At 63.1% G+C, this 115,343-nt stretch carries 89 protein-coding genes, 8 tRNA genes and 1 pseudogene; 39 read left to right on the top strand and 59 right to left on the bottom strand.

The window, feature by feature from the left end:
* Positions 1–54: 54 nt before the first annotated feature.
* Positions 55–684: a 30S ribosomal protein S4 gene (gene rpsD / locus FVP60_RS00495; protein ID WP_147824327.1), complete on the bottom strand. Its 630-nt coding sequence runs from the start codon at positions 682–684 to the stop codon at positions 55–57.
* Positions 685–960: 276 nt separating this feature from the next.
* Complete coding sequence (locus FVP60_RS00490) at positions 961–2,277, bottom strand: replication-associated recombination protein A (protein WP_147824326.1); 1,317 nt, start codon at positions 2,275–2,277, stop codon at positions 961–963.
* 432 nt (positions 2,278–2,709) lie between these two features.
* Here FVP60_RS00490 and FVP60_RS00485 point away from each other — a divergent pair, with 432 nt between their 5' ends.
* Complete coding sequence (locus FVP60_RS00485; protein WP_246132483.1) at positions 2,710–3,972, top strand: DUF349 domain-containing protein; 1,263 nt, start codon at positions 2,710–2,712, stop codon at positions 3,970–3,972.
* Between the two features lie 162 nt (positions 3,973–4,134).
* A complete protein-coding gene (locus tag FVP60_RS00480; RefSeq protein WP_147824325.1) occupies positions 4,135–4,686 on the top strand; it encodes a hypothetical protein in 552 nt (183 codons plus the stop codon).
* Here FVP60_RS00480 and FVP60_RS00475 read toward each other — a convergent pair.
* From FVP60_RS00475 to pdxS, 10 genes are all read right to left on the bottom strand, one after another.
* Positions 4,683–6,938, bottom strand: a complete 2,256-nt coding sequence (locus FVP60_RS00475; RefSeq protein ID WP_147824324.1) for a RelA/SpoT family protein — start codon at positions 6,936–6,938, stop codon at positions 4,683–4,685. The two genes, FVP60_RS00480 and FVP60_RS00475, sit on opposite strands and share 4 nt — an antisense overlap.
* A gap of 63 nt (positions 6,939–7,001) precedes the next feature.
* Entirely contained in the window at positions 7,002–7,997 is a 996-nt protein-coding gene (secF, locus tag FVP60_RS00470; protein ID WP_147824323.1) for a protein translocase subunit SecF, read from the bottom strand.
* Positions 7,997–9,724: a protein translocase subunit SecD gene (gene secD / locus FVP60_RS00465; protein ID WP_147824322.1), complete on the bottom strand. Its 1,728-nt coding sequence runs from the start codon at positions 9,722–9,724 to the stop codon at positions 7,997–7,999. The genes secF and secD overlap by 1 nt, the downstream gene beginning before the upstream one ends.
* Positions 9,725–9,779: 55 nt before the next feature.
* A complete protein-coding gene (locus FVP60_RS00460; RefSeq protein ID WP_147824321.1) occupies positions 9,780–10,169 on the bottom strand; it encodes a preprotein translocase subunit YajC in 390 nt (129 codons plus the stop codon).
* 49 nt (positions 10,170–10,218) lie between these two features.
* Positions 10,219–11,247, bottom strand: coding sequence for a Holliday junction branch migration DNA helicase RuvB (gene ruvB / locus FVP60_RS00455; RefSeq protein ID WP_147824320.1), 1,029 nt, complete (start codon positions 11,245–11,247; stop codon positions 10,219–10,221).
* Positions 11,244–11,852 carry a Holliday junction branch migration protein RuvA gene (ruvA, locus tag FVP60_RS00450; protein WP_147824319.1) on the bottom strand — a complete coding sequence of 203 codons (609 nt, stop codon included), beginning with the start codon at positions 11,850–11,852 and terminating at the stop codon, positions 11,244–11,246. Before ruvA ends, ruvB begins: the two co-directional genes overlap by 4 nt.
* A 65-nt stretch (positions 11,853–11,917) precedes the next feature.
* Positions 11,918–12,484, bottom strand: a complete 567-nt coding sequence (gene ruvC / locus FVP60_RS00445) for a crossover junction endodeoxyribonuclease RuvC (RefSeq protein WP_147824318.1) — start codon at positions 12,482–12,484, stop codon at positions 11,918–11,920.
* Between the two features lie 50 nt (positions 12,485–12,534).
* On the bottom strand, positions 12,535–13,296 hold the full coding sequence (locus FVP60_RS00440; protein ID WP_147824317.1) for a YebC/PmpR family DNA-binding transcriptional regulator: 762 nt from the start codon (positions 13,294–13,296) through the stop codon (positions 12,535–12,537).
* A 51-nt stretch (positions 13,297–13,347) separates the two neighbouring features.
* Entirely contained in the window at positions 13,348–13,926 is a 579-nt protein-coding gene (gene pdxT / locus FVP60_RS00435; protein ID WP_147824316.1) for a pyridoxal 5'-phosphate synthase glutaminase subunit PdxT, read from the bottom strand.
* Between the two features lie 3 nt (positions 13,927–13,929).
* Complete coding sequence (gene pdxS / locus FVP60_RS00430; RefSeq protein WP_147824315.1) at positions 13,930–14,820, bottom strand: pyridoxal 5'-phosphate synthase lyase subunit PdxS; 891 nt, start codon at positions 14,818–14,820, stop codon at positions 13,930–13,932.
* A gap of 94 nt (positions 14,821–14,914) precedes the next feature.
* Here pdxS and FVP60_RS00425 point away from each other — a divergent pair, with 94 nt between their 5' ends.
* A complete protein-coding gene (locus FVP60_RS00425) occupies positions 14,915–16,222 on the top strand; it encodes an aminotransferase class I/II-fold pyridoxal phosphate-dependent enzyme (RefSeq protein ID WP_147824314.1) in 1,308 nt (435 codons plus the stop codon).
* A 17-nt stretch (positions 16,223–16,239) separates the two neighbouring features.
* Here FVP60_RS00425 and FVP60_RS00420 read toward each other — a convergent pair whose 3' ends face one another.
* From FVP60_RS00420 to thrS, 4 genes are all read right to left on the bottom strand, one after another.
* Positions 16,240–16,983 (bottom strand): SA1002 family membrane protein, encoded by a 744-nt coding sequence (locus tag FVP60_RS00420; protein WP_147824313.1) that lies wholly within the window; start codon positions 16,981–16,983, stop codon positions 16,240–16,242.
* Between the two features lie 122 nt (positions 16,984–17,105).
* A complete protein-coding gene (locus tag FVP60_RS00415; protein WP_147824312.1) occupies positions 17,106–18,029 on the bottom strand; it encodes a hypothetical protein in 924 nt (307 codons plus the stop codon).
* A gap of 8 nt (positions 18,030–18,037) precedes the next feature.
* Entirely contained in the window at positions 18,038–18,589 is a 552-nt protein-coding gene (locus FVP60_RS00410; protein WP_147824311.1) for an HIT family protein, read from the bottom strand.
* Positions 18,586–20,514: a threonine--tRNA ligase gene (gene thrS, locus FVP60_RS00405; protein ID WP_222705895.1), complete on the bottom strand. Its 1,929-nt coding sequence runs from the start codon at positions 20,512–20,514 to the stop codon at positions 18,586–18,588. The genes FVP60_RS00410 and thrS overlap by 4 nt, the downstream gene beginning before the upstream one ends.
* 228 nt (positions 20,515–20,742) lie before the next feature.
* Between thrS and FVP60_RS00400 the strand changes: the two genes are divergently transcribed.
* Genes FVP60_RS00400 through FVP60_RS00370 form a run of 7 tightly spaced genes read left to right on the top strand, consistent with a single transcriptional unit; the run spans position 20,743 to position 27,029 of the window.
* Positions 20,743–21,750, top strand: a complete 1,008-nt coding sequence (locus FVP60_RS00400; protein WP_147824309.1) for an AAA family ATPase — start codon at positions 20,743–20,745, stop codon at positions 21,748–21,750.
* Positions 21,751–21,755: 5 nt separating this feature from the next.
* On the top strand, positions 21,756–22,643 hold the full coding sequence (locus FVP60_RS00395; protein WP_147824308.1) for a DUF58 domain-containing protein: 888 nt from the start codon (positions 21,756–21,758) through the stop codon (positions 22,641–22,643).
* Complete coding sequence (locus FVP60_RS00390; RefSeq protein WP_147824307.1) at positions 22,630–23,115, top strand: hypothetical protein; 486 nt, start codon at positions 22,630–22,632, stop codon at positions 23,113–23,115. Before FVP60_RS00395 ends, FVP60_RS00390 begins: the two co-directional genes overlap by 14 nt.
* Positions 23,106–24,092 carry a vWA domain-containing protein gene (locus FVP60_RS00385; RefSeq protein ID WP_246132407.1) on the top strand — a complete coding sequence of 329 codons (987 nt, stop codon included), beginning with the start codon at positions 23,106–23,108 and terminating at the stop codon, positions 24,090–24,092. The genes FVP60_RS00390 and FVP60_RS00385 overlap by 10 nt, the downstream gene beginning before the upstream one ends.
* Positions 24,089–25,117 carry a vWA domain-containing protein gene (locus tag FVP60_RS00380; RefSeq protein WP_147824306.1) on the top strand — a complete coding sequence of 343 codons (1,029 nt, stop codon included), beginning with the start codon at positions 24,089–24,091 and terminating at the stop codon, positions 25,115–25,117. Before FVP60_RS00385 ends, FVP60_RS00380 begins: the two co-directional genes overlap by 4 nt.
* Positions 25,114–25,941 (top strand): hypothetical protein, encoded by an 828-nt coding sequence (locus FVP60_RS00375; RefSeq protein ID WP_147824305.1) that lies wholly within the window; start codon positions 25,114–25,116, stop codon positions 25,939–25,941. The genes FVP60_RS00380 and FVP60_RS00375 overlap by 4 nt, the downstream gene beginning before the upstream one ends.
* A complete protein-coding gene (locus FVP60_RS00370) occupies positions 25,935–27,029 on the top strand; it encodes a hypothetical protein (protein ID WP_147824304.1) in 1,095 nt (364 codons plus the stop codon). Before FVP60_RS00375 ends, FVP60_RS00370 begins: the two co-directional genes overlap by 7 nt.
* Positions 27,030–27,068: 39 nt before the next feature.
* Here the strand turns inward: FVP60_RS00370 and FVP60_RS00365 are convergent.
* The 4 genes from FVP60_RS00365 to FVP60_RS00350 all read right to left on the bottom strand — a co-directional run bounded on the left by FVP60_RS00365 (position 27,069) and on the right by FVP60_RS00350 (position 27,423).
* Positions 27,069–27,144: transfer RNA gene (locus tag FVP60_RS00365), tRNA-Gly, on the bottom strand.
* A gap of 1 nt (position 27,145) precedes the next feature.
* A tRNA-Val gene (locus tag FVP60_RS00360) sits at positions 27,146–27,217 on the bottom strand.
* A 13-nt stretch (positions 27,218–27,230) separates the two neighbouring features.
* Positions 27,231–27,304 (bottom strand) — tRNA-Cys (locus tag FVP60_RS00355).
* 46 nt (positions 27,305–27,350) lie between these two features.
* Positions 27,351–27,423: transfer RNA gene (locus FVP60_RS00350), tRNA-Gly, on the bottom strand.
* Between the two features lie 132 nt (positions 27,424–27,555).
* On the opposite strand from FVP60_RS00350, the gene FVP60_RS00345 reads away from it, so the two are divergent.
* Positions 27,556–29,025, top strand: coding sequence for a peptide MFS transporter (locus tag FVP60_RS00345; protein ID WP_147824303.1), 1,470 nt, complete (start codon positions 27,556–27,558; stop codon positions 29,023–29,025).
* A gap of 100 nt (positions 29,026–29,125) precedes the next feature.
* Positions 29,126–30,370: an MFS transporter gene (locus FVP60_RS00340; RefSeq protein ID WP_147824302.1), complete on the top strand. Its 1,245-nt coding sequence runs from the start codon at positions 29,126–29,128 to the stop codon at positions 30,368–30,370.
* A 216-nt stretch (positions 30,371–30,586) separates the two neighbouring features.
* On the opposite strand, the gene FVP60_RS00335 is transcribed toward FVP60_RS00340, so the two are convergent.
* From FVP60_RS00335 to FVP60_RS00325, 3 genes are all read right to left on the bottom strand, one after another.
* Positions 30,587–30,658 (bottom strand) — tRNA-Val (locus FVP60_RS00335).
* Positions 30,659–30,682: 24 nt separating this feature from the next.
* Positions 30,683–30,753: transfer RNA gene (locus FVP60_RS00330), tRNA-Cys, on the bottom strand.
* 51 nt (positions 30,754–30,804) lie between these two features.
* Positions 30,805–30,877: transfer RNA gene (locus FVP60_RS00325), tRNA-Gly, on the bottom strand.
* 144 nt (positions 30,878–31,021) lie between these two features.
* Between FVP60_RS00325 and FVP60_RS00320 the strand changes: the two genes are divergently transcribed.
* From FVP60_RS00320 to FVP60_RS00310, 3 genes are all read left to right on the top strand, one after another.
* A tRNA-Val gene (locus FVP60_RS00320) sits at positions 31,022–31,097 on the top strand.
* A gap of 167 nt (positions 31,098–31,264) precedes the next feature.
* The gene (wecB, locus tag FVP60_RS00315; RefSeq protein WP_147824301.1) at positions 31,265–32,587 is read left to right on the top strand and encodes a non-hydrolyzing UDP-N-acetylglucosamine 2-epimerase; all 1,323 of its coding nucleotides are present in this window, start codon (positions 31,265–31,267) and stop codon (positions 32,585–32,587) included.
* Complete coding sequence (locus FVP60_RS00310) at positions 32,580–33,911, top strand: glycosyltransferase family 2 protein (protein ID WP_147824300.1); 1,332 nt, start codon at positions 32,580–32,582, stop codon at positions 33,909–33,911. The genes wecB and FVP60_RS00310 overlap by 8 nt, the downstream gene beginning before the upstream one ends.
* A gap of 54 nt (positions 33,912–33,965) precedes the next feature.
* On the opposite strand, the gene FVP60_RS00305 is transcribed toward FVP60_RS00310, so the two are convergent.
* The 6 genes from FVP60_RS00305 to zapE form a co-directional block, all read right to left on the bottom strand.
* A complete protein-coding gene (locus tag FVP60_RS00305) occupies positions 33,966–35,381 on the bottom strand; it encodes an NAD(P)-binding domain-containing protein (RefSeq protein ID WP_281289061.1) in 1,416 nt (471 codons plus the stop codon).
* A gap of 203 nt (positions 35,382–35,584) precedes the next feature.
* Positions 35,585–46,756, bottom strand: coding sequence for a DUF11 domain-containing protein (locus FVP60_RS00300; RefSeq protein WP_187240521.1), 11,172 nt, complete (start codon positions 46,754–46,756; stop codon positions 35,585–35,587).
* A gap of 256 nt (positions 46,757–47,012) precedes the next feature.
* Complete coding sequence (locus tag FVP60_RS00295; RefSeq protein ID WP_281289116.1) at positions 47,013–47,966, bottom strand: EamA family transporter; 954 nt, start codon at positions 47,964–47,966, stop codon at positions 47,013–47,015.
* Positions 47,967–48,038: 72 nt separating this feature from the next.
* The gene (locus FVP60_RS00290) at positions 48,039–48,707 is read right to left on the bottom strand and encodes a type II toxin-antitoxin system PemK/MazF family toxin (protein ID WP_246132406.1); all 669 of its coding nucleotides are present in this window, start codon (positions 48,705–48,707) and stop codon (positions 48,039–48,041) included.
* A gap of 66 nt (positions 48,708–48,773) precedes the next feature.
* Entirely contained in the window at positions 48,774–50,000 is a 1,227-nt protein-coding gene (locus FVP60_RS00285; protein WP_147824296.1) for an ammonium transporter, read from the bottom strand.
* A gap of 217 nt (positions 50,001–50,217) precedes the next feature.
* Positions 50,218–51,252: a cell division protein ZapE gene (zapE, locus tag FVP60_RS00280; protein ID WP_147824295.1), complete on the bottom strand. Its 1,035-nt coding sequence runs from the start codon at positions 51,250–51,252 to the stop codon at positions 50,218–50,220.
* Positions 51,253–51,380: 128 nt separating this feature from the next.
* Here zapE and FVP60_RS00275 point away from each other — a divergent pair, with 128 nt between their 5' ends.
* Positions 51,381–52,286, top strand: a complete 906-nt coding sequence (locus FVP60_RS00275) for a sulfurtransferase (protein WP_147824294.1) — start codon at positions 51,381–51,383, stop codon at positions 52,284–52,286.
* A gap of 23 nt (positions 52,287–52,309) precedes the next feature.
* Entirely contained in the window at positions 52,310–52,753 is a 444-nt protein-coding gene (locus FVP60_RS00270; RefSeq protein ID WP_147824293.1) for a SufE family protein, read from the top strand.
* Here FVP60_RS00270 and FVP60_RS00265 read toward each other — a convergent pair.
* On the bottom strand, positions 52,745–53,995 hold the full coding sequence (locus FVP60_RS00265; RefSeq protein WP_147824292.1) for an alpha/beta hydrolase family protein: 1,251 nt from the start codon (positions 53,993–53,995) through the stop codon (positions 52,745–52,747). The two genes, FVP60_RS00270 and FVP60_RS00265, sit on opposite strands and share 9 nt — an antisense overlap.
* A gap of 79 nt (positions 53,996–54,074) precedes the next feature.
* On the opposite strand from FVP60_RS00265, the gene FVP60_RS00260 reads away from it, so the two are divergent.
* The 4 genes from FVP60_RS00260 (at position 54,075) to FVP60_RS00245 (ending at position 59,216) form a co-directional block, all read left to right on the top strand.
* Positions 54,075–54,602, top strand: coding sequence for a DUF3000 domain-containing protein (locus tag FVP60_RS00260; protein ID WP_246132479.1), 528 nt, complete (start codon positions 54,075–54,077; stop codon positions 54,600–54,602).
* Positions 54,595–55,788: an HRDC domain-containing protein gene (locus FVP60_RS00255; RefSeq protein ID WP_246132405.1), complete on the top strand. Its 1,194-nt coding sequence runs from the start codon at positions 54,595–54,597 to the stop codon at positions 55,786–55,788. The genes FVP60_RS00260 and FVP60_RS00255 overlap by 8 nt, the downstream gene beginning before the upstream one ends.
* 74 nt (positions 55,789–55,862) lie before the next feature.
* Entirely contained in the window at positions 55,863–57,065 is a 1,203-nt protein-coding gene (locus tag FVP60_RS00250) for a thiolase family protein (RefSeq protein WP_147824290.1), read from the top strand.
* A 3-nt stretch (positions 57,066–57,068) separates the two neighbouring features.
* Positions 57,069–59,216 carry a 3-hydroxyacyl-CoA dehydrogenase NAD-binding domain-containing protein gene (locus FVP60_RS00245; RefSeq protein ID WP_147824289.1) on the top strand — a complete coding sequence of 716 codons (2,148 nt, stop codon included), beginning with the start codon at positions 57,069–57,071 and terminating at the stop codon, positions 59,214–59,216.
* 54 nt (positions 59,217–59,270) lie between these two features.
* On the opposite strand, the gene FVP60_RS00240 is transcribed toward FVP60_RS00245, so the two are convergent.
* The 3 genes from FVP60_RS00240 to FVP60_RS00230 all read right to left on the bottom strand — a co-directional run bounded on the left by FVP60_RS00240 (position 59,271) and on the right by FVP60_RS00230 (position 63,010).
* Positions 59,271–60,125, bottom strand: coding sequence for a hypothetical protein (locus tag FVP60_RS00240; protein ID WP_147824288.1), 855 nt, complete (start codon positions 60,123–60,125; stop codon positions 59,271–59,273).
* 271 nt (positions 60,126–60,396) lie between these two features.
* Complete coding sequence (gene dxs, locus FVP60_RS00235) at positions 60,397–62,355, bottom strand: 1-deoxy-D-xylulose-5-phosphate synthase (RefSeq protein ID WP_147824287.1); 1,959 nt, start codon at positions 62,353–62,355, stop codon at positions 60,397–60,399.
* A gap of 178 nt (positions 62,356–62,533) precedes the next feature.
* Positions 62,534–63,010 (bottom strand): TetR/AcrR family transcriptional regulator, encoded by a 477-nt coding sequence (locus FVP60_RS00230; protein ID WP_147824286.1) that lies wholly within the window; start codon positions 63,008–63,010, stop codon positions 62,534–62,536.
* Between the two features lie 50 nt (positions 63,011–63,060).
* On the opposite strand from FVP60_RS00230, the gene FVP60_RS00225 reads away from it, so the two are divergent.
* Together FVP60_RS00225 and FVP60_RS00220 are read left to right on the top strand one after the other, a co-directional pair.
* Entirely contained in the window at positions 63,061–63,624 is a 564-nt protein-coding gene (locus FVP60_RS00225) for a hypothetical protein (protein WP_222705881.1), read from the top strand.
* 82 nt (positions 63,625–63,706) lie between these two features.
* Positions 63,707–66,424: a hypothetical protein gene (locus FVP60_RS00220; RefSeq protein WP_147824284.1), complete on the top strand. Its 2,718-nt coding sequence runs from the start codon at positions 63,707–63,709 to the stop codon at positions 66,422–66,424.
* 381 nt (positions 66,425–66,805) lie between these two features.
* On the opposite strand, the gene FVP60_RS00215 is transcribed toward FVP60_RS00220, so the two are convergent.
* A complete protein-coding gene (locus tag FVP60_RS00215) occupies positions 66,806–69,640 on the bottom strand; it encodes an aconitate hydratase (RefSeq protein ID WP_147824283.1) in 2,835 nt (944 codons plus the stop codon).
* Between the two features lie 516 nt (positions 69,641–70,156).
* Here FVP60_RS00215 and FVP60_RS00210 point away from each other — a divergent pair.
* On the top strand, positions 70,157–70,975 hold the full coding sequence (locus FVP60_RS00210) for a DUF559 domain-containing protein (RefSeq protein ID WP_187240519.1): 819 nt from the start codon (positions 70,157–70,159) through the stop codon (positions 70,973–70,975).
* A 489-nt stretch (positions 70,976–71,464) separates the two neighbouring features.
* Here the strand turns inward: FVP60_RS00210 and FVP60_RS00200 are convergent, their stop codons facing one another.
* Genes FVP60_RS00200 through dut form a run of 3 tightly spaced genes read right to left on the bottom strand, consistent with a single transcriptional unit; the run spans position 71,465 to position 73,460 of the window.
* Positions 71,465–72,424, bottom strand: coding sequence for a DUF3159 domain-containing protein (locus tag FVP60_RS00200; RefSeq protein ID WP_246132404.1), 960 nt, complete (start codon positions 72,422–72,424; stop codon positions 71,465–71,467).
* A complete protein-coding gene (locus FVP60_RS00195; protein WP_147824280.1) occupies positions 72,421–73,008 on the bottom strand; it encodes a DUF3710 domain-containing protein in 588 nt (195 codons plus the stop codon). Before FVP60_RS00195 ends, FVP60_RS00200 begins: the two co-directional genes overlap by 4 nt.
* The gene (dut, locus tag FVP60_RS00190; protein WP_147824279.1) at positions 73,005–73,460 is read right to left on the bottom strand and encodes a dUTP diphosphatase; all 456 of its coding nucleotides are present in this window, start codon (positions 73,458–73,460) and stop codon (positions 73,005–73,007) included. Before dut ends, FVP60_RS00195 begins: the two co-directional genes overlap by 4 nt.
* A 12-nt stretch (positions 73,461–73,472) precedes the next feature.
* Between dut and FVP60_RS00185 the strand changes: the two genes are divergently transcribed.
* Positions 73,473–73,961: a DUF3093 domain-containing protein gene (locus tag FVP60_RS00185; protein ID WP_147824278.1), complete on the top strand. Its 489-nt coding sequence runs from the start codon at positions 73,473–73,475 to the stop codon at positions 73,959–73,961.
* Here the strand turns inward: FVP60_RS00185 and FVP60_RS00180 are convergent.
* Positions 73,939–74,229 carry a DUF4193 domain-containing protein gene (locus tag FVP60_RS00180; RefSeq protein WP_147824277.1) on the bottom strand — a complete coding sequence of 97 codons (291 nt, stop codon included), beginning with the start codon at positions 74,227–74,229 and terminating at the stop codon, positions 73,939–73,941. The genes FVP60_RS00185 and FVP60_RS00180 overlap by 23 nt on opposite strands.
* 282 nt (positions 74,230–74,511) lie before the next feature.
* On the opposite strand from FVP60_RS00180, the gene sepH reads away from it, so the two are divergent.
* Complete coding sequence (gene sepH, locus FVP60_RS00175; protein WP_147824276.1) at positions 74,512–75,606, top strand: septation protein SepH; 1,095 nt, start codon at positions 74,512–74,514, stop codon at positions 75,604–75,606.
* 43 nt (positions 75,607–75,649) lie between these two features.
* Here sepH and FVP60_RS00170 read toward each other — a convergent pair whose 3' ends face one another.
* Positions 75,650–76,765, bottom strand: coding sequence for an alkaline phosphatase family protein (locus FVP60_RS00170; RefSeq protein ID WP_147824275.1), 1,116 nt, complete (start codon positions 76,763–76,765; stop codon positions 75,650–75,652).
* Positions 76,766–76,860: 95 nt separating this feature from the next.
* On the opposite strand from FVP60_RS00170, the gene FVP60_RS00165 reads away from it, so the two are divergent.
* Entirely contained in the window at positions 76,861–79,308 is a 2,448-nt protein-coding gene (locus tag FVP60_RS00165; RefSeq protein ID WP_147824274.1) for a DNA gyrase/topoisomerase IV subunit A, read from the top strand.
* Between the two features lie 70 nt (positions 79,309–79,378).
* Here the strand turns inward: FVP60_RS00165 and FVP60_RS00160 are convergent, their stop codons facing one another.
* Complete coding sequence (locus tag FVP60_RS00160) at positions 79,379–81,460, bottom strand: DNA gyrase/topoisomerase IV subunit B (RefSeq protein ID WP_222705894.1); 2,082 nt, start codon at positions 81,458–81,460, stop codon at positions 79,379–79,381.
* A gap of 166 nt (positions 81,461–81,626) precedes the next feature.
* Here FVP60_RS00160 and FVP60_RS00155 point away from each other — a divergent pair, with 166 nt between their 5' ends.
* Complete coding sequence (locus FVP60_RS00155; RefSeq protein ID WP_147824272.1) at positions 81,627–81,842, top strand: DUF7455 domain-containing protein; 216 nt, start codon at positions 81,627–81,629, stop codon at positions 81,840–81,842.
* 72 nt (positions 81,843–81,914) lie between these two features.
* Here the strand turns inward: FVP60_RS00155 and FVP60_RS00150 are convergent, their stop codons facing one another.
* Genes FVP60_RS00150 through FVP60_RS00140 form a run of 3 tightly spaced genes read right to left on the bottom strand, consistent with a single transcriptional unit; the run spans position 81,915 to position 84,706 of the window.
* Positions 81,915–82,967: an alanine racemase gene (locus FVP60_RS00150; protein ID WP_147824271.1), complete on the bottom strand. Its 1,053-nt coding sequence runs from the start codon at positions 82,965–82,967 to the stop codon at positions 81,915–81,917.
* Positions 82,964–83,638 (bottom strand): alanine racemase C-terminal domain-containing protein, encoded by a 675-nt coding sequence (locus tag FVP60_RS00145; RefSeq protein WP_147824270.1) that lies wholly within the window; start codon positions 83,636–83,638, stop codon positions 82,964–82,966. The genes FVP60_RS00150 and FVP60_RS00145 overlap by 4 nt, the downstream gene beginning before the upstream one ends.
* 6 nt (positions 83,639–83,644) lie before the next feature.
* Positions 83,645–84,706, bottom strand: a complete 1,062-nt coding sequence (locus FVP60_RS00140; protein ID WP_187240518.1) for a sugar-transfer associated ATP-grasp domain-containing protein — start codon at positions 84,704–84,706, stop codon at positions 83,645–83,647.
* Between the two features lie 170 nt (positions 84,707–84,876).
* Here FVP60_RS00140 and FVP60_RS00135 point away from each other — a divergent pair, with 170 nt between their 5' ends.
* Positions 84,877–85,902 (top strand): sugar-transfer associated ATP-grasp domain-containing protein, encoded by a 1,026-nt coding sequence (locus tag FVP60_RS00135; RefSeq protein WP_147824268.1) that lies wholly within the window; start codon positions 84,877–84,879, stop codon positions 85,900–85,902.
* Between the two features lie 443 nt (positions 85,903–86,345).
* Here FVP60_RS00135 and FVP60_RS00130 read toward each other — a convergent pair whose 3' ends face one another.
* The 4 genes from FVP60_RS00130 to FVP60_RS00115 all read right to left on the bottom strand — a co-directional run bounded on the left by FVP60_RS00130 (position 86,346) and on the right by FVP60_RS00115 (position 90,891).
* Positions 86,346–87,188: an endonuclease domain-containing protein gene (locus FVP60_RS00130; RefSeq protein ID WP_147824267.1), complete on the bottom strand. Its 843-nt coding sequence runs from the start codon at positions 87,186–87,188 to the stop codon at positions 86,346–86,348.
* A gap of 478 nt (positions 87,189–87,666) precedes the next feature.
* Positions 87,667–88,365 (bottom strand): coenzyme F420-0:L-glutamate ligase, encoded by a 699-nt coding sequence (locus FVP60_RS00125; protein WP_147824266.1) that lies wholly within the window; start codon positions 88,363–88,365, stop codon positions 87,667–87,669.
* Complete coding sequence (locus tag FVP60_RS00120) at positions 88,362–89,726, bottom strand: RNA polymerase sigma factor (protein ID WP_147824265.1); 1,365 nt, start codon at positions 89,724–89,726, stop codon at positions 88,362–88,364. Before FVP60_RS00120 ends, FVP60_RS00125 begins: the two co-directional genes overlap by 4 nt.
* Before the next feature lie 232 nt (positions 89,727–89,958).
* Positions 89,959–90,891, bottom strand: coding sequence for a proteasome assembly chaperone family protein (locus tag FVP60_RS00115; RefSeq protein ID WP_147824264.1), 933 nt, complete (start codon positions 90,889–90,891; stop codon positions 89,959–89,961).
* Positions 90,892–91,041: 150 nt separating this feature from the next.
* Between FVP60_RS00115 and FVP60_RS00110 the strand changes: the two genes are divergently transcribed.
* The 3 genes from FVP60_RS00110 (at position 91,042) to sucB (ending at position 95,682) form a co-directional block, all read left to right on the top strand.
* On the top strand, positions 91,042–92,493 hold the full coding sequence (locus tag FVP60_RS00110) for a leucyl aminopeptidase (RefSeq protein ID WP_147824263.1): 1,452 nt from the start codon (positions 91,042–91,044) through the stop codon (positions 92,491–92,493).
* A 34-nt stretch (positions 92,494–92,527) separates the two neighbouring features.
* Complete coding sequence (gene lpdA, locus FVP60_RS00105) at positions 92,528–93,904, top strand: dihydrolipoyl dehydrogenase (RefSeq protein WP_147824262.1); 1,377 nt, start codon at positions 92,528–92,530, stop codon at positions 93,902–93,904.
* Between the two features lie 62 nt (positions 93,905–93,966).
* Positions 93,967–95,682: a 2-oxoglutarate dehydrogenase, E2 component, dihydrolipoamide succinyltransferase gene (gene sucB, locus FVP60_RS00100; RefSeq protein WP_147824261.1), complete on the top strand. Its 1,716-nt coding sequence runs from the start codon at positions 93,967–93,969 to the stop codon at positions 95,680–95,682.
* A gap of 56 nt (positions 95,683–95,738) precedes the next feature.
* Here the strand turns inward: sucB and FVP60_RS00095 are convergent, their stop codons facing one another.
* From FVP60_RS00095 to FVP60_RS00085, 3 genes are read right to left on the bottom strand one after another with little or no spacing between them, the layout of a single operon-like run.
* A complete protein-coding gene (locus FVP60_RS00095) occupies positions 95,739–96,575 on the bottom strand; it encodes a DUF4097 family beta strand repeat-containing protein (RefSeq protein WP_147824260.1) in 837 nt (278 codons plus the stop codon).
* Positions 96,572–97,234: a LuxR C-terminal-related transcriptional regulator gene (locus FVP60_RS00090; protein WP_147824259.1), complete on the bottom strand. Its 663-nt coding sequence runs from the start codon at positions 97,232–97,234 to the stop codon at positions 96,572–96,574. The genes FVP60_RS00095 and FVP60_RS00090 overlap by 4 nt, the downstream gene beginning before the upstream one ends.
* The gene (locus tag FVP60_RS00085) at positions 97,222–98,454 is read right to left on the bottom strand and encodes a sensor histidine kinase (protein ID WP_147824258.1); all 1,233 of its coding nucleotides are present in this window, start codon (positions 98,452–98,454) and stop codon (positions 97,222–97,224) included. Before FVP60_RS00085 ends, FVP60_RS00090 begins: the two co-directional genes overlap by 13 nt.
* Before the next feature lie 163 nt (positions 98,455–98,617).
* Here FVP60_RS00085 and FVP60_RS00080 point away from each other — a divergent pair, with 163 nt between their 5' ends.
* Positions 98,618–98,974, top strand: a complete 357-nt coding sequence (locus tag FVP60_RS00080) for an ArsR/SmtB family transcription factor (protein ID WP_147824257.1) — start codon at positions 98,618–98,620, stop codon at positions 98,972–98,974.
* A 2-nt stretch (positions 98,975–98,976) separates the two neighbouring features.
* Positions 98,977–99,956 (top strand): annotated as a pseudogene (locus FVP60_RS00075) (SRPBCC family protein).
* A gap of 81 nt (positions 99,957–100,037) precedes the next feature.
* Here FVP60_RS00075 and FVP60_RS00070 read toward each other — a convergent pair.
* Complete coding sequence (locus tag FVP60_RS00070; RefSeq protein WP_147824256.1) at positions 100,038–101,438, bottom strand: hypothetical protein; 1,401 nt, start codon at positions 101,436–101,438, stop codon at positions 100,038–100,040.
* A gap of 111 nt (positions 101,439–101,549) precedes the next feature.
* Here FVP60_RS00070 and FVP60_RS00065 point away from each other — a divergent pair, with 111 nt between their 5' ends.
* On the top strand, positions 101,550–102,260 hold the full coding sequence (locus FVP60_RS00065; protein ID WP_147824255.1) for a DUF4191 domain-containing protein: 711 nt from the start codon (positions 101,550–101,552) through the stop codon (positions 102,258–102,260).
* A 66-nt stretch (positions 102,261–102,326) separates the two neighbouring features.
* Here FVP60_RS00065 and FVP60_RS00060 read toward each other — a convergent pair whose 3' ends face one another.
* Positions 102,327–102,740, bottom strand: a complete 414-nt coding sequence (locus FVP60_RS00060; protein ID WP_147824254.1) for an RDD family protein — start codon at positions 102,738–102,740, stop codon at positions 102,327–102,329.
* Between the two features lie 133 nt (positions 102,741–102,873).
* Here FVP60_RS00060 and glnA point away from each other — a divergent pair, with 133 nt between their 5' ends.
* Complete coding sequence (gene glnA, locus FVP60_RS00055; protein ID WP_147824253.1) at positions 102,874–104,298, top strand: type I glutamate--ammonia ligase; 1,425 nt, start codon at positions 102,874–102,876, stop codon at positions 104,296–104,298.
* A gap of 68 nt (positions 104,299–104,366) precedes the next feature.
* Here the strand turns inward: glnA and FVP60_RS00050 are convergent, their stop codons facing one another.
* From FVP60_RS00050 to FVP60_RS00030, 5 genes are read right to left on the bottom strand one after another with little or no spacing between them, the layout of a single operon-like run.
* Positions 104,367–104,819, bottom strand: coding sequence for a MarR family winged helix-turn-helix transcriptional regulator (locus FVP60_RS00050; RefSeq protein ID WP_147824252.1), 453 nt, complete (start codon positions 104,817–104,819; stop codon positions 104,367–104,369).
* A complete protein-coding gene (locus FVP60_RS00045; RefSeq protein WP_147824251.1) occupies positions 104,807–105,544 on the bottom strand; it encodes an SRPBCC family protein in 738 nt (245 codons plus the stop codon). The genes FVP60_RS00050 and FVP60_RS00045 overlap by 13 nt, the downstream gene beginning before the upstream one ends.
* A gap of 36 nt (positions 105,545–105,580) precedes the next feature.
* The gene (locus FVP60_RS00040) at positions 105,581–108,568 is read right to left on the bottom strand and encodes a bifunctional [glutamine synthetase] adenylyltransferase/[glutamine synthetase]-adenylyl-L-tyrosine phosphorylase (RefSeq protein ID WP_147825445.1); all 2,988 of its coding nucleotides are present in this window, start codon (positions 108,566–108,568) and stop codon (positions 105,581–105,583) included.
* Between the two features lie 11 nt (positions 108,569–108,579).
* The gene (locus FVP60_RS00035) at positions 108,580–109,920 is read right to left on the bottom strand and encodes a glutamine synthetase family protein (protein ID WP_147824250.1); all 1,341 of its coding nucleotides are present in this window, start codon (positions 109,918–109,920) and stop codon (positions 108,580–108,582) included.
* Between the two features lie 27 nt (positions 109,921–109,947).
* Positions 109,948–110,184 (bottom strand): SPOR domain-containing protein, encoded by a 237-nt coding sequence (locus FVP60_RS00030; protein ID WP_246132403.1) that lies wholly within the window; start codon positions 110,182–110,184, stop codon positions 109,948–109,950.
* A gap of 63 nt (positions 110,185–110,247) precedes the next feature.
* Between FVP60_RS00030 and ppgK the strand changes: the two genes are divergently transcribed.
* Positions 110,248–111,000, top strand: coding sequence for a polyphosphate--glucose phosphotransferase (gene ppgK / locus FVP60_RS00025; RefSeq protein WP_147824249.1), 753 nt, complete (start codon positions 110,248–110,250; stop codon positions 110,998–111,000).
* Here the strand turns inward: ppgK and FVP60_RS00020 are convergent.
* Both FVP60_RS00020 and FVP60_RS00015 read right to left on the bottom strand, forming a co-directional pair.
* Positions 110,997–112,544 carry a 5-oxoprolinase subunit B/C family protein gene (locus FVP60_RS00020; protein WP_187240517.1) on the bottom strand — a complete coding sequence of 516 codons (1,548 nt, stop codon included), beginning with the start codon at positions 112,542–112,544 and terminating at the stop codon, positions 110,997–110,999. The two genes, ppgK and FVP60_RS00020, sit on opposite strands and share 4 nt — an antisense overlap.
* Complete coding sequence (locus tag FVP60_RS00015; RefSeq protein ID WP_147824247.1) at positions 112,541–113,287, bottom strand: LamB/YcsF family protein; 747 nt, start codon at positions 113,285–113,287, stop codon at positions 112,541–112,543. Before FVP60_RS00015 ends, FVP60_RS00020 begins: the two co-directional genes overlap by 4 nt.
* Before the next feature lie 230 nt (positions 113,288–113,517).
* Here FVP60_RS00015 and FVP60_RS00010 point away from each other — a divergent pair, with 230 nt between their 5' ends.
* Both FVP60_RS00010 and FVP60_RS00005 read left to right on the top strand, forming a co-directional pair.
* Complete coding sequence (locus tag FVP60_RS00010; RefSeq protein WP_147824246.1) at positions 113,518–113,697, top strand: hypothetical protein; 180 nt, start codon at positions 113,518–113,520, stop codon at positions 113,695–113,697.
* 110 nt (positions 113,698–113,807) lie between these two features.
* A partial coding sequence (locus FVP60_RS00005) for an HNH endonuclease signature motif containing protein (protein ID WP_147824245.1) occupies positions 113,808–115,343 on the top strand: 1,536 nt, incomplete at its 3' end.

Here is a 115,343-nt window from a genome sequence, read left to right as displayed (position 1 = left end):
TCGTAGACGCGAAGAGGCGCCGGGAATCCCGACGCCTCTCCTAAAGCGCTGTGATTAGCGAGCTGCGTAGTACTCGACGACGAGCTGAACTTCACAGGTCACGGGGACCTCTGCGCGCTTCGGAGCGCGCACGAGGCGTGCCTGAAGCTTGTCGAGCTGAACCTCGAGGTAACCCGGAACCGGGGGCAGAACGTCGGCGTGACCGCCGGCAGCTGCAACCTGGAACGGCTCAAGAGCTTCGCTCTTCTCCTTGACGTGGATGGTCTGACCCGGCTTCACACGGAAGGACGGACGGTCAACCAGCTGGCCGTCAACGAGGATGTGGCGGTGCACGACGAGCTGACGTGCCTGTGCCGTGGTGCGAGCGAAACCTGCACGCAGCACGAGAGCGTCAAGACGCGTCTCGAGGATCTCGACCAGGTTTTCACCGGTCAGACCATCAACGCGGCGAGCCTCGTTGAATGCGATGCGGAGCTGCTTCTCGCGGATGCCGTACTGGGCGCGAAGACGCTGCTTCTCGCGAAGACGAACAGCGTAGTCGCTGTCTGCCTTGCGCTTGGTGCGGCCGTGCTCACCGGGGCCGTATGCGCGCTTTTCGAGAATGCGTGCAGCCTTGGGGGTAAGCGGGATTCCGAGCGAGCGCGACAGGCGCGCCTTGCTACGGGTACGAGACTTCGTCGACACGAAGGCCCTTCCTTTCTGACGTGGTCACGTCGTTCATGACTCACGGGCGTATCCCCGCTTCCTCGCCCGCTGTGTGCGCACGCCGGGGCACTCACAGAAGTATGAAGAGGAAGGAGATGCTCGAAAACTTGGTTCGAGCCGCGTCAATGCTATCAGACGCCACCCCACGAGCCTGGGAGGCGGGTGGCCGCCGTTGGCGTGAATTTGCGGGGTTACGTACCGGAACCACGCCCGCGCGGCGGTGGCTGTCGTGGAGTGCGTGGCGCGGCGGTGCGATCAGCCTTCCAAAATGCGGCGGATGCGTTCGAGTCGCGCGGCGACATCACGCTCGGCACCGAGGTTTTTCGGTTCGTAGTAGCGTCTGCCCACCAATTCGTCGGGCAAATACTGCTGCGCGACCACGCCAACCTCGGCATCGTGTGGGTATTTGTAGCCCTTGCCGTGCCCCAGCCGTTTCGCACCCGCGTAGTGGGCGTCTCGCAGCGGTTTGGGAACCCGGCCGAACCCGCCCGCTCGCACATCGGCGATGGCCGCATTGATGGCGACATAGGCCGCGTTGGATTTCGCGGTGGTGGCAAGATATGCCGTTGCCTCGGCAAGCGGAATGCGCCCCTCCGGCATACCGATAAACGCCACGGCGTCAGCGGCAGCGATCGCAATCACCAGCGCCTGCGGATCGGCCAGCCCGATGTCTTCAGATGCGGAGATCACGAGCCTGCGTGCGATGAAGCGTGGGTCTTCTCCCGCCTCGATCATGCGCGCGAGATAGTGCATGGCGGCGTCAACGTCGGAACCACGGATCGACTTAATGAAGGCACTAATAACGTCGTAGTGCTCGTCACCCTGCCGGTCGTATCGCAACAGTGCCCTGTCTACCGCTTGCGATACGTGCTCAGCGGTGATGGTTCCGTCACCCTCGGCACCACCGGCAACGACGGCAGCCGCCTCCAGCGCGGTGAGCGCGCGACGGGCGTCGCCGGACGCGAGCCGCACGAGCGCGCTCAGCGCGTCGGGCGCAAGCGCGATCTGACCGTTGAGGCCCCGTGCGTCGGCGACGGCGCGCTCGACAAGCACCGTCAGGTCGTCGTCGGTGAGCGGCGCGAGAGTCAACAACAGCGAGCGTGACAGCAGCGGAGAAATAACCGAGAACGACGGGTTCTCCGTGGTGGCGGCAATCAGTATGACCCAACCGTTTTCGACGCCGGGCAGCAGTGCATCTTGCTGCGCCTTGGTGAAGCGGTGAATCTCGTCGAGAAACAGGATGGTGCTCGCACCGTAGAGGTCGCGCTGCGTCATCGCGTCTTGCATGACCTCACGAACGTCTTTAACGCCGGCGGTGATCGCGCTGAGCTCGACAAAGCGACGGCCGCTTGATCGTGCAATCGCCTGGGCGAGCGTCGTCTTTCCGGTGCCGGGCGGACCCCACAAAATCACGGATACGGCACCCGGTGCGGCCTCGCGATCGGCAAGCTTCACCAGCGGAGAGCCGGGCTTGAGAAGGTGCTGCTGCCCCGCGACCTCATCAAGCGAGGTGGGGCGCATGCGCACCGCAAGCGGCGTCTGGCCCTGGTGAAGCGCGGCGGACGAAGTCATACGTTCATGCTATCGACCGCATCAGACACTGCGCCGCTGTACGACTTCGCCTGGTGAGAACACGGCGAGAACGGATTCGATCAGGGTTGAACTGAACTCTGCCCTGCGTACTAGGCTGTTGCTGTCCTTTCCACTCCACCACGGCGGCCGCCGCGTCAGGAGAATCACGTGTCCAGCACAGAGCCCACCAACGAAGAAGCAACGACCGTCGAGGTCAACGCTGAAGCAGTCGAGACCACCGCGCCGGAGGTGACGACGAACGACGAATCTGGCGCCGAGCAGGCTCCTGCTGACGAGAGCGCCACCGAGGCCCCGGCTGATGAGAACGCCGCCGAGACTCCCGCCGAAGCGCCCGCCGCTGACACTGACGCCGAGACTCCGGTAGCGGTTGCCACGCCGGCAGCGCCGAAGCCCGCTCCCCTGCCGCGCCCGGTGCCCAAGGCGCCCGCAAAGCCAGCGTCGGTTGCGACGCCCGCGGAACCGTGGGGCCGCGTTGACGAGGCTGGCATCGTGTCGGTGCGTGAAGGCAGCGACTGGCGCGTCGTCGGCGAGTACCCGGACGGTACGCCCGATGAGGCGCTCGCTTACTTCGTTCGCAAGTTCGACGAGCTGGAGTTCAAGGTTCGTATTCTTGAGCAGCGCCGCAGCGGTGGCGCCTCGGCCTCAGACCTCGCACAGCAGGCTGGCCACGTCAGCAAGGAGCTGGAAGGTGCAGCAGCCGTTGGCGACCTCGCCGGTTTGGCCGTTCGCGTCGCTGCGCTGACCGAAACGCTGAGCGCTGCCACCGAAGAGGAACAGCGCGCCCAGCGCGAGGCTGTGGATGCCGCCATCGCAGAGCGCACCGTGCTGGTTGAGAAGGCCGAAGCATTGGCCGCTCGTGACCCGAAGACCGTGCAGTGGAAGGTCGCATCTGCTGAGCTTTCTGCACTCTTCGACGATTGGCAGGCACACCAGCAGACCGGCCCGCGCTTGCCGAAGAACACGGCAAACGACCTGTGGAAGCGATTCCGCAACGCACGCAGCACGGTTGAGCGTCACCGCCGCGAGTTCTTCGCTCAGCTCGATGAGACGCACAAGGGTGCACGCCAGACCAAGACGAAGCTTGTCGAGCGCGCGGAGGCCCTCGCCTCACGCGGCGAAGAGGGTATCGCCGCCTACCGCTCGTTGCTCGATGAGTGGAAGGCCTCCGGCCGCGCCGGTCGCAAGGTCGATGATGCGCTGTGGGCCCGCTTTAAGGCTGCCGGTGACGCCCTGTACTCCGCACGCTCGAAGCGCGACGCCGCCGAGCAGGCAGAGTCGCTTCCGCTGATCGAAGCCCGTAAGGCTCTGCTTGTTGAGGCCGCTGCGGTGGCAGACGAAGCCGATTTGCGCAAGGCGCGTCAGCTTCTCACCAGCATTCAGCGTCGCTGGGATGAAGTAGGACGCATCTTCCCGCGCGACAAGGAGCGCCAGCTCGACGACGAAATGCGCAAGATCGAGCAGGCACTGCGCTCGCGCGAAGACGTCGACTGGAAGAAGAATAACCCGGAGACGCAGGCGCGCGCCGATGGCATGAGCCGCCAGCTGCTCGACGCGATCGACAAGCTCGAAGCTGAGCTTGCCGCGGCCGAGAAGGCCGGAAACGCGAAGGCCATCAAGGAAGCGAAGGAAGCCCTGGAGGCTCGCCGCGCTTGGCTGAAGGCTCTCGGCGCTTAAGTTCGAAGTAAACGGGTGGGGCGTCACGCACAGTTTGGCGCCCCACCCGTTTGTCCGAGGCCTGTCCGCGGCGCGTTATCCACCGTCGGCGATCTCAGGAAGCTTTTCCACAGATGATGGCGGAACCTCCCGGTACACCGCTGCGGCATCAACACTGGGGAGATGAGCAGCGCAATAAAGTTTCCCGGTGACCAACTCTCGATCGCTGAGTTGAGCGCGGCAGCGCTCGACGGCGACGTGGTTCCGCTCGGTGAAGGGTACGTTCCCACCGACGCGCCGGAGACACCGTGGCTGCGCGCCCGTTCTCTCGCGCCCATGCTCGCGCCCGCCATGGCCGCAACGCATGCGCTGGCCGCCTGGGTGTGGGGCGCCCTCGCCGACTCGCCGGCAACCCTCACGGTGCAGCGCGCGACACGGCAGCGTCAGAACATCTATCCGCGGGCCCGCATCGTCTACCGCGACGGATTCGTCGGCGACGATGACCTGGTGTGGTTTGGTGACGTTGCGGTCACCAGCATTGAGCGCACCGTTGCCGATCTCGCACGCGTCAGAGACATTGCGGCGATCAGAATGATGGCGTGCACGCACCCGGCGAGCATTGCTGGCGCAATCGCCTGGTGCTCGCACCACTCCCGACTGTCCGGAGCCAGCAAGGCCTCGGAACTTTTGCAGCGCGTCGGAGCAGAACTTAACCCCGTCGAGAACGCGAGCTAAGACTGGGTGACCCGATACACGTCATACACGGCGTCGATACGACGCACCGCGTTCAGCACCCGATCAAGGTGCACGGTGTCACCCATTTCGAACACAAAACGGCTCAGCGCTAGTCGATCGGTCGTGGTCTGCACGGTGGCCGAAAGAATGTTGACGTGATGCTCCGAAAGCACACGCGTGACATCGGAGAGTAGGCCAGAGCGATCCAACGCCTCAACCTGAATCTGCACCATGAAGACGCTCTTCGTGGTCGGCGCCCACTCCACCTCGATGAGGCGGTCCTTGTCTTCTTTCAGTGCCGCCACATTGTTGCAGTCGGCGCGGTGCACGCTCACGCCGCTGCCTCGCGTCACGAAGCCGACGATGGCGTCGCCCGGCACCGGGGTGCAGCACTTGGCGAGTTTGACGAGAATGTCTGGCGCGCCGCGCACCAAGATGCCGGAGTCGCCATTTCGTGGTGCGCGTGACTTGCCGACCGTCGGAATCTCGATCGGTCCGGTTGCCGTGTCCGACGCGTTGATCAGCGCCGCGACCTTCTCCAGCACCGATTGGGTGGAGATGTGTCCTTCACCGACGGCGGCGTAGAGCGCCGAAACATCTTCGTAGCGCATCTGCAACGCCACTTCCAAGAACGAGTCTTGGTTCATCAAACGCTGTAACGGCAGGTTCTGACGACGCATCGCGCGTGCGATCGCGTCTTTGCCCTGCTCAATGGCTTCCTCGCGGCGCTCCTTCGTGAACCAGCCGCGAATCTTGTTCCGTGCACGGGTCGAGGCGACAAAGTTCAGCCAGTCTTGACTGGGCCCGGCGTCCGGGTTCTTAGAGGTGAAGACCTCAACGATTTCGCCCGAGTTGAGCTTGGTTTCTAGCGGAACCAGGCGGCCGTTGACCTTGGCGCCCATGGTGCGGTGACCAATTTCGGTGTGCACGGCGTACGCGAAGTCCACCGGCGTGGCACCGGTCGGAAGGCCAATGACTCGCCCCTTCGGGGTGAAGACATAGACCTCTTTGGCACCGATTTCGAACCGGAGCGAATCGAGGAACTCCCCCGGGTCGGCCGTTTCTGCACCCCAGTCGGAGATGCGGGCAACCCAGGCGAGATCCGCGTCCGACGCCTTACTGTCGGTGCGGTTGCCCGCCATGCGCTCTTTGTACGCCCAGTGTGCGGCGACACCGTATTCGGCCTGCTGGTGCATCTCGTAGGTACGAATCTGCAGCTCAACGGTGCGACCGCCCGGGCCGATGACCGTCGTGTGCAGCGACTGATACAGGTTGAACTTCGGCGTTGCGATGTAGTCCTTGAACCGCCCAGGCAGCGGCGTCCAGCGCGCATGCAGTGCGCCGAGAACCGCATAGCAGTCACGAACTGTCGGAACCAGAATGCGAATGCCAATGAGGTCGTAAATGTCATCGAACGAACGACCACGAACGATCATCTTTTGGTAGACCGAGTAGAGCTGTTTGGGCCGCCCCGCGACCTTGCCCTTGATGCGTTGCGCCCGTAGATCTTCTTCGACAGCCGAGATCACGCTCTTCACGTACTGCTCCCGCTGCGGGGTGCGCTGCTTAACCAGCGACTCAATCTCCGCGTACATCTTGGGGTGCAATACCGCGAACGAGAGGTCTTCCAGCTCGCTCTTGACCGTCTGAATACCGAGACGGTTGGCGAGGGGCGCGTAAATCTCGAGAGTCTCGGTCGCCTTCTTGGCGGCCTTCTCGGGAGGAACAAACCCCCACGTACGGGCATTGTGAAGGCGATCGGCAAGCTTGATCATCAGCACGCGAATGTCTTTCGACATCGCGATGATCATCTTGCGAACGGTTTCGGCCTGCGCGCTTTCGCCGTACTTCACCTTGTCAAGCTTGGTAACGCCGTCAACGAGCAAGGCGACTTCGTCGCCGAACTCAGCCTGCAACTCTTCCAGCGGGTAGCCGGTGTCTTCTACGGTGTCATGCAGCAGGGCCGCCGCGATGGCACGCGGACCCAGGCCCAGTTCTGCCAGAATCTGCGCGACCGCCACCGGGTGGGTGATGTACGGCTCGCCGCTCTGACGCTTTTGACCCTCGTGCTTTTGCGCCGCGATCTCGTAGGCGTGCTCGATGATCGTGAGGTCACCGCGCGGGTGGTGCGAACGAACGGTACGAAGCAAGTGCTCCAAATCGTCGCGCCGCACCGACCGCGAGAAGATGCGCGGAACCATCCAGCGCAGGCTGGAGTGGTTCCCGGGGGCAGGAGGAACCGTCTCAGTCATTCGTGCCACCTCCCCCGGGATCAGTCAGCCAATCATAGTGCGCACAGCGAGGTGCGCGGCGCGTCACGCGGCTTCGCGTGCCGCAAGCACCTTCGCGTCGTGACGCTTGATCTCTGGTTCCGACTCACGAAGGAAGGAGTACAGCGGCGCCGCAACGAACAGCGTGGAGTATGCCGCGACAATGATGCCGACTGTGATCGACAGCGAAATGTCGCTGAGCGTCTGGGCGCCCATCCACATGGCACCGATGATGAGGATCGCGCCGACGGGAAGCACGGCAACGATCGACGTGTTGATGGAGCGGATCAGCGTCTGGTTGACACCGAGGTTGACCGACTCGCCGAAGGTGCGCGTTGAGGCAGAGCCCTGCTCCCACGTTGTCTCACGAATCTTGTCGAAGACCACCGTGGTGTCGTACAGCGAGTAGCCAAGAATCGTCAGGAAGCCAATGACCGCCGCCGGCGAGATCTCAAAGCCGAAGGCCGCGTAGATTCCGAGCGTGATGATCAGCACGTCGACCAGGCCGATGATCGCGGCCAGCGACATCTTCCACGTGCGGAAGTAGATCGCCAGGATCAAGAACGCGAGGGCGAGGAAGACGCCCAGACCCCACAGCGACTGCTTGGTGACATCGGCACCCCACGACGGGCCGACAAAGCTTGCGGTGACGGCCTTGCTCTCGTCGACGCCGAAGGTTTCTGCTAGTGCCGCCGACACCAGGCGCGTGTCGTCTTGCGACATTTGCGAGGTCTGCACGCGGATGTCGGTTCCGGAGATCGTGGTGACCTTCGTCGTCGCATCCGGCACAATGCGGACCACGGCGTCACGAGCGTCTGCCTGCGCTTGGATCGACTCGTCGGCCGTCGTTGCGCCAGAAACCGTGAACTGCGAGCCCCCGGTGAACTCAATCGAGAACTGCGGCGGACGAATGAAGAGCACCGCGATCGATGCGAGCACCAGAACGAGTGCGATCACAAACCACAGCTTGCGCTTCTGCACAAAAGGAACGGATCGTTCACCGGTGTACAGGTCATTACCGAGCTGACTCATTGCACCCATTAGTCTTCGTTCCTTTCCTTCGTCGTGGTGGTATTTCGAGCGGCGTTAGCCTCTGCGGCCTTACGCTCTGCGATGGTCTGACGGCGCTGCGCCTCGCCACGGCTCTTCGCGTCTTTCGCGCTCTTGCCGTGGCTCGGTGCCGTCGTCGGGATCTCCTTGAACTGCGCGCGGTTGCGGTACACGGCGCCCAGTGCTTCAGCGTTCATTCCGGAGAACGGGTGGCCGCCACCGAAGAAGCGGGTACGTGCCAACAGCTGCATGACCGGGTGCGTGAAGAGGATGAAGATCAGCACGTCGATGACGGTGGTGAGCCCCAGCGTGAACGCGAAGCCCTTGACCGACGAGTCGGCGAGCACATACAGCACCACGGCGCACAGCACGTTGATCGACTTGGAAATGTAGATCGTGCGCTTAGCGCGGTCCCAACCGTCTTCAACGGCGGCCGTCACAGACTTGCCGTCACGCAATTCGTCTCGAATACGTTCGAAGTAGACGATAAACGAGTCGGCGGTAAAACCGATGGTCACAATCAAACCGGCGACACCGGCGAGCGACAGGCGGAAGCCCATGCGCCACGCGAGAATACACAGCGTCACGTATGTGATGACGGCCATGACCGCAAGCGACGCAATGATCACCAGGCCGAGAGCGCGATAAGAGATCAGCGAGTAGACGGCGACCAGCGCGAGACCGATGAGGGCCGCGATCAGACCGATCTGCAACTGCTGGGTTCCCAGCGTTGCAGAAATCTGCGAGTTGGACTCCGTCACAAAGCTCAGCGGCAGTGCACCGAACTTCAGCTGCTCAGCAAGCGCCTTGGTTCCTTCGGCATCCAGCGTCGGGCCAGAAATCGATGGGCGGCCGTCGAGAATCTGTGCCTGCATCTCGGGTGCCGAGATCACCAGGCCGTCAAGGACGAAAGCGAACTGGCGCTGCGAGCCCGTCATCGTCACGAGGCGCTGGCTGATCTCCGCGAAGATCTTGGTGCCCTCGTCATCGAAGTCAAGCTGCACCAGCCACTGTGCGCGCTGCTGGTCGTAGCCGTTTGATGCGTCATCGATGTGGGAACCATCGAGTTCGACGGGGCCGAGGATGTACTTCGTGAAGCCGTCTGCGTCACAGGCGATCATCGCGGCGTCCGGGTCAGCCTTCGAGGGGTCCTTCTGGGGAGCCGCGCAGTCGAAAGCGTTGAACTCGGCTGCGAGCTCTTCTGTCACCCAGTTGAGGTCGGAAGCGTTCGTTGGCTCGACGGCGGGCGTCGCTGCCAGGGACTGCGTGGGCCACGGGTAGGGCGTCTCCGCACCGTCCTCACCAATGAAGGTGTTGGCGCCCTGCGTTGCCACCAGAACCGGGCGCAACGTCATCTGCGCGCTCGCTTCCAGGCGGTCGCTGGTCTCCTGGTCGATGGTTCCGGGAACCTGCACCACGATGTTGCGGCCACCCTCGGTGAGAATCTCCGACTCCGAGACACCGGACGCGTCAACACGCTGGCGGATGATTCCCACGGCCTGCTGCAATTGTTCCGGCGACGGAGCCGCGCCATCTTCTGTCTGCGCCGACAGCGTGATTTGCGTTCCGCCCTGAAGGTCAAGAGCAAGCTCGGGGGTCCACGAGCTCTTCTGGAAGACGTAAACGCCGAGGGCGTTAATTCCGAAGAGCACCGCGATAACGACGACAAGTCCGATCAGCGCACGCCAAGCGTGCCGGACTGGGGTTGATGTGGCCACGAATGGTCAGCTTTCTACACAAGCGCTCACCGAGAGCGCGCGATCACTTCGGGTATTAGCCGTTGTTGTTGTCGAGGCGACGACGGGTTTCTTCAGCCGATTCAATGGTCGGCTCTTCGTCGATGCTCTCGATAGCCGGAGCCTCGAGTACCTCTTCGTTCTCAACCGGCTCCACAATGCGCAGGATCGCCTGGCTGTGCGCCTTGATCACGACACCGGGTGCAATCTCGACCTCGACGGGTGCGTCAAGGTTCTCGGAGTCGTAGCTAACAATCGTGCCGAAGATACCGCTCTGCAGCAGAACCTCAGCGCCGGGAACGGTCTGGGACTGCTTTGCTTCCTGTTCTTCCTTCATCTTCTTCATGCGCTTGCGCGAGTTGAAGATCATGAATACAAGGAGGGCGCCCGCGAGGACGAGCAGAATCAGGCTGCTGGGATCTGACATCAGAAGGGGGCCTTTCGGGCGTTAAGGGAGGTAAGAAAACCTTCAGCGATTATAAATCATCGAAACGAAGACCACCGTCAGAATGCGGGATTCTGAGGTGTGCGTACGCTTCGGGCATCGCGATTCGTCCTCGTGGAGTGCGACCCATGAATCCGATTCTCACCAGATATGGCTCAACCACACTCTCCACCGTATCGGCTTCTTCGCCCACCGCAACCGCTAGCGTCGATAGTCCGACCGGTCCGCCGCGAAACTTTCGCACCAGAGCGTCAAGAACGGCGCGGTCAAGACGGTCAAGACCGATCGCATCAACATCGTAAAGATCGAGTGCCGCGGAGACGGCCTGCACGTCTGATTGAACCTGATGCACGAGCAGATAGTCACGCACGCGGCGCAACAGGCGGTTGGCGATTCGCGGTGTGCCACGCGAGCGCCGCGCGATTTCACCGCGGGCTTCGGGGCCAAGGTCAACGCCAATGACAAGAGACGAGCGGTGAACGACCTGTTCGAGTTCGGCCGCGTCGTAATACTCCAGGTGCGCGGTAAAACCGAAGCGGTCGCGCAACGGGTTGGGCAGCATGCCGGAACGAGTGGTTGCGCCGACGAGGGTGAACGGCGCCAACTCGAGTGGAATGCTGGTGGCGCCGGCGCCCTTGCCGACCATGATGTCGATGCGAAAGTCTTCCATCGCGAGGTAGAGCATTTCTTCGGCCGAGCGCGCCATGCGATGAATTTCATCGATGAAGAGAACTTCGCCCGGCGTGAGGCTCGAGAGTAGCGCGGCGAGGTCTCCCGCGTGCTGAATGGCGGGGCCGGACGAGAGGCGCAGCGGACGATTTGACTCATGCGCAACAATCATGGCGAGCGTCGTCTTTCCGAGCCCCGGAGGGCCAGAAAGCAAAATATGGTCGGGCGTGCGGTGCTGGAGACGAGCCGCCTCCAGCAGCAGCTCCAGCTGGCCACGCACCTTGTGCTGACCGATGAAAGCATCGAGGGATGCGGGGCGCAATGCGCCTTCGATGGCGAGCTCCGTATCGTCTTGTGGCGCCGGCGACACCGGACTGATTTCGTCTGTCATCGGCTCGCCTGGGGTCCGAGCGCCGCGAGGGCGCGGCGCAGCAGCGCCTGCACGCTGGAACGCTCCGATTCCGTGGCCTCTGCGGCGACGACGGCCACGGCGTCGGCTGCCAGACGTTCATTCCATCCCAGCCCGGTGAGTGCGATGGTCACCTGTGCGGAAACATCGGGCGCGACCGAGGCGAGGGGCGCGGCGCCCGGAACGGGTGGCGCGATCTTTCCTGCCAGCTGCACCACGATGAGCTTGGCGGTCTTGGGACCGATGCCCGACACCTTGCGAAACGGCGTGTCGTCGTCATCGGCCACGGCCTGAGCAATCTGTTCGACCGTGAGGGTTGATAGCACCCCGAGGGCCGATTTCGGCCCGACGCCGGTCACTGAAATGAGCACGCCAAAGACGGTGAGTTCTTCACGCTCGGCAAAACCAAACAGGTTCAGCGCGTCTTCTCGGACGACCAGGTGCGTGTGCAACGCAAGCGTCTCCCCCACGTGCGCCGTGCGGGCAACGTCCGGCGGCACGGCAACGGAGAAGCCCACACCACCCACATCGATGATGACGGCATCAAGCGATGCGTGCAGCACGGTGCCACGCAGAGAAGAGATCATGGTTCCACCCTACGCATGCATCGTAGATATGTTCGACAACACTCCGAGTGAGCGTGGGAGAATCGTCACGCGCGCCGCGTGCGGCGCTCGGCTTCTGCCCACGCGCGCTGCGCGGGCGTGAGCCGCCCTTCCGCGCCCGCTACCGCGACGGAACCGCGTCGCCAGGCATGACACAACGCCAACGCCAGCGCGTCCGCGGCATCCGCTGGCTTCGGGAGCTCATCGAGTCGCAGCACGCGGGCAACCATCGTCTGCACCTGGAGCTTTTCGGCGTTGCCGTATCCGGTGATCGCAGCCTTTACCTCACTCGGTGTGTGCGTTGCCGTGGGGATACCGCGTTCGGCGGCCAGCATGAGCGCGACGCCCGATGCCTGTGCCGTCGCCATCACGGTCGACTTGTTGTGCTGTGCGAACACACGCTCCACCGCGACCGCGTCTGGCCGATGCTCGTCAAGCACGGCGCGGATGCCACGCGCAATAAGCGCAAGCCGCATGCCTGGTTCCATATCGGGAGATGAACCAATCACGCCGACGTGCACGAGGGTGGCTGAGCGGTTGGCCTGCACATCGACGATGCCGACACCGCAACGGGTCAGGCCAGGGTCGATGCCCAAAACGCGCACAGTGCTCACACACCAACGGTATGCGAGCACTGTGACGTGCGGCGCTGGGCGCGCGGGTATTACTCGTCTTCGGCTTCGAGCTCTGCCTGAACCTCGGGGGTCAGATCAAAGTTCGAGTACACGTTCTGCACGTCTTCAGAGTCTTCGAGGGCGTCGATCAGACGGAAGATCTTGCGCGCCGTGTCGGCGTCAACTTCGACCTTCAGGTTGGGCACAAACTGCGCCTCAGCGCTGTCGTACTCGATGCCAGCCTCCTGCAGCGCGGTACGCGTGGCGACCAGGTCTGCGGGCTCCGTAATCACTTCGAAGGTCTCGCCCTCGTTGGTGATTTCTTCTGCGCCTGCGTCCAGCGCCGCCATCATGACGTCGTCTTCCGTGGTTCCTTCAACCGGAACCTCGATAACGCCCTTGCGTGCGAAGTTGTAGGCGACGGAACCAGGGTCTGCCAGCGTGCCGCCGTTGCGGCTCAGAGCCGTGCGCACCTCGGCCGCTGCGCGGTTCTTGTTGTCGGTCAGACACTCGATCATGAGCGCGACACCGTTGGGGCCATACGCTTCGTACATGATCGAGGTGTACTCGATGGCTTCGCCACCGATGCCGGCGCCACGCTTGATGGCGCGGTCAATGTTGTCTTTGGGAACAGACGTCTTCTTCGCCTTGAGTACGGCGTCAAATAGCGTCGGGTTGCCCGAGAGGTCGGCGCCGCCGAGCTTTGCTGCAACTTCGATGTTCTTGATGAGCTTTGCCCACGACTTGGCACGTCGCGCGTCGATGACGGCCTTCTTGTGCTTCGTGGTTGCCCATTTGGAATGCCCTGACATATGTCTCCGCTCGTGTTTTGCGCCACTCAGTTTACGCGCAGATCACGAAAGTCACACGCGCGCGGCGATTGACTGCACAAAAGCGGAGTGCAATCGACTGTCGCCAGAAACTTCGGGATGAAACGAAACTCCGATCAGGTTGCCCTGACGCACGCCAACGATGCGGCCATCGGGCAGTTGCGCAATCACCTGCGCATTGGTTCCCACCGCCGTCACAATCGGGGCGCGAATGAACGAAGCCTCAATCGCCCCCACCCCGGCGACGTCAACCACGGTGTCAAACGAGTCGCGCTGCGAGCCGAAGGCATTTCGCTGCACGGTGACGTCGAGGCCGCCGAGCGTTTGCTGACCGGGAGCCGCGCCGAGGATGCGGTCGGCAAGCAGGATGAGCCCAGCACAGGTTCCGAGCACCGGCAGACCGGACGCGATCGCCTCTTGCAGCGGCGCGCGCAGACCGAACAGCCGCGTCAGGCGATCAATGACGCCGGATTCACCGCCGGGTAGCACCAGCCCGTCGAGCCCAACAAGGTCGTCGGGGCGGCGCACCGGACGCGCGGTGACGCCGAGGCTCTCGAGCATCGCAATGTGCTCGCTTACTCCGCCCTGGAGGGCGAGCACACCGACGATCATGCTTTACCAGCCGCGCTCGGCGAGGCGGTGCGGTGCTGCCAGGTCGGCAACGTTGATGCCGACCATGGCCTCGCCCAGTCCGCGGGAGACCTCGGCGATCACGTTGGCGTCGTCAAAGAACGTGGTCGCCTTGACGATGGCTGCCGCGCGAGCGGCCGGGTTGCCCGACTTAAAGATGCCGGAACCAACGAAGACGCCGTCAGCACCCAGTTGCATCATCATCGCGGCGTCGGCAGGGGTAGCAACACCGCCGGCAACAAAGAGCACGACGGGCAGCTTGCCGGTCTCTGCGACCTCGGCAACCAGGTCGTAGGGTGCCTGAAGCTCCTTGGCCGCGACGTACAGCTCGTCCTTCGTCTTGGCGCGCAGCGCGTTGATCTCGGCCTTGATCGTGCGGATGTGCTTCGTCGCCTCCGACACGTCGCCCGTTCCGGCCTCACCCTTCGAGCGGATCATGGCCGCGCCCTCCGTGATGCGGCGCAGGGCTTCGCCCAGGTTGGTGGCGCCGCAGACAAACGGAACCTCGTACTGCCACTTGTCGATGTGGTTGACGTAGTCGGCCGGAGAAAGCACCTCAGACTCGTCGATGTAGTCAACGCCGAGCGCACCGAGAACCTGAGCCTCAACGAAGTGACCAATACGGGCCTTCGCCATCACCGGAATCGATACGGCGGCTTGAATCGCATCGATCAGATCCGGGTCGCTCATGCGTGCGACACCACCCTGCGCACGAATATCTGCGGGCACACGCTCCAGCGCCATGACCGCGACGGCGCCGGCGTCTTCGGCAATGCGCGCCTGCTCCGCGGTGACGACATCCATGATGACGCCGCCCTTCAGCATGTCGGCGAGGCCGCGCTTGACGCGCGTCGTAGCGGTGGTGGAAACAGTCATGAGAGGCTCCTTGAGCAGAAGATGTGTCAATAAATCGTTTGACCTATGCCATAAAGTATCACGCGCACTCCCCCTAGACTCAACGTGAGTAATCATGACGCAACACATCACCGGAACCACCGCAGCCGACATCGCCGAAAGCGTGCGTGCACTGGTTGATCGCGGCACGCTTGTTCCCGGCGAAATCCTGCCCCCGGTGCGCACGCTCGCCGAACAGCTCAACGTCAATCGCAACACGGCCGTTGCGGCGTACCGACTACTCTCTCAGGCGGGTGTCACTTCCTCTCACGGCCGCGGCGGCACCCGCGTCGCTGGTTCCGCTCGTTCCGCGCAAGACGGCTACGCCCACGACACGGTGCTGCGGGACGTTGGCTCCGGAAACCCCGACCCGAGGCTAATCCCACCCCTGGCACCCGCGCTCGCGGCGTTGGCTGATCGGCCGGTGATGTACGGCGAACCGACGATCGACGCGGCGCTGGAGCAGTGGGCGCGCAATTGGTGCGCACCCGATCTCGCGCCCGCAGATATCGGCATCACCGTCACGAGCGGCGCCGTCGACGCCATTGAACGACTCTTGGCCGGCGCGCTGGTGCGTGATGATGCCGTTGGGCTGGAAGACCCCTGCTTTCTCGCCAGCATTCACACCGTGAAGCTGGGTGGGTATCGCGCGGTCGGCATGCCGGTCGATGCCGAAGGTATCACCCCGGCTGGGCTCCGCCACGCGCTTGATCAGGGCGTCCGCGCGATTGTCACCACCCCGCGCGCCCAGAACCCCACGGGCGTCACGATGTCGCCGCAGCGAGCCGCCGAGCTGCGTGACATTCTTGCCGCGCACCCGTACGTGCTGATCATTGAAGACGATCACTTTTCTATGCTGGCCAGCGAGGCGCCGGTGAGTTTGATCGGCCCCGATCACCAACGTTTCGCGCTGGTGCGCTCTGTCTCCAAGTTTTTGGGCCCCGATATGGGCCTCGCCATCGTCGCCACCGACCCACACACCCAGTCTCGCCTGGCGATGCGGCTGAGCCCCGGAACCACGTGGGTCAGCCACATTCTGCAGCGGCTCACGCTCAGTCAGCTCACGATGCCTGCCGCGCAGCGGGTCGTTGCCGATGCCGCGCAGCACTACGCGACTCGCAACGCCGCGTTCGCGGATCTCCTCATCGCCCGCGGCATCGCGGCGCCCGCGCTCTCAGCGATTAGCCTGTGGGTCGACACCGGAACCTCGGCAGACGCGGTCGTGCGGGAGCTGATGAAGCGTGGCTGGCTGGCGCGCACCGAGGACGAATTTGCCCTCAACCGCTCCCCTGGTTCCGGCACCCACGTGCGCCTCACCGTGCATGACCTTTCCGACGACGACCAACGTCAACTTGCCGACGATTTGGTCGCATCGGTGCGGTGAACTTCTCGCCCGCGCGTTCAGTCTTCGTCTGAGGCGTCGGCGCGTTCGATGCTCGATTTGGCTGCGAGCGTGTCGTCGCTTGCCTCGTCGTCAGCGAGCTCGCCTGACGCCTGCTCTTCGGTTCGTGACGGCGCACCGACCGCGGTCACCGCGCGCTGATCGCCGCGACGAACAGAACGCTTGAACGTCACCTTTTCGGTGGCGTCGGCACCGTGCTCGGCCTCGATGCGAAGTTTCGCCATCGCCACCGTGACCCAGACCGAGATCAGCACCGGCAGCAGCAGCACGACCAGAAACGCGGGGTCAAGCACGTTGGAAAGATAGCCGGTCAGCTTACCCTTGAACTCGGCGCCGCCGAGAATATTGCCCAGCCCCTTGAGCTGATCAATCGCGACCTGATAGATCGTCACATAGATCAGCATCCACTGAATGTAGTACTCAACGATGGTGAGCACCTGCAAACTGATGCGCATCCGGCGTAGCAACGGCAAAAAGGCGGAGAAGAGCAGCACGCCACCCACGAGCACCATGATGAAGATGCCCGTGAAGAGCCCCGGATCAAAGCCAAACCACGCGTTCAACAGGCCAACGACCAGCAATACGGCAAGAAGCACGACGAAGCCGCCGACTACCAGTACCGTGCCGAGGCCGACGGCGCCGAGAAACATGACGGTACGTCGCCAGCGGTTGTTCGGGTCACCCTGTGGTGTGGTCATCCACCCCATCACGAGAAAAACGAGGATGAGAACAACCAAAGTCACGAATCCCGACATGCACGCCCCGAGTCTTGTTAGTGCATGTCATTGTGGCGCATCACGCAGGCTTTCGCGACTAACGCGCGCACGCGTCGCGCGGGTGGCCGCACACCGGGCGGCGGTATCCGTCAGTAGATCTGCGGATACGCGTCGTAGCGCTCTTCATAGATGAGCGCCCAGTCGTTCACATCTCCCGGGCAGACGTATGACATGCCGAACAGCATGATCGATTCCAGGCTTTCACTCGCAGCCGCGCGTTCCTCACCGGTGGATGAGCCCAACAAGTCAATGAAGATCGGTGAGGTGTCAACGAACGACGCATAGCCCGCGGCGTCGATGTTGTGCGCGTTCAGAATCGCGGTCTCACACGCATCGCTCGTCATCGCGAGAAAGATGGTCTCCAGTTGCGGCGTCATTTGGACCCCGTTGTTGGCCATGTGTTCGCGCTGGCGCTCAATAAATGTGCGCTGTTCTGGAGTGGTGGCAACGAGCGCGGAACCATCCAGCGGCAATTGCTGATCAATGAAGAATTGCTCGCGAGCGGCAAACGCCTCGGCAGAGCCCGGTTGCCAGGTTACGGTTGTCTCTGGCCACGGCGTCGCCGGGTCCCGAGGCGAGAGGTCAAGCTCTGAGGTATCGGGCGAGTCCGTGGGTGCAGGCTCACTGGTGGTCGTGGGCTCAACCGTTGGAGTGGGCTGCGGAACGGAGGTGGAGTCGCCGCCGGCAGCTTCGTCAGCATCGTTCGGTGAAAATGCTCCGAGCAAGACCATCGCGGCAACGGCGAGTGCTGCCAACGCTGCGACCGAGACGAGCACGATCGTGATGATCAGCCCTGTTTTTGGCTTCTTCGGCATGGGCGCACCGCTCGGCGGCGCATACCCGTACTGCGGGTTCTGACCGTAGGGCGATTGCGGCGCCTGGGCATACTGCGGAGCCTGGCCGTATTGCGGGGGTTGCGGCGTAACCGGTGGCCCGCCGTACGGCGGCGCCTGGCCATCGCCGGGTGGGCGAGGCGGGGTTCCGGGGTATTGCCCCTCATCCGGTTGCGACATGGCTCCTCCTACTTTTCGGCCACCGGCCACGCATCGGCAAGGGCCTGGCGCACGTCGCCGAGCAGCTGCGGCAATGCCTTCGTCTTCGCGATGATCGGAAAGAAGTTGGCGTCGGTTTCCCACCGCGGAACCACATGCTGGTGCAGGTGCGCGGCAACGCCGGCACCCGCGACTCGCCCCTGATTCATGCCGATATTGAAGCCATCGCAGTTTGAGACGGTGCGTAGCACCCGCATCGCCGTCTGGGTGAGCTCACCAATCTCGGCGACTTCTTCGGGCGTCGCCTCGTCGTACAGGCCAATGTGGCGATACGGGCACACCAGCAGGTGGCCCGAGTTGTACGGAAACAGATTCAGCAGCACGAAGGCGTGCGTGCCGCGGTGCACGATCAGCGCCTGTTCATCGCTCATCTGCGGCGCAGCGCAGAACGGGCACTCGTCGACGAGGGGCTGTGGCCCCGCCTGGATGTAGGCCATCCGGTGCGGGGTCCACAGCCGCTGAAACTCGTCGGGCACGCCCGCGAGGTGCGCGGCCGCTTCGAGTTCAGCGTCGCTTGTCATGCGAAGTCGGCCTCGTTCAGCACGGAACGGTGATCGGCGATCGCGCGCTTGATGAGTTCGATTGCCTCGGCGATCGGCACGCCGTTGCGCGTTGAACCATCGCGGAAGCGGAACGAAACGGTTCCGGCCTCCTGGTCTTGGGCGCCGGCGATCAGGATGAGTGGAACCTTGGCCGTGGTGTGGTTGCGGATCTTCTTCTGCATGCGCTCATCGCTGCGATCGATCTCGGCACGCACGCCTGCGGCGCGAAGCTGGTTGATCACGTCGGCAAGGTACGGTGCGAAGTCATCGGCAACCGGCACGCCAACCACCTGTGCGGGCGCGAGCCACAGCGGGAAGTCGCCGGCGTAGTGCTCGAGCAGAATGGCAAAGAAGCGCTCAACCGATCCCAGCAGAGCGCGGTGAATCATCACCGGGCGGTGCTTGGCGCCGTCAGCGCCGGTGTATTCCAGCTCGAACCGCTCGGGCTGGTTGAAGTCGAGCTGAATCGTCGACATCTGCCACGTGCGGCCGATCGCATCGCGCGCCTGCACCGAAATCTTCGGGCCGTAGAACGCTGCGCCGCCGGCGTCGTCGACGAGTTCAAGACCCGACTCAATGGCAACCTCACGAAGAGTTTCAATGGCCGTGGCCCACTGTTCCGGCTCACCCAAGAACTTCGGGTTGCCGATTTCGTTGGTCGACAGTTCCAGGTAGAAGTCGTTGAGTCCGTAGTCGCGCAGCAACTCCAAGACCAGGTTCAGGTTGGTGGTGAGCTCTTCTCGCACCTGATCTTGGGTCACGTAGATGTGTGCGTCGTCCTGCGTGAGGCCACGCACCCGGGTGAGGCCAGACAGCGTTCCGCTCTTCTCATAGCGGTACACGGTTCCGAATTCTGCCAGGCGAAGCGGCAGCTCGCGGTAGCTTCGGCCACGCGCCCGATAGATGAGGTTGTGGAACGGGCAGTTCATCGGCTTGAGGTAGTAGTCCTGGCCCTGACGGGTGATGTTGCCCTCGTCATCGACGAGCTCGTCGAGGTGCATCGGCGGGAACATGCCGTCGGCGTAGGTCTGCAGGTGCCCAGAGGTCTGAAACAGGTCTTTTTTGGTGATGTGCGGCGAGTTCACCACGTCATAACCGTTGCGCAGCAGGTGCCGGCGAAGGTTTTCTTCGATCTCGTAGCGAATGATGCCACCCTTGGGGTGGAAGACGGCGAGGCCGGAACCAATTTCGTCCGGGAAGGAGAAGAGATCCATCTCAGCACCCAGCTTGCGGTGGTCGCGACGCTCCGCCTCGGCCAACCGCTCCTGGTAGGCGCGCATCTCATCTTTCGACGGCCACGCGGTTCCGTAAATGCGCTGCAGCTGCGGGTTCTTTTCTGAGCCGCGCCAGTAGGCGGCGGCCACACGCGTTAGCGCCCAGCCGTTGCCTGCCATGCGGGTGTTGGGAATGTGCGGGCCGCGGCAGAGGTCTTTCCAGGCCACGTCGCCGTCGCGGGTGACGTTGTCGTAGATGGTGAGTTCGCCCTCGCCGACCTCGACGCTAGCGCCCTCGGCCGCTTCTGCTCCCCCGCCCTTCAGACCAATGAGCTCCAGCTTGAACGGCTCGTCGGCCAGCTCAATGCGAGCCTCATCGTCGGTGACAACGCGGCGCACGAAGCGCTGGCCCTCACGAACGATCGACTGCATCTCTTTGGTGATTGCCTTCAGATCTTCTGGCGTGAAGGGTGTCTCTACCTGAAAGTCGTAGTAGAAACCGTCGGTGATGGGCGGGCCAATGCCGAGGTTGGATTGCGGGCGCAACCGCTGCACGGCCTGAGCCATGATGTGCGCGGTCGAATGACGCAGAATCGCCAACCCGTCAGCGCTGTCGATGGTGATCGGCTCGACGGTGTCATCAGCGGTGACCTGCGTTGCGAGGTCTTTTTGCGCGCCATTCACGCGCATGGCGATAACCGACTTGTCGGAAAAGAGTGCAAAACCGTCGCACGGGAAGGACGGCTGGGTGTTCTCGGTCACGGAGTTCTCCAGATAGGCGATGAATCTAGGCTACAGCCAGCCAGCACTCACCCTTTTCACTATCCACATTCAGGCAATATCGAGCAGGAAACGCCACAGTGCGCAGGTAGGGTAACTGCGGGGGCGCATCGAGTTGCCCGCATGAAGGGGACAACGATGAACGTGGGGCACGCAGCACCGACCGATCAGGAAATGGCACGAGCAGCCGGAGTGCTGAAGGTCATTTCTGACACGTACTCGGCCAAGATGGTGGGTCAGGAGCGGCTGCGCACCAGCCTGCTCATCTCGCTCATCGCCGACGGTCACATTCTGTTGGAGTCGGTGCCTGGTCTGGCTAAGACAACCGCGGCAAGCACGCTCGCCGCTACCGTGCAGGCACAGTTCAAGCGCATTCAGTGCACGCCTGACCTGTTGCCCTCAGACATCACCGGCAACCAGATCTACGACAACAGCTCGGGCTCGTTTCGCACCGTGCTTGGCCCGGTTCACGCCAACTTCGTATTGCTTGACGAGATCAACCGCTCCAGCGCCAAGACCCAGAGCGCGATGCTCGAGGCCATGCAAGAGCACCAGACGACCATCGGTGGCGAGATTTATCCGCTGCCAGAGCCGTTCTTGGTCATCGCCACGCAGAACCCCATTGAGCAGGAAGGAACGTACGAGCTGCCCGAGGCTCAGATGGACCGCTTCTTGCTGAAAGAGATCGTGGAGTACCCGAGCCCCAACGAAGAGCTGGAGGTGCTGAACCGCATCGACTCCGGCGTGCTGGGACGCGGCTCCGAGGGCCACGTTGCCAGCGTCGTCTCCCTCGACGACGTCAAGATGCTACAAGACATCGCGAGCCGCATCTATGTTGACGCCGCCGTTCGCAACTACATCGTCTCCCTCGTGTACGTGACGCGAAACCCGGCGCCGTATATCGGTGAGGAGAAGGCGCGCTACCTCAAGTACGGCGCAAGCCCGCGTGCCTCAATCGCCTTCCTGCAAGCCGCCCGCGCGTACGCGCTTCTAAGCGGCCGCTCCTACGTGGTTCCGGAAGACGTGCGCTCTCTCCGCCACGTCGTACTGCGCCACCGCGTTCTGCTCACGTTCGAAGCGCAGGCCGAGAACATCCGCAGCGAAGAGATCATTGACGCGATCTTTGCAGCGGTGCCGACCCCGTAACGGCCATGCCCAGCCTTATTACCCAGGTGAAGAGCAAGCTCTTCATCACGTCTGCGCGACGGTCGATGCATCCGCTCGACGGCGCATACGCCTCACTCATGCGCGGCCGCGGGTCTGATTTTGAAGATCTTCGCGAGTACCAGGTCGGTGACCAGGTGCGCGATATCGATTGGCGCGCATCAGCACGGCACAACGAAATTCTCGTGAAGCGCATGCGGGCAGACCGCATGCACACCGTGTTGTTTGTCGTTGACACCGGAACCACGATGGCGGCGCTCGCCGAGAATGAAGAGCCCAAGTACGAGTTGGCGCTGCTTGCCGCCGGGGCTTTGGGCTACCTCACCGTCTCGCACGGCGATGACATCGGGTTGGTCTATGGTGACAGTTCGGTGGTGAAGCGTCGTGCCAGTGGCCGTAGCGAGTCTGCGCTCGAGGCAACGCTGCGCACCATCCAATCGGCGACGCAAGAATCCACCGCCGAAGGTTCCATCAACAAGTTGCTGGAGTTTGTCGCGGCAACCGTGGCACGTCGCATGATCCTCGTGATCATTACCGATGAGGCGCCGATGAACGAGCGCACCGATCAGCTCATCCGTCGCTTACGGGTACAGCACGACATGCTGTGGATCACCATCACCGATGCAAACCCGGTGCTGGCAAATCACAGCCAGTCGGCGCGTTCCGATGTGGTCACGGGGTGGGCGGTGCCTGAGTTTGTGCACGGCGATGATTCGCTGCGCGGCGCCGTTGTCGCCGAGGAAGAGCGCGAAGACGCCGAACGTCGCGCGCGGCTCGAAAAATACGCCATTAGCCATGTGACCGTTCGTGATTCTGCCAACACGATCCCCGATATCTTGCGCATGCTGGATCGGAGGGATCGTGCAAGGGCCTGATGAGTTCTATCCCCCGTATCAGTACGGCTGGGGCTGGCTGCTGCTCGCCGTCGGCCTGATCGCCCTCGTGCTGGTGGCGTGGGCACTGGTGCTGTGGTTTACCCGCATTGAGAAACCACCCAAGCAGAGCACCCAGCCATCGGTTCCGGTCACCGCCGACGTCTTGACGCAGTTGCGTTACGAATACGCGGCGCGCATCGATCAGATCGAGGCCGCCTACACCGCGGGAGCCATGTCACCAAAGACAGCGAACCGCGAACTCAGCGCGCTGGTGCGCTCCTACGTCAACGAGTACTCCGGCCTCGAAGCGCCCGTGCTGTCGCTGTCTGACCTCGTCGAATTGGGCGTACACCCGGCCCTGATCGACGCGCTCCAACGCCACTACTACCCCAGCATCTTCCGCAAAGACATGGTGATTGATCCGGTCGCCGGCGCGGCAGCAGCCCGAGCGGTGGTGTCATCGTGGTACTAGATTTCGCCTTCGTTCCGTGGGTCATGTTGGGCGTCATCGTCGTGGTGATCGGCGTCGGCATCGTTCTCGGCATTCGCCGATCGCGGCGCCACCGCGCACAGGCGGGAGCGCCGCTGGCGCGCGCCGAACGACTGCGCAACATGCCGAGCTTCGCGCGCGCCATCAAGCGCCGCCGAGTGGCGCTCGCGGCGGCGCTAGCTCTGGGTGTCATCGCGATGGGCGTTGGCGGCATCGCCGCTGCCCGCCCCATGGCCGCGCAGACCATTCAGCCCGTCAACACCAGTCGCGACATCATGCTGTGCCTGGATGTGTCTGGGTCCATGGCCGAGGTTGACATGGAAATCTTGGATACCTTCCTCGAGCTCACCGACGATTTCAAGGGCGAGCGCATCGGACTCACGATTTTCAACGCCTCACCGGTACAGGTCTTTCCTCTCACCGACGATTACGAATTTGTCAAAGAGCACTTGAAGTCGCTCCGCGACAGTTTTGAAAGTTGGGATGCGATGCCCGAGTACTGGGTTGGAACCATGAATGGTGCCGGCTCGTCGTTGATTGGCGACGGCCTCACCGCGTGCGCGATGCGCTTTGATCACGAGGATGAAGACCGTAGCCGATCGATCATCTTTGCCAGCGATAACGAAGAGCTCGGCGACAGCATCGTGACGCTGCCCGAAGCCGCCGCCTACGCCAGCTCAAAGGGCGTTCGCATCTTCGCGATCAACCCGGTGGCCGGGGCGAGCACGCTGCTCACCGAAGAAATGCGCGCGGCTGCTGCCTCCACCGGTGGCGAAATGTATGAACTACGCGGAACCACGACGGTGGCAGATATCGTCGACCGCGTGCAGGAGGAGGATGCCTCGGCACTGCAGGGTGACGTGCAGATTGTGTGGACCGACGATCCGAACCTGTGGATCACGCTTCTCGCCGGCTTTGCCGTCGCTTTTCTTCTCGTGTTGTGGCGGGTGAAGCTATGACCTTTCAGCCCGTCATTACGCCGATTCTGCTGGTGCTGCTGTTTGCGCCGCTCGTCTATCTCGTGGCGCGTGCGCTCATCACGGCGAAGGCGCCACGACAGCGAGGATTGTGGGCGACGCGAGCGCTACTTGTCGTGCTGTGCTTTGTGATGTTGCTCCGCCCCGGCCTCACCGGTTCGGCGACGCAAACGGTGACCACGAATACCGATATCTATTTGGTGGTCGACACCACGGCCTCCATCGTCGCCGAAGACTGGGGCGATGGCGAACAGCGCATCGACGGCATCAGAGAAGACGTCGCAGAACTCGTGACGCAGTACGCCGGCGCGCGTTTCTCGCTGATCACCTTTGCCAGTAACGCCGAGGTGCGATTGCCGCTGACGACAGACTCGAGCGCCGTGATGTCATCGCTTGCGGTGCTGCGCCCCGAAACGACCAGCGTGAGTCGTGGTTCCGATATCGGCGCGGCCGCCAACTCGTTGCAGCGCGTGCTAACAACCGCGGCTGGGACGAACACCGACCGCTCGCGCATGGTGTTCTACTTTGGCGACGGTGAGCAAACCTCAGATCGTGAGCCCGATTCGTTCGCAGAGTCTGCCGAGCTCGTCGATGGCGGCGCCGTGTTCGGCTACGGAACCACCGCGGGCGGCCCGATGAAGATCACCAGCGGCTACGCCACCGACTCCCCCAGCGACGAATACATCGAGTATGAGGGCGAGGTGGCGCTGTCGGTCATCGACGAAGCCAACCTACAAAAAATCGCGGATGACCTCGGCGTCAACCTTGAGGTGCGAGAAGCAGGCGCCAAGGCCACCTTCCCGCCAGCGCCTACCTCCTCGATGACGCTGTCGAACTCTGAAACGGCCGGCGGTGTCTTCGATCTGTCGTGGATTCTGGCCATCGCGGTATCGGCAATCATCGCGTGGGAGTTGTTGCGGGCGACCATGCTCACCACGCAACTGCGCGGCCTTAAGGCAACGGCGCGAGCGGAACAGCGTGCTGCGGATGAAGGGAGCCACTCATGACGATTTCGCAAGACGTGGCAGAGGATTCTGTTGAGTCAGAGCCGAACCCGGCCTCGGAGTTGTTGGCGCGCAACCGTCGGCGACGCCGAATCCGCAAGTGGGTGGGCATCGGCAGTATCCCGATTCTGATCGTCATCACGCTGCTCGTGGTCAAGATTCTCAGCATGTATGCCGCCGCGCACATGTCGATCGCATCCTTCATCACCGGCGATGGTTCCGGCACCTCGCGCGCCGCACAGTGGCAATATCCGGTCAACGTTTTCGAACCGTTCAAGGCGCCGTTTAACAACGCCGTGGGCTTGGCCGCCAATGCCCAATACACGCCGGCCCGCGCCGAATTTGAGAAGTCGCTCGAACTTGTCACCGGCCTCGAAGAGTGTGCGGTTCGCATCAACCTTTCCATCACGATCGAACGCCTCGGCGACCTGAAAGACGAGGCCGGCGACCCGTATGCGGCAAAGAAGCTCTACGACGAGGCCCTCCTGAACCTGCTCGATGGCCCGAAAGACTGCCAAGACGAAGAGAAGGCGGCAGAGAACTCGAGCGATCCCAACCGTGACATGGGCTCGCAGCGTGAGCAGCTCGAACAGCGCCTGGAAGAAAAGCAAGAGCAACAGCAGCAAAAGCAAGACGGCCAAGGTGGCGAACAGCCCACCGACCCCGAAGAGGGCGACGGCGGTGGTGAAGAGACCGACAACGGTCCCGGTCAAGACAAGCTCGATGAAATTGAAGAACGACTCGGCCAGGGCGACCGCGACCGCGACGATATCGGTCGCGACGGCGAAGATCCCTGGAGCGACTACGAAACGGACAAGCCATGGTGATCCCCGGCGAAGCCACCTCAAACCGTTACGTCGCCAGTAGCGACGGCGCTCCCCCCGTGCCGCCCCCCGGCGGCTACCGTGGGGCGCAACGCTCGCGTGCGCCGCAGCTCCCTCCCGGCGCTCCCGTGCCGCCGCGTGGTTCCACTGCTGACAAGCCGAAGCGCACCTGGATGGGCATCGCAGCGCTTATTGTGGCCGCCGTGTACGTCATCGTGTTGGTGATCGTGCTCAACGTGGGCGGGAGTCACACGCTCTACGGCTTCAATATGCTGGCGCTGCAAATTGCCGTCCTCGTTTTTGTACTGGTTGCGCTATTCACACCCGGCGCGCGCGGTTGGGGTTCTGCCGCTCTCGCGCTCTGTCTGGTTGCGAATGTGGCAACGGTCGGTGCTGCTGGCGCGCTCACGAGCGCGTACACCGGCAACTACGAAAACCTGAAGAGCGATGATCAGAAGTTCTGGGAGAAGTATCCCGGAATCAAAGATGAAGAGCCGGTGTATTTGATCGGCGGGCCAAGCTATGAGGAGTACAAGGCCGATGCCGATGAGCTTCTCGGCCAGGTGCGCAATCGCTTGACCACCGACTTCGGTTTCTCGTGGACAGAACCTGCCGACGAGATGAAGCGACCGATTCGCAACGGCTACGGTGGCGAATCCTGGTTCTTCACCTACACGAGTGAAAAGTGGATGACCAATGAGGCCGTTCACGGCGTGAGCGACAAGACCGCGGTGATGAACAGCATCAACTCCGTGGTCAATGACTTCGGTTACGACGATATGTATTCGCTGACCGAACCCGGCTACCGTGACGACAAGGTGCTGGAACAGCTCTATGGTTCCGCAGAGCCAACCGAGCAGGCGATTTGGGAGTTTTACGCTGACGATTACGACGCCAACTTCACGCTGTACGTGCAGATTGTCGACCTCAGCATGGACACCGAGGACGGTCGCTTCCGTAAGGATCGGGAAGACTGGAACGCGCGCAGCGGCGAACCGCTTGAGGGCGTGATTCTTTACGTCGTGACCGGGCCCACCATCAGCGAAGACGACGAAGACGCCTTCGACAAGCTCCTCGCAGAGTACGAATAGCAAACGCAAGAAGGCCCCGACTTCTCGGGGCCTTCTTTGTGGAGCGGATGACGAGACTCGAACTCGCGACCCTAACCTTGGCAAGGTTATGCGCTACCAACTGCGCTACATCCGCGTGGGCGATACTGGGATCGAACCAGTGACCTCTTCCGTGTCAGGGAAGCGCGCTACCGCTGCGCCAATCGCCCGGATTGACTTGAGTGGAGGTGGCGACGGGATTCGAACCCGTGTAAACGGCTTTGCAGGCCGGTGCCTAGCCGCTCGGCCACGCCACCATGTGCAAAAGGAACCCCTGAGTTTCCCCGGGGAACCTCTCACTCGAGCGGATGACGAGACTCGAACTCGCGACCCTAACCTTGGCAAGGTTATGCGCTACCAACTGCGCTACATCCGCATGCACCCTCTCGGGCACGAGTTCGAGCTTACCTGAATTTCGAACGAGGAGGCGCCACCGTGACACCCTCGCGTGTCGCCCTCTGTCTGCGCCGCGAATTGTCGCCTCAGCAACAGCGGGTAACCTGGAGTGATGCCGTCTTCGCACGATAACTCTGCTTCCCCGGCCGCCACCAAAACCTTCTTCGGTCAACCGCGCGCCCTGGCGCACGTGTTTGGCGTCGAAATGTGGGAGCGCTTCAGCTTCTACGGAATGCAGGGAATCCTCGCGATCTACCTGTACTACTCGGTTGCTGACGGTGGCCTTGGGCTCAATAAAGAAATCGCGCTCGGCATTGTTGGCGCCTACGGTGGCGCCGTCTACCTCTCCACGATTGTGGGCGCGTGGGTCGCTGACCGCCTGCTCGGCGCGGAGCGCGTGCTTTTCGGCAGCGCGATCGTCATTGTCGCCGGCCACATCGCGCTGGCGTTGCTACCGGGCGCATGGGGAGTTGGCGTCGGCCTCGTTCTCGTGGCGCTTGGTTCCGGCGGTTTGAAAGCAACCGCCACCGCCGTCGTCGGAACCCTCTACGCGCCTGACGACACCCGCCGCGACGCCGGGTTCTCGCTGTTCTACCTCGGCATTAACCTGGGCTCCTTCTTCGGCCCGATCCTCACGGGCCTGCTGCAGAGCCGTGTCGGCTTTCACTGGGGCTTTGGCTTGGCAGCTCTCGGCATGATCGCCGGGCTCGTGCAGTATTCGTTCGGTCGCAAGAACCTGCCTCAAGCCGCACGAACGGTGGCTAACCCGCTGCCGCGTGGCAAGTATCCGCTGGTAGCCGCCATTGTGGCGGGCGTTCTTGCTCTGATCGTGGCTCTCGTGCTGACGGGCGTTATTCGCGCCGACAATATCGCGCTCGTTGTCATCATCGTGGTGATCGGTGCGACGATCGCCTACTTCGTACTCATTACGTCGAGTCGCAAGATCACGAGCGACGAACGCTCGCGGGTCTTCGCGTTTGTTCCGCTCTTCATCGCATCTGTCGCGTTCTGGTCGCTGTATCAGCAGCAGTTCACAGTACTCGTGGTCTACTCCGACGTGCGCCTCGACCGCTCCCTGTTTGGCTGGGAGATGCCGGTCTCGTGGGTGAACTCCATCAACCCGGTCTTCATCGTGGTGCTTGCGGGCGTGGCCGCCGCGCTGTGGACCAAGATGGGCACGCGGCAGCCCTCGACGCCAGCCAAGTTCGCTCTCGGCACGCTGCTGATGGGTGTTGCCTTCCTGCTCTTCCTTCCGGTTGCGAATGGCGCGCCGCACACCACGCCGCTGTTGTGGCTGGTGTTCATCCTGCTGGTGTTCACGATCGCGGAGCTGCTCATCTCCCCCGTTGGCCTTTCGGTCACCACGAAGCTGGCGCCCGCCGCCTTCAAGACTCAGATGATCGCGTTGTTCTATCTGTCGATATCCCTCGGAACGGCCATCGCCGGCGCCGTAGCGAAGTTCTACGACCCCAGCAACGAGGTTCCGTATTTCACCATTCTTGGCCTCATCGCCATCGCCATTGGCGTGTTGCTACTGGTGTCGGCGCGGCCGGTTCTCAAGCTCATGAAGGGCGTTCGCTAGCGAGCGAGTAGAATAGGCGTCGACCATAACGCTGTTGTGTGTATCTACCTGTCGATGAAGCGGCAAGGCGGCACGAAACCGTCACCAAAGGATATGCACCATGTCATCGTCGCCTACGGCACCCGCTGAACCCCAGGCAGATCAGCCACAGAGCCTGATCGCCCAGGCTGGCAAGCTGTACTTTCCGATTGCGCTGATCGCGCGTCTGCCGTTTGCCATGAACGTGGTCGGAGTATTGACTCTCGTGGTCGCCGCCCGCGGCTCGATTGCTACCGGTGGATATACGGCGGCGGCCGTTGGACTCGGAACCGCGTTGGCGGGCCCCCTGCTGGGAGCTGCGGCCGACCGCTTCGGACAGCGCTACGTGATGCTGCTGTCGGGCTTGGGGAACGCCGTCGCATTGCTCGTGATGGCGTGGGTCGCGTTTGCGCCGGTTTCGGATGGCTGGCTGTTGGCCGTTGCCGTGCTCGTTGGTGCGACGGCGCCGCAGGTCGGCCCGATGTCGCGCACACGGCTCGTGACGTACATCACGCGCATGCCGAAGGAAAAACGCGGCAAGACGCTGCAAAGTACGTTTGCGTACGAGTCTGCCGTTGATGAGATCGTTTTCATCTTTGGTCCGGTCATCGTGGGCCTGCTCGCGACGACGCTGAACCCTGCCGCGCCCCTCATTGGCGCCGCCATCTTGACCCTCGTCTTCGTCACGGCGTTTGCGCTTCACCATTCAGCAAACGTGACCCTGCACGAAGACCGCGCGTCACAGCACATTGCTCAGGCGCCGGCCCGCGAACTGTTTCGGTTTCGCATCATGGTGGTGGTTTTGGGCATGCTCGCCACCGGATTCTTCTTCGGAGCGACCCTCACCTCGCTCACCTCGTGGATGGAAGACCGTGGCGCGGCCGAGCAGACCGGCCTTCTGTACGGCCTGATGGGCGTGACAAGTGCCGCTCTTGCTCTGGGTGTCGCACTCTTTCCGGCGCGGTTCTCCCTGACCGCGCGCTGGCTGACGTTCGCGTCGATCATGACCGCTGGCTCCGTGCTGATTGCGTTCGCTGATTCGATGCCGACGATGATGATCGCCCTCGCGATCACCGGTATCGGCATTGGCCCCGTCATCGTCAACGGCTACACGCTTGCGACCGAGCGCACGCCGCGCGGCCGATCGGCGACCGTGATGACCATGATGGGCTCTGCCGTTGTTGTGGGTCAGTCTGCGGCCTCCGCAATCGTCGGCGCCATCGCCGAGGGTGCCGGCTCTGCCGTAGCGCTGTGGGCGCCGCTGACGAGTGCCGCGATTCTCCTGTTGCTCGGCGTCGCCAACGCGGCCATCACCCGCTCGCGCTAGCACGAGGTTCCGCCGCCGCGGCATCAACTCGACCGTCATTTTGTCGTCGCTTTTGGTTCCGCGGGCGCGCGAATCGCGCATTTTCCGACGACAAAATGATGTTCTGCCTGCAAAATGTGGGCGATGCGGAACGCCGGGGCCGTGGCGCTGGAACCAGGCGCCGACACGGAAGCACCCGGATACAAAAAACCCCGGATAAACCGGGGTTTTTGTCTGTGCGCGATACTGGGATCGAACCAGTGACCTCTTCCGTGTCAGGGAAGCGCGCTACCGCTGCGCCAATCGCGCCCAATGGGCTATTCAGTTTTATTGAGGTGACAACGGGATTTGAACCCGTGTAAACGGCTTTGCAGGCCGGTGCCTAGCCGCTCGGCCATATCACCGTGTGTGGTTCAAACCACGCGCGATGATCCCCGAAGGGAATCTCACACTCGAGCGGATGACGAGACTCGAACTCGCGACCCTAACCTTGGCAAGGTTATGCGCTACCAACTGCGCTACATCCGCATTTCGCTCCGGTGTCCCGGCGCTCTATCGAGAATAGCCGAGAACGCGGCCCATGCAAAACGCGACGCGCCCCGCGCGTGTCTCCGTGTCGATTCGCACACGGCTTCACTGGTGGGATATGCTCAATAACCGAACCCCGTTCTGGGGCGATTGGCGCAGTTGGTAGCGCGCTTCCTTCACACGGAAGAGGTCATCGGTTCGAGTCCGGTATCGCCCACCACATAACAGCCCGGTCAGAAATTTGACCGGGCTTTTCCTCATCCCACACTCCGTACGAATGACGCCGAGCGTCGCAATCTACACCCCCGGTGCTTCTGTTGCCGTGTAACAAATTTGAACCGGCGCTTTTTTTAAAAAATCCATGATTGGCGTCGATAAGCTCGAGCTATGCCCCGTACAAAGCGTTCAGTATTGGTTGTTGTTGGCACTCGACCCGAAGCGATCAAGATGGTGCCGGTCATTTTGGCTCTCAAGCAGTCAGCTCACATCGACCCCGTTGTCGTTTCAACGGGCCAGCACACGAAACTCGTCGCCGAAGTTCTCGGCTTTTTCGGCGTCACGCCCGATGTGACGCTCGAGATCCGTGACGATGAGCGCACCCTGAACGGCCTCTTCAGCGCTGTCATGCGCGGCCTCTCAAACTTCGTTGCTGAGACATATGGCGATAACCCCCGCTCTGGCGCTGGAGCCTATAACGCGGTCTACCCCGTCGCGACGCTTGTGCACGGCGATACCTCGAGCGCAGCGGCCGCTGCTCTCGCGTCATTCCACCTGCACATCCCGGTTGCACACGTCGAAGCAGGCCTGCGCACGTCAAACACGCTGTCGCCGTTCCCAGAGGAACTCAACCGTCAGCTGATTTCCCGCATCGCGGTTGCCCACTTCGCGCCGACACCGAACAACGCCGAGAACCTGCTGCGTGAGGGCGTTGCCCTGGGCCGCATTCTCATCACGGGCAACACCGCTATCGACGCGCTCCAGCTGGTCGCGGAACGCAAAATCCGCTATGGCGTTCCCGAGCTAGAAGAGCTGGAAAACGACGAGACTCGCCGCGTCATTGTCGTCACCGCTCACCGCCGCGAAAACTGGAGCGGCGGCATTGCCCGTATAGCCGCGGCCATCCGCATTCTTGCTGAGTCGCACGTCGATGACCTCTTCGTCGTCTCACTACATCCCAACCCGGCAGTCGCCGATGTCTTCCGCGCCGAGCTCGCAGGCCTGAATAATGTCGCGATGGTGCGCCCCCTGCGGTACGGCATTTTTGCGCGCCTTCTCGAGCGCGCATACATCGCGATCACCGACTCCGGTGGCATCCAAGAAGAAGCACCGGCCCTCGGCACCCCCGTCATTGTGGTTCGCGAGACCACCGAGCGCCAGGAGGGCGTGGACGCCGGAACCGTGAAGCTGGTGGGCACAAACACGGCAGATATCGTGACTGCCGCGGCTGAGCTGCTCGACAATGTCGAAGCTCACAATCGCCAAGCCGGCCGCACGAACCCGTACGGTGACGGCCACGCCGCTGAGCGCATTATGGCCGCGTGCGAGCACATCGCCTACCGTGGCGACGCTCCGGAGTCGCTTGTGACCGGGTTTGATCGCAACGTTATTTTGCGTGCCGCCGGCTACCTTGAGGACCCCGCCGATGTGAATAGCGACGGAGAGGTGCACATGGCGCACACACTCGTCGGAGACCTCGCTGACAATGCCTGACTCACTCTTGCGGTGGCTACTGGTTGACACACCTATTGAAGTTCGCGTTCTCTTCTTCGTCGTTCTGGTGATCGCAGTTTCTGCGTTCATTTCTGTCGTGGCGCTGGCCGTTATGGCAGCGCGGGCGCGTCGCACCCGCAAACGGGACCACCCAGCGGGCTTTGTCACCGAAAGCGACTTTCTTTGGGTGTTCATGGTTCCGGCGCTCAACGAAGAAGTCACGATCGCAGACAGCGTCGGCAGACTCCTGAAGACGCAGGCAACCAACCGCGTCATTCTCGCCATCAATGATGGTTCCGACGACCGCACCGCAGAAGTTCTTGAGAGTCTGGTAACAGACGATCTGCATGTTTTGACGCGCACAGCGCCGAACGCTCGTACGGGCAAGGCCGCGGCCATCAACAACGCGTACTCGTTCGTGCAAACGGTGATTCTCAAGCAAGAGCGCTACCGGCGCTTCTCCCCCGACCACGTCATCGTCGGCATCGTTGACGCGGACGGCAGGCTCGCCGTCGATGCGCCAGAAAAGGTCGCGTGGCACTTCGCTGACGAAACCGCCGGCGGTGTGCAGGTGCTTGTGCGGATTTACAACCGTCGCGGCTTCCTCACGTGGGCCCAAGACGTCGAGTTCAGCGCTTTTGGTCACGTGTTTCAGGCGGCTCGCTCAGCATGGGGCACCGCGAACATGGGCGGCAACGGCCAGTTCAATCGGCTATCTGCCCTCGCCGATATCGTCGAAGGCGAAGGCCCGTGGCGTGACCGCCTCACCGAAGATCAAGATCTCGGCGTGCGCCTCATGCAGGCCGGATGGCGCGGCGCGCAGGAGAACGGCGCATGGATCAACCAGCAGGGCCTCAACAACCTGCGCCGTCTTGTACGACAGCGCACGCGATGGGCCCAGGGCGCTTGGCAAACCCTGTCCCTCCTCCCCGGCACCGGGCGCGTCGAAGGCACGCTCCCGGCGCGCATTGACGTTATCTACTACCTGCTCACGCCGATCCTGCAGCTCGCCACCGGACTCGCCCTGATCGCCACGATCATTCTCTCGTTTGCGCACGACATCCCGTTGCTCCCGGCGACCGTCCTGGGGCTCCTGCTGTTCTTGACCATCGGTTTCGGCCCCGGCATCATTGTGCTGCTCTCTCGCGGCAACGGCATCAAACAGTTCGGGTATGCGCTGCTGGTCATTCTGCCGTACACGTTCTACTCGTGGCTTGTGTTTCCCGCGCTCATTCGCAGCCTGTTTCGACATGTCTTGCGCCGCGAGGGCTGGGCGAAGACGGCACGGGAACCACTACGTGCGGAAACAGACGTCGACGACTAACAGAGATGGCCCCTCACCCAACATCGCGGGTGACGGGCCATCGGGTTCTCTGCGTTAGGCGCCGACAAGCTCCTTGACGTCAGAACTGGGCTCTTCGTCGTCGTTGCTTGCCCCGGCCTCAGCGTCTTCGTTGAGGTACCGTTCGAGCGAATCGTCCAGCTCGTCAATCCACGGCGTGTGGTGGACGACGGCGATGGTTCCGGTCATCACCGACTGGTAGACGCGATCACGGTATCCCATGATGTCGTTCTTCTTGTCGTTCTTCCAAGCCAGGAAGATCTCGACAACGCGGTCGATATCGAAATGCGGGTAATCCGTCGCGTTCAGCAGGTCACGAATGTACTCCGCCTGGAACCGAATCTCTTCGGTCACGGTCGAGATCTTCTCAAACTCGTTGCGCCACGTCTCGATCGAAGCGTCACGATCGACCTCCGACGGCAGTTCGATGCGGCCGAGAATCAAGTCACGAGCGAACCACGCCTGCACGTCAAACATGTTGAACGTGAACCACTGATCCTGCGCGCCGAGATACATCAGTCGGGGGTTCTGGTGCCAGACGATACCCCGGTAGAGCCCATCGGGGTAAACGTTGTTCGGTGACGCGAGCGCCAGATCGTCGGGCAAGAAGGGGTACTTGTGGAGGTACCCGGTACACATGATGACGGCGTCAACGTGCTGGCTGGAACCATCCGCAAAGTGCGCGATGCTGCCGTCAAATCGTTCGACGACGGGGCGCTCTTCGATGCCCTCGGGCCACTCATAGCCCATGGGCTGCGAGCGGAAGCTTGCCGTCACGGAGGCTGCGCCCATCTTGTAGGCCTGGCTGCCGATGTCTTCGGCTGAATAGCTCGCACCAATGACCAAGACGTTCTTGCCGTCGAACGACTCGGCACCGCGGAAGTCGTGTGCGTGCGTGATGTAACCCGGGAACGTTTCAATGCCCGCAAAGGTCGGCATGTGCGGGAACGAGAAGTGTCCGCTCGCGACGATGACGCGATCAAACTCTTCCGTCGTCGACTCCCCCGTCGGCAAATGTTCGCTCGTCAGCGTGAAGATCTGCCGATCCGCATCGAAATCGACCCATCGCACGACCGTCTGAAAACGAATCTGGTCGCGAACGTTCGATTTCTCGAGGCGTCCGGCAATGTAGTCCCAGAGCACCGCACGCGGCGGGTAGGACGAAATGGGCTTGCCGAAGTGCTCGTCAAAGGAATAGTCGGCAAACTCCAGCGCCTCTTTCGGGCCATTTGACCAGAGATTGCGGTACATGCTGGAGTGCACCGGTTCCCCGAACTCGTCGAGCCCGGTGCGCCAGGTGAAGTTCCATTGCCCGCCCCAGTCGGCCTGTTTTTCAAAGCACACGATGTCGGGAACATCTGCACCTGCGCGGGCTGCCGATTCGAATGCTCGCAACTGCGCCATCCCCGACGGGCCGGCGCCAATAATTGCTACTCGTTCTTTTTGCGTCACGTATTCAACCTCATAGTTCGTTCTGTATAGGCACAGTCGTTTACTGCGGTTGCGGAGCTTGATGCTCATGATTGGGATCGCTGCGCGATCAACCGAGGCAGGCACGACTGCTCTCCCACGCTATCAGGTGCCTATGTTTTTGACCTGAGTACGAAGAAAGCTGGGGGTGTGCCCGCAAGCACACCCCCAGCTTTATGAACGGATTACGCGTCAGTCGTGCGGCGTCGGCGACCGGTCAGGAGAAGACCACCACCGATGACCACGAGCGGCAGTGCCAGCAGCCCGAGGGCCGAAAGCTCGCCACCCGTAACCGGGATCGTGGTGACCTCGACCGTAGCCGTTGCCTCAGCCGTGGCGCCTTCAGGGTCGATCTCGCTCGTCACCGTCGCGGTGTTCGTGAGAACGCCGCGCGCGGTGTCAGCGACGGCAACCGTCATCGTGATCTGAACCCTCTCGCCAGCAGCGAGTGGTCCGTCGATCACGCAGGTCACGGTCTGACCAGAGGCCTCGCAGACATCGGTACCGTCTGCAGTTTGCGCCGAGACGAACGTGAGTCCGGCGGGCAGCTCGTCAACAAGGGTGATCGGGCCGAGGTCTTCGGTTGCGCCCTCGTTGCCGATGACCAGCACGTAGTCAGCAGTGCGTCCGGTGACGAGGGTGCCAATGAGGCTCTTCGTCAGCGTAAGCGCGCTCTGCGGTGCGACCGGGATCGTCACCGACGAGGAGTTGTCCTCCAGCGTCGATTCGTCTTCCGGGGTCGCCGCCGTCACCGAGGCCGTGTTGGTGGCCTCGGGGTACGCGCCAGCCTCAACCGCTGCGGTGATCGTTACGACAGGTGCCGTAGCACCCGGCGCGAGTTCACCCAGCAGGCACGACACCGCGTTGTCTTCAGTGATGACACAGACCCAGCCCTCGCCGGTCGCGCTGACGGCGGTAAGGCCAGCCGGCATGACGTCGGTGAGTGCCACGCCCTGAGCAGTGGACGGGCCAGCGTTGGTCACGCTGAGCTCGTACTGCACCTGGCTGCCGACAACGCCCGTCTCAACGGACATCGACTTCACGACCGCGAGGTCGATCAGGCTCGCCGTGGGGCCCGTGGCATCGTCAGTGTTGTTCTCCGGGTTGGGGTCCGGCGTGGTCGACGAGACCGTTGCCGTGTTTACAACGTCACCCAGCACGTCTGCGGCAACCGCCACCTGCATGGTGAGCGTTGCGCTCTCCCCCGCAGCCAATGGTTCCGCGAGCGTGCACGTCACGACGCCAGCAGCGTCAACGCACTCCGCAACGTCGGTCTCATCGATGCCGATGAACGTGAGCCCGGCGGGCATCGTGTCGACGACAACCACGTCGGTTGCGATGGACGGGCCCGCGTTGTGAACCTGCAGCGTGTAGGTCGCGTTTTCACCGGCAACGATGTTCGTCGCGAGCTCCTTCACGATCGACAGGTCTGCCGAGCGGTCGATCGGGGTGATCACCGTCGACGTGTCGGGCTCGTTCTCCTCCGGCTGCGGCGTGAGATCCGGCACGACAGTTGCCGTGTTCGAAAGCTCGCCCTCAGCGTCGGTCGTGAGCGTTCCCGTCATCGTGATGACCGGGGCCGCGCCAACCGGGAGATCCTCGGTGCGTGCGCACTCGAGCTCACCGTCGGTGACCTCACAAGTCCAGCCGTCACCCGACGCCGTCACGTTCGTGACGCCCGCAGGCAGCACGTCGGTGACAACGATCGGGTTCTCGACCGCGGCATCGGAGTTCGACGGACCGAGGTTCGTCACCGTGATCGTCCATGTCGCCGTCGTGCCAGCCGTGAAGCTCTCACTCTCGGTCGACTTGACGATCGTCAGGTCAGCAACCTCGTCAACGATCACCGTGTCGGTGCTCTCGTCAGGGTGCTCCTGCTCCTCCGGCTGCGGCGTGAGCGACTCCGTCACCGTTGCGGTGTTCGACAACTCGCCCGACACCGCCTGATCAATCAGAACCGGCATCGTAATGACAACCGACTCACCGGCCGCAATCGTGGACGTGACAGCGCACTCCACAACCTGCGGTGCCGCGTCATCCGGAACCACACACGTCGTCGCCGACGCATCCGCCGGTGCAAAGCTCACACCAGCAGGCAGCTCATCACGAACGATGATCGGCGAAGCCTCATCAGCACGCGAATCCGACGGACCGTGGTTCGTGACTGTGAACGTCCACTCGAACGCCGAGCCAGCAACAGCCGTACCCGTGTGTGTCTTCTCGATACCGAGGTCAGCCTCCGGCACCACAGTGACGGTGGCGTCATCCTCGACCGGGCCAGGAGCCGACGGCGACGTGACCTGCGCAACGTTCACGTGTGAGATGTCACCGATGTCGCTCGGCGACGTCGAAGCCACGATCCGCAGCACCGGCGCGTCACCGATCGGCAGCAGCACGCTGTCGCCGACGTCATCGGTGAGAACACACGTCACGAGTTGGTTGACGGCGTCACACGCCCACTGTGCACCGGAGTCATCGACGGTCTCCGCAGAGACAAACGTCAGACCGGCAGGCAGCGTGTCTGTGAGCACGACATCGGTCTCGGCCGAGTTCGGGCCATGGTTAGTGACCTCGACCAGGAACGAAGCGTTGGTACCAGCCGCAACAACCGCGCTTTCAGCAGTCTTGACAATCGTCAGGTTGCTCAGCGGTGCCACCGGGATGGTTTCGGTCGACGTGTTGTCGCCGAGCGTCGACGGGTCTTCCGGCGTGGCCGATTCGACCGTCGCCGTGTTGCTGACTTCGGGGTAAGCCTCAGCCTCGATACGGACAGTAACCGTCACCGGGGCGGCAGTCTCACCGGGCGCCAGCTCGCCGAGGAGGCACGAAACCTCGTTCACGGCGGTGATGACACACGACCAGTCGTCTCCGACCGCCGACAGCCCGGTCAGGCTCTCAGGCAGCGGGTCAGTGATGACGACACCGCGCGCCACCGAAGGGCCAGCGTTCGCGACGCTCAACGTGTACTGAAGTTCGGAACCAATGGCACCGATTTCGGTCTCCGTCGTCTTCGTGATCGACAGGTCGACAACGCTCGCCGTCGTGCCGGTGTGCTCGTCTTCGTTGTTTCCGGGCTCCGGGTCAGGCGTTGACGTTGTCACCTCCACGACGTTCGTCACGTCATCCAAGACGCCGGCGTCAACTGCCACGTGCAGCGTGAGCGTTTCAGACGCACCCGCCACCAGTGGTTCCACCAACGTACAGGTCACAACACCCGAAGCATCGGCACACGTAGCCACGTCGGTCTCGTCAATCGAGACGAATGTGAGTCCGTCAGGCAGTGTGTCGACGACGACTACGTCAGTAGCGTCCGACGGACCCGCGTTGTGCACGAGTAGCGTGTACGCCGCGTTCTTGCCCGCGATGATGCCAGTCTTCAGATCCTTCACGACCGAGACATCCGCCGACAACACGATTGGCGTGGTCGACGTCGAGGAGTCGGGTTCACCACCATCAGGCTGAGGCGTGAGGTCGGGTGTGACCACTGCGGTGTTCTCGACCACACCCGTCGCATTCGATTCGAGCATGCCGTTGACCGTGATCACGGGCGCAGCACCCACCGGGAGGTCAGTGGTGCGCACGCACTCGAGCACTCCGTCTGCAACAGCACACGTCCACCCGTCGCCCGTAGCCTCGACGTCGGTGACGCCTGAAGGAATCGCGTCAGTGATCCGGATTGGGTTTTCTGGCGTCGCGTCAGAGTTCGACGGACCGCGGTTCGTCACCGCGATGGTCCAAGAAACCGCCGTGCCTGCCAGGAATTCAGAGGCCGAAGCGGTCTTTACGACCGTGAGGTCAGCGACCTCGGTGATCGTCACCGTGTCGGTGTCTTCGTCCGGGTAGGTCTCGTCCTCGGGCTGCGGAGTCAGCGATTCTGTCACCGTTGCCGTGTTCGTGAGGTCACCCTTCGCGGTCTCTGCGATCATCACAGGGATCTTGATGACCACCGACTCACCGGCGGGGATCGTCGACGGGATGGCGCACTGGACCGATTGCGGGGCCGCGGGCTCCGGAACCACGCAGGTTGTGGTCGACGGGTCAGTAGGCGCGAAAGACACTCCCGCGGGCAGCTGGTCGGCGACCATAATCGGAGCCTCCGCGGTTGCCAACGAGTCAGACGGGCCGTGGTTCGTCACGGTCAGCGTCCACTCGAACGGCAGACCTGCCGTCGCGGTAGCGAGCGGATCGTGCGACTTCTCGATGCCGAGATCAGCCTTCGTCGTCACAACGACATCAGCAGTGTCACGCACGGGTGTCGTGGTCGAGCCCGAAGTTGCGTCCGCAACGTTCGTGAACCGCGTGCCTTCAACCTCGCTTGGCGATGTCGAGGCGACGATGCGAAGTACCGGCGCCGCACCAACAGGCAAGAACACTTCGGCGCCTTCCCCGTCGGTCAAGACGCACGAGATCAACTGATCTGCGACAGCGCACTGCCACTCGGCTCCGCCTCCGCCTCCGCCAGTCTCTACCGCTACGAGTGTCAAACCATCAGGCAAAGTGTCCGAAATCGTGACGGGCACTGCTGCCGCACTGGGGCCTTCGTTAGTGACCGCAATCTGGAACGCGGGCGTGTCACCGGCGGCGACCAACTCACGCTCTGCGGTCTTCTCGATGCTCAGAACACTGTTCGTCGTCACCGTAATGGTGTCCGTCGAGGTGTTGTTACTCGGAACCGGATCGACAGTCGTGGTGTTCACGGTAGCCGTGTTGGAAAGCACATCACCGCTCGCGAGCACCTGCCAGACGAACGTCTCGACGACGAAGGCCTTGGATTCGCCCGGTGCGAGGGCGCCGAGCGCGCATTCGAGCGTGCCCGGCATCTGGTGACACATGCCACCGTCCGGCGTCTCTAGGCCTGTGTAGTACAGGCCAGCAGGCAGCGCGTCGGTCAGCGTTACGTTCTGTGCGTCCGACGGACCATTGTTCGTAACGACGATGTCCCACTTGACCTTGGCGCCGGCGTCAACGGTGTCAGCTCGTGCAACCTTGCTGACCGAAATGTCAGCACGGGGCGTGACATCTACCGGGACGTTGTCCTCGTCGTTGTCCGGATTGGGATCTGTCGTCGTGCCGTCGACCACCGCAGTGTTGTCCAGCGTTGTCGCGGTGACGTTTGCGGCGAGCTTCACCGGGATAGTGATGACCCATTCGTCGTCTGCCGCCAGCACCTCAGTGCGCTCGCATGTGAGCGTGATGCGATCGCCGTCCGTCGCCGGGGTACATCCCTGCGGTGCTACACCATCCAACGTCATGCCGCCGGGCAGCCGATCTGTGACGGTGATCGGCGCCTGCGAATCAGACGGACCCTTGTTCGTGACAGTCAGGGTGTAGGTGGTGCCAGCGCCACCGGGAATCACCGACGCCGCCTGCACCGTCTTCACGATTTCAAGGTCAGCACTTGCGGACGAACCCGTCGTCGTGCTTGACGTGTCTTGGTCGGGCTCATGCGTGGACGACACCGTCGCCGTGTTCGTCAATTCGCCTCGGAAACCCGAGTCGACGGCAATGCGGTACGTCAACGTGAGGGTTCCACCGGGCGCAAGCTCACCGTCGTAGACGAACGTCTTGGGATCGGTTCCGAGTGACCAACCGTTGGCCGACAGGAGCTCCTGCAAGGTTGCACCTGCCGGTAGAACGTCGGTCACCCAAATTTCACGGGCGGTCGACGGTCCACGGTTGCCGATGACGAGCTGGTAATCGACGGTCTCACCCGGCACAACGTTTGCGGGCGGCTTGGGATCGATGATGGACTTTGAAATCGTCAAGTCCTCATCAATCGCAACGGGCGTGGTCGTCGTCGAGGAATCGTTCGAGTCGTCCGGGTCGTTGGTGACGCCCGGTGTAACCTTCGCCTCGTTAACGACATTGGTCCCGGCAGTCACGTTCGGAGCCACCTTGCCAGCGAGGTTGATCGTGATCGTCTCGTTGAGAGCCATGTCGTGCGTAACGAGGCAGGTCAGCGTGCCATCAGTGATGGAACAGTCCGCACCAGTGGGTAGGCCAACGAGAGTGACGTCTTTCACCTGTGCGGGGAGCGGGTCGGTCAGCGTAATGGGGTCCGCAACCGAGCCACGCGACACCGAAGGGCCGCGGTTCGTCAACGTGATGCTCCACGCAATGTCCTCACCGGCCATCACGGGGGCGACAGCTGGTGCCGTGACCCGCTTGGTGACGGCAAGGTCAGCAAGAGCCTCAATGATGCCGGTACCCGTCGACGTGTTGTTGTCGGGGGTGGGGTCATCAGTCGTTCCTGACACCGTTGCTGTGTTCGGGAACTCGGTGCCGGCGGCCACGTCAGCGGCGATCGTTGCCGTAACCGTAATCGGAGGCAACGCAGCCCCTGCAGCGAGCTGTTCGGCAGCGGGGCGGCTGCACTGTAACGGAGCAAGCGTGCATGCCCAGCCTTCGCCGGAGATGGTCGCAATCTGAACGCCCGTTACCGGCTCGAACACGTCGGATACCGAGACACCGACGGCGGGGTCTGTACCGTTGTTCTTGACAGTGAGGGTCCACGATCCAGTGCCACCAGCGACGAAGTCGTCGTTGGGCTCCTTAGTGATCTGCAGATCAGCACTATTGATAACGGCAGTGGCCGTGACCGGCGGTCCCTGGTACTTACCGGTGCCGCCATCATACGAAGTGCCGCCGGAGCGGTCTTCGACCTCGGTAATCGTCACCGTGTTCGTGTGCTTCTTCGTGCTGCCAATCTCGGTGCTCGGGCCAGGGATCGCGACATAAGTGATAGCAACGGACTCGTTCGCGCCGAGTGCGATGTCGCCGCCCACGTTGTTCCACGTCAGCTTCTGTCCTGCGATCGTCGGCGGTGCCGCAATGCCCGCGCCACCCCGAACGGAGAGGACAGCGGAATCGGCCTTGTAGGACCATCCAGCAGGCAGCACGTCATCAATCGACACGTGCTGCGCGATGTCAGCGCCCGGTGCGTTCGTCAGCACAACACGGAACGTCACTTCCTGACCCCGAACAACGGGGTTCAGCGTCACTTGCGACTTCGCAGCGGAAACGTAAGGGAACTTAGGCGTGACCGTCTCCGTAGCCGGCGCCGTTGGGCCGTACTTCGAACCCGCGCCACCATCGAGGGAGTTCCACTCGGTGATGCGTACGCTGTTCGTCAGAGTGCCGGGTTTCAGCTGTGCCGCGGCATCGAGCCGGGCACTGTACGTCAAGTGCACACTCGCGCCCGGCGTGATGCTGTCGACAGTCCAGGTCAGCGTGCGCGCGGTCGCATTCCATATGCCGCCGCCAGCGACAGTGCCGCCGTTGGCGACAGGGGTGCCGGAACCATCAAGAATGACGATGCCAGCGGGAACCGTGTCGACGATGAAGGCATCGTAAGCGGTCTCCTGCGAGGAGTTTGTCGCCGTCACGCTGTACGTCGCGCGGTCAGTCTGCCCCAGAACGTCGTCAGTAACAGACTTCGCAATCGCGAGCTGCGGGTGACGCACGGTCGTCGTCGCGGCGTCATTCCGCGACGAATCGAACGGCGAGGTCGACGACGTCGGCGGGGTACGCTCCTCCGAATTCCAGCGGAGCTGAGCAGTGTTGACCCGGTTGCCTGCTGCCGGAATCGGTGAGGTCTGGAGCTTGGCCTTGACCGTGAACGTCATGACGCGGTCGACCGGCGCTGCAGCGATCGTGCCAAGCGACATAGCCAGCACATTCGCGGGCGACGTCAGCCGGTCGTTCGTCGATACGCACGCGGTCGTCCACGCGGCATCGCACGAGACGGAAACCACGGCATCGCTCGCGCTACCGAACCCAGCAGGGAACGTGTCGGTCACAACAGCGTTGTACAAAACCACGTTCTTCGGAACGGTGACCTGAATCGTCCAGGTCGCCGTCTCACCCGGAACCATGGTCAAATCCACAACGTCCTTGACGATCCTGGGTTCGGTGGTGCGCACGGTTGCCGTGGCCGACTTCGTGTACGTGTCACGCGAGGTGCCATCGGCCAGCGGGTGTGACTTGGCCGTCACCGTTGCCGTGTTGAGGTACGCGGTGTCAGCCGCAACACCGGCCGGGATCACGACGGTGTACTGAGCGGTCTGTGCCGCAGTGGTGAGGGCGTTCGGCGGCGTCCACGTCATCTTGTTGGTGCCAGTGGCACAACCGTTGGTTCCGTTACCTGGCACGGGGCCCGCGACATTAGCTGCGGTCACCCATGTCGGTGACTGCAACGCACCAGGCACGCAGTCTACGACAACTGGGCTATGTGCGGGCGAGCGATTAGCGGTATTTGCCGCGGTGAGCGTGTACGTCACCGTGTCGCCACCAGCGGCCGTCGCTTTGTCGGCACGCTTAAGGATCGTAGGTGCCGGCTCAACGACCGTTACGGTTCTGGTTTGCTCACCACGAGCAATCAGTGTCTCCGACGCCGCGGTTGCCGTCGAGTGGAACCGCGCCGTGTTGTTGATGTTCGCGTTGTGGCGGTTTGCGTTGATGTCGGTGACTCGCGCTTCGACAAACACCGTAAAGACGGCGGGGTCCGCCGACTCATTCGTCCACGTCACCGGGAATGCTAGGGCCCCCGTGTTCGAACACAGCGTGAAAGCGTCATCGTCATTCGTGCACGAGCCAGAAGGCACGGCAACGAAGCCGGGCACATTCTGGGCCGACGCGGTCGCCGAAAGAATCGTCATCTGCGACGGCTGCGCGAAGGTGTCGGACAGGATGCCACGGAAGACGCTCGTCTTGCCGGGAACCGTCACCGAATACTGGTACGTAACCGTTTCGCCAATCGTGGCCTGGCCGGTCAGGTTATTGCCGCTTTCATCGCGGCTCGTCTTAACCACGGTCTTCGCGACGCCAACACCCGGCAGGGTTACATGGGCAGTGTCCGCAGCTTGAGGTGCATTTTTGTCTTCGTTCGGGTAAGCACTGACCGGGTTCTCCGGGTAGAAGGTCACGGAACCATCGGTTGTGCCGTCGGTCGTCGGGACTTCGTAGCGCGTGACCGCAGCCTGGTTCTGGTGCGTTGATCCGATAGACGACGGCGTCGGAACCGTCACCGTGTACGCCAAGGTGAGGGTCTCCCCTGCAGTGAACAGCTGGTCAGGGCCCAGGCTCGCACCACTCAGCGTCCAGGTGATTCGTCCGTCGGCGCACGTTGCATTGGCCGGAACGATGAGGTCGTCACACGCGAAGGCGGTCGGGAGTACGTCCCACACCTCAACTTCGTTGACCGCGGTGGTGCCGTTGTTGGTGATCGCGAGCGTGTAGTTGAGCTGTTGTCCCTCGACCACGGGCGTCAACGCCTCCTGGCCATTGACCTTCTTGTCGAGCGCAAGCGGGGGCGGCGGAGCCAGCGATATGTCGACGTCGTCGCGGGCGGCGATCGTATTGCCCGCACCGTCGGTGTAACGAAGCTTTGCGAGGTTGCCGGTCAGGTCAACGTCACCGTCGGTGGGGACGGACGTAACTCTCATCAGAACGTCGAGCACCAGGACACTGCCCAGTGGCGTGAAGAACGGGCCCGTCGTGTCACCAGGGGCGCGAGCACCCGTGATCCACGCGTCCCTGTTAGGAATCGGGGTCACATTCGCGACGTTGTTTCCGGGGCCGACGGCCCACGAAACCATTTCTGCACCATCGGGGAGAAAGTCCGTAATGACCGCGTTTCGCGTTGCGACTCTGGTCGGGTAGTCGACCTTGATTCGGAAGCACACCAGATCACCGAGCTGCAGGAGCGGTCCGTTTTCGCCCACGAATTCGCCGGGAGGAGCGACCGCGCAACTTGTGCTCGCGCCGTCGACAGACTCGATCTGCTGACGGCCGGGGTTTGACCATACCGTCTTGGTGATACCCGCACCGCTCGTCGCGAGAGATGCCGAGGAACCATTCTCCACATCGCGCGAGTCCTGGTCGACGGTGTTGCCGGTAGCGGGGTCAGTGACGCCCGTCAGCTCCACCGTGCTCGGGAACGTGTCGCCAGCCGAGGTGCTGAAACCGTTCGAGTAGCGGTCACGCATGAACGCCTGGTAGGTCACCACAACGTCTTCATCCGCGGCCAAGTCGGCCACATCAAACGTGATTGTGAACGTATCATCACCGTTGTCCACGGCGCTCGTCATGGTTCCGCCCGTGACAACGCCCACCGTCTTGGGGCAGTCGGTCGGCAGGATCCCGGAAACCCCCGCAGGCAGGAGCGGGCAGAGCCCGTCGGGCAGACGGTCGACCAGCACGATCTCAGACGAGTCAACGTACTCGCTCGAACGCACGCTCAGCGAGTAGGTAGCGATACCACCGACAACGAACTCGTTGACATTCACGCTCTTCACCACACCGGTGTCGAGCACGGTGACCGTTTCGGAGTCAGTAACCGTCACTTCCCTGGGCGTTTCACCGGCCACGGCGCCGGAGTAGACACCGGTTGTGGTCGCGGTGTTCTTGACGGCATCGCCCGCGATAGCGGGGCGGGTCGGGGCGCCATTCGCAACGCCACCGGGCGCGGTGATCTGGTTCAGGCCAATAAACGCGGTGTAGTTGAGCGTAACGATCTCGCCCGCGCCCACACGTTCCAGATTCCACGTGAGTTCGGTGAAGACTTCGCCGTCGACTTCGACGATGCGCGAGGTGCACGGGAAATCGCCCGAGGCGCACTCAACGAGCTGGAAGTCGGCGGGCAGAAGGTCAACGACGACGACATCGTCGGTGCCCGCAGCGGTAGCGGCGGTAACTGTCAGTTCGTACTCCGCAGCATTCGCGGGGCCACGATAGACCTCAAGCTCCGGGTCTTTCTCGCTCTTCTTGAGCTCGATCGGCAATACCGAAGCGGTGGTCTCTTGCGAGCCACCGGCGTCAGCGCGGCTCACGACGGGCTGGCCGTTGGCATCAATCGTGACCCGCGGCACTCGACGCTCATCGGAGTTGGCGTACAGGCCGCCGCCGATCTGGATCGTCGATCCGACCGGGTAGCGATGGTTGAAGGGCGTGACCGTGAAATCAATGTCGATACTCGACCCCGTCGGCAGGTCGGCCACGTTCGGCCACACCAATACCTGAGCCTTCTGGTCGGGGAAGGCGGGATCCGGAATCCACTCCAGAATCTGCGGAGCGCCCGCATCCGGCGGGCTCGTGGAGCCCGCGTCGTACGTCACGCCGTGCGGAAGTATCACAACGACACTGCCGTTGTATAGGTCAGGCGTGGCATTGGCGTTCTTGCCCGAGACCGAGACCGAACTCTTCCCACCAGCAAGAACGTCTGTCGCCGAGACCGTCGTATCGATCGCGTTAGCGAAGCCGCCCGCTGGCGGCGTCGGAACCGCTGCCTGGGCGGGTTGCACCGCCAAAAGGCTTGCAATAAGAACGAAGATCGCGGTGATGGCTGGCGTTCGCGTCAACCCGAATGACTTCGTTCGCTTTTTAAACTTGGACGGTTTGGGAGGCAAACCGGCAACAGACATTTATAAACTCCCACACGGAGCGCAGATCGTGCGCGTTAGGGCTATCAAAACTTGCAGACAAAATTCAACTTATTTTGATTCAACACGCAAAATGCGAACCAGTCAAACGATGACCGCCGCGTTTAATGCACTGACACCAGTAATTTCACGCGATCGCGATTGCCGTGCCAGGCAACTTTCTACACAGTCAACCCTACTTCGCGTTGAGTTCGGCCGCCGTGGGCAACACGATCGGTACCGTGCCAGTCGTTGTCAGCACCGCTTGGCCGCTGATCGTGACAGGCTCACCGCGCTTGGCTCGCGCTCCCCCAACAATGAGAAACACCAGCGCAACCAGAATCGGGCCGTATACAAAAATATCTGTCAGGCCTAGGGCATAGCCGAGAGCAACGGCGGCCGCCAACAGCAGCACCGGCTCCAGGTAGCTGAGAAGCCCGAATAGTCCGAGCGGTAGCCACGTCGAGGCCATAATGTACAGCGTCATCGCGATACCGCTCAGCCCCACGACGACGAGAAGCGTGGGTGTTGATGCCGGCGCCGTCCCCGTGACGAAAGCACCGGTTCCGATGAAGAACGCTGCGGGAATCAGCAGCAGTAAGGCTTCCATGAGAAAGACGTGCTTCGTGTCCATGTCAAACCAACGACGCAGCGCGAAGTACACCGGGTAGAGCCCCGCGATCAGCAGCACCGGCCAGCCCACCGAGCGCGTCGACACCAGCTGCGCCAGCACGCCGACCGCAGCCGCAATAACCGCGGCGCGCTGCCACGGCGACATGGCGTCGCGAAACAGCACGCGTCCGACGAGCACCATGACGAGTGGCAGCAGAAAGTACCCCATCGCGACATCTTGGGAGCGCCCGTTGGCGCTTCCCCACATAAAGACCCAGAGTTGAAACCACATGATCGTGGTGCAGACCAGCAAGACAAGGATGCGGGTCGCGCTGGTCACGATGCGTTTCGCGTCGGCGACAAACTCGCGGCGCTGGCTACGCGGGATATGCACCGCCGCCAACGCCAGCACGATAAAGACAACGCGCCAAGCCGTCACTTCTTCTGACGTGAAGCCATCGAGGCGTGCGCCGAGGAGAGCAACCGCGCCAAACAGAATCGATGCGATAACGGATACAACAACGCCGCGTACGGGGATCGCGATGGCAGGGCGAGGATTGATTTCAGGCTCCGATCAACAACCTATCTAGCCTACCCGCCGTGCGTGAAGCTACTTACCGGCGACCGCCCAGCCGTAGCGACGCACGAGGGCGTCTGCGACCACGGCAAACCGCTTGAGATCGAGGGCCGCGGCTTCGCGTCGCATCCCGTCGTGATGCACGCTGTAGACCTGGTCGATGTCGACCCAGCTCGGCCGCCCCTGCGGATCCCAGGCCCCCGAACCAATCGAGAGGTAGTCGCGGTCACCATCGTGCGACTTGCTGGTAAGGCGCACGGCGTACACCCGGTCACGGTTCTGACGGCCGATGATCAGCACGGGTCGGTCCTTGCCGCGGCCGTCGTTCTCTTCGTAGGGCACCCACGTCCAGATGATCTCGCCAGCATCCGGGTCATTGTCGGTTGACGGGTCGTAGCTGATCGTCAGCTTGCCCTTCGCAGGCGGCGCGATTTCGATCGTGCGGGAGTCGTCCAGCTGCCCAACACTGATGTCGTCGCCACCACGCGATGGTGACTTGCTTCCGGCAGCCGACGACGTGGTTCCGCCCGACGGCTTCTTCGGTTTCTTGTGCGGCTGCGGCTTGAGCTTGGCGCTACCCGCACCGCCCTGAGGTCGTGACGTGCCGCCAGCCGATCCACTGGTTCCGCTCGACTTCGACGACGTCAGCAGTCGAAGGAGCATTTCGATGAGTTGTCGGATCCAGCCGGTGTTATTCGCCACCTGACTACTGTACCCACGCCACAGGGGGCGCCGCTTTGCCGGCACCCCCTGTGGATTGAGGTTCGCTTAGACGCGCTCCTCCATGAGGTATCCCTCTTCGCCGTGGACGGCGGTGTCCACGCCGGCGAGTTCGTCCTCGTTCTTGATGCGGAATCCCATCGTCTTTTCAATGATCAGACCAATCACGTAGGCGACGACGAAGGAGTAGATGAGCACGCCCAGCGACGACAGCACCTGCAGCACGAGCTGCGATGCGTCACCACCCGTCAGCAGGCCGACGTTCGTGCCGAAGAAGCCGATAGAAATGGTTCCGATGAGGCCGCCAACGAGGTGGATTCCCACGACGTCCAGCGAGTCGTCGTAGCCGAGCTTCCACTTAAGCTCAACCGCGAAGCAGCACACGGCACCGGTGATCAGACCGAGCACGAGCGCCCAGCCCGGCGCCAGGTCAGCACACGCCGGCGTGATCGCCACGAGCCCCGCAACCGCCCCCGAGACAGCGCCGACCGAGGTGGGCTTGCCGACCTTGATCTTTTCGATCACGAGCCAGCCGACGATCGCGGCTGCCGTCGCACCCAGCGTGTTGATGACGATGAGCCCGACCCGGCTGTCTTCGGTACCCAGCAGACCGAACGTGCCCTCAGCGCCCGCGTTAAAACCGAACCAGCCGAACCACAGCAGCGCAGCGCCAAGAAGAACGAGCGGCACGTTGTGCGGCTTCTGAATGCCTTTCTGAAAGCCCAGGCGCTTGCCCAGCACGATGGCGAGGGCGAGGGCCGCTGCACCGGCGTTAATGTGAACCGCGGTGCCACCGGCGTAGTCAATCGTGGTGGTGTCGAAGCCGAAGAACTCGCCGAGCGAGAATGCCCAGCCACCACCCCATACCCACGCGGCGACCGGGAAGTAGACGAGCGTCGCCCAAACGCCGACGAAGATCATCCACGAACCGAACTTTGCGCGGTCGGCGATGGCACCCGAGATCAGAGCAACGGAGATGATGGCGAACGTCGCGCCGTACGCGATCCCAACGAGCTGATCGCTTGACGCGTTTGCCAGCCCAAAGTCACTGAACGGGTTGCCGGCAAAGTCTGTCGGGTTCTCGACAACGCTCATGTTGGCGCCGTAGAGAATCCACAGCACCGCGACCAGCGCGATCGCGCCAAAGCTCATCATCATCATGCTGATGACGCTCTTCGCTTTGACGAGGCCGCCGTAAAAGAATGCAACGCCCGGGGTCATCACAAGCACGAGTGCGGTTGCGGTCACCGCCCAAGCGAGGTTTCCACTGTCCATGTCGTTCCTCAATCCGTTAGGGTCCCGGATTGATGTGAACTTCAACCGGGTGAGCCCAGTGTCACGGTCGTGAGTTTCGAGAAACGATCATGTTGTGTTTCGCGTCGATTACGCGTCGGCGCCGTCTGTTAACAACCTGTTTCGAAAAGCCGAAAGCCTGGCTCGCATCCCCTACTGAAGTGCAGGGAGAGCGGAACCGGGCCCCCGGGCTGAAGAGTTAAGAGTGCGTCTGCGCGTTAAGACGCGAAATCGCGCGGAGGTACTTCTTGCGGTAGCCACCGCCGAGCATCTCTTCGCTAAACACCTGGTCGAGCGGAGTGCCGGTCGCGCGCATCGGAATCTGTGCGTCATAAACACGGTCTACGAAAGCCACGAAACGAAGGGCTTCGCTCTGGTCGGTGAGCGTGTGTACGCCACGCAAGCCCACCGCGCTGAGGCCGTCGATGAGACGGATGTACCGCGATGGGTGCACGAGCGCGAGGTGACGAATGAGGTCGTCGAAGGCATCGTCTGACGCACCGCCGGCCTGTGCGAACTCCGCGACCTGGGTGTCGTAGTCAGCCTCGCCCAGGGCGATCGCGTGCCCATCGAGCGCACGCTGGCGGTAATCGGTGCCGTCGATGCGAATCGTCTGAAAGCTGTCGCTCATCGCGTGAATCTCGCGCAAGAAGTCTTGCGCGGCGAATCGCCCCTCGCCGAGCGCGTTCGGAGGCGTATTGCTGGTGGCTGCCAACTTGGTTCCGGAGCGCACCAACTCCCCCAGCATGCGCGTCATCACCATGGTGTCGCCCGGATCGTCGAGCTCGAACTCATCAATGCACAACAGGCCGGCACCTGAGAAGTGCTCGACGGTGTTCTTGTAACCGAGCGCTCCGACGATAGCGGTGTACTCAATGAACGATCCGAAGAACTTTCGCCTCGCCGGCATCGAGTGATAAATCGACGCCAGCAGGTGCGTCTTACCAACACCGAACCCACCATCGAGATAAACGCCTGGCTTCATCTCGGGCTCTTTAGGCTTGCGAGAAAACAAACCGCCGCGCTTGATCGGGCCGGAACCAACGGCGAACGTCGTGAGGAGATCTTTCGCCTCCTGCTGTGACGGGAACGCAGGATCAACCCGATACGTGTCAAACGTCGCACCGTCAAACTGCGGCGGCGGAACGAGGCTCGCCAACATGTCGGCGCCACTCACCTGAGGATTACGGTCTGTCAGATGGACAACGCCCACCGGGGCTGCATTCGCGGTCATGGTTTCCTGTGTCGAACTTTTACGAAAACGTGCCGCGTCGAGCGCAGAGCCATAGGCTTGAAAGGCACGGTGTCAACCCTACGCCGTCTCTGAACCACACTTCACCCCTTTCACCCCGAGGAGTCCTCGTGCCTATCGAGTTCGACACAACTTCCGAGAAGTTCGCCGCGTACGCGCACCCAGAGAAGTTGGTGACCGGCGAGTGGCTTCAAGAGCGCCTCGGCCAGCCCGGCCTCGTCGTCGTTGAATCCGATGAAGACGTCTTGCTGTACGAAGTCGGGCACATTCCCGGTGCCGTGAAGGTTGACTGGCACACCGAGCTCAACCAGCCCGTCGTCCGCGACTACGTCGACGGTGAAGGCTTTGCCGAGCTGCTGAGCCGCAAGGGCATCTCTCGCGACGACACCGTCGTCATTTACGGCGACAAGACCAACTGGTGGGCAGCGTACGCGCTCTGGGTATTTGAGCTGTTCGGCCACGCAGATGTGCGTCTGCTCGATGGCGGCCGCGACAAGTGGATCGCCGAGGGCCGCCCGCTCACGACCGAGCGCACCGAGCGCGCGGCGACCGAGTACCCGGTTATCGAGCGCGACGACAGCGTGATCCGCGCCTACAAGGATGACGTTCTGGCTCACCTCGGCAACCCGCTCATCGATGTGCGTTCGCCCGAGGAATACTCCGGCGAACGCACCACGGCACCTGCCTACCCCGAAGAGGGCGCCCTGCGCGCGGGCCACATTCCGTCGGCACAGTCGGTTCCGTGGTCGAAGGCCGTTGACGAGGACGGTGGCTTCAAGTCACGCGTCGAGCTTGACGCCCTGTACCGCGACGGCGCTGGCCTGAACGACGGCGACAGCATTGTTGCGTACTGCCGCATCGGCGAGCGCTCCTCGCACACCTGGTTCGCGCTCAAGTACCTGCTCGGATTCGACGACGTTCGTAACTACGACGGCTCGTGGACCGAGTGGGGCAGCAGCGTGCGCGTGCCGATCGTTGACGGCACGGAGCCCGGCGAGGTTCCCGTCCGCCGCTAAAGCGCCGTGGGAGAATGGAGAGGATGAGCACTTCACCTCTCCCCCAGACCCTCGCGGACATCCGCGAAGACTTCCTCGAGTTGGAGCAGCAGGATCGCCTGCTGCTCCTTCTTGAGTTTGCGAACGAATTGCCGGCTATTCCGGCCAAGTATGAGGGGCACCCGGAGCTTCAAGAACGGGTCATCGAATGCCAGTCGCCGGTGTACATCGTCGTTGATGTCGATGAGAACGACGTGGTATCGATGCACGCGACGGCGCCGAAAGAAGCGCCAACCACGCGCGGCTTCGCCAGCATCCTCGCACAGGGGCTCACCGGTCTCAGTGCCGATGAGGTACTCGCCATTCCCGATGACTACCCGCAGTCGATTGGCCTCACGAAGGCGGTCTCCGCGCTTCGCATCGGCGGCATGACCGGCATGCTCATGCGCGCCAAGCGTCAGGTGCGCGAGAAGAAGTCGTCAGTCTGATTCTTCGGCGGTGACGCGGTCTTCTTCGTCATCGCGGGCAACGACGTCGAGCGGAACCATGGGGCTCGCGTTTTGCAGGGCCAGCGCCCAGGCGGTGATCGCGTTGGTCCACCGCGTCTCGTCGTAGTTCCACAGTTTGGTGTGGCGCGCGACGGTGAAGCTCTCCAGCGTGACGAGATCAGGCCGCGCCGCAGCCAACGCGCGTGAGGCGTCAGACGGCACGAAACCATCGTCGTCCGAGTGCAAGATCAGCATCGGAAGCCGCAGCGCATCGGCACGCTGCAGCATGTTCATGTCGTTGAACGGAATCTTTCCCTCCGCTCCGGCGACCTTCGCGCCCAGCGGGGTCTCCAGTGCCGCGACCGCGAGTGTTCCGATCGCCGCAGGCACCCGGTTGAGCTCGGCCTGATACGCCAGCACATCACGCCAGTTGACGACCGGTGAGTCGAGAATGACACCGGCGATGAGCGCCGCGTGCGGAGACTGCAACATGGCCTGCATCACGATGGCTCCACCCATCGACCATCCCATGAGCACGATGCGCTTGGCGCCGTTGCGGCGCGCATACGCCATTGCGGCGTCAACATCGCGCCACTCCGTTGAGCCGAGCCCGTAGGTTCCGGAGGCACTGCGCGGGGCATCACCGTCGTTGCGGTACGAGACGATAAGCGTGGTGTACCCAAGTGCATCAAAGACGGGTGCCGCCCGCAGGGTTTCTGCTCGCGTGGTTCCGCGTCCGTGCACCACGATGGCCCAGGTATCACCGCCAGGGAACAACCATGCGGGGCTTGGGCCGACTGCGGTGCCGATCAGTTCTGGCGTGTAGTCCAGCCGCAGGTCGTCGGGGCTGTCGTAGTACCAACCCGAGAAAATCGCCTCGCGGTCAAGGCGCGAGGTCGCATCGACCTGGGTCAGGAGCTTGCGCGTTACCGTATCGTCGGTCGTGGAGAGTACGGCACCCAACTTCAGGTAGTCCTGTGTGCCCGACACGTGCAGGCCGTAGCGGCCGGGGAGCTCGGTATCTGGCGTGCGCGAAAGTGTGATGGTTTGAGCGCGCAGATCGAGCGCATCAATTCGCGTGTCTGGCTCACGTTTACTCGGCGTTACCACGCGCTTCGCCATCAGCAGCGACGCCGCACCGATTGCGCTTGCCGCAAGGAGCGTGGCACCACCAACAATGCCCATAGTGACGCGAATAGCCGTGACGAAGGGCAACGAAACGGCGCGCCTGGAAGTCTTCATGCAGGTCTCATTCTAGTCTGGCGCCGTGACGGAAGATTCGGGACTGAGCGCAGAGTTCAGCCATGCCCGCGAACTCGTGATGGCGCTGGCGCTGCGGGATGACTTGGCGGTGCGCGAGATTCCGGCACCGACGGGCCTTGCGCCCGAATCTCTCGCCCTCGCGGGAGACGTACGCCCCGGCGAAGATGGCGAGTCGTTGTACGGAACCGGACGGCTCGTGTTGCTGCATGATCCGGAGATTCCGGATGGCTGGGAAAGCCCGTGGCGCATCGTGTGCTTTGCCCAAGCACCGCTAGAAACCGAGATCGGCATCGACCCGCTGCTCGCGGAGGTAGCCTGGTCTTGGCTGACTGACGCGCTCGCTTCACACAACGCTCCCTACCGCGCGGCCTCTGGCACGGCAACCAAAACCCTGTCACGGGGTTTTGGAACGCTCGCCGACGAGGGCGATGGGGCGCAGATCGAGTTGCGCGCATCATGGTCACCGACAGACAACATTGCGGGCCACGTGGCCGCCTGGGCCGAGCTGGTTTGCATGCTCGCCGGGCTGCCGCCAGGGTCAGAGCGCATCGCCGTACTTGGTGCGAGAAAGGCCGAGCGTGACTGAATATCACGTCATCGATGAGGCTTCCGAGTTTGCCGAGGCGCTGGAGCTGTTAAAGAGCGGAACCGGGCCCGTCGCCGTCGACGTTGAGCGGGCCTCCGGATTTCGCTACTCGCAGCGTGCGTACCTGATTCAGGTGTATCGCCGCGGCGCGGGGGTCTTTCTGTTTGATCCGCCTGCCATTGGGGACTTCTCCGGGCTGCAAGAGACGATTGGCGACGTTCCGTGGCTGTTGCATGCTGCGAGCCAAGACCTCCCCTCTCTGCACGAAGAGGGTCTGTACCCCAGCGCCATCTTCGACACCGAACTGGCGTCGCGTCTGTTGGGGTACGACCGCGTCGGCCTCGGCGCCGTGATTGAACGCACGCTGGGCATCACCCTGGCCAAGGCGCACTCCGCAGACGACTGGTCGACAAGGCCCCTGCCGCAGTCTTGGCTGGAGTACGCGGCGCTTGACGTATTGCATCTGGTCGACGCCTACGAGATCGTGAACGCCGAGCTGGAAGAACAGGGCAAGACCGAGATCGCGCGTCAAGAGTTCGAAGCCGTGCGACTGAAAGAGCCAAAGCCACCGCGGGAAGATCCATGGCGGCGCCTCAGCGGGCTGCACAGCGTTCGTGGTCGACGCAACCTCGCGGTCGCCCGCTCACTGTGGCAGGCACGTGAAGATTTTGCACGCGCACAAGACGTTGCCCCTGGTCGCTTGGTTCCGGACCGCTCACTGGTTGCCGCAATCATGGCTGACCCGTCATCAAAGCAGGAGCTCAGCGCACTCAAGTCTTTCAACGGCCGCGCAAGTCGCAGCCAGCTCGATCGGTGGTGGGCGGCGATCGAGGCCGGTCGCGCAGCTGAAGATCTCCCGATGGATCGCGTACCGAGTGACGCCCTGCCACCGCCCCGCGCGTGGGCGGACCGCAACCCGGCAGCCGATCTTCGCTACAAGACGGCACGCCCGGCTATTGAGGCTGCGGCCGAGGCGCTTCACATGCCAACCGAAAACCTGCTCACCCCCGAGTTTCTGCGTCGGGTTTCGTGGGATCACCCGGGCGATGACGCCGAATCGGTAGGCAATGCACTCCGCGCCCTCGGTGCACGCGAGTGGCAGATTGAGGAAACCTCACAGATTATCGCCGACGCCTTTGTAGAAAGCCTTCAAACGCCCGTCGAGACGCCGGAAACCGCTTCGTAGATTCAGCCCAACCAATTCCACTCCCCCCAAGCGCCTGCATAGGCTGGACTAAATCCCACAAACTTGGAGGCAGAGTGGCCGAGATTTCGGACGTCTACTTCGTCGATGGCATGCGTACCCCCTTCGGGCGTGCCGGCGAAAAGGGCATGTACTGGAACACCCGCGCGGACGACCTCGTCGTGAAGGCGATGATCGGTCTTATGGACCGCAACCCCGATGTGCCGAAGGACCGCGTCGACGACGTTGCCATCGCCGCGACGACGCAGCAGGGCGACCAGGGTTTGACGCTTGGCCGTACCGGCGCGATCCTCGCCGGACTCCCGCAGACGGTTCCGGGCTTTGCGATTGACCGCATGTGCGCCGGCGCCATGACGAGCGTCACCACGATGGCCGGCTCCATCGGCTTCGGAATGTACGACATCGCCCTCGCCGGTGGCGTCGAGCACATGGGCCGTCACCCCCTCGGTGGCAACGCCGACCCGAACCCCCGCTTTCTTACCGAGAAGCTGGTCTCGGCTGACGCCCTCAACATGGGCATCACGGCCGAGCGCATTCACGACCGCTTCCCGCACCTCACCAGGGAGCGCGCAGACCGCTTCGGCATGCTGAGCCAGCACAAGGCGCAGGCCGCGTACGACGCTGGCAAGATCCAGCCCGACCTGGTTCCGGTCGCCGTCAAGGACGCCACCGGCGCGTGGGGTCTGGCAACGGAAGATGAGGGCCGCCGCCCCGAGACGACGATGGAGGGCCTCGCAACCCTCAAGACACCGTTCCGCCCGCACGGTCGCGTGACCGCAGGCACCGCCTCTCCCCTCACCGATGGCGCGACGATGTCGCTGCTGGCGAGCGGAACCGCGGTGACCGAGCTGGGTCTTCGTCCGAAGATGAAGATGGTTTCGTTCGCATTCGCGGGCGTCGAGCCGGAGATCATGGGCATCGGTCCGATCCCGTCGACGGAGAAGGCGCTGAAGAAGGCCGGTCTCACGATCAACGACATCGGCCTGTTTGAGCTCAACGAAGCCTTCGCCATTCAGGTGATCTCGTTGCTTGACCACTTCGGTATCGCAGACGATGACCCCCGCGTTAACCAATGGGGCGGCGCGATCGCGCTCGGTCACCCGCTGGCTGCTTCTGGCGTGCGCCTCATGATTCAGCTTGCCGCGCAGTTTGAGGAGCGCCCCGACGTGCGTTATGGCCTCACCGCGATGTGCGTTGGTCTTGGTCAGGGTGGCTCGGTCATCTGGGAGAACCCGTTCTACACCGGAAAGAAGAAGTAATCCATGACGAACTACGACGCCATCGATTTCTCCTCGCTCGACGCTTTCGCCGACGATGAGGTCATCACGCACTCGCTGGTGCGCGACATTCGCCTCGCCAGCGGCAAGGTTCTCGCCCTCGTCACGCTCGACAACGGCCGCGACCACACCCGCCCCAACACGCTCGGACCGGCAACGCTGAAGGAGCTGGGCGAGACGCTTGACGCGCTCAAGGCTCGTGCTGCCGCCGGCGAAATCCAGGCGGTTGGCATCACCGGTAAGCAGTACATCCTGGCTGCCGGCGCTGACCTCTCAGACGTGGCTCGGGTTCCGAACGCCGAAGTCGCGCTGCTGATTGGGCAGCTCGGCCACAAGGTGCTCGGCTCGCTCAGCGATCTGGGCGTGCCGTCGTTCGCCTTTGTGAACGGCCTCGCACTGGGTGGCGGCCTCGAAATTGCCCTCAACTCGACGTACCGCACGGTCGATGCGTCGGCCGCCGCGATCGCGCTGCCCGAGGTCTTCCTCGGTCTCATCCCCGGCTGGGGCGGCGCCTACCTGCTGCCGAACCTGATCGGCATTGAGAACGCTCTCGAGGTCGTGGTTTCGAACCCGCTGAAGCAAAACCGTATGCTCAAGCCGCAGCAGGCCTTCGACCTCGGCATTATGGACGCAATCTTCCCCGCCGCGACGTACCTGGAGAGCTCGCTCTCTTGGGCCGACAGCGTGCTTTCGGGCAAGACCAAGGTGGTTCGCAAGAACGAGCCTGGCAAGATTGAGCGCCTCACTAAGTGGCCCATCGCGATCAAGATGGCCCGCGGCATGCTCGAATCGAAGCTCGGCACGGTACCGAAGTCGCCGTACATGGCGCTGGAGCTGCTGTCGGACGCAAAGTCCGGAACCAAGGCTGAGGGCTTCGAGCGTGAAGACGTGGCGCTCACCGAGCTCATCACGGGAGACCAGTTCGCGGCGTCCATGTACGCCTTCGATCTGGTGCAGAAGCGCGCCAAGCGCCCCGTCGGAGCCCCCGACAAGGCACTTGCCAAGAAGGTCACCAAGGTGGGCATCATCGGTGCTGGCCTGATGGCCAGCCAGTTCGCGCTGCTTTTCGTGCGCAAGTTGCAGGTTCCGGTGATCATCACCGACCTCGACCAGGCTCGCGTTGACAAGGGCGTCGCCTACATTCACTCCGAAATTGGCAAGTTGCAGGAGAAGGGGCGCCTCGACGGCGACACCGCCAACAAGTTGCGCGCGCTGGTTCACGGAACCACTGACAAGAGCGAATTCGCTGACTGCGACTTTGTGATTGAGGCTGTTTTCGAAGAGGTCGGCGTCAAGCAGCAGGTCTTCGGCGATATCGAAAAGGTGATCGCAGAAGACGCGATCCTCGCGACGAACACCTCTTCGCTTTCGGTAGAAGAAATTGGTTCCAAGCTCGCTCACCCCGAGCGTCTCGTTGGCTTCCACTTCTTCAACCCGGTCGCCGTGATGCCGCTCATCGAGATCGTGAAGACGCCGCAGACCAACGATGCTGCGCTGTCGACGGCCTTCGTCGTTGCCAAGAACCTCGGCAAGAACGGTGTCCTCACCGCTGATGCTCCGGGCTTCGTGGTCAACCGTCTGCTGGCCAAGGTCATGGGCGAAGCGGCTCGCGCCGTTTACGAGGGCACCCCGATCGACAAGGTCGAGAAGGCGTTTGCGCCGCTCGGTCTGCCGATGGGTCCGTTCCAACTGATCGATCTGGTCGGCTGGAAGGTTGCCGCGCACGTGCAAGACACCATGGTGCGCGCCTTCCCGGACCGCTTCTACGCCAACGACAACTTCCACAAGCTCGCCGAGCTTGACACGGTTGTGGAGAAGGACAAGGGCGGCCGAGTTGTCGGCTTCACCAAGGCGGCAGAAAAGATCGTGAAGAGTGCCGTTGGCAACACGCCAGCAGACGAAGCCACGATTTTGCAGCGGGTGCAGGATGGCCTCACGCTCGAGATCAAGCTGATGCTCGACGAGGGTGTTGTGCCCGAGGTTGAAGACATCGACCTGTGCCTGATTCTTGGTGCTGGCTGGCCGTTCATTGACGGCGGCGCGAGCCCCTACCTTGACCGTGAGGGTGCCTCACAGCGCGTTTTCGGCGGCTCGTTCCACGACCCCATGATTCGCGGCATCGCACACCGCTAGTCACGCAATGACGGATGGCCGCCTCTGATCAGAGGCGGCCATCCGTCATTGAGGCTATTTCTTGCGGTACTCACCCTCGCCGGTGGTTCCGTCGTAATGGAAGTACGACTGCTTGCTGTCAATCGTGACGTCTTTTCCCAGCGGCTCCTGCGTGAGCAGCTTCTTCTCGTAGTCCTGCAACATGCTCCAGTATTCGCGGGCCGTATCGTCGGTCGCACCAAAGAGCGCGGCGGTCTTCATATCGATCAGCAGGTAGCGAAACGCCAGATAGGCGTAGGTGTTGCCCTCGCTGTCAGGAATCATCTGCCACAGTTGACCGCTCGCATCCAGCTGCTCATACTCGATGAGTACGCCATCGACGGCGCCCGCGATGGTCGACGACGAGATGCTCACCCCAGAGCGGTCTGGAATGCTCGGAACGCCCGAATCGGGGCCGGGCTGGGGCGGAACGCCCGCGGAAGGCGCAGGCGACGGCTTGGTCGTAATCGTTGGCTGCGGGGTCGGCTTGGCCGTGGGTGTCGCACTGGGCTTTGCCGTACTGGGTTTCGGCGCCGGAGTTGCCGACGTCGTTGGCTGCGTCGTCGGTGTCGCCCCGCCCGCCGTTGGCGTGTTGCCGGTCGTCAGCATGAGGGTTACAGCGACGGCAACCCCGGCGACCGCGAGACCCGCAACCACCGCGAGCACGGGCACGAGCCACTTTTTACGTGCGGGCGGCATTGCAGGCGATGCGGAACCCTCACCGCCCGACGGCGGGGTGGGTGGGAACGGTGGCAGGCCCTGGCCGCCGCCAAAGCTGGGTGCCGGCGCACCGAAACTGGGTGCTGGCGCACCGTAACCGCTCGGCGCTTCGTATCCCGGTGGCGGAACGCCCGGGCCCGGCGGAGTCGCGGCATAGCCGGGCCCTGGCATTGGCGGAGCCTGCATTGGACCGCCCGGCATCGGTTGGCCCTGCCCAGGCTCGCCGGGCAGCGGCGGCCGCGGTGGAATGTTCGGTTGCTGTTGCTCCGCGCCGGGGCGCGGAGGCTCGTTCGATGAGTCAGTCACGACGGTCCCCTTACGTTCGTCAGGACCAGCCTACGTCGCGCACCTCGTTCCGTGCGGAGTTATCCCAACCTCGCGTCGCACCCACAGGTTCTGCGCCTGTGTGGCGTGAAGTGTGTCGGTGCAACGCTGACCCGCGTCAGCGGGTCAGCCCGATGGGGCCTGTCTGCGCCGGAACCTGCCCCGTCCACAGTTGACCGTCGGAGTTTTGCCGCGCGACCGGAACGCGCACGCCGAGCACCTGTGCGGTGACGTCTTGTGCGATCTTGGTGGCGGTAAGACCCGCATCTTCCAGCACCTGCTCACGGGTGGCGTGATCGATGAATTCGTCGGGTAGGCCGAGCTCGTCTACGGCTGTGTCGATGCCCGCCTCGCGCAACACCTGGCGAATGCGAGTGCCAACACCGCCGACACGAATGCCGTCTTCAAGCGAAATCACGAGCCGGTGCCTGGCGGCCAGATCGACAACGGTTTGCGGCACCGGAATCACCCAGCGCGGGTCAATGACCGTGGCGCCGATGCCCTGCGCGGTGAGCCGCTCGGCCACCTCCATCGCGAGGTGAGCGAAGGGGCCGATGCCGACCAGCAGCACGTCTTCTGTCGCACCGCGGTGCAGAACATCTACCCCGCCGACACGTTCCAGCGCGGGCAGGTCAGCGGCGACCTCGCCCTTCGGAAAGCGAATGACCGTGGGGGCATCGCTGACCTGAACAGCCTCCTGCAGCGCCTCACGCAACCGCGCGGCGTCACGCGGCACATTGATTTGAATGTGGGGCACGATCTGTAGCATCGCGAGATCCCACATGCCGTGGTGACTGGGCCCATCGGGACCCGTCACACCGGCGCGATCGAGCACGAACGTGACGCCAGCGCGGTGTAGCGCAACGTCCATCAGCACCTGATCGAACGCGCGGTTCATGAACGTGGCGTAAATCGCAACAACGGGGTGCAGGCCGCCGTAGGCCATGCCCGCCGCGCTTGTAACGGCATGCTGTTCGGCAATGCCAACGTCGTAGACCCGATCGGGGAAGCGCTCGGCAAAGGGGGCAAGCCCGGTCGGGCGCAGCATGGCTGCCGTCATGGCGATGACGTCTCGACGCTGCTCCCCCACCGCAACCAACTCTTGCGAGAAAACATCCGTCCAGCCCTCGCTCGTGGTTCCGAGGGTCTCGCCCGTCGCAGGATCAATCTTGCCGACGGCGTGAAACTGGTCGGCCGTATCGTCCAGAGCCGGCTGGTATCCGCGCCCCTTCTCGGTGATCGCGTGCACCAGCACCGGTGCGCCGTACGATTTCGCAAGCCGCAGCGTCTCGATCATGGTCTCAAGATCGTGACCATCTACCGGGCCGAGATACTTGATGTCGAGATTGGAGTACAGGGCGACGTTGTTCGTGAAGCGCGAGAGAAACCCGTGCGTGCCGCCGCGGACACCGCGATACACCGCTCGACCAAACGGGCCGAGGGCGCGAAAAAGGCGGTCGGAACCACGGTGAAGCGTCTTGTAGGGAGCCGCCGTGCGCATGCGGTTGAGGTAGCGCGACATGCCACCGATTGTTGGGGCATACGAGCGGCCGTTGTCGTTCACGATGATGACGAGGTTGCGGTCGTTGTCATCGGTGATGTTGTTCAGCGCTTCCCACGTCATGCCACCGGTGAGCGAACCATCACCGACCACGGCGACGACATGGCGGTCGGCACGTCCCGTCTGCGAGAGCCCGCGGGAGATGCCGTCTGCCCAGCTCAGCGAGCTTGACGCGTGCGAGGACTCCACCACATCGTGTGGGCTCTCGGAACGCTGTGGGTACCCGGCGAGACCGCCGCGAGAACGGAGCCCCGCGAAGTCTTGCCTGCCGGTGAGGAGCTTGTGCACGTACGACTGGTGTCCGGTGTCGAAGACGAACGGGTCGTTCGGCGAGTCAAAGACGAGATGCATGGCGATCGTCATTTCAACGACGCCCAGGTTCGGCCCCAGATGGCCACCAGTTTTCGCAACATTTGCGACGAGAAAATCTCGTATCTCCTGCGCCAACTGCTTCAGCTCGGCGATGCTGAGCTTGTCGAGGTCGCGCGGCCCGGTCAGGTTCGGCAGCAATGCCATCCGGGTCCTCCTTCCGGCGGGCTGGGGCCACCCGCAACGAACTTTCAGTGTACTCCGCAGGCGATGAGAACACGGTGAAGACTTGCGCCACACGCCTCGTGGCAGGCGTTGTTCCGAGACCGCAGTGCGCACTCACATTGTGGTGATCACGCCATCATCCTCGGTGCCTGCCCCATCTTTACGCCTCCTGCTTGCGCTGCGTCGTCGTTGTGCCGACACCGGTGTGGAGCGAGCGCAATACCAGGCTTCCCACCGCGGTTGCGAGTTGCTGTTCGGCGAAATCTCCCCCGCCAAGAAGGTCGCAAATCTCCCGGCCCGCCGCCGCGGAACGCTCGCGTAGCTCGTCATCGTGATAGCCGGTGAGGAGCCACAGCAATCGATCCGGATGTTCTTCACACCAACGCCGCAGTTCCGCGCCGGGGTCTGCCGCCATCGATAAACCGGCCCGCACCTCGTTCATCACCTCGTCGTGCATCGCGAACAGCAGCGAGGTGCGGCCGCGGTAGTGCGTATAGACGCACATCGTCGAGCGCCCGGCTACCTCGGCAATATTGCGTACAGACAGCGACGCCTGCGGCCCGCGCTCCACCAGCAACAGCCCACCTCTAATGAGTTGCTCGTTGACGGATCCGCCGACATCACTTGTAAGACTCACCTGAACACTATATAACGGTCGTTATGAATAACACACGTTATAGTCTTCTGTTGTCCGCCGGCGGCATCGCCGGGTTCGTTGCCGCGATCGTGTTGCTGCTTAACGCAGCCAAACGCGCTTCATTTATCCCGACGACCGCGTTCACTCAACTCGTCGCCCCAGTGGCGCAGCTTGCCGCGATCGTCTTATTCATCGCCATCGTCGCTCTCGCCGGCGCATCCGGGTGGCGACTCATCGCGGGACTTGCGGGAATTGTCTCGTTGGCGTCGCTCGTTGGCGTTGAGTTCGTCATCAACCTCGTTTTCGCGGAGATTGCGCCGCAGGCGATTGGCGCGTTACGGGCGGGCCCGCTCGGCATCGCGCTCACAGTCGCTTCCATGGGTTTCCTCATCACAACCATCGCGGTCGCCGCGGCGTGGTTCCAGACACTCCCCAAATGGGCTCTGTTGACCTACGCAGTGGGGAGCGTGGTGGTAGCGCTGCGCGCTTTCGTCCCTGAGATTGCGTTGGACACGGCTCTGGTCGCCATGGCCGTTGGTGTTGTTGGAATCTCCACTCATCTTCTGCGAGTCAAATCTCCCGCGACGCCAGAGGGTGCGTTGACGGCACAATGACGGTTCACGAGTGCGCACGTGAGCGATGAAACCGGTGCGCACCGCAACGGTGAGCCCCGCGCGAAACCCATAGGATGGGCTGATGGTTGAAATGCAACCCAGGCGGTCACGCTTTCGTCGGGCGCGGTGGGTAGCACCGGCAGTCGCCCTCGGGCTCGCCGCGCTCTCCGCCGGGCTGGGGCTGGCTGCACAGGCTCATATTTTTGCGCAGCCAGACCACGAGATCAGCTTCGTTGTCGACGAGGGTCTGCCATACGGCATCACTCAAGAATCAGTTGATGCAGTCGCCGCAACGCAGGCGTTCAGCTACGAGCCATTCACCGTCATGGTAGTGGGGCGTGACCTCACGTGGGATGAGTACAACAACGGCGAAATGCCGGATGGCATTGACGTGATGCTCTCGGTGGGGTTTGACGAAAGTGACGTCGATCTGGTCATTGCGGATGCCACCCGCGCCTCGGTCGCCAAACTCGCGGAACTCGACGATTGGATGATCCAACACCGCGTCGCCTCCGATATGCGAGAGACCTACATCAATAATCTGACTCAGGGTCTCGGGCCGTCCGCGGTTGTCGGGGCGGCGTTGACTGCGGCGTCGGGCGCGTTCGACGGCTCGACGCGCTCTCCGGTGTTCTGGATATCTCTCGCCGCGCTGCCGCTGCTCGCGGGGCTCCTGGTGATGTTGGATTGGGCGCATAACTTCGCGCGCGAACGTGGGAAGGCACGGAAGTTTTCTCGTGCCCGATTGCATCTCGCCCGCGTTGTGCTCGAACTCGAGCTGCTCGAAGCTCGGGTGTTGGTTGCCGGCGCGGAGCTCGACCGAGCGACCGGCCCGAGCGCCCGCAAGGTCGCGGACGGAATCAAGGATCAACTCGAGAGCGAGCTTGCCGCCATTCGCGATGACAGCCTCAAGCTCGCTCAAGAAGAGCAGCTTCTCACCCGAGAGATCCTGAACCAGGACATCGAGATCCATGAGCCCGGCGCGCCGGCACATGCCATGGCGCTTGCCGACTTTGCGGCCGCAACCGATGCATTGCGGCGTCGCACGAACGGGTTGATTGCCGCGTCGTCGCTACGCGTCGGGCACAGTGCCGGCGGCGATGTGCTCGGTCAGCTCGCCCTCGCCACAACGCTGCCGCTTGACGACCTTCTGAAGCGGGACGATCTCCTCACCACGCAGGAAGCGAGAGTTCTGCACGGCCACAGGAGCGATCTGCTTGCCCTGGTGAGCGAGGCCGAGACGGCATTCGGTACCGGAAGCAGCCCAGAAACCATCGTTGCGCACTCCGATCTCCTGGCGCGCTGGCGCCAAGTCGAACAGCGCATCGCGACGGCCCTTGCAAAGACTGAGCGCCGTCTCAAGACGCGAGGTAACAAGGATGGTGCCGCGCCGGCCGGTAAGGATGCGCTCGCGCGGCGGGTTGCGGAGCGCGCACAAGTCGCCAGCGGCGGCACACTCAGCACGATGGCCGAGCTACGAGCGTCGCTCGATCTCACGCCGCGCGACGCGCTGACGGCTTCGGAACATGCCGAACGCGTACTTCTCCTCGTTGAAGCAATCGATGGTTCCGCACAACGCATGGCCCCATCCCAAGAGGTTGCCGCCGCTACGCGTCGCAAAGATCGAGAAGGGTCCAATGCGGCGCCTCTGGCGGTCGGTCTCCTGCCGCTTGCCGCGGGAGTCATCGCCGGTATCGTAGCCATCTCGGCGATGGCGGCTGACGACAAGACCTACGGCAAGACGCTGACAGGCGACGAACCACTCGCCGCATTGCACGTCGTGGGCGACCCTACCCTTTTGCCCGACTACGTCGACGACGGGAGGCAACACGATGAGGCGGAGAACATCGATACGCTGACACTCGCGTACGTGCGCGACGCGATGGAGCGTGCGACGAAATACGGCGATAAGGCGTTGTTGCCCGAACCGGTCGAGCTCTTCGTCACGCTCCTTCCCATCGCCGACTACGTGGAGGTCAAGCCGCTCAAAGAGGACATCAATCGAATTGAGATTGACTATTTTGATTTGCTTGCGGCCTACCCTCGCATAAAGGCGCAAGTCGCCGCACAGTACCCGGACGCGATTGATCCGGCTTTGGGAGAAGTGCGGCCCGGAAAAGCGATCCTGCCGCTGTGGATCGCCGAGGACGGATCGTATGGCACAGGGTTGCCTCTCACAAGCACCCTCAGTACGGGCGTCGATTCTCGCCTCGGTGCGTACTATTTCGAAGCGACCCAGCCACTCATGCTAAACCGGCCTGATGACATGTCCTTTGAAGCCGGGTGGATTGTCGCGGACCAAATGTCTGAGCTTGGCCGTCAGATGGAATACAACAACCTGCGCAAGCAGACGCTGGCTCCCGCAGCGATGTTCTGGACGGTGGCGCTCGCTACGTGGGCTGGCGCACAGGCCGTCACAATCGCGGCGTGGTCGATCGCGCAACTGGCGCGACGCGGCGCTGGCACGCGAAGCACACGCCGCGCTCTGCGCGAACTCCGAGAGCAACTCAACAAACTCGCTCTGGGACTTGATCTGTCGATGCTTGACGCTGTTGCCGTTCTCGGCAGCAGCGACGGTCACGGTGGCAAGGCGGCCGAGGCCGACCAGCACCTGTACGAGTCGATGCTGCTCACCGCCTGGCGTGAGGTTCAAGAACTCGAGTCACTCCCCCGCCGCCTGCAACGTGGACCAGAGTGGCGGGCGCGCGTTGAGCGCATGCGGGCCGTCATCACCACCCTCGCCGAACGTGACACCGCGGTGGCCGATCGCGCCATGCAGATGATTCGCTCGTACAGCTGACGCGACGTATGCGCGACGCAGTCCTTAGCGGATTCCCGAGGGTTTTGTTCAATCCACCGAGATCTGCGATGGCCGCTCCGCGGTGAGAGCGGTCTCCCGTTGACGTCCCACGCCCCGCACCGAGCAAACCGTGACAATCACTGCCACAGCAATAAGAAAAGCCAGCATCGGACGAGGTTCTCTCAGAGTGGGAAGGACGATTCCGATTAGCAGGTATAGCACCGCGCAGCTGGCGACCGTCAAGACCACTGCAACAACCTCGGCCAAGACGCGGGAGGTGCGAACCCAACGATGTCCAAGCATGCGTGCTCGGTCGCGTGAGGGCACAAAGAAGCGCCCTACCCCCGGAAATTCATGGGGTAGGGCGCTTCTGTCGGCTACTTAGACCAGCGAACGCAGCACGTACTGGAGGATGCCACCGTTGCGGTAGTAGTCAGCCTCACCAGGTGTGTCGATGCGAACGGTCGCCTCGAACGTAACCGTCTCCTTGCCGTCGGGCGAGAACTCGCTCGGGGCTGCCGTCACGGTAACCGTCTTCGGGGTCACGCCCTCGTTCAGCTTCTCCAGGCCCTCGATCGAAACGATCTCGGTGCCGTCAAGGCCAAGCGATGCCCAGCTCGAACCAGCCGGGAACTGCAGCGGAACAACGCCCATTCCGATGAGGTTGGAGCGGTGAATACGCTCGAAGCTCTCGGTGATGACGGCCTTCACGCCAAGCAGGCTCGTACCCTTTGCAGCCCAGTCACGCGATGAGCCCGAACCGTACTCCTTGCCACCGAAGACAACCAGCGGAGTTCCCTCTGCCTGGTAGTTCTGCGATGCGTCGAAGATGTACGACTGCGGGCCGCCCTCCTGCGTGAAGTCACGGGTGAAGCCACCCTCAACCTCAACACCGTCGTTGACGGCGCGAACCAACTGGTTCTTCAGGCGGATGTTCGCGAAGGTTCCGCGGATCATTACTTCGTGGTTACCACGACGCGAACCGTAGGAGTTGAAGTCCTTCTGCGCCACACCGTGATCGGTGAGGTACTGCGCGGCGGGGGTGCCAGCCTTGATGTTTCCGGCGGGGCTGATGTGGTCGGTCGTGACCGAGTCACCCAGCGTTGCCAGAACGCGTGCACCGGTGATGTCCTTGACCGGGGTCAGCTCCATCTTCATGCCGTCGAAGTACGGTGCCTTACGAACGTAGGTCGACGCGTCGTCCCACTCGAAGATCGCACCATCGGGCGTCGGCAGGTTCTTCCAGCGGTCATCGCCCTCAAACACGGTGGCGTACTGCTTGATGAACTGCTCGCGCGAGATGGAGGTGTCGATGACTTCCTGAACCTCGTCCGGCGAGGGCCAGATGTCCTTGAGGAAGACATCGTTGCCATCGGCGTCCTGACCGAGCGCGTCGGTCTCGAAGTCAAAGTGCATGGAACCAGCGAGTGCGTAGGCGACGACCAGCGGCGGGCTTGCCAGGTAGTTCATCTTCACATCGGGGCTAATGCGACCCTCGAAGTTGCGGTTACCGGAGAGAACGGCGGTGACTGCCAGGTCGTTCTCGTTGATCGCGGCCGAAACCTCTTCGATCAGCGGACCGGAGTTACCGATGCAGATGGTGCAGCCGTAGCCGACGGTGTAGAAGCCAAGGCCTTCGAGCGACTTGTCAAGGCCAGACTTCTCGTAGTAGTCCGTGACAACCTTCGAGCCCGGGCCGAGCGTGGTCTTAACCCACGGCTTCTGCTTCAGGCCCTTAGCCAAAGCGTTCCGGGCGAGGAGGCCTGCCGCGAGCATGACCGACGGGTTGGACGTGTTGGTGCACGACGTGATGGCTGCCAGCGTGACAGCACCGTTGTCGAGCATGTAGTCCAGGCCATCCGGCGTCTGCACGTGAACCGGGTTCGAAGCGTGCGCGGGAGCACCGCTGTTGATGTGTACCGGACGCGTCGTTGTCTCTTCGTCGCCAGGAGCGGTTCCGGGGTCCGATGCCGGGAACGAGTGCTTCGACTCGAGGTCAACGATGTCGTCGCTCGTCGACGGCGTCGCGTAGTTGACGATGTCCTTCTCGAACTGCGCCTTGGACTCCGACAGCAGAATGCGGTCTTGCGGGCGCTTCGGGCCAGCGATCGAGGGAACAACCGTCGACAGGTCAAGCTCCATGTACTCGGAGTACGAAGGCTCGCTGTCGGCGTCGTGCCACAGGTGCTGCTGCTTGGCGTAAGCCTCAACGAGGGCCACAGCCTGCTCGTCGCGACCGGTCAGGCGCAGGTAGTCGAGGGTCACGTCGTCGATCGGGAACATTGCCGCGGTCGAGCCGAACTCGGGCGACATGTTTCCGATGGTGGCGCGGTTTGCCAGCGGGACGGAACCAACACCGGCACCGTAGAACTCGACAAACTTGCCGACCACGCCGTGCTTGCGGAGCATTTCGGTGATCGTGAGGACAACGTCGGTTGCGGTCACGCCTGCCGGGATTTCACCCGTGAGCTTGAAACCGACAACGCGCGGGATGAGCATCGAGACGGGCTGGCCGAGCATTGCTGCCTCGGCCTCAATGCCGCCGACGCCCCAGCCAAGCACGCCGAGGCCGTTGACCATCGTCGTGTGCGAGTCGGTGCCGACACAGGTGTCGGGGTAAGCCTGCAGCACACCGCCGTTGGTGCGGTCGTAGATGACCTTTGCCAGGTGCTCAATGTTGACCTGGTGCACGATACCCGTTCCCGGGGGAACAACCTTGAAGTCATCGAATGCGGTCTGACCCCAGCGCAGGAACTGGTAGCGCTCGCCGTTGCGCTCGTACTCGATCTCCACGTTGCGCTCGATAGCGTCGGGACGACCGAAGAGGTCAGCGATGACCGAGTGGTCAATAACCATCTCGGCGGGCGAGAGCGGGTTGATCTTGTTGGGGTCACCGCCCAGAGCGGTCACCGCCTCACGCATGGTGGCAAGGTCAACGATGCAGGGCACACCGGTGAAGTCCTGCATCACAACGCGAGCGGGCGTGAACTGGATCTCAGTGTCAGGCTCGGCCGCAGGATCCCACGAGCCGAGCGCCTGGATCTGCTCCTTGGTTACGTTCGCGCCATCCTCCGTGCGGAGCAGGTTCTCCAACAGAACCTTGAGGCTGAACGGGAGCTTCTGGTAACCCTCGACAGAGTCGACCCGGAAAATCTCGTAGTCGGTACTGCCGACCGTCAGGGTGCTTTTTGCACCAAAGCTGTTCACCGTTGACACGAGGCTCTCTCCTTTGCGCCGGTCTATCCTGCTGATCTCCATCTTGGGGGCATAGAGCCCAGGCTGCTAGCAAGGTGCGCCTTACCAGTCTCCGCGCCTCAGTCCGAGAGATCAACCCATCAAAAGTATCTTGACGTCAAGATAAATCTACCATGTGCTCGAGCACTCACCGGCGCGCGTTCTCCGCATGTCGCGCAGTCTCCCTTCACCTGGTTCCGCCCGCCACCTTCACCTGGTTCAGCTCGCCACCTTGACCTTCATTCCGCCAGCACCTTCACCTGGTTCCGCCGCCACCGCCGCAATCACGACCGTTCTGCACGCTTGAAATCGATCTGCACGCAATTTCGGCCTCACCAGCATCATTAGTCACAACAGCAACACGGTTGCGTGCACAACGGTCGCGCGGAGCCAGCCCACTTAGCTGAAGCCCTCTCCCCACCGCCCCGATTGCGGGGCACTCTCCCCAGTGCCGCCATGCTTCTCCACAGGTCAGCCGCCAGCCAGCAACCTGTGCGAATGACCTTGCGAAGCGTGATTATCGGATTGGGCGGCGTCGCGCGCACTCACCAACTGCTTGAAAGCCACTCCCCAGGCGAAATTCGATGGGCCGTGCGACGCGGTGAGATTCGCAGGTTGCGCAAGGGGGTCTATGCCGCAAGTGGCTCCAGCATCGCAGCTGAAGCGGCGGCATGTGGCGGGCGCCTGACCTGCGTTTCGTTGTTGCGCCTGCACGGGGTCTGGGTTCTCAGCGACGACCAACGCATTCACATCGACGTTGGCAGAAACGGACGACGTCACGAATTAGACGGAACCCTCACCAAAGCGCACAACACGCCCGCCGCCACGTGCCTTACGCCAGCGACGGTGCACGACGCATTACGACTGGCCGCACAGTGCCTTTCATCTGAAGCGTTCTTCGCTGCGTATGAATCGGCGTGGAACCAGGGGCTGTTGTCTCACGTGAATCGGGAGTGGCTGCGAAGAAATGTTTCACCTCGCATGCGGTGGCTCCTGACGTGGGCGCGAGGCGATGCCGAAAGCGGGCTTGAATCGCTCGTGCGACTTCGGCTTATGCTCTTGGGATTCCGACCGAGAACCCAGGTACTCATTCCGACCGTTGGCCGCGTGGACCTCGTCATCGATAACGTCATCATAGAAACGGACGGGGAACGCGGACACGCAGACCCGCAGTCTCGCGCGAAAGACCTGGTTCGCGATCGAGCGGCCGCCGCCCTCGGCTATCGAACGATCCGCCTCAACTACGCGATGGTCGTGCACGACTGGCCCGAATCGGAGCGCGCGATCCTGGCATGCCTGGGTAGAAAGTTTGTCTGACGGAACTCCTAGACGGAACCGTCCCTTCGCATAGAACGATCGGCTATGAACAATCGGGGCAGAAACGTGCTGCTGACGGAGCCTTCGGGAAAGGGAACATTCGCCTGATCGAAGGTGAAATCACGCGGGATGCTGTGCGTTGCGCGTTCGGCCGGAGTACTCGTCTGCTTCGTCGGCATCATTCGCGTTCCTCGAAAGGGGGATTACATCGGGTGGCCACACACGCGCGACCGTTCTGCACGCAATCGTGTGACAAAAGAGGCTGGAGTGATTGGTGAGGCTACTTTTGCGTGCACAACGAAAAATCTCGTGCATAACGGTTGTGGGCGGGGCGGTTGTTGGGCGGGGCCGTTGTGGGCGGGGCCGTTGTGGGCGGGGCCGTTGTGGGCGGGGCGGTATTGGGCGGAGGTCGCCGAGCCTTCGGCGTCAGCTCAACCCGCGCCGGGCGAGCTCCAGGGCGCCGCATCGGTGGACCACAGCGCGGCGAGCTCAGGCCGGGGTGTCCCCTGTGCGCGCCTCGGGCCCCGAGTTCGATTCGCTTGCCTCGGACCCCGGGTGCGAGGACTCCGACTCCGGGCGTGCGACATCGGAGTCCGGCTCCGAGCGCGAGGACTCTGCTGGAGTGGTTTCGGCGGTGTCTGCGCCAACCTTCGCGTACAGCGAGCGCACGGTGAGCCAGGTGATGGCGACCATCGGCGCGAAGAGCGGAATGCCCATCAGCAGCTTCGCAGTCGCGAGCGTCGCCAGTGCGCTCTCGCCGTGCAGGTAAATCGGAACCTGCACGGCCAGACGCAAGAAGAACAGCCCGGCCCAGCCGACCGTCAACCAAAAGTAGACGCGGCGCTTGCGTTTGGAGCGCCGCCAGGCCGTGCCCTCACCCATCAGGTAGCCGCCCACCAAGCCGATGATCGACCAGCCGATGAGCGCTGAGATCAGCAGACCGGAACCATAGGCTGCGTTGGTCAGAAATCCGGGGATGAAGTTGTTCTCGGCTTTGCCGGTGAACAACGCGAACCCAGCGGCAACGAGGGCGGCCACCAGCCCGCTGATCGCGGCAATCGGTGGCGTTTTCGCAAACAGTCTGGCCAGAGTGAAGACCGCCGCCACGGCAACGGAGAGGCCAATGGCGAGCCATGCGTCTGTCGTGAGGGCAAACGTGAAGATGAAGATGAAGGACGGAACGACCGTCTCAACGACGCCGCGCCAACCACCCATGGCGCCCCACACGACGTGACCCGTCGTCGCCTGCTCGGCGGGGTCGATTCCGGCGCGGCGCGCCGCCTCGCCAAGCGCAGCGCTCAGCACCTCCGACATACCTGGTTCCGGCGGCGTCAGCGGCGTTTGCTTAGCGTCACCGGCCGCAGCAGGGTCAGCAGCCGCACTCGAACCCGCCGCGGCGGCGCCCGAGGCGCCCGTCCGGCCGGGCTCGTTAGTGTCTTTTTCGCTCACGCTGTGCCCGGGGTTGCCGGCATCTTCAGCGGAATCAGATCCCGCGGAGGCATCGGCGAGCCGCCACGCACCACAACGATCGAGCGGAAAAGCTCTTCAATTTGCGCCGCGGCTTCGAGGTCGCTGGTCGCCTTGCCACTGACGACACCGCGCAAGAACCAGCGTGGGCCATCGACGCCGATGAAGCGCGCGAGTCGCATGCCGCCCTCGCCACCGGCGATCACCGGAACCTCGGCGAGCAGCTCGGGGCCGAGCGGGCCCTCACGCTCTTCGACGCGGCCGCCCTGCTGCTTAACCTGCTCACGAATCTGCGTGCGCGTTTCGGCCCACAGTCCCGTGGAGCGCGGCGCGGCAAACGGCTGCACCTGCAGCGACGAGTCGGCGTAGTCCAGGCCAACGGCAACGATGCGCTTGGTCTGCTCCTCGACCTCGAGTCGCAGGTTCAGGCCCTCGCGGGGAAGAATCTTGATGCCCCCGAGGTCAATGTAGGGGCGAACTGGGTTCGCCTCGGACTCGTCAAACGGACCGGTCACTGCGCGGTCTTCGGGAGCGTTCTTGTCGAACTCTTCGATTTCGTCAGTCATGCTTTTTCCTCAATCTTGTGGCCGAATCCGCTCGAGCCAAATCCACCTTCGCCGCGCAAGCTGTCGGGAAGCTGCGTAACCGGAATGAAGTTCACGCGCGGCACGGGCATCACGATCATCTGTGCGATGCGGTCGCCGACGGCAATGTCGTAGGGGGTGTGCTGATCGGTGTTGAGCAAACACACCTTGATCTCGCCACGGTACCCCGCATCAACGGTTCCTGGCGAGTTCACAATCGTAATTCCGTGCTTGGCTGCCAGCCCACTGCGCGGAACCACGAATGCGGCAAAGCCGTCGGGGAGCGCAATGCGAACACCCGTTGATACCAGACGCCGCTCCCCCGGAGCGAGAGTCAGCGCTTCGGCTGAACGCAGATCCGCTCCGGCGTCGCCGGGGTTCGCGTACACCGGAAGATCGGGTGCGACAATGAGGACATCAACAGAATCAGTCACTCATCGAGGGTAATGCAGAATTCAGCCAGTTCCACGTCCACCGGCCGCACGTATCGCGAACGGCTGACGCCGTCACTGTGGCTCATTGTCGCAGCGATGATCGTCGCGCCCATGGCGTCACTCGTTTTCATGCGTGAGAACGGCTCGATCGCGCTGATCATCGGTGGCCTCGTCGCCGTTGCGGTGATCACGCTGATGTTGTCGACCTCAAAAGTGGTTGAGGTCGCGGGCGGTGAACTGCGCATCGGAAAAGCGCACATTCCCGTCGAATTCTTGGGAGAGCCGGTGGTAACTACCGGCTACGAAGCTCGTCTGGCGCGAGGTCAAAACCTGCAAGCGCATAGCTTCACCACGATCCGGGGCGGAATCGACGGGATCGTGACTGTTGCAGTCACAGACCCCGCCGACCCGACACCGGCGTGGGTGGTGTCTTCACGGACACCAGACCGCCTTGCGGCGGCCATTAAGGTTGCGCAGGCTATGCGCACTCACGGCAAATAGGACCTGCCGCGGTTTCGTGATCAAGCTGTGAGCGGTGCTTTACCAGGAAGCACTCGACGCACGTGAACTCGTCTTCCTGCGGGGGCAGGACGACAACATCCAGCTCGATGTCAGACAGGTCTGCGCCAGGAAGTTCGAAGCCTGAGGGGTTGTCGGAGTCCTCAGCGTCTACCGAGCCAGAAAGCTTGTCGGGTACACGCTCCTTGAGGGCCTCGATCGACTCGCTTTCGTCTTCATTCTTGCGCGGGGCGTCGTAATCGGTGGCCATGTCGGGTGATATCTCTACTTCCGATAGTTATTGGGGGGAGCTGCATGAAATGTGGGGCGGCAACCAGGGTGCCGCCAACGGGTTCAGGCGGCGATAGTCTGCACGACCCTGAGCCGTTTAGCAAATGCAATACCGACTTTTAGATCGATAGTCAACACTTTTCGACGGTCGATGTCACATACTTTCCGCTTAAACCCGCGGCGCGCCCGTTCTATTCCCGGGTTTCGGCACCGGCCTGTGTCACGATGTTTCGGTAAACCCACGTTCGGAAGAGGCCTGGCCATGGAGCAGCTCACAATCGTCGGCACCGAGGATGACAAGCTGATCCTCGCGACGGAATCCGGCGAACGTTTTGCCGTCGCGATCGACGACGTATTGCGGGTCGAATTGCGAAAGGCGCGTCCCGCTCCCACGCAGGATGAGCCGCCCCGCGCGAGCCCCCGCGAGATTCAAACGCACATCCGCGCTGGCCTGTCGGCCGCCGATGTTGCGGAGCTGTTGAACACCACCATCGCCGATGTCGAACGCTACGAGGGCCCGGTTCTTGCCGAACGCGAGCACATTGTGAATCAGGCGCTCGCTGTTCCGGTGCTGATGGGTGGCGAATTGGAACCAGATGGCTCGCTGAGCTTTGGCGCCGCGATTCGCGCAAAGCTGGCTGAGGCGGGCGCCGAGGGCGAAGTCTGGTCGAGCTGGAAAGACGAGTCCGGGTGGACCGTCAAGGTTGAGTTCACTGCCGCCGAGGTCGAGCACGATGGCCGTTGGTCCTTCGATCCGCGTCGGTCAACCCTCGCACCTCTCAACGCAGATGCCACGCAACTCTCCCGCCAGGGTTCGTTGCCAGAAGGTCTTATTCCTCGCCTGCGCGCCCTCGACAGCAACCCGTTCAAGGATGACTCGCGATTCGATTCTGGCGCCTTTGGGCCGCGTCGCCTGCCAGAACCCGAGCAGGTAGAAACGGCCCCTGAGGCGGCGGAGACGGAGTCGGAGGCCGCTCGCCCCACGACGGCCGCCGATGCCGCCGTCAAGCGGGCGCCCGAGCCGGAGAACCACACCAGCCCCGACACCGCAGACCTGCTGGAAGCGCTCCGCCGCCGCCGCGGGCAGCGCGAGCCCGTGCCAACGGCGGAAGAAGAATCTGCCGCACCCGCGATGCCGGGCCCGAAACGTCGCACCAATGATGACGGCCTGGTGTCGTTGTTCGGCAGCCTGAACGACGCCCCTGCTGAGCCCGATTCGACCCATGACGACGACGAAATCATCGCCGAGAAGCGTGCCGCGGCTGAGCGTGAAAAGCAGCAGGGCGGCCGCCGTAAGGGACGCACGTCGATGCCGTCGTGGGATGACATCGTGTTTGGCGCTCGCACCGACGAGTAACTCGCCTCGCGACGCCTGGCGCGTTAGCGCACATCAGGGCACGTCAGAGCTGGGCGAATGACCCCATGCGAAGCATCGGAACCATCAGCTCTTCCGCAGTGATGGAACCATGCTGGCCCACCATATGTTGCGGGCCCTTGTCGCTCAATGTGTCGTCGTAGAATGCCCACAACCCGCGTGCGGCGACGAGAACGTCACCGATTCGCGGTGCCACGTCGCTTGCCACGACTCCAAACACACCGGCAGCAATGGCATCTTCCCGCGTGAGCACGTCAGCCGTCTTTCCGCCGAGCTCTTGCCAGCGCTCGGCTATCAGGCGCGCATCTGCACCTGGTTCCGTGTAGACGTGCAGCAACCGCGGCTCGCCGCCCAACTGCGCAACACCATCCCAGCGGGCATCCTTCGCCCCCAGCAGCACGTGTTTGGTGCGGGGCACGTCAACCATGCCGTGATCTGCCGTGATGAGCACCCCGACATCGTCGGGAACGCGCGTCGCGAACGCCGCGTCAACGTCTTCCAGCGCCGCCAACCAGCGATCGCTGTTAACGCCGCGGCGATGGCCGGCCTTGTCAATCTCCGGCATGTAGCAGTACACCACCGAGCCATCGTGCTCATCAGCAAGCGCGACGGCCTGGGCAAACCGTTCGCGCAGCACGTCGCTTGCGACATACTCGGCGCCGCGCAGCACCGCGCGGCTGAAACCCGAACCGATGTATTCCGACGGACCAACGGCAAAGCTGCGCCGCCCAGCAGCCGCCGCACGCTGAAACACAGTCTCGCTGCGCTGCCAGGTTTCTGGGTCAAGCCCGTCTTCTTCCCAGCCGGAGAGCTGATTGGCCAACCGCCCCGTCTGGGTGTTCATGACCCGATAGCCGACGAGGCCGTGGGTACCGGGATCGGAACCCGTGAGCAGTGACGTGAGGGCGGCGGCTGTGGTGGAGGGAAAGACCGAATGCCCGACACTCTTTTTCGTGACGAGTGCACTGAGCCGCCGAGCGTGACCGGCGTGCGCACGCAATTGCGTCATGCCGAGGCCATCGATGACGACCAGCACCACCGAGCGGGCGCGACCGAGGGCCGAGCCGCCCTCGAGTGAGGCCAGCAACTCAGACGCCACCCCGGTGATGCTCCGGGAGTGGGCGGCGGGGACGGGTAGCATGAATGGCATCGTGGTCAGTCTTCCATATCGCGAAGAAAACCCGCCCGAAATTGGAGCTCACGCTCCCCCACCCGCCCTCCGGGAGCCCGCACCGTATGCCTCGCAACACACCGACGAATGAGCCCATCGACGAACGCATCGAAGATGTTGATGTCTCCGCAGAAATGCAAGGGTCGTTCCTGGAGTACGCGTATTCCGTCATCTATTCGCGCGCCCTGCCCGACGCGCGTGATGGCCTCAAGCCCGTGCAACGCCGCATTCTGTACCAAATGGCCGATATGGGTCTTCGCCCAGACAACGGCCACGTCAAGAGTGCCCGCGTTGTCGGCGAGGTGATGGGTAAGCTCCACCCCCACGGCGATTCGGCCATCTACGACGCCCTCGTGCGCCTCGCACAGCCCTTCGCGATGCGGGTCGCGCTCGTTGACGGGCACGGCAACTTTGGCTCGCTCGATGACGGCCCAGCCGCCTCGCGCTACACCGAGGCTCGCCTGGCGGCACCGGCGCTCGCCCTCACGGAGAACCTTGATGAAGACGTCGTTGACTTCATCCCCAACTACGACGGTCAGTTCATGCAGCCCGCCGTGCTGCCTGCCGCCTATCCGAACCTCCTCGTCAACGGCGCGAGCGGCATCGCCGTCGGCATGGCAACGAACATGGCGCCCCACAACCTCATCGAGGTCGTTGCCGGAGCCCTGCACCTGCTGGAAAACCCCGAGGCAACGACCGAAGAGCTCATGGAATTCATTCCGGGGCCCGACTTTCCCTCCGGCGGCATCGTCATGGGCCTGGATGGCGTCAAAGATGCCTACGAGTCTGGTCGTGGCGCGTTCAAGGTGCGCAGCAAGGTGTCGATCGAGCCGCTTGGCCCGCGCCGCACCGGAATCATCGTCACCGAGCTGCCGTACCAGGTCGGCCCCGAGCGCGTCATCGACAAGATCAAAGACGCGGTCAACTCGAAGAAGCTGCAGGGAATTTCCGACGTCACCGATCTGACCGACCGCAAGAACGGCATGCGTCTGGTCATCGGAATCAAGACCGGCTTTGACGCCACCGCGGTCCTTGAGCAGCTGTATCGCCTCACACCGCTGGAAGATTCGTTCTCGATCAACAATGTGGCTCTCGTTGATGGCCAGCCGCGCACGTTGGGGTTGAAAGACCTGCTGTCGGTGTATCTCAAGCACCGCCTTGAGGTCGTCACCCGACGATCGACCTACCGCGTCGCACGTCGCAAAGAGCGCCTGCACCTCGTTGAAGGTCTGTTGCTGGCGATTCTCGATATCGACGAGGTCATTCAGGTGATCCGGTCATCTGATGACTCGGAGACTGCCCGCGGCCGCCTGCAGCAGGTGTTTGAGCTCTCCGAGCTGCAGGCCGAGTACATTCTCGAGCTGCGCCTTCGCCGCCTTACGAAGTTCTCCCGCATCGAGCTTGAATCAGAGCGCGACAAACTGATCGCAGAAATTGCCGCGCTGGAAGAACTCCTCGGTAGCCCCGTGCTTCTGCGCCAACAGGTGGCTCGCGAGCTCGATGCCGCGGCAGACACCTTCGGAACCCCGCGGCGCACGCTGTTGATGAACGCGAAGCCTGCGGCTCCTCGATCGGCAAAGGCTGCGGCGGCGGCAGACCTGCAGATCGCCGATGCTCCGACACAGATCGTGCTGTCGGCCACCGGCCGCGCCGTGCGCCTTGAACTTGCCGACGGACAGACCATCGCACCCCCGGCTCGCCGCAGCAAGCATGACGCCGTGCTCACGACCCTTGAGACCACCACCCGCGCTGAGGTGGGCGCCGTCACCAACCGTGGTCGTGTGCTCCGCTTCTCCCCCGTCGACCTGCCTTCGGTTCCGCCCGCTTCCGTGCAACTCGCCGCGGGTGTTCCGTTGCGCGACTATTTGGGCATCACCGACAAGAAGGAGCGCGTGCTCGCCCTGATTCGGTTCGACGATGAGACGCCGCTGGCGCTCGGAACCAGGGAGGGTGTCGTCAAGCGAATCGTGCCGACGAGCATTCCGGTTCGACCCGATGTTGAGATCATCGGTATGAAGCCGAGCGATGAGGTGGTGGGGGCAGCCCCGGCCCCCGACGCCTCCGATGTCGTGTTCGTCACGTCTGATGCGCAGTTGTTGCACTACTCGTCGGCGATGGTGCGGCCGCAGGGCGCACCGGCCGGCGGCATGGCTGGTGTCAAGCTCGCACCCGGCGCGACCGTTATCGCCTTCAACGTGGTTCCGATCGGCTCCGATGCCATCGTCGCCACGGTCTCTGGCGCCGACGCGTTCATCGATGGCATCGATGCCGGCCGCGCGAAGGTTTCTGACTTCAGTGAATTCCCCAGCAAGGGCCGCGCGACGGGCGGCGTTCGGGCTCACGCCTTCTTGAAGGGCGAATCGCGCTTGACTGTCGCGTGGGTGGGCGAAAACCCGCGGGCGATCGGAACCGATGGATCGGCTCGCGTTTTACCGGAGGGCGGCTCGCGCCGCGACGCTTCAGGAACCGCGCTCGACGCCGTCATCGGCTTCATTGGTTCCGCCATCGCGTAGCTTTCAACAAGACGAAACCCGCCCCTTCTGTCGAAGGTGGCGGGTTTCTTCTTGAGCTATCGCGGCGGCTTTAGGCGTCGATGGCTTCGCGGGAGAGCCGATCAGACGACTCGATAATGAACTCGCGACGCGGCGGCACATCGTTGCCCATCAGCAGCTCGAACACGCGCCCTGCCGCCTCAACATCTTCCAAGCGCACGCGCCGAAGCAGGCGCCCGCCACGGTCCATCGTGGTGCTCGCGAGCTGTTCGGCATCCATCTCGCCGAGACCCTTGTACCGCTGAATCGGCTCTTGCCAGCGCTTGTTCGCCTTGGTGAGCTTGGCGAGCAGCTTGTGCAGTTCGGCCTCGCTGTAGGTGTAGATGGTCTCGTTGGGCTTGGACCCGGGGTTCATCACGATCACACGGTGCAACGGCGGCACGGCCGCGTACACGCGTCCGGCCTCCACCAGCGGGCGCATGTAACGGTAGAACAGCGTCAGCAGAAGCGTGCGAATGTGGGCGCCGTCGACGTCGGCGTCACTCATCAGAATGACCTTGCCGTAGCGCGCCTGAGTAAGGTCAAAGGTGCGACCGGAACCAGCACCAACGGTCTGGATGATGGCCGCGCATTCGGCGTTGGAGAGCATGTCGCTCACCGAGGCCTTTTGCACGTTCAAAATCTTGCCTCGAATGGGCAGGAGCGCTTGAAACTCACTGTTGCGGGCGAACTTCGCCGTGCCGAGTGCGGAGTCACCCTCAACGATGAACAGCTCAGACTGCTCAACGTCGTTGGAGCGGCAATCGACCAGCTTGTTGGGGAGCGAAGAGGACTCGAGGGCGTTCTTGCGGCGCTGCGTCTCTTTGTGAGCGCGCGCCGACACGCGGGCCTTCATCTCGGCGACGATTTTGTCGAGCAACTGCGTGACCTGCGTCTTGTCGTCACGCTTGGTCGAGGTGAAGCGCGACTGCAGGTCTTTGCGCAGCACCTGCGCAACGATCGCACGAACAGCGGGCGTGCCCAAAACTTCCTTCGTCTGTCCCTCGAACTGTGGTTCGGGCAGCGTGACGTTGAGCACCGCGGTGAGCCCGGCAAGCACGTCGTCTTTTTCGACCTTGTCGTTGCCGACCTTGAGTCGGCGCGAGTTCTTGTCGATCTCGCTGCGCATTTGCTTCAGCAGCTCTTGCTCGAAACCCTGCTGATGGGTTCCGCCCTTGGGCGTGGAGATGATGTTCACAAACGAGCGCGTTGTGGTGTCATAGCCGGTGCCCCACCGCATCGCGATGTCAACGTGGCACGTGCGCTCGACTTCGGTTGCCACCATCGAACCGTTGGGTTGAAGCACCGGAACGGTCTCGGTGAACGTGCCCTCACCCTGAACCCGCCACGTATCGGTGACGGGGGCGTCGGTGGCGAGGTACTCAACGAACTCGCTGAGACCGCCGTCGTACTTGAACATCGTCTCGATGGGCTCGTCATGGCGCTCATCGGTGATGGCAAGGCCGAGACCCGGAATCAGGAATGCCGTCTGGCGGGCGCGGGTGCGGAGGTCTTCGAGCTGGAACTCTGCGTCTTTGGTGAAGATCTGCTTGTCGGCCCAGTAACGAACGCGGGTGCCCGTAACGCCCTTGGGCGCCTTACCAATGACGCGCAGCTCGCTGCCATCGCTGAACGGGGTAAACGGGGCGTCTGGACGCGCCTCACCATCGTCAGCGAAGGTTCCGGGCTCGCCGCGGTGAAACGACATGGCGTAGGTCTTGCCGCCGCGGTCAACCTCAACGTCGAGGCGCTCGCTCAGCGCGTTGACGACAGAGGCGCCAACGCCGTGCAAACCACCGGAGGCGGCGTACGATCCGCCGCCGAACTTGCCGCCGGCGTGAAGCTTCGTGAAAACCACCTCGACGCCGGTGAGACCGGTGCGTGGCTCGACGTCAACCGGAATGCCGCGGCCGCGGTCGCGGACCTCGACGGAGCCGTCATCGCGCAACACAACGTCGATGGTGGAACCATTGCCGCCGACGGCTTCGTCGACGGAGTTGTCAATGATCTCCCACAGGCAGTGCATGAGGCCGGGCGAGCCATTTGACCCGATGTACATACCGGGGCGCTTGCGAACGGCTTCCAGGCCTTCGAGTACCTGAAGGTGATGGGCGGAATACTCGGAGGTCACAATGTTCAAGCCTAATCGCCCTGACCGACAGCGCCGTGATTGACGCGCTCCGAGGCCCCGTACCGTACGCGCTGAGCGAAACACGCGCCACAACGAGCCTTCCCTCAGAATTGCGTGGTTTGATAAATACAACCCGAACACCAGGGAAACGACACGAGGAGGCACCCCGATGACGACAATGGCAACGCCGACGGAGACCGTGTCCTACCGCCTTACCGCGATGGATCGCTGCGACTCTTGTGGAGCGCAGGCGTACATCGCCGCTGAGGTGAACGGCAGCGAGTTGCTGTTCTGCGCACACCACGGCCGTAAGTATGAAGAGAAGCTTCGCGCGGTAGCCACGAGCTGGCTCGACGAGACGGCACGTCTCGCCGAGGTCGACTGACCCGAGCGCACCACAAGAAAAGGCACCGATTATTCGGTGCCTTTTCTGCTTTACGCGCCCAATGAGCGAGCGCTATGGCAGGTAGCGTCGCGGGATCTCTGGGCTGATGCGCAGCACGATTTCTTCACCAATGGTTCCGATTCGCTCCGCAATGTCGGTGGCAGATTCGAGAGCGGAACCACCAAAGAGCGCGAGGCGATCGCCGGGTACAGCGGGCCACGGCTCGCACACAATGAGGTCTGACCCAATGCGATTAACGGCACGAGGGCCAGCAGGTGTCTGGATGGCGACCTGGTTCGCTGCCGTTGATGGTACGGCGTTCCAGCCGGCGTCAATCACCACAGCGTCGGCGCTGACATGACGGACTCCGGCATGCAGGGTTGCGATCGGCGTGATGCCGAGGTCGGCGTCAGCCGGGCCGTCGGTCGAGCGGATGCCATAGGCAAAAGCGCCGATTCGCACCATGTCGTAGCGAAACTCGGGGCGCGCGAAAGCCGCGGCGCTGGCCGCGAGGTGCAGCTTCTGCGGGCGAAGCCCCGCGGCGCGAGCGGCGGCGACGGCGGTGTCGAACACGTCGCGCGAAACGTCATCGTCGTCATCTGATGCTTCGGCGATATGCGACCAGATGCCGGCAACCCTAATGCGACCGGCCAGCTCATACTCGTGCGCCTGAGCAACGAAGGCCTGCCATCGCTCCGGACGAACCCCGTTTCGGTGCAGCCCGGTATCGATCTTGAGGTGCACGGCGACCGGCTCGTCTCCCGCTGCCGCGGCGATCTCGTCGAGCAATGGTTCCGATCCCACGCCGCAGTCGAGGCGAGCGGCGATCGCATCAGCAATATCGTCAGCCCCGGCCAACATCCACGCGAAGATTCGCGCTTCATCACCGAGGGCCTCGCGCACCTGCATGCCCGTGGTGACATCCAGCGCGCCGATCCAACGCACGCCTTCGCGCCACGCCCGCGTCACAATCGGCACCAGTCCGTGCGCGTACGCGTCGTCTTTGACAACAAGCATCGGTTCAGCCGGAGCCACCCGTGCGCGAATCGTGGCAATGTTCGCGGCCAAGGCGTCCAGGTCGACAACCAGTTCGGCCGGCGCCACGGCTTCACGGTGCTGCGTCATGCGACCACCTCCCGACGGGCGCGCAACCCGAGGGGCGCGACCAATTCTTCTGCCTGCATGCCGGTGATCTTCGCCCACTCGGCGATGGTCGGCTCGCCGCGCTCGCTATCGCCCAAGAAGACGACGTCTTCTCCGGCGTGGACGCTGGCGTCACCAATGTCGACAACACACACATCCATGGCAACGCGACCCACGATCCGGCGGCGGGCGCCGGCGACAAGCGGGTCGAGGTTGTTGCCCAGCGCCCGAACCAAACCCTGCGCGTAGCCACCTGTGACGAGCGCTACGCGGGTATCTGTGGGCGCGACGAACGTGTATCCGTACGAGACACCCTCGCCAGCCTTCAGGTCTTTCACGCCCAGCACATGACCCGCGAAGCGGACTGCCGGCGTGGTTCCGTCAACGAGTCCGGCGACCACATCAATGCCGTGCGCCTCGCCGCCGCGCGGACGCGGCTTGTCGTCAAACACCTCGATCCCGTCGGCGTTCATGCGCACGCCGAGAAAGCCGAGTATACGTGCGATCTCGCCCACCACCTCCGCACCCATACCGAGCGCATCGTGCTCAACGCTCACCAGCGCGCGGCGATCGAGCGGTTCGAGGTTGCGCTGGATGGCGGAACGACTGACTTGGAGAAGCGGCAGCGTGCGTGACGAGACGAGGGGTTCCATGACGCGTTAGAAGGTCATGACCGCTTCGTGCGCGGGGCGGGTGCCGCGGCGGATGCCGGTGGCAAGAACGCGGGACTCGTAGAGACCCGGAATCCAGTTGCCCTCGATGAGAATGGGGCTGTTCGGGCCGACGGCGACGTCCCACCCGATGTACGGAACCTCGGGCACGATTTGCGCGACCTCGGTGATGAGAGCCACGACCTCATCCCACAGCGGAACCTGGAAGTCGATGATCGACTTGCCCGAATCGGGGTGGTTTTCGTAGAACGTGTCGTTCTTTCCGTTGTGGCCGCGGCCAACGGCCTTGCCGTTTTCGTCGAGCATGGTGAAGAAGCCGCCCCAGGAGAACTGGTCGGAGACCGAACCCCGACCGAACTTCTGCACGCGCACCAAGATGTGCACGTCGGTTCCGTCGAAGTAGCTGGTGATGCGCGTCGTGTTGACGGTGCCCGCGCAGTACTCGGCGAGGTAGGGGTGCTGAGTGATCTTCTCTTCGATCAGCATCTGATCTTTTGAGACGAGCTCTGCGTAGAAGGCGGGCCAATCGGTGACGTCTTTTGCCTCGTAGCGGAACACGCCGTGACCCTCACGGCTGATCGGAACCTTAGCGATGAAGACGGGGTGACGCTCGGCGAAGGCCTCGAGGGCCGCCGCGTCAGCGATGTTGAGGTCGAGCCACTCGCGGCCGAGGTACTTCTCGAAGCGACGGTTGAAGTTGAGCTTGGAGATGAAGTTCTCCTCGGCAATCTTCTGGTCGTTGACCTTGACCGCGATGTGGTGCTGCAGCAGCGACGTCATGAACGTCTTGCGCTCGGCACGCGTGAGCGAAGCGAAATCGGCCTCGTAGTAGTCAATGAAGGCCGTGTCTTTGAAGGCGGCCGAATAGAGCATGTCGACGAAGATCGGGAAGGTCGCACGGTTGTGCTCCTTGCCAATCTTCTGCGCGAGCTCCCAGATGCGTCCGGGGTTGAAGTTGCGGAGCCGGTTCGTGAGGTACCGAACACGCGCCTTCAGATCAATCTGCATCAGGAATCGCTGCCTTTCGTTGCGCTTGCGGGCGCCGAACATGAGAACCTTCAGTCTACGCGCCCCACCTCCGCACAAACTGAGCCGCGCCCGAACGGCACAGCCACAGGTTCCGGCGCCTCGGCGTGCTTTTGGCGAGCGCAGGTTCCGGCGCCTGCGGCGCATGAGGGGGGATCGCAGGTTGCGGCACCTGCGCCCGATAGAATCGACCAATGGCTCAACTCGCGCTTCGTGTGAAGTATCTCTTCGACCGTGCCCGCAACGTTTCGGGATCGAACATCGTCGAGTTCGCGAAGCAGACCAAGCGCGTCAGTAAGGCGCCGCTGCCAGTGATCATCGCCGACATGCTTTGGTGCTCGGTGCGATACGAGATGGGTTTTCGCGACTACGCGGTGTGGGATATTCGCCTGCTGAAAGCGAAGGAGCGTCGCACGTGGATGACGCACCCGAAGTCATACCGCCTGACGAAGACCCTCAACGGTGCCGAATCGCGCGAAGTGATGGAGAACAAACTCCAGTTCAACGCTGACTTTGCCGATGTGATGGGTCGGGAATGGATCGACGCCAAGACCGCCACCGCCGATGAGGTGCAGGCGTTCGTAGTCAAGCACGGCGCCGTGATGGCCAAGCCCGCCGACGGCTTTGGCGGGCACGGTTTGGGACGGTACGAGGCAGCGGATGCGGCCGATGCCGAGGCGTTTCGGGCACTGCTCATTGAGCGGAACCAGACCCTCGTTGAGCAGTTTTTGGTGCAGCACGACGAGATGGCGCGACTGTATCCCGGCTCGGTGAACACGGTGCGCCTGATCACCTACCTCGACAAGAATGACGTTTTTCACGTCATCGCCGGCGTACTGCGCATCGGCAACGGTGGGGTCATCGATAACTTTGCCGGCGGCGGAATGTTCACCATGCTCGACGATGACGGCGTGGCCCTCTACGGCGCCGTCGACAAGCATTCCAACGCCTACGAAATGCACCCGGCGACCGGCGTTGCCATCAAGGGGTTCCAGGTTCCGATGTATCGCGAAATGGTCGCGATGGTCGAGCAGTTGGCGCACCGACTCCCCCACACGCCCTACGTCGGTTGGGACGTCGCCTTGACGCCGGAGGGCCCTGCCATTCTTGAGGCCAACCACAACTCGTCGGTCTTCCAGATGAAGCCGTCGGTTTCTGGGGTGCGCACCGGCCTCATCAAGCGCTACGAAGACGCCGTCGGCTTCAGCCTGCAGAAGTAACCCCCTGTTCCGCCCCAGCCACGCTCCGTCTGGTGCGAGCTATGCCCTGTCGCCCATTTTGGCGCGGTGAACCCCTGTTCTGCACGAGCAAAATCCTGTTCTGCACGGTGAAATCGCGTCGAAGGCGCGACACGCCGTGGTTTCGGCCTGCAGACGGCTTTTACTCGTGCACAACAGGATCGACACGACCGCGTCGGCGCAGTGAAACCCTGTTCCGCACGAGCCAAGCCCACTTGGCGCGGCGAACCCCTGTTCTGCACGAGCAAAATCCTGTTCTGCACGAGCAAATCGCGTCGATGGCGCGACACGCCGTGATTTCAGCCTGCAGACGGCTTTTACTCGTGCACAACAGGATTGATACGACCAAGCTGGCGCACCTGGAGTAGCGCGACCGGACGGATGCGGGCGAAATAGGCAATGGCCGTGCGGCGAAGCGCCGTGCGTCACAGTGAGTCAGCGGGCGTGATGAAGGCCATGTCGTCGATCGCGGCGAGAACAGCGGCCTGAGTGCTCGGCCAATGATGAACGACCATCGCATATGTGAATCGAAGGGTGACGTACCCACGCTGGACGGCGTTGGCGTCGCGGGCAAGGTCTCGAGCACGCTCTGAATCGCCTTCGTGGTTCGCGCGTCCGTCAATTTCAATCAGCACTCTGCCGCACCGGAAGTCAACACGTCCGACGTTCGGAATACGCACCTGCGACTCAAATTCCACGCCAATGAGCATCATTCGAAATCGGAACAGCGACTCCAGCCCGGAATCGGCATCACCGCGCGCTCGTCGCAGCCAACATGCTATCCGCTCGGGAACGGCCTCAATAAGGCTTCGACGGTTCTGCTCGCTGAGAAGCCCGAGCCTCCACGCCGATTCGAAAGCCACGAAGTACGACTCAAGCGTCAAGCAGCGCCAGGCAACTTTGAGGGCATCGACGGCCGACGCTACGCCGAAAACCGTTGTCTTGCCCTCATGATGATCGATGCACGCACACCTGTAATGAGGATGAACTCGGCCATTGATACCGACGTTCACGTGCAATGACGACGCAGCGTCGAGCAACCAGATGCCATGCGCCCGAAGCGCGCTGACGCACGTGACAGAACCGCCGTGCGCAGCCGCTACGGCGACGGCGCTTCGCGCGTCGTTTGCGTACACTCCCTTGCGAAGTCGCACCGCGGTTCCGTCGACTGCCGCGGCCACCACGGCATCACCCGAAACGCCATATCGCCGGAGCTCGCACGTTCGCGCCACTCCACCGCACTCCTGAATCGCATGTCGCACGTCCATGCACCAAGAGTGCTGCCGCCGCGCAGTTTGCGAGGCGCCACCTCGCGAGTTGTGGAATCACGGCGCGCACTGCACGTTGGGGAGGAACGAACCGCCAGATGGTGACCGGCTCAAGCCGACCTCATCCTGTTCTGCACGAGTGAAATGCATTGTTGGCCCAAATTTGCGGCGTGTCGCGCCTAATCCGCAATCTCATCGTGCAGAACAGGATTTTGCTCGTGCAGAACAGGATGGCGCGGAACCACAGGAGCGGAACCACAGGGGCAAACCCTCGGGGCGGAACCAGAGAGGCAGAACCTCAGGAGCGGGACCACCACGGGCTCGGAACCACGGGAGCGGAATCACACGGGCGGAACCACACGCCCGGAACCACGGGTTCCGCGCGGGGTGCCGGAACCACGGGTTCCGCGCGGGGTGCCGGAAACGCCGTGAGCCCCCTCTTGTGGAGGGGGCTCACGGACGAAACGCGCGGGTGTTGCTATGCGCGGCGGATGATGCCGAGCGGCGTGGACTGGTGTCCCTGGCCGAGCGGGTTGTCCTTCAAGATCTTGACGAGACGCGCCTCGCCATCCTTCGGCAGGGTCGATCCGAGGATGTTGCCGCCGAGGTCGTTAATGTCGACCACGGCAACGCCTGCCTTGGTTCCGAGCAGCTCCTTAAGGTGGTACGCCACCTCTTTCGGCTTCTCCGGGCCCAGCACGACAGCCTTGTTGTACGGCGGAATGGTTCCGCTCGTCGGGCCGTCAATCGCGCGAGCCTTGTCGCCGGCGATGCGGTAGAAGTCGCCCTTGCGGCCGAAAGCCTTCGTGACGGCAGCAACAGCGGCGGCAAACAGGATCTTCGGCGTTCCGCACTCGCGCAGCGCCATCTCCATGGTCTCGGGCATGCCGAGTCCGATGCCGTACGGGGTGCGGGTGACGTACTTCGACAGGAAGCGCGCCAGCGGGCGCACCTGAATGTCGCTCACCAGGTAGGAGCGGCCCTGCGTGATGGCGACGATCTTCTCCGTAACGAAGAGGACGTCGCCTTCAACGGCCTTGCCGCCGGCGTACTCGGTGATGAACTCATCGAGGTTGTCACCCGGCATGACCACGCGGGTCTTGATCGGGATGCGCTGGAACGACTCCCCGTCAACAACGATTTCGAGATTCTTGCCCTCGTTGGCCGCGGTGCTCATTCGAGGTAGTCCCGAAGCGACTGCGAACGGCTGGGGTGACGAAGCTTGGCCATCGTCTTGGACTCGATCTGGCGAATACGCTCACGCGTTACACCGAACGTGTCACCGATCTGGTCGAGCGTCTTCGGCTGACCATCGCCGAGGCCGAAGCGCATGCGAATCACGCCGGCTTCGCGCTCGGAGAGCGAGTCGAGCAGGCTTTCCAGCTGACGCTGCAGCATGGTGAAGCCGACGGCGTCGGCCGGAACCACGGCTTCGGTGTCTTCAATGAGGTCACCGAATTCGCTGTCACCGTCTTCACCCAGCGGGGTGTGAAGTGAGATCGGCTCGCGGCCGTACTTCTGCACCTCGATGACCTTTTCTGGGGTCATGTCGAGCTCACGGGAGAGCTCTTCCGGGGTGGGTTCGCGGCCCAGGTCTTGCAGCATCTGGCGCTGAACGCGAGCCAGCTTGTTGATGACCTCAACCATGTGAACCGGAATACGGATCGTACGAGCCTGGTCTGCCATGGCGCGAGTAATCGCCTGACGAATCCACCAGGTGGCGTAAGTCGAGAACTTGAAGCCCTTGGTGTAGTCGAACTTCTCGACCGCACGAATCAGACCCAGGTTTCCTTCCTGGATCAGGTCAAGGAACTGCATGCCGCGGCCGGTGTAGCGCTTGGCAAGCGAAACCACGAGGCGGAGGTTGGCGCCGAGCAGGTGGCTTTTTGCGCGCTGACCGTCACGGGCAACCCACTGGAGGTCCAGACCCAACTGCGCCTGCTTGTCAGCAGCCGACATGGTCGACAGCTTCTCTTCGGCAAACAGACCTGCCTCGATGCGCATCGCGAGCTCGACCTCTTCGGCCGCGTTCAGCAGCGGAACCTTACCGATCTGCTTGAGGTAGTCCTTGACAGGGTCTGCCGTCGCGCCGGTGATCTGCGTCGCGAAAACGGGTGCGTCATCTTCGTCAGAGGCCGTCAGCACGATTGCGCCGGTCGGCAGCGGCTCCGTCATAACGGGCTTGCGAGTCGCCTCGTCGTCGTCTTCGTCGTCGTCTTTCGTCGCCTTGGCAGCGTCGCTGTCATCGGCAGCGTCGGTGTCGTCGATTTCGACCTCTTCGGCGTCGATGTCCTCATCTTCGGGGACATCATCGTCGTCGCTCTTCTTCTTGCGGCCCTTGGGCGCGGCCTTGGCCGTCTTTGCCTTGGGCGTCGCGGAGGCCGTAGCCGTCTTCGCCGTAGCCGTCTTTGCCGGAGCCTTCTTGGGTGCAGGCTTCGCGGCGGTCGAGGCTGCGGTGGCCGCCTTGGTCTTGCGCGCAGGGGCCTTCTTCTCAGCGTCGTCCTGAGGGGCCTGCGCGTTCTTGCTGGCAGGGGTCACGTTTCACCTTTCACCGGAGAATCCGGAGGTTTCGGACACTAGTAAGACCCTTGTCAAGTCCTCCGCCGCGATGATCGCGAATAGAGCCCTGACAACGGGTCGATGATTCATTGTCTCACACGGTTTCGCCCGCGACTGACAACTACGCAATAAAACAACGCGTCAGCGCGTCATTTATTCCCCAGCACCCGACTGCGCGCATTCCCCAGCACCCAGCACCCGACGGCGCGCGCTAAGCCGTGCTCCCCTTGTCGTCGTCGCTCGGACGGTTAGCAAGGTAGCGCTCAAGTTCAGCGGCCAACTCATCTGCTGACGGCATCGGCGCCCCGCCCAGCAGCGGCGATGACTCCCCCGTTGCCGTGGTTCCGGCACGGTACGAGTCGTACTGCCGCTCCAAGCGCGCAATCAACCGTTGCAACTCTTCATTCGCGGCCACCTGTTCCGCGACCTTGCCTCGGTATTCATCGAGGTCGCGATTCAGGTCGTCAAACAAGAACGCCAGTTCGTTGGCTCGCGCGATCCACTCGATCGTGGCAATCGTCGCCTCTGGATTGTCGGTGTCTGCCAGATAGTGCGGAACCAGCAGCACAAACCCTGCAACGCTCTGCTCATCTTCTGCAAAGCGATACTCCAGGAGGTGACCTGCGGTCGCCGGAACCTGGGTGTGCGGCCGCCAGCCGGAAAAGCTCTCGATGAGGTCACGGCGGTTGCCGCTGACCGTGACCGCCAGCGGCCGGGTGTGCGGAACGGGCATGCCGATGGAATGCACCCACGTCATCGAGCTCACCGCGTAGTCATCGGCGAGATCAAGCACGGCGTCGGCAAACGCCTCCCATGCGAAGTCAGGCTCGTAACCCGCAAGCAGAAGGAACTGCTGCCCGAGGGCATCGCGCGCCAGGCACAGCTCCAGGCGCGGCGGAACATAGTCGGTGAGGTGGTCGGCATCGAACGTGACGATGGGGCGTCGGGCCCGATAGTCCAGCAGCACGTCATTGTCGAAGATGGCAACGGGCTGCAGGTCGGCGTGAACCCGCATGAAGTCGACCGTGCCAGAGACGGCGGCACCGGCGTCGGTGAATCCGGTCATCAAGACGACAAGCGGAAGACCGCGCGGAACTTCAGGACCGTGAGCTACGCGCTCATACAGAGCATCAGACTGGGGCACATCACCATGCTACGAGCCCCAGAGACACCCGCGGCGGGCTGACGCTGACAGCGAACACCACCCCAGAGTCAACATCATTCGCCGCCTGGATTGCGCCGCGCCCGCGGCAAACACGACCGAGAGCCGCTCGAGAAAACTAGGATAGGAACCATGTCTGTCGCTGATCTCGTGGCCTCGTCCGAATCTCCCCTTTCTTCCGACGTCGACCTGCTGGTTGTTGTTGTCGGCACTTTTTCTGAAGCCGAGGCGCTCAGCGCATGGCCGGGTCTGGAAGCGAGCCTGGTAGCTACCGGATTCAAGGGCAAGGCCGGAACCACGATGCGGGTTTCGCTGCCGGAGGTCACCGACAAGCCGATTCTGGTCGCGGCCGCAGGAAAGGACGTCGACGCTGATGCCGTGCGCACGATCGTCGGCCAGGTTGTTCGCACCACGACAGGCTTCAACACGATCGGCCTGGTGCTGACCGGCGAGACCGCCAACTACCCGGAGGAAGCCGCAGAGGGCGCAGCGCTTGGTTCCTACACCTTTAACTCCTACAAGACCGGATCGCCCGCTGAGCGGGCAACCTCCGTCGTGCTGTTCGGCGAGGCCGATGCCGCTCGCGCCGCTGTTATTGGCGATGCCGTCGCCCTTGTCAAAGATCTCGTGACCATGCCCGCGCAAGACATGGGTCCGTCGGAGCTCGCTGAGGCAGCGGTTGAGGCCGTCGCCGGTTTGCCCGTCACGGTGACCGTGTACGACGAGAACGTTCTGCTGGAAAAGGGTTTCGGCGGCATTCTGGGCGTGGCACAGGGCTCTGATCGCGCGCCGCGCCTCGTGCACCTCGACTACAACCCGGCTGGCGCCGAACGCCACATCGCGCTCGTGGGTAAGGGAATCACCTTCGACACCGGTGGTCTTTCGCTGAAGCCAGCCGCCGCCATGGTCGGCATGAAGGATGACATGGCGGGCGCGGCAACCGTGCTCTCCGTCGTGCAGGCGGCTGCTCGCCTCGGCGGCCCGAACCGCGTGACGGCCTGGATGTGCATCACCGACAACATGCCCTCTGGCCGCGCCATTCGCCCGGGCGATGTGCTGACGCACTTTGACGGAACCACGGTGGAGGTTCTGAACACCGACGCTGAAGGCCGCCTCGTGCTTGCCGACGGCATCGCCGCGGCCAGCGAAGAACACCCCGATGTCATCATCGACGTCGCGACGCTGACGGGAGCGATCCTGGTGGCGTTGGGAATGCGCCACACCGGCGTATTCGGCGATGAGGAGATCGTCGCAGAGTACTTGGAGTCTGCCGCGCTGGAAGACGAGCTTGCGTGGCACATGCCGCTGCCCGAGCACATGGAGTCGGAGCTTGACTCCCCCATCGCCGACATGCAAAACGCCAAGATCGGCGACTCGGCCGGTGGCGCATCGTTTGCCGGCCTGTTCTTGCGCCGCTTTGTCGGCAAGACCAGCGATGCTGACGATGCGCCGCGCATTCCCTGGGCACACCTCGACATCGCGGGCTCTGCCTGGCACAAGGGCTCCCCTTACGGCTACACCGACAAGGGCGCAACCGGAGCGAGCGTTCGCTCCCTCATCAACCTCGTTACGCGCAACGCCTAACCCGGCACGCAAACGACTTCCCAGGAGGAAATAAATGACCACCCACACCTTCGACATCGTCGTCCTTGGTGCCGGTAGTGGCGGATACGCTGCCGCTCTCCGTGCTGCTGAGCTCGGCAAGACCGTTGCCCTCATCGAGAAGGACAAGGTCGGCGGAACCTGCCTGCACCGCGGTTGCATCCCCACGAAGGCACTGTTGCACTCTGCCGAAGTGGCCCACACCGTCAAGACGGCCGCAACCTATGGCGTCGGAGCGACTTTTGAGAACGTCGATATCGCGGGAGTTCATAAGTACCGTGACAACATCGTTGCCAAGAAGTTCAAGGGTCTGGAAGGCCTGGTCAAGGCTCGTGGCATCACGGTCGTTTCGGGTGAAGGCAAGCTGGGCGCCGACCGCACGGTGATCGTCGGAGACGACGTGTACCAGGGTGAGAACGTTATTCTCGCCACCGGTTCATACTCACGTTCACTCCCGGGCCTGGAGATTTCGGGTCGCATCATCGCGAGCGAGCAAGCACTGACGCTGCCGGAGATTCCGAAGAAGGTGCTGATCCTCGGTGGCGGCGTCATTGGCGTCGAGTTCGCCAGCGTGTGGCACGCTTTCGGTGCCGAGGTCACCATTATTGAGGCGCTCGACCGCCTGGTTCCGAACGAAGACGCGGCCGTCAGCAAGGGCCTGGAGCGCGCGTTCCGCCGCCGTGGCATCACGTCGAAGCTGGGCGTGCGATTCCAGTCGGCCACGCAGACGGACACCGGTGTGACGGTCACGATGGAGGACGGTTCTACCCTCGAGGGTGACTATCTGCTCGTCGCGGTTGGTCGCGGCCCCGCGACCGCCAACCTCGGTTTTGAAGAGGCGGGCCTCACGATGGACCGCGGCTTCGTGATCGTCGATGACGAACTTCGCACCAATATTCCGGGCGTCTGGGCCGTCGGCGATATTGTTCCCGGTCTGCAGCTCGCGCACCGCGGGTTCCAGCACGGCATCGCGGTTGCTGAGCGCATCGATGGCCAGACGGTTGCGGCGGTGCCCGATGTCGAGGTTCCGAAAATCACCTACTGCTCCCCCGAAATTGCCTCGGTCGGCCTCAACGAGGCGCAGGCCGCAGAGAAGTTTGGTGCAGACAAGATCAAGGCCTACGAGTTCAACCTCGCGGGCAACGCCAAGAGCGAGATCATCGGCACCGGCGGTTTCGTGAAGGTTATCCGTGAAATCGACGGCCCGATCATTGGCGTACACCTGCTGGGCGACCGTGTCGGCGAGCTGATCACCGAGGGTCAGCTGGCCGTCGTTTGGGAGGCTCTGCCGGAAGATCTTGCCCCGCTGATTCACGCACACCCCACCCAGAGCGAAGCGCTGGGCGAGGCATTCCTGGCACTGGCCGGGAAACCGCTTCACGCATTGTCGTGACGTATGCCATTACGTCACTAAGCTAGATACGTCACAAGCAGCATCATGAAGGAGACATCGACATGAGCACATCCGTGGTCCTCCCCGCTCTCGGCGAGAGCGTGACTGAGGGAACGGTCACCCGCTGGCTCAAGCAAGTCGGCGACACGGTCCAGGCTGACGAGGGCCTGCTCGAGATTTCGACGGACAAGGTTGACACCGAAATTCCGTCGCCTGTTTCCGGCGTGATCGAGGAGATCCTCGTCCAAGAAGACGAGACCGTCGAGGTTGGCGCGATTCTCGCGAAGATCGGCGACGGCTCCGGCGCGGCCCCCGCTGACCCGGCTCCGGCCGCAGAGGCACCGGCGGCTGAGGCTGCACCGGCTGAGGCTCCGGCAGCGGAACCAGCGCCGACTGCAGAAGCACCGGCAGCTGAAGCACCTGCCGCCTCGGGCGACTCGACCGAGGTCAAGCTCCCCGAACTCGGCGAGAGCGTGACCGAAGGCACCGTCACCCGTTGGTTGAAGCAGGTTGGCGACGACGTTGCTATCGACGAACCGCTGCTTGAGATTTCGACCGACAAGGTTGACACCGAAATTCCGTCGCCCGTTGCCGGAACGCTCCACGAGATTCTGGTAGCCGAAGACGAGACGATCGCCGTCGGCTCCGTACTCGCCCGCGTTGGTTCCGGTTCCGCTCCGGCGGCTCCTGCGGCTCCAGTCGCTGAAGCACCCGCCGCTCCCGCTCCCGCTCCCGCTCCGGAAGCAGCACCGGCCCCCGCGGCAGCACCTGCTCCTGCGGCAGCTCCGGCTCCGGCGGCAGCGCCCGCAGCTGCGGCAGCACCGGCAGCACCTGCAGCTCCCGCGGCTCCGAAGCTTGTGCTTCCTGCCGAGGGCGATGACCGCCTGTACGTCACCCCGCTCGTTCGTCGCCTGGCAGCCCAGCAGGGCGTTGACCTGACGACCGTGCAGGGCACCGGTGTTGGTGGCCGCATCCGCAAGGAAGATGTTCTCAAGGCAGCACAGAGCCCGGCAGCAGCCGCTGCTCCCGCCGCTGCCCCGGCAGTCAAGCTGGAGGCGTCGCCGCTACGTGGCACCACGGTTCCGATGTCGCGTCTGCGCAAGGTTCTTGCACAGCGCGCCGTCGAGTCGATGCAGCAGACCGCACAGCTGACCACGGTCGTTGAGGTTGACGTCACGAAGGTCGCGAACTTCCGCGACCAGACGAAGGCGGAATTCCTCGCGAAGACCGGCGACAAGCTGTCGTTCCTGCCGTTCTTTGCGCTGGCAGCTGCTGAGGCACTGCGCGCGTACCCGGTTATCAACTCGACGGTAGACGGCGACAACATCGTCTACCCGGCAACCGAGAACCTCTCCATCGCTGTTGACACCGAGCGCGGCCTGCTGACGCCGGTTCTGCGTGACGCCGCGTCGAAGAACATCGCGCAGATTGCGCGCGAGATCGCCGACCTGGCCGACCGCACGCGCAACAACAAGCTCAAGCCGGACGAGCTTGCTGGCGGCACGTTCACGCTGACCAACACCGGTTCGCGTGGCGCGCTGTTTGACACGCCGGTCGTGTTCTTGCCGCAGTCGGCAATTCTCGGCACCGGAACCGTTGTGAAGCGCCCGGGCATCGTCAAGGTTGATGGCAACGAGGCAATCGCCGTTCGTTCATACGTCTACCTTGCGCTGTCGTACGACCACCGCATCATTGACGGCGCCGACGCAGCGCGCTTCCTCGGTGCCATCAAGGCCCGTCTGGAAGACGCAAACTTCGCTGCCGATCTCGGTATCTAGGTTCTGTACAACGTTGAAGGGCCCCGGCACTCGCCGGGGCCCTTCAACGTTGTGCGCTACTCGCCGCGGCGAAGCGTCACATCTCCTGCAGATGCCTCGATCGTGATGGTGCGGGTAGCTGCGGAGTCGGTGGCCAGATCAACCGACACATCGCCAAACGACACATCACGATTGACCCGGTAGGTCTCGTCAGGCATTTCGAGGTTGACATCGCCCGCCGAGACTTCAATGGTGGTTGATGTGGGAGCAGAGCCGGTAACGGCACCGCGCACCGAGCCTGCGCTCACCTCGACGTCGAGAGTGTCAACGTCGGCTACGTAGAGCTGGGCGGAGCCGGCACCAAGCGAAAGATCGAGATCTGTGACGGCGCCGGTCAGCTGAAGGTCGCCGGCACTGACGCTGGCCTCGACGCTCACGAAGTCGCCTTCGATGACGGCATCCCCCGCGCTGTTGTCGAGTTCGAGCTGCAGTCTGCCGTTAAGCTCACGAGGCAACGTCAGGGTGAGCGTTTCTTCCCCGTAAACGCCGAAGAATGAACCGCCGCTCCACCAGCTGCCCGCGTGATCGAGGGTGAGGGTGTCGCCGGTGACCTGCAGGCTCCAATCGCTGATGCCGCTGGGCCTGGTGCTCTGCACGTCGAGCGTGGCCACATCGGTGTCAGCAAACACCACGCGAAGCGAAGCCACGGCGCTCTCCAGGTCCAGCTGGGAAATGCCGGCCACGTCTGCTGTCAGCACATCGCTCTGCTTGTCGTTGAAGCGCGCGGCGCTGGCGGCGGCCGCCGTGGTTCCGGCGCCGGCAATCACCAAGCCGATGACGGTGAAGGCGACTGCGGTTGCGCGACCTCGGCGGGGCGTTTGGAGAGTTTCGTTGTGATCAGTGTGGTTCGTCATGATGTTGCTCCAGAATCCGCACCGAGGTGCGTCAAGACGGCGAGAACGCGACGGTTATCGGATGCGCTGGTCTCGAGGTCGAGTTTGGTGAAGAGGGCGGAGATGTGTTTCTCAACGGAACCCTCGGAGATGAACAGCGCGGCTGCAATGGCGCTGTTGGACTTGCCCTGCGCCATGAGCGCCAGTACGTCGCGCTCACGCTCGGTGAGGCGTTCCAGTCGGGCGTCGCGGCGGCGACGGCTTAGAAGCTGCGCGACAACCTCCGGATCAAGCACCGTCGCGCCGCCGGCGACGTTGGCCGCGCTCTCCAGAAATTCCGTCACGTCTGCGACGCGGTCTTTCAGGAGGTAGCCGAGGCCCGCCGAGTTGGCGGTGATGAGTTCTGTCGCGTAGCGCTCTTCGACGTACTGGCTCAGCACGAGGATCGCCATGTTCGGATTGGCCGCTCGCACCGCGAGTGCGGCGCGGATGCCCTCGTCAGTGAATGTCGGCGGCAAACGCACATCGAGAATCAGTAGGTCGGGTGCGTCCTCAGCCACCGCCGCCATCAGCCCGCTCGCGTCGGGAAGGGCCGCGACCACGGTGTGGCCGGCATCGTCCAGCAGCCGAACCAACCCCTCACGCAGTAGCACAGCATCTTCACAAATCATGATGCGCATGGCACGCTCACTTCCACCGTCGTTGGGCCGCCCATGGGGCTGGTCAGGGAGAACGTGCCGCCGACGGACGCGATGCGCCCGGCGATGCCGTCGATTCCGCCGCCCGGCGTGCGTACCGCACCACCGGTTCCGTCGTCTTCAACGCGCGCCCAAATGCGCCCGCCGTCGCGTTCGCGCACGGTGACGCGAACCTGGTGTGCCTGGGAGTGCTTGGCAGCGTTGGTGAGGGTTTCGGCGATGGCGAAGTAGAGAGCCGCCTCGACCGGCTTACTGCAGCGCGTGCCGAGCTGCACATCGAGCACAACGGGCACGTGGGAGCGCGCCGCGAGGGCTGATAGCGCAGCGTCGAGGCCGCGGTCATCAAGCACGGCGGGGTGAATCCCCCGCGCCAGTTGGCGAAGTTCGGTAATTGCCGCCTTCGTGGAGAGGTGCGCCTCATCGATCAGCGCGGCTGCCGCCTCGGGGTCGGTTGCGAGCTTGTTCTTGGCCATGCCGAGCGTCATGCCGACAGAGACCAGACGCGGCTGAACACCGTCATGAAGGTCACGCTCGATGCGGCTGCGCTCGATGCCTGCCGCGTTGATCGCCTCCTGGCGACGCTGCGTGGCAACATCGGCCTGAGCGCGCAGCTGTGCTTCGCGAGACGGAACCAGCATGGAGCGAGAAATTTCGCGGTGCGCGAGCCCCAGTGCGAGAAGCAGGCCGATGCTGACCACGATCGTGATAATCGCGGTGATGATAGCCGTGCTGCCGTGCAGTGGTCCGAAGAACAGAATCCAGAAGTCGCGGTCTGCGAACCGTGCGGAACCAATGAGCACGGTGATCGCCGACAGGATGGTACCGAGAAGGCCGATGGCGACCGACGCCAGCACGAACATGATGGTGAAGTGCAGCGCGCCGATCCAGTTGCGGGCATCTTTCGCCTGCAACCAGAGGGTGTGCGGAATGCGCAGCCAGTCGGTGCGGGTGGATCGTGCGTATGGGTGCGGTGGAATGTCGAAGCCGAACAGTCCAGCGACGCGGGACTCTTCCATTCGCGCAATGCCGGCCAGTGCCAACACCGCGATCGCGAGCGGGATCAGGCCGATTCCGAGCACGACCAGCAGACTCGCCCCAGCGGCGATCAGCGCGATCATGACGGAAAGGGCGGCGATCCCGACAAAGAACAGCGCCCAGAGGTGGGCGACAGCGCCAAGAATGGGCGTGACGGTTGATTTCATGTTTCCCACGCTAGATTTTCGGCGGTCGAGTCACACTGGCGTTGTCCTCACACCAGGCGGGGGTTATCCCCCACCTGCCATCATCCCCTGTCTTGCGGCGCGAGTCTTGACGATTTCGAGCACCCCTTGACATGGTTCCGCGAGTCGAATAACGTACAACCAAATGGTTGCACAATTAGAACTCAGTGAAGCGGAGATCGACCGTGTATTTCATGCACTGGCGACGTCGACGCGGCGCGACATCCTGCGCAGAACGATTGAGCAGGAGCAGTCGGTGTCGACCCTCGCCGCAGACTACGACATGTCGTTCGCGGCCGTACAAAAGCACGTTGCCGTGCTGGAGGCCGCGAGTCTCATCATCAAGCGTGCCGAGGGACGCGAGCGGCTCGTCCGCGCCAACCCGGAGATGATCGCGCGAGCGCGGGCACTCCTTGCCCAATACGAAGACCAGTGGCGATCGCGAATCGCCCGACTAGATGATCTGCTGGCCGAAGAGGCCGCCAACCCAGAAGGAGCATGACAATGCCTGTCACCGACATCACCACCGATGCCGAAAATCTCACGATGACGGTCACCGCTGATTTTGCCGCACCGGTCGAAAGATTGTGGAACGCATTCACGACGCCCGCGCAGTTGGAGCGATTCTGGGGCCCTCCCGGGTGGCCCGCGACCTTCACGGCATGGGACTACACGGTGGGCGGACGCGCCATCTACTCGATGCACGGCCCACGCGGCGAAAGTCAACGGGGTCGTGGGAGTTCACCGCCATCGATGCGCCCCGAAGCTTCGAGGTCATCGACACCTTCTCGGACGACGACGGCAACCCCTTGGAGGGCTTTCCGGCGATGCGGATGACGTTCACGTTTGAGAGTACCGCCGATGGCAGCCGCATGGTCAACACCAGCTATTTCACCTCTGCCGAAGCCCTCGAACAGATCGTCGCGATGGGCGCGGTCGAAGGTACTCGCATGGCGATGGACCAGCTCGATGCCGTGCTGCAAGACCTGCGCGCCTATGCCCAGGGCAAGGGAACCCAGGTGGAGCTGCTCGATGACACGCACGTACGGATCACCCGACTTGTCAACGGCGCGCGCGAACTCGTCTGGCGCGCCCACCACGAGCCCGAGCTGGTGCGTCAGTGGATGATCGGCCCGGATGGTTGGGAGATGACGGAGTGCATCGCGGCGACCGAAGTCGGTGCTTCATATCGCAACTCCTGGGCGCCGGTCGGCGACACCGAGGGCGAACCGTTCGGATTTGAAGGCGAGGCGCTGATGCTTGACGCACCCCGCCGCGCCGTCACGACGGAACGCATGCAGGGCATGCCCATTGAGACGCTGAACGATCTGAATCTGTACGAAGAAGACGGCGCGACTCTGATCACGTTGTTGATCGAGTATCCCGACAAGGACACCCGTGACATGATTCTCGGCACCGGCATGGCCGATGGCATGGAAGCCTCGTACGCCCGTCTCGAGAACACCGTTCTGAAGACCGCCTGAGTGCTCGCGCGGAGTCGGCTTGCCCGCTGGGCAGCCGGCTCCGCGTTCTTGTGCACCCGCTGCGTTGCGCACTCGCGGTGATCATTCGGCCTCGGCATTAACCTCTCGAATCAACCACTGCTCCCCTCGCTTCTCGATCACGACGGTGATGGGAGCCGCCTCCGGCACAGTGACGGAGAACACCGCGATTCCGCCATAGTCATCGATGAGCCGGATTGTTCCTGCCGCCGGCACCAGGCCTGCCAACTCCTGATCCAGCAACACGTCCGCGCAGGTTTGGGTTGCATCGCAATCACCCACCGCCGCCAGCAGCGCGGCCGCCACAAGCGTGAGCTCCGGTTGCCCTTCTTCTGGAACGATCCCGGCAACCTCCGGCGATTGCGCAGCCGGTGCAGGTGTTGCCTCCGACGGTTCACCCTCGGCCGGGACAACCACATCTCCCGAAGGTGAGCCCTCCGGAGGGGCCGCCGGGGTCACCGATTCCGCATGACCCGCTTGTTCCCGCTCGGCTTCACTGGATGACTCACCGTCTGGCCACAGCAAACCAACCGCCACCACGATAATTGCCAGCGCAATCGCCAGACCCCATACTCGGCGCCGCGGTGGCCGCGCGGAACCACGCGCGCTCCCCTGCGTCGTGGCGCGCGCAGCCGCAGGTCGATCGCGCACCGACGAACGGCCAGGTTCGCGCCGCGTTGGGCGCAAGCGCTCGACCCGAGATCTCAGCCCCGCAATCAGCTCCCCGGCCACCGCGCCGAGGCCGCCGCCCCGACTCTCGTCGTGTGCTTGTGGCAACCGATCGAATGCGGCTCTCCGCGGCGCCAAAACCCGTTCGGGAGCCGCTCGTAAAGCCGAGGTCTCCAGTTCGGAACCCAGAAAGCCCAGATCGACGGGCCGCGGCGCCGCGAGGAGTACGAGGCGTCTTTCAACGTCTGCCAACTGCTCGATATCAGACGCCACACACGCCTGCTCCGCATCGGCCAGCAGCCGCACCAGCTCGCGATCTTGTGCATGTTCGGCCAGGAGCACCATCACCCGCACCGAAGCGCCTGCCGCCGGGTCGCCCGCCGTTGGCGCGAAAACCGGTTTTCCGGCGTCAGTCACCCACCACCGCCCCGTCGCGAGGGCCCCGTCGTCGTGATGGCGCAGTTCGATGAGCCCGCGCATCACGCTGCACGCCAGAGTGACGATCTCCCCCGCGTACATCGCCTGAGACCTGCGACGCTCCAAGAACATCTCCAGTGGTTCCACCACCCGCGGCATCATGGCATCGTGACCGTCAGCACGACGAAATACGTCAACGGGCGCCCACACATGCTCTGCTCCCGCATACCGGAGGGCGCGCGCGATGAGGTCGTGATCGCAATCGACCAGAAGATACGCCTCCTGCTCGATCGTCGCGAGCGTTGCTTCGCACGGCGCATCGGGAGGTGCCACGCGACGAATGGAACGAAGTTCGCGGGTAAGCAGGGAGCCTGGCATAGAACAAGCGTCGCGATCCCTCGACGCGGCGTGTCGGCCATGAGCGAAACTGTGGGCTGACGGCGAGCCGAGTGAACATGTGGAGGAGCCGTTCCAGGTATTCTTAACACCATGGCTGCCCGCAATTCTGCTCCCGAGAAGCGTCCCGGACTCATTTCTCAGATCAAGACGCTCCTGAAGTTCACCAAGGACGTCTACCCCTGGCTTCCCTGGGTGCTTATCGGCATCATCGTGGCGGGCATCGCGCTCGGTGTCGGGCTCGGCTTCCTCATTCCCCCGGTTGCTCTCTGGAGCATCATTCTGTGGGGCGTCACCGGCCTCATGCTCGGATTCTTGGCGGCCATGATCACCATGTCGCGCCTCGCAACGAAGGCGATGTACGCCAAGATCGACGGCATGCCGGGCGCAACGGGTTACGTCATCACCAGCGGCCTCGGTCGCGGCTGGCACGCCGACGAGACCCCCGTTGGCGTGAACCCGAAGACGCAAGACGCCGTCTACCGCGCCATTGGCCGCGCCGGCATCCTGATCGTGGGCGAAGGCGCTGAAGGCCGCCTCTCTCGCCTCATCAACGAAGAAAAGATGCGCGCTAAGCGCGTCGCACCCCAGGTTCCGGTTCACGTGATGTACGTCGGCAATGGCGAAGGCCAGGTTTCGATCAAGGCCCTCGGCAAGACGGTCAAGGCATTGCCCAAGAGCATCAGCAAGGCAACGCAGGCCGCCGTCATCAAGCGCATGGATTCCATGACGCAGGGTATGGCTTCACTGCCCATCCCGAAGGGCATCGACCCGACCAAGGTTCGGGCGCCGCGCCCGCGCTAAGGGCCGGTCACAAACGTCAAAGGAGGGCACCCGATCGGGTGCCCTCCTTTTTTGAACGGAACAACGTCAGCGGCTGAAGATGCCAGGCGCACGCACCAGCATGGTTCCGGCAACCTTGTCGTGCAGGCCTCGCTGGTCTTGGTCCCACACCACGGCGGGAATCACGAGCATAAGCAACACGCTGCGAACGATCGGGCGAATCACGCCGGTCCACGCGCCGTCCAAACGCAACACCCGCATGCCGACGATGCGGTGCCCCGGGGTTCCGCCCAACGTGGGGATGAACACGATGTTGATGCCCACGAAGATGAGGGCCTGCGCGAGCGGGCTGTAGTCAAAAAACGCGATGGAAAGGATCGTCGCGGGGATCCAATCGATGATGAGAGCACCCAGCCGCGGCGTGAAGCGAGCAATGCTGCCGACGCCAGTTTCGGGAAGACCAAGATCTTGGCCTGGATAGTACGCAGAAGGGTTGGTCACTCATCAAGCCTAATCGCCTGACGTAACACGCTGGAAACATTCGGGATACGCTCGAGACACGACGAAAAGGTAACGTCACGTTATCGTCCAGCTTTCGGACGACGTAACGCCGCTCTACCCCATTGGAGAATGCATGTTCCGCGATTCATCTGAAGTGCTGGCGTACATCAAGGAGAACGACGTCAAGTTTCTTGACATCCGATTCACGGATCTCCCCGGTGTGCAGCAGCACTTCAACATTCCGGCCTCGACCGTAGACGAAGAATTCTTCACGGTTGGCCAACTGTTCGACGGATCATCTATTCGCGGTTTCGCGTCGATCCACGAGTCGGACATGCAGCTCATCCCCGATGTCACGACGGCGTACATCGACCAGTTCCGCGCCGAGAAGACGCTCATCATGGTCTTCGACATCTTCAACCCGCGCACCGGCGAGGTCTACAGCAAGGACCCGCGTCAGGTCGCCAAGAAGGCAGAGAAGTACCTCGCCTCGACGGGCATTGCCGACACGGCATATTTCGCACCCGAGGCCGAGTTCTACATCTTCGACGATGTGCGCTACGAGGTCTCCGAGGGCAAGAGCTTCTATTCGGTTGACTCCGAAGAGGCCGCCTGGAACACCGGGCGCAAGGAAGAGGGCGGCAACCTCGCCAACAAGACCCCCTTCAAGGGCGGCTACTTCCCCGTCGCGCCCGTCGACAAGACGGCCGACCTGCGCGACGACATGTCGCTGCGTCTCATCGAGGCGGGCCTTCACCTGGAGCGTTCACACCACGAGGTCGGAACCGCGGGGCAGCAGGAAATCAACTACCGTTTCGACACCATGGTGTCGGCGGCAGACGACATTCTGAAGTTCAAGTACATCGTCAAGAACACGGCGGAGCTGTGGGGCAAGACGGCAACGTTCATGCCGAAGCCGCTGTTTGGCGACAACGGTTCGGGCATGCACACCCACCAGTCGCTGTGGCTCGACGGCAAGCCGCTGTTCTTCGACGAGAAGGGCTACGGTCAGCTTTCTGACATCGCTCGCTGGTACATCGGCGGACTCCTGAAGCACGCGAACGCTGTGCTCGCCTTCACAAACCCGTCGCTGAACTCGTACCACCGTCTGGTGAAGGGCTTCGAGGCTCCGGTTAACCTGGCCTACTCGGCAGGCAACCGCTCGGCCGCGATTCGCATTCCGCTTACGGGCTCGAACCCGAAGGCAAAGCGCATTGAGTTCCGCGTTCCTGACGCCGCCTCCAACCCGTACTTCGCGTTTGCGGCTCAGCTGATGGCTGGCCTTGACGGCATCAAGAACCGCATCGAGCCGCTTGAGCCGATCGACAAGGACCTGTACGAGCTTCCGCCCGAGGAGGCGAAGAACATCCCACAGGTTCCGAACTCGCTGCTGGACTCGCTGGAGGCCCTGCGCGCCGACCACCAGTTCTTGCTTGAGGGTGGCGTGTTCACCGAAGAGCTGATCGAGACCTGGATCAACTACAAGATCGAGAACGAGATCAAGCCGATGGCCCAGCGCCCTCACCCGTTTGAGTTCGAGCTCTACTACGGAGTCTGATTCAAATCACCCGAACCCCGTCACCGGAAGGTGGCGGGGTTCGTCGTTGGCTGCCTCCCGGCGAGACGCTAAGACTCGATGGAACCTCCGGCGACAAGCACACCAAGCTGCGTTGCAAAAGCCGACTGACTGTCACCGAGGCGTCCGAAGAATTCACGATCGACCGCCTCGACATCACTGATCGCCGCATTGGCGAGTTCGCTACCGGCGCTCGTCGCTTCGACCTTGACGACACGCGAATCCTGGGCATCTCGACCACGCACCACGAGGTTCCGCGATTCCAACGCTCGAATCACCTGTGAGGTCATCATTGCGTCGATACCCATGTGCCGAGCCAGCTCAGCCTGGCTGACAGGATGCCCCAGGTCAAGTAGGCCCGCGAGCAGCACAAACTGCACGTGGGTCAGCTCGTGCGGCCGTAGCGCGGCGCGCTGCAGCGCCTGCCACTGCATGCTCACGCGCCAGAGCATGAGCCCTGGACTGTCACGGCCATCGGCAAACTCGGTGTTCAGCTCTGCCATGTGCGGCTTCGATCCAAGTGCGCGAGGAGGCCATCGAGGCTCGATGCAGCGGCATCGCGAAGGCCAGCGCCCATCAACGCACTCCACACCTTAGCCATCGGCCCGTCGAGGCGAATCTGCACCGCGACTTCGATGCCATCCTCTGTCGCGGCGACGTGATGCTCGAAAACGAGCTTCGCGCCGGGCAGCTTCGCGGTGTTGGTGAAGACACGATCCGCCTCGAATGCGCTGACGGTGAACGACGACGCTGGCCCCGACGCCGGCTTCAACCTGCCACGAGCACCAAGCTCTACCGGAGAACTACAGGTTGCCCACGCCACCTCCGGATCCCACTCTGCCCACGTCGCTGGGTCTGCCCACCGCGAAAAGACTGCCTGTGGCGGGTGAGTGGTCGTTGCACGCGCGGAACTCAATTCAACAATCATGCATATAGTATGCGCGCATAGTATCTCGCGGGGCAAGTCCCACATTGGCTGAGATTTGGGCGCGACCCTAAGACCCCCGGAAGCTTCGGGGTCGGGGCCATCTGCCCCATTCGCGGTGGCGACGCGTTCTTTGCGGCGGCGCAGATAGGCGGCCACTGACCGAATGACGACTCCGACCATAACGTTGAAGCCGAGAATCGCGGCCGGAATGGCGATCATGACTGCGATCGCTGCACCTGCGACAAGACCGATGATCAGCGGAGCGAAGAGAAACGCGTAGACGATCGCACCATTGTCCATGTGCTCACGGTAGCGAGCACGCCGGGCAACTCGCTACTACCCGTAGAACAGCTTCTCGAAGACGCGGCGGGAGCGGCGGGCGGCACCGAGGTAGTCCTCCTCGACGCGTGTGGCCGAGCGATCCGGGTATCCGACGACGCGGCCGATGCCGTCAAGCTGCTGCCGATCGGCAGGCAGGACGTCTGAGGCCCGCCCTGTCAGCAGGGTGATCGCCGAGCGCAGTCGCGATGACAGCTCCCACGCCTGTATGAGTCGTGATGCCGAGGTCTCACTGATGAGATTCGCATCAACCGCCGCGGCCATCGCCTGAACGGTTGATGTGGTGCGCAGCTCTGGCACCGCCCAAGCGTGTTGAAACTGCATCAACTGCACCAACCACTCAACGTCGCTGATACTGCCCGGCCCCAACTTGAGGTGCCGTGAACGATCGATGCCCTGCGGCAGCCGCTCGGCCTCCACGCGCGCCTTAATACGCTTGATCTCGCGCACCGCGGAGAGTTCCGGCTTCTCGGGGTACCGCATGCTGTCGGCGAGAACGGTGAACTTCGTAATCAGCTTGACGCTGCCCGCTATGCCTCGCGCCCGCAACAGCGCTTGAGCCTCCCACGGCTGCGACCACCGCTCGTAGTACTCCTCATACGCCGCATATGAGCGCACCATCGGCCCTGATCGCCCCTCGGGGCGCAGGTCTGCGTCAAGTTCGAGCGGCACGCGGTGGTCTTCGCTGTGCTCGCGCAGTTTCGCCACCAACGCGAGCGAAAGCTCCTGCGCGCGCTGTGGTTCCACCCCGTTGGGGTCAAATATGAACATGACGTCGGCGTCGGAACCAAAGCTCAGTTCCGCTCCCCCGAAACGCCCCATAGCGATGACGGAGAAGTCGAGATCGTTGTCTTCCGGCGGAACCACTTCGCGGCGCACCGCGCGCAGGGTCGCCTGAATCGTCACCTCGGTGATGGTCGTCAACGCGGCTGACGTCTGCTCCATCGTGATCACCTCCAGCATGGAGGCCATCGCCGTTCTCAGCAGCTCGCGGCGTCGCAATGCGCGCACCGACTTCATGGCGTCTTTCGTTGTCTCATGGCGAGACTGAATCGCGCGGGCTTCCTCCTGCAGCACGATGCCCGCACGTGGTTCCAAGCCATCCGCCTGATCAAGCCATGCGACAGACTCCGGAATCCACTCCATCAGCTCGCCGACATAGCGCGAGCCCGAGAGCACGCGCGTGAGGTGTTCGGCGGCAACCGAGGAGTCGCGCAACATGCCCAGGAACCACGGTGAGTCGCCCAAGCGCTCGGAGATTCGGCGAAATGCGAGCAGGCCATAGTCCGGGTCGGTGCCCTCACTGAACCAGCGGATCATGATGGGCATGAGGTGGCGCTGAATCGTCACCTTGCGGCTGATGCCGGTGGTGAGAGCTTGAATGTGGCGTAGCGCGCCAGCCGGGTCGCGGAACCCGATGGCGGCCAACCGCGCGTGAGCGTGCTCTGACGAGAGGGAGCGTTCGTCTTCCCCGAGCGATGCGACGGCGCTCAGCAGCGGGCGATAGAACAGGCGCACGTGAATTTCACGCACTTCACGCTTGATGCCCTCCCACACCGCCATCAGCTCACCGCCGGTCGCTGCCAGCTTCGAGGCACGCGCAATGAATCGTTGCCCGTCTTCGGTGCGCGGCATGAGGTGGGTGCGCCGCAGGTTCTCGAGCTGGAGCCGATGTTCGATGACGCGCAACTGACGATAGTGCTGGGCGAAGGCTGCTGCGTCTTCTCGCCCGATATACCCCTCGGCCGCCAGCGCGTCGATCGCACCAAGCGTTGATCGCTCGCGAATCTTGTCGTCTGACAGGCCGTGAACGAGCTGCAGAAGCTGCACCGTAAATTCGATGTCGCGCAGGCCGCCAGGGCCGAGCTTCAGCTGATAGTCAATATCGTCAGCCGGAATGTGATCGGTCACACGCTCGCGCATGCGCTGCACCGAGTCGACGAAGTTCTCACGCGCTGAGCTGGTCCACACCTTGGGCTGCACGGCGGCAACGTACGTCTCGCCGAGCGCCTCATCGCCCGCCAGCGCCCGCGCTTTCAACAGCGCTTGAAACTCCCAGCTCTTCGCCCACCGGTCGTAATACGTGAGGTGTGACTCGAGCGAACGCACCAGCGCCCCCTGTTTGCCTTCGGGACGGAGGTTCGCGTCTACCTCCCACAGTGCTGGTTCCGCCTCAACGCTGGAAATTCCGCGCATGAGCTGCACGGCGAGACGCGTGGCGATATCGATCGCACGGGCCTCGGATACCAGTTCGTCGTCGGCTGTTCCTGACACGAAGATCACGTCAACGTCACTGACGTAGTTGAGCTCGCGTGCGCCGGTCTTCCCCATGCCAATGATGGCAAGGCGCGTTGCCTGCATCTCGGCGGTGCTGAACATGGCGGGCCCACCAATGCCGGTGAGCTTTGCGCGCGCGACCGACAACGACGCTTCAAGGGCGGCCGCTGCGGCATCGGCAAGCGCGGCCGCCACCGCATCAACGACCACCACCGGATCGGCAGCTGCCGCATCAAACGCCGCGATACGCGCGATCATGCGGCGGTAGCGCACACGCAAGGCGATCCACGCGGCCTCACTTCCGTCGCTGGCGAACCCGTCACGGTCGCCCACAGAATCAAGCAACTCCGCGCGTAGCTCTGCCGCAGTCGGCAGCGCATCACGCGCAATCTGCAGATCGGTCAACTCACGCGGGTGTCGAAAATAGAAATCTGCCAGTCCCGAAGAAATACCGAGCACCCGCCACGCGGTGGCGGCAGCAACAGGCGCGGCAAGAATCGTGCGCACCGGAACCATGTCACGGCGCGCAATACGGATGAAGCCGGCAAGTGCGCGGTCCGGATCGGCAACGCCCGCGGCACCGTCAAGCAGGGTGTCAACGGTGAGCCCGGTGAGCTCTGCAAGCTCGTCGATGAGGGCCGCGGCGTGACTCAGATCACTGAACCCACGCCGGGCGAGGTCGCTCAGGCTCGTCGAGCGGCGCGACATCACTGTGCGGCCTAGAGCATCTCGAGGTTGTTCGCCAGCTCAAACGGCGTCACCTGCGAGCGGTAGTCGGCCCACTCCTTGCGCTTGTTGCGCAACACGTAGCTAAACACCTGCTCCCCCAGCGTCTCAGCCACAAGTTCCGACTCTTCCATGTACTCCAGGGCGTGATCGAGGCTCGCCGGCAATGGCGCGTAGCCAAGCGCGCGGCGTTCCGACTCGGTCAACGTCCACACGTTGTCCTCCGCCTCGGGCGGCAGTTCGTAGCCCTCTTCAATGCCCTTGAGCCCGGCTGCCAGCATGAGCCCGTAGGCAAGGTACGGGTTTGCCGCCGAGTCCAACGCACGGTACTCGACGCGCGTGGACTGCACCTTGTTGGGCTTGTACATCGGCACACGAATCAACGCGGACCGGTTGTTGTGGCCCCAGCACACGAAGCTCGGAGCCTCGTCGCCGCCCCACAGGCGCTTGTAGGAGTTGACGAACTGGTTGGTGACCGCCGTGATCTCGTTAGCGTGCTTCAACAGGCCCGCGATGAACTGGCGGCCCGTCTTGGAGAGCTGATACTTCGCGCCCTCCTCGTAGAACGCGTTCGTGTCGCCTTCGAAAAGCGACATGTGCGTGTGCATTCCAGAGCCCGGTTGCCCCGACATCGGCTTGGGCATGAACGTGGCGTAGACGCCCTGCTCAATCGCGACCTCTTTGATGACGGTGCGGAAGGTCATGATGTTGTCTGCCGTCGCCAGCGCGTCGGCGTAACGCAGATCAATCTCGTTCTGGCCGGGGCCGCCCTCGTGATGGGAGTACTCCACCGAGATACCAATGTCTTCGAGCATGCGTACCGAGCGACGACGGAAGTCGTGCGCGGTTCCGCCCGGAACATTGTCAAAGTAACCGGCTGAGTCCACCGGAACCGGCTGACCGTCGGGCCCCAACTGCGACGAGCGCAGCAGGTAGAACTCGATCTCCGGATGAGTGTAGAACGTGAACCCGCGATCAGCGGCCTTGGCCAGCGTGCGCTTGAGCACGTGACGGGGGTCACTCACGGCGGGCTGACCGTCGGGCGTGGTGAGGTCGCAGAACATGCGCGCCGTTGGGTCGATCTCACCGCGCCACGGGAGAATCTGGAAGGTCGTGGGGTCGGGATGCGCCAGCAGGTCTGACTCGTAACCGCGCGTCAGACCCTCGATCGCCGAGCCATCAAAGCCCAGCCCTTCAGCAAACGCGCCCTCCACCTCAGCCGGCGCCAGGGCGACCGACTTCAGCGTGCCAATGACGTCGGTGAACCACAGGCGCACGAACTTCACGCCTCGCTCTTCGATCGTCCGCAATACGAAGTCGCGCTGCTTGTCCATTCGCTTCCTCTCCTCGGTGCTCTCAGACTACTGGGCTGGCGAGCTTGCGCTTCCCCAGTTGTCGTCAGCTTCGTCTTCTGCGGCCCAAGCCTCAGAACGACGCTTCACAACGGCCGGTGCGTCGGCAGCCTCAGCAGCGGTAGCAAACGGGCCGAGGCGATACGGCGACGGCGACTGCCGACCCTTCTCTACCTCCTGCGTGAGGGTGTTGTACCAGTACTGGTCATCGGCCATGGGGTCGACATAGGGTGCTTCGTTCGACATGTACGCCTCCTTCTCGATTCGATCCTATGAGGATCAGCGGCGAAGCGGATATAGGCTGGGCGCATGACTTCTCAGCGAGCCGTTGGTGTCGACATTGGCGGCACCGGAATCAAGGCCGGAATCGTCGATCTTGAGCGTGGTGAATTGATTTCTGAGCGCGTGCGTGTCGACACGCCGGCCGGCGCCGCACCACAAGACGTGTTGCTTGCTGTGCGCATGGTTCTTGACACTCTCGGCGTCGCTGACGACCATGACGTGCCGTTGGGTGTGGCCTTTCCCGCGATCGTGAAGTACGGCAAGACACTCTCGGCCTCCAACGTTTCGTCGGACTGGGTCGGTTTTGAGGCGGAGAAGTTCTTCGAAGATGGACTGGGCCGCGATATTCACTTTGTGAATGATGCCGATGCCGCCGGCGTTGCCGAGCACCGATTCGGCTCTGCGCAGGGTCGCGATGGCCTCACCATCATGACGACGCTGGGCACGGGCATTGGCTCGGCCTTCATCTACGACGGCGTGTTGATCCCAAATACCGAACTCGGTCATTTGCAGCGCAAGGGCGAGAAGATTGAGGCGTGGGCGGCGTACTCTGCGATGGAGCGCGAGTCTCTGACGTGGAAAAAGTGGGCGGCACGCCTGCAGGTCTTCTATTCGCAGGTCGAGTTTCTGTTCTCTCCCGACCTGTTTGTCGTCGGTGGCGGCGTCTCCAAGCACCCAGAACAGTTCTTGCCGCTGCTCAATCTTGCGACGCCGATCGTTCCGGCAACCCATCGCAATGCGGCCGGCATCATTGGTGCTGCTGCCCTCGCTGGCGACTAACGCGCGCGGAACCGCACCGTGGTTCCGGCTGGCACCTGCGCCAAACGGTCACGATGCTGCGGAACCACGACCGCGATCACGGGATAACCTCCGGTGACGGGGTGGTCGGCTTGAAAGATCACGGGTTGGCCGTTGGCCGGAACCTGAATAGCGCCGCGCACGACACCCTCGCTGGGGAGTTCGGCGGCGTTGGTACGCCGCAACGGCGTGGCGCCTTCGAGGCGAAGTCCGACACGGTCTGAGGTCGCTGAAACTCGCCACTCTGTGGTGGTGAGGTGCTCACGCGCGGAGGCGTCAAACCAATCGTCTCGAGGCCCGAACGCGACGTCGATCGTGACGACATCGGTCGCATCTGCGAGCGCGGTGGGCGTAGCAACAACTGCCGTGACCGCATCGTGCGGGCGGGCGGGAGCGATACCGACGCGGGCACCCGACCGCAGCGGTGCGGGTCCGAGCGATGACAGCGTGTCGGTGGCCCGCGAGCCCAGCGTCTTTTTGCCCATCCAGCCGCCGCGCACCGCAAGATAGGTGCGCACGCCGTGCGTTGCGAAGCCAAAGCGAAGCGCGTTGCCCGCGGCGATCGCGGTCGGCGCTCCCGGTGTGACGACCGTCTCCGTGTCCAGCACTTCGTTGACGATGGTGGCGGGTGCATTCGCTCCCGTCACTGCGATGACGGCGTCAATATCGAAACTGATTTCCGCTCCGCCGAGAGCAATTTCGAGCGTGGCTGACTCGCGGTCGTTACCAACCGCCTCGTTCGCGGCATCGTGGGAGGCGCGGTCGGCGGCGCCCGAGGCGGTGACACCCTCGGCAGCGTGGCCGGGCCTTCCCCGGTCTTGCATCAGCAATTGCAGGCCGGGCTGGATGACGGTGATGCCGACGACCTCCGGCGCGGTGTCGACGACTGCCGCGGCGCGCACGCTGCGGCGTATGGCTCGAAAACGCACCGCATCGCCGGGCCGAAGCAAGGCAGACTGCTCGCGAGTTTCATCCCACATGACCGCGTTCGTGTGCCCAATCAGCTGCCAGCCGCCGGGCGATTCGCGCGGGTAAATGCCGGAAAACTCCCCCGCGAGGCCAACAGCGCCGGCGGGCACGCGCGGCCGCGGCGATGCGCGTCGCGCGATGTTTAGGCGCGTATCGGGCGCGGTGAGATACCCGAATCCCGGTGCGAATCCGGTGAAGGCGACCCGGTAAGAGTTACTGGCGTGAATCGCGATGACGCTCTCGCGCGTGAGGTTGAGGATTGCTGCCACCGCGTCGAGGTCTTCGCCGTCATAGACGACGTCGATCTCAATCGGCGCGGCTTCACGGCGCACGGTTTGTTGCATGGCTGAGGCGTTCAGCCATGCCTCGATCTCGCTCGGCTTCGTGCGTAGCCCAAACGTCACCAATATGGTGCGCGCCGCAGGCACAATGTCAACAACACCCGCCGGTCGTGGTTCCGCGAGTCCTTCGAACGCGGCCATCGTCGCCGCGAGCGAGTCATATTCGGCGAGCAGAGCGGATGGACCGACAGGGAGGATTCGTCGCGGCTCGCTCACGCGGCAGCCACCGTGATGCCCGCCGCCTCCAGCGCCAACCGGGTGCGCCGCGCCATCTCCAGCGCGGCGGGGCTGTCCCCGTGCACACACACCGAGTCGGCCACCAGCTCAATGGTTCCGCCGTCAATCGTCTCCATGACGCCCTGGGTGACAAACCGCACCATGCGCGCCGCGGCGACGTCGGCATCGTGCAGAACAGCGCCCGGTTCGGATCGCGGAACCAGCGTGCCGTCTGCGCGGTAGCCGCGGTCTACGAACGCCTCGGCTATGGTTCCGATGCCCCGCTCTTGCGCCCATCGCAGGCCCGCAGAACCGGCAAGCCCCATCACGGGCAGTGTCGGGGTGACCAGGGCCATGGCGTCATAGACGGCGTGAGCCACCTTCTCATCGGCCGCCATCGTGTTGTAGAGCGCACCGTGGGGCTTCACATATGCGAGCGGCGTACCCGCTGCGCGCGCGAGGCCGTCGAGCGCCGCCAGCTGGTAGGCCACATCGGCGGTGAGGTCGCCAGTCGCCATCTCAATGTGGCGTCGTCCGAAGCCTGCGCGATCGCGGTACGAGGGGTGCGCCCCAACGCGCACGCCCGCGCCGGTCGCGGCGCGGAGGGTGGCCAGAATGCCCGCCGGGTCACCAGCGTGAAAGCCGCATGCGACGTTGGCGCTGGAGACAATTGCGAGCATCGCAGCGTCGTCTCCCATTGTCCACGCACCAAAACTCTCGCCGAGGTCTGCGTTGAGATCCATGGCTCTAGCCTGGCACGGCGGCCGAATTCGCGCTGGTCGGCACGGATGGTTTGTTTGGCTTGAGTTTGGGGATCACGACAACGGGTGCGACGAAGTTTGGCGCGCGGCGGGCGAAGTGCTGGGGTGACGTGACCTGTTGGCGTGATTTTTCGGCGCGACTTGGCGCTGTGGTCTGGCGCTGTGTTGCGGTGGTCACCGTGCACTTTTGGGGCATGGATAGCATGAGCCCCATGTTTCACTTCGCTGAGGCCCAGATCGCCTACCTGCTCATCGCCACCGGTTTGGTGATTCTCGGTTTTCTCATCGCGTACGGGGTCATCTATCTCGCCGTACGCAACGCATTGCGGTCACATTCGCGATGGATCCATGAAGGCGGAGTAGCCGCTGAGGAGCGTCGCCGCATCGGCTGATACCTACGCAAGAGCGAGGGTAAATTCTCTCATCTTGTTCTCATGTTTTTCAGTCTCAATCTGGGGAATATCGATACTTGAATGTCGGTGGCCCCTGGGAGAATGGAGGCATGAACAGCAACACGCACATCCTCGCCGACGCGGTCAGCGTCGTGCGCGAGAGTGTTGCTGATTTGTTGGTGACGGGCGCCGTTCGGTCGCTTTCGGATGACGAGTTGCGCGCTCTCGCGATCAATGCGGGACACTTGTTGCGGTCGGTGGAGGCGGCGCTGATCGATGTTGCGGGTGAGGTTGAGGGGCGTTCGCAGTCAGCAGCACGTGAGGAGCGGTTCACGGTGCGGCACGGGTGTGCGCGCACCAATGAGTTTCTGCAACGCGCGACCGGGGTCGCCGCCCCGACGGCTGCGAAGTGGTTGCGGGCGTCCGCCGCCGTCCGCGGCCGCGCCTGCGTGACGACGGGTGTGGTGCTGCCTGGGGCGCTTCCGCGGCTGCAAGCTGCGCTCGCGTCGGGGGCGGTCGGCGTCGACGGCGCGCTCGCTGTCGCGGGCCCCCTCCTCACGGCCTACGAACGCTCCGACGCGGCCGGGTTCACGACCGCTGATGACGCTATCGCGCAGGTCGCGGTCACCGGCGACGGAACCCCTGGTGACGTCTCCGACGAAGCGAGCAACGACGCCGGCGAGAATGCCGGAGGGATTCCCGACACGGATGCGCTGGCCACCGTCTCCGCGGACGGTTGGTTGCCGGTCGCGGCTGACGTTCTCAAGGTGCATGCACACGCGTGGGCGACGTGGCTGGATCAAGACGGTGCCGAACCTGCCGATGACCGCGCGGCCAAGCAGCGCGGCATCACACTCGGCACCATCCGTGACGGCCTCGTCCCCATCAGCGGACTCCTGCTTCCCGAAGTCGCCGCGCAATTCGCGCGCATCGACGCAGCGATCAACAACCCCCGCCTCCAGCCCGGCAGCGCCAGCGCAGCCCGTGGTTCCGATTCGGGCGACGCAACCACAGAGAACGGAACCACGAACGGCGATGAAAATGGCGGGGTGCGTTTTGTTGACTCCGCCGCGCTTGGCGACGCGCCACGCGATCCACGCACCCCCGCGCAGCGCCGGCATGACGCGTTCGCGACCGTGCTCGGTATCGCCGCCGCGTCAGAACAGCTCCCCACGATCGGGGGCGCCGCCCCCACCCTCGTCGTCCACGTCACCGAATCAGCGCTCACGACCGGCCACGGATGGGCAAAGATCGACAACACTCCCGTTCCCCTCGCCACCGCCCGCCACGCCGGGTGCGCGGGCGTGATCCAACGCATCGCGACCACCGAAACCGGCCGCATCATCCGCATCGGCAACGAAGAACGCGTCTTCAACCGACACCAACGCCGCGCGATCGCGCTCCGCGACGGCGGCTGCATCATCCCCGGCTGCGCCGTCACCGCCGCATGGTGCGAAATCCACCACGTCACTGACCACGCCCACGGCGGCCCCACCCACACCGACAACGGCGTCCTCCTCTGCTGGCACCACCACCGCTACCTCGACACCAGCGGCTGGAACATCTGCATGCGAGACGGCACCCCACACGTCCGCCCACCCCGATGGATCGACCCCCACCAACACTGGCGACCCACCACCCCACCG

It is taken from the genome of Microbacterium mitrae, assembly GCF_008017445.1.
Lineage (GTDB): Bacteria > Actinomycetota > Actinomycetes > Actinomycetales > Microbacteriaceae > Microbacterium > Microbacterium mitrae.
This window is presented reverse-complemented; position numbering and strand designations above follow the sequence as displayed.

What these genes read in the sequence shown, in the direction of transcription:
- secF (WP_147824323.1), bottom strand. Translation starts at nt 7,997, where the DNA reads ATGGGTGCAATGAGTCAGCTCGGTAATGACCTGTACACCGGTGAACGA.
- glnA (WP_147824253.1), top strand. Translation starts at nt 102,874, where the DNA reads ATGTTCCGCGATTCATCTGAAGTGCTGGCGTACATCAAGGAGAACGAC.
- FVP60_RS00380 (WP_147824306.1), top strand. Translation starts at nt 24,089, where the DNA reads ATGACCTTTCAGCCCGTCATTACGCCGATTCTGCTGGTGCTGCTGTTT.
- FVP60_RS00125 (WP_147824266.1), bottom strand. Translation starts at nt 88,365, where the DNA reads ATGAGCACCGCGGCCAACGAGGGCAAGAATCTCGAAATCGTTGTTGAC.
- FVP60_RS00165 (WP_147824274.1), top strand. Translation starts at nt 76,861, where the DNA reads ATGCCTCGCAACACACCGACGAATGAGCCCATCGACGAACGCATCGAA.
- FVP60_RS00370 (WP_147824304.1), top strand. Translation starts at nt 25,935, where the DNA reads ATGGTGATCCCCGGCGAAGCCACCTCAAACCGTTACGTCGCCAGTAGC.
- FVP60_RS00400 (WP_147824309.1), top strand. Translation starts at nt 20,743, where the DNA reads ATGAACGTGGGGCACGCAGCACCGACCGATCAGGAAATGGCACGAGCA.
- thrS (WP_222705895.1), bottom strand. Translation starts at nt 20,514, where the DNA reads ATGCGCGTGAATGGCGCGCAAAAAGACCTCGCAACGCAGGTCACCGCT.
- FVP60_RS00340 (WP_147824302.1), top strand. Translation starts at nt 29,126, where the DNA reads ATGTCATCGTCGCCTACGGCACCCGCTGAACCCCAGGCAGATCAGCCA.
- FVP60_RS00095 (WP_147824260.1), bottom strand. Translation starts at nt 96,575, where the DNA reads ATGACGAACCACACTGATCACAACGAAACTCTCCAAACGCCCCGCCGA.
- sepH (WP_147824276.1), top strand. Translation starts at nt 74,512, where the DNA reads ATGGAGCAGCTCACAATCGTCGGCACCGAGGATGACAAGCTGATCCTC.
- FVP60_RS00145 (WP_147824270.1), bottom strand. Translation starts at nt 83,638, where the DNA reads ATGGAACCCCTCGTCTCGTCACGCACGCTGCCGCTTCTCCAAGTCAGT.
- FVP60_RS00260 (WP_246132479.1), top strand. Translation starts at nt 54,075, where the DNA reads ATGGCGCTGGCGCTGCGGGATGACTTGGCGGTGCGCGAGATTCCGGCA.
- FVP60_RS00395 (WP_147824308.1), top strand. Translation starts at nt 21,756, where the DNA reads ATGCCCAGCCTTATTACCCAGGTGAAGAGCAAGCTCTTCATCACGTCT.
- FVP60_RS00210 (WP_187240519.1), top strand. Translation starts at nt 70,157, where the DNA reads ATGACCTTGCGAAGCGTGATTATCGGATTGGGCGGCGTCGCGCGCACT.
- FVP60_RS00185 (WP_147824278.1), top strand. Translation starts at nt 73,473, where the DNA reads ATGCAGAATTCAGCCAGTTCCACGTCCACCGGCCGCACGTATCGCGAA.
- FVP60_RS00415 (WP_147824312.1), bottom strand. Translation starts at nt 18,029, where the DNA reads ATGTCGCAACCGGATGAGGGGCAATACCCCGGAACCCCGCCTCGCCCA.
- FVP60_RS00030 (WP_246132403.1), bottom strand. Translation starts at nt 110,184, where the DNA reads ATGTCGAACGAAGCACCCTATGTCGACCCCATGGCCGATGACCAGTAC.
- dxs (WP_147824287.1), bottom strand. Translation starts at nt 62,355, where the DNA reads ATGGCATTGCTGCCGAACCTGACCGGGCCGCGCGACCTCGACAAGCTC.
- pdxT (WP_147824316.1), bottom strand. Translation starts at nt 13,926, where the DNA reads ATGATCGTCGGTGTGCTCGCCCTCCAGGGCGGAGTAAGCGAGCACATT.
- FVP60_RS00090 (WP_147824259.1), bottom strand. Translation starts at nt 97,234, where the DNA reads ATGCGCATCATGATTTGTGAAGATGCTGTGCTACTGCGTGAGGGGTTG.
- FVP60_RS00045 (WP_147824251.1), bottom strand. Translation starts at nt 105,544, where the DNA reads ATGGACAATGGTGCGATCGTCTACGCGTTTCTCTTCGCTCCGCTGATC.
- ruvB (WP_147824320.1), bottom strand. Translation starts at nt 11,247, where the DNA reads ATGACAGACGAAATCAGTCCGGTGTCGCCGGCGCCACAAGACGATACG.
- FVP60_RS00130 (WP_147824267.1), bottom strand. Translation starts at nt 87,188, where the DNA reads ATGGACGTGCGACATGCGATTCAGGAGTGCGGTGGAGTGGCGCGAACG.
- FVP60_RS00410 (WP_147824311.1), bottom strand. Translation starts at nt 18,589, where the DNA reads ATGACAAGCGACGCTGAACTCGAAGCGGCCGCGCACCTCGCGGGCGTG.
- FVP60_RS00270 (WP_147824293.1), top strand. Translation starts at nt 52,310, where the DNA reads ATGAGCACTTCACCTCTCCCCCAGACCCTCGCGGACATCCGCGAAGAC.
- FVP60_RS00150 (WP_147824271.1), bottom strand. Translation starts at nt 82,967, where the DNA reads ATGACGCAGCACCGTGAAGCCGTGGCGCCGGCCGAACTGGTTGTCGAC.
- FVP60_RS00010 (WP_147824246.1), top strand. Translation starts at nt 113,518, where the DNA reads ATGTTTCACTTCGCTGAGGCCCAGATCGCCTACCTGCTCATCGCCACC.
- FVP60_RS00490 (WP_147824326.1), bottom strand. Translation starts at nt 2,277, where the DNA reads ATGACTTCGTCCGCCGCGCTTCACCAGGGCCAGACGCCGCTTGCGGTG.
- FVP60_RS00035 (WP_147824250.1), bottom strand. Translation starts at nt 109,920, where the DNA reads ATGGACAAGCAGCGCGACTTCGTATTGCGGACGATCGAAGAGCGAGGC.
- ruvA (WP_147824319.1), bottom strand. Translation starts at nt 11,852, where the DNA reads ATGATCTCTTCTCTGCGTGGCACCGTGCTGCACGCATCGCTTGATGCC.
- FVP60_RS00460 (WP_147824321.1), bottom strand. Translation starts at nt 10,169, where the DNA reads ATGTCAGATCCCAGCAGCCTGATTCTGCTCGTCCTCGCGGGCGCCCTC.
- FVP60_RS00065 (WP_147824255.1), top strand. Translation starts at nt 101,550, where the DNA reads ATGGCTGCCCGCAATTCTGCTCCCGAGAAGCGTCCCGGACTCATTTCT.
- FVP60_RS00440 (WP_147824317.1), bottom strand. Translation starts at nt 13,296, where the DNA reads ATGTCAGGGCATTCCAAATGGGCAACCACGAAGCACAAGAAGGCCGTC.
- FVP60_RS00220 (WP_147824284.1), top strand. Translation starts at nt 63,707, where the DNA reads ATGGTTGAAATGCAACCCAGGCGGTCACGCTTTCGTCGGGCGCGGTGG.
- lpdA (WP_147824262.1), top strand. Translation starts at nt 92,528, where the DNA reads ATGACCACCCACACCTTCGACATCGTCGTCCTTGGTGCCGGTAGTGGC.
- FVP60_RS00310 (WP_147824300.1), top strand. Translation starts at nt 32,580, where the DNA reads ATGCCTGACTCACTCTTGCGGTGGCTACTGGTTGACACACCTATTGAA.
- FVP60_RS00180 (WP_147824277.1), bottom strand. Translation starts at nt 74,229, where the DNA reads ATGGCCACCGATTACGACGCCCCGCGCAAGAATGAAGACGAAAGCGAG.
- FVP60_RS00375 (WP_147824305.1), top strand. Translation starts at nt 25,114, where the DNA reads ATGACGATTTCGCAAGACGTGGCAGAGGATTCTGTTGAGTCAGAGCCG.
- FVP60_RS00050 (WP_147824252.1), bottom strand. Translation starts at nt 104,819, where the DNA reads ATGGCAGAGCTGAACACCGAGTTTGCCGATGGCCGTGACAGTCCAGGG.
- FVP60_RS00240 (WP_147824288.1), bottom strand. Translation starts at nt 60,125, where the DNA reads ATGCCAGGGCCCGGCTATGCCGCGACTCCGCCGGGCCCGGGCGTTCCG.
- FVP60_RS00155 (WP_147824272.1), top strand. Translation starts at nt 81,627, where the DNA reads ATGACGACAATGGCAACGCCGACGGAGACCGTGTCCTACCGCCTTACC.
- FVP60_RS00475 (WP_147824324.1), bottom strand. Translation starts at nt 6,938, where the DNA reads ATGACTGAGACGGTTCCTCCTGCCCCCGGGAACCACTCCAGCCTGCGC.
- FVP60_RS00135 (WP_147824268.1), top strand. Translation starts at nt 84,877, where the DNA reads ATGGCTCAACTCGCGCTTCGTGTGAAGTATCTCTTCGACCGTGCCCGC.
- FVP60_RS00080 (WP_147824257.1), top strand. Translation starts at nt 98,618, where the DNA reads ATGGTTGCACAATTAGAACTCAGTGAAGCGGAGATCGACCGTGTATTT.
- FVP60_RS00140 (WP_187240518.1), bottom strand. Translation starts at nt 84,706, where the DNA reads ATGTTCGGCGCCCGCAAGCGCAACGAAAGGCAGCGATTCCTGATGCAG.
- ppgK (WP_147824249.1), top strand. Translation starts at nt 110,248, where the DNA reads ATGACTTCTCAGCGAGCCGTTGGTGTCGACATTGGCGGCACCGGAATC.
- FVP60_RS00480 (WP_147824325.1), top strand. Translation starts at nt 4,135, where the DNA reads ATGAGCAGCGCAATAAAGTTTCCCGGTGACCAACTCTCGATCGCTGAG.
- FVP60_RS00265 (WP_147824292.1), bottom strand. Translation starts at nt 53,995, where the DNA reads ATGAAGACTTCCAGGCGCGCCGTTTCGTTGCCCTTCGTCACGGCTATT.
- wecB (WP_147824301.1), top strand. Translation starts at nt 31,265, where the DNA reads ATGCCCCGTACAAAGCGTTCAGTATTGGTTGTTGTTGGCACTCGACCC.
- FVP60_RS00425 (WP_147824314.1), top strand. Translation starts at nt 14,915, where the DNA reads ATGACGCAACACATCACCGGAACCACCGCAGCCGACATCGCCGAAAGC.
- FVP60_RS00345 (WP_147824303.1), top strand. Translation starts at nt 27,556, where the DNA reads ATGCCGTCTTCGCACGATAACTCTGCTTCCCCGGCCGCCACCAAAACC.
- FVP60_RS00195 (WP_147824280.1), bottom strand. Translation starts at nt 73,008, where the DNA reads ATGACTGACGAAATCGAAGAGTTCGACAAGAACGCTCCCGAAGACCGC.
- FVP60_RS00110 (WP_147824263.1), top strand. Translation starts at nt 91,042, where the DNA reads ATGTCTGTCGCTGATCTCGTGGCCTCGTCCGAATCTCCCCTTTCTTCC.
- FVP60_RS00040 (WP_147825445.1), bottom strand. Translation starts at nt 108,568, where the DNA reads ATGTCGCGCCGCTCGACGAGCCTGAGCGACCTCGCCCGGCGTGGGTTC.
- FVP60_RS00170 (WP_147824275.1), bottom strand. Translation starts at nt 76,765, where the DNA reads ATGCTACCCGTCCCCGCCGCCCACTCCCGGAGCATCACCGGGGTGGCG.
- FVP60_RS00245 (WP_147824289.1), top strand. Translation starts at nt 57,069, where the DNA reads ATGACGAACTACGACGCCATCGATTTCTCCTCGCTCGACGCTTTCGCC.
- FVP60_RS00015 (WP_147824247.1), bottom strand. Translation starts at nt 113,287, where the DNA reads ATGGATCTCAACGCAGACCTCGGCGAGAGTTTTGGTGCGTGGACAATG.
- zapE (WP_147824295.1), bottom strand. Translation starts at nt 51,252, where the DNA reads ATGACCGCGAATGCAGCCCCGGTGGGCGTTGTCCATCTGACAGACCGT.
- FVP60_RS00070 (WP_147824256.1), bottom strand. Translation starts at nt 101,438, where the DNA reads ATGCCAGGCTCCCTGCTTACCCGCGAACTTCGTTCCATTCGTCGCGTG.
- FVP60_RS00285 (WP_147824296.1), bottom strand. Translation starts at nt 50,000, where the DNA reads ATGGACAGTGGAAACCTCGCTTGGGCGGTGACCGCAACCGCACTCGTG.
- sucB (WP_147824261.1), top strand. Translation starts at nt 93,967, where the DNA reads ATGAGCACATCCGTGGTCCTCCCCGCTCTCGGCGAGAGCGTGACTGAG.
- FVP60_RS00085 (WP_147824258.1), bottom strand. Translation starts at nt 98,454, where the DNA reads ATGAAATCAACCGTCACGCCCATTCTTGGCGCTGTCGCCCACCTCTGG.
- pdxS (WP_147824315.1), bottom strand. Translation starts at nt 14,820, where the DNA reads ATGACTGTTTCCACCACCGCTACGACGCGCGTCAAGCGCGGCCTCGCC.